The 115,343-nt window shown below is 39.5% G+C and carries 95 protein-coding genes and 7 pseudogenes (2 of these 102 only partly in view); 72 read left to right on the top strand and 30 right to left on the bottom strand.

Going from position 1 to position 115,343, the window contains the following annotated elements:
• The 24 genes and pseudogenes from xylA to N4G44_RS11815 all read left to right on the top strand — a co-directional run.
• Positions 1 to 875 (top strand): annotated as a pseudogene (xylA, locus tag N4G44_RS11930) (xylose isomerase) (it extends 453 nt beyond the left edge of the window).
• 95 nt (positions 876 to 970) lie between these two features.
• A complete protein-coding gene (locus N4G44_RS11925) occupies positions 971 to 3,838 on the top strand; it encodes a SusC/RagA family TonB-linked outer membrane protein (protein WP_474927113.1) in 2,868 nt (955 codons plus the stop codon).
• A 12-nt stretch (positions 3,839 to 3,850) separates the two neighbouring features.
• On the top strand, positions 3,851 to 5,812 hold the full coding sequence (locus tag N4G44_RS11920; protein WP_474927108.1) for a RagB/SusD family nutrient uptake outer membrane protein: 1,962 nt from the start codon (positions 3,851 to 3,853) through the stop codon (positions 5,810 to 5,812).
• A gap of 85 nt (positions 5,813 to 5,897) precedes the next feature.
• Positions 5,898 to 7,073 (top strand): mannonate dehydratase, encoded by a 1,176-nt coding sequence (gene uxuA, locus N4G44_RS11915; RefSeq protein WP_474927106.1) that lies wholly within the window; start codon positions 5,898 to 5,900, stop codon positions 7,071 to 7,073.
• Between the two features lie 32 nt (positions 7,074 to 7,105).
• The gene (locus N4G44_RS11910; protein WP_474927103.1) at positions 7,106 to 7,921 is read left to right on the top strand and encodes an SDR family oxidoreductase; all 816 of its coding nucleotides are present in this window, start codon (positions 7,106 to 7,108) and stop codon (positions 7,919 to 7,921) included.
• Between the two features lie 284 nt (positions 7,922 to 8,205).
• A complete protein-coding gene (uxaC, locus tag N4G44_RS11905) occupies positions 8,206 to 9,624 on the top strand; it encodes a glucuronate isomerase (RefSeq protein ID WP_474927100.1) in 1,419 nt (472 codons plus the stop codon).
• A gap of 4 nt (positions 9,625 to 9,628) precedes the next feature.
• On the top strand, positions 9,629 to 10,627 hold the full coding sequence (locus N4G44_RS11900; RefSeq protein ID WP_474927098.1) for a sugar kinase: 999 nt from the start codon (positions 9,629 to 9,631) through the stop codon (positions 10,625 to 10,627).
• Positions 10,624 to 11,256, top strand: coding sequence for a bifunctional 4-hydroxy-2-oxoglutarate aldolase/2-dehydro-3-deoxy-phosphogluconate aldolase (locus tag N4G44_RS11895; protein WP_474927094.1), 633 nt, complete (start codon positions 10,624 to 10,626; stop codon positions 11,254 to 11,256). The genes N4G44_RS11900 and N4G44_RS11895 overlap by 4 nt, the downstream gene beginning before the upstream one ends.
• Positions 11,257 to 11,260: 4 nt before the next feature.
• Positions 11,261 to 12,534, top strand: a pseudogene (locus N4G44_RS11890) (MFS transporter).
• Positions 12,535 to 12,571: 37 nt separating this feature from the next.
• The gene (locus N4G44_RS11885) at positions 12,572 to 15,082 is read left to right on the top strand and encodes a glycoside hydrolase family 95 protein (RefSeq protein WP_474927091.1); all 2,511 of its coding nucleotides are present in this window, start codon (positions 12,572 to 12,574) and stop codon (positions 15,080 to 15,082) included.
• 11 nt (positions 15,083 to 15,093) lie between these two features.
• Complete coding sequence (locus N4G44_RS11880) at positions 15,094 to 16,812, top strand: glycoside hydrolase family 43 protein (RefSeq protein WP_474927087.1); 1,719 nt, start codon at positions 15,094 to 15,096, stop codon at positions 16,810 to 16,812.
• Between the two features lie 85 nt (positions 16,813 to 16,897).
• Positions 16,898 to 18,265 (top strand): glycoside hydrolase family 43 protein, encoded by a 1,368-nt coding sequence (locus tag N4G44_RS11875; protein ID WP_474927084.1) that lies wholly within the window; start codon positions 16,898 to 16,900, stop codon positions 18,263 to 18,265.
• Positions 18,255 to 18,509: a beta-xylosidase family glycoside hydrolase gene (locus tag N4G44_RS11870; protein ID WP_474928333.1), complete on the top strand. Its 255-nt coding sequence runs from the start codon at positions 18,255 to 18,257 to the stop codon at positions 18,507 to 18,509. Before N4G44_RS11875 ends, N4G44_RS11870 begins: the two co-directional genes overlap by 11 nt.
• A gap of 347 nt (positions 18,510 to 18,856) precedes the next feature.
• Positions 18,857 to 19,225, top strand: a complete 369-nt coding sequence (locus tag N4G44_RS11865) for a hypothetical protein (protein WP_474927082.1) — start codon at positions 18,857 to 18,859, stop codon at positions 19,223 to 19,225.
• Positions 19,143 to 20,270 carry an alpha/beta hydrolase-fold protein gene (locus N4G44_RS11860; protein WP_474928332.1) on the top strand — a complete coding sequence of 376 codons (1,128 nt, stop codon included), beginning with the start codon at positions 19,143 to 19,145 and terminating at the stop codon, positions 20,268 to 20,270. Before N4G44_RS11865 ends, N4G44_RS11860 begins: the two co-directional genes overlap by 83 nt.
• Positions 20,267 to 20,779 (top strand): alpha/beta hydrolase, encoded by a 513-nt coding sequence (locus N4G44_RS11855; protein WP_474927078.1) that lies wholly within the window; start codon positions 20,267 to 20,269, stop codon positions 20,777 to 20,779. The genes N4G44_RS11860 and N4G44_RS11855 overlap by 4 nt, the downstream gene beginning before the upstream one ends.
• A 64-nt stretch (positions 20,780 to 20,843) precedes the next feature.
• A complete protein-coding gene (locus tag N4G44_RS11850) occupies positions 20,844 to 23,276 on the top strand; it encodes a glycoside hydrolase family 31 protein (protein WP_474927076.1) in 2,433 nt (810 codons plus the stop codon).
• A gap of 19 nt (positions 23,277 to 23,295) precedes the next feature.
• Positions 23,296 to 24,669 carry a glycoside hydrolase family 43 protein gene (locus tag N4G44_RS11845; RefSeq protein WP_474927074.1) on the top strand — a complete coding sequence of 458 codons (1,374 nt, stop codon included), beginning with the start codon at positions 23,296 to 23,298 and terminating at the stop codon, positions 24,667 to 24,669.
• A gap of 128 nt (positions 24,670 to 24,797) precedes the next feature.
• Positions 24,798 to 25,442, top strand: coding sequence for an NPCBM/NEW2 domain-containing protein (locus N4G44_RS11840; protein WP_474927071.1), 645 nt, complete (start codon positions 24,798 to 24,800; stop codon positions 25,440 to 25,442).
• Positions 25,439 to 26,818: a putative Ig domain-containing protein gene (locus tag N4G44_RS11835; RefSeq protein WP_474927070.1), complete on the top strand. Its 1,380-nt coding sequence runs from the start codon at positions 25,439 to 25,441 to the stop codon at positions 26,816 to 26,818. The genes N4G44_RS11840 and N4G44_RS11835 overlap by 4 nt, the downstream gene beginning before the upstream one ends.
• A 9-nt stretch (positions 26,819 to 26,827) precedes the next feature.
• Positions 26,828 to 28,234, top strand: coding sequence for a glycoside hydrolase family 43 protein (locus tag N4G44_RS11830; protein WP_474927067.1), 1,407 nt, complete (start codon positions 26,828 to 26,830; stop codon positions 28,232 to 28,234).
• A gap of 8 nt (positions 28,235 to 28,242) precedes the next feature.
• Positions 28,243 to 29,126, top strand: a pseudogene (locus tag N4G44_RS11825) (family 43 glycosylhydrolase).
• Positions 29,093 to 29,617: a carbohydrate-binding protein gene (locus N4G44_RS11820; protein WP_474927064.1), complete on the top strand. Its 525-nt coding sequence runs from the start codon at positions 29,093 to 29,095 to the stop codon at positions 29,615 to 29,617. Before N4G44_RS11825 ends, N4G44_RS11820 begins: the two are co-directional and overlap by 34 nt.
• A 2-nt stretch (positions 29,618 to 29,619) precedes the next feature.
• The gene (locus N4G44_RS11815; protein WP_474927060.1) at positions 29,620 to 30,330 is read left to right on the top strand and encodes a glycoside hydrolase family 97 N-terminal domain-containing protein; all 711 of its coding nucleotides are present in this window, start codon (positions 29,620 to 29,622) and stop codon (positions 30,328 to 30,330) included.
• Between the two features lies 1 nt (position 30,331).
• On the opposite strand, the gene N4G44_RS11810 is transcribed toward N4G44_RS11815, so the two are convergent.
• Positions 30,332 to 30,457 carry a hypothetical protein gene (locus N4G44_RS11810; protein ID WP_474927058.1) on the bottom strand — a complete coding sequence of 42 codons (126 nt, stop codon included), beginning with the start codon at positions 30,455 to 30,457 and terminating at the stop codon, positions 30,332 to 30,334.
• Positions 30,458 to 30,467: 10 nt separating this feature from the next.
• On the opposite strand from N4G44_RS11810, the gene N4G44_RS11805 reads away from it, so the two are divergent.
• From N4G44_RS11805 to N4G44_RS11750, 12 genes are all read left to right on the top strand, one after another.
• Complete coding sequence (locus N4G44_RS11805) at positions 30,468 to 31,556, top strand: glycoside hydrolase family 97 catalytic domain-containing protein (protein WP_474927055.1); 1,089 nt, start codon at positions 30,468 to 30,470, stop codon at positions 31,554 to 31,556.
• A gap of 25 nt (positions 31,557 to 31,581) precedes the next feature.
• The gene (locus N4G44_RS11800; protein WP_474927053.1) at positions 31,582 to 32,802 is read left to right on the top strand and encodes an SGNH/GDSL hydrolase family protein; all 1,221 of its coding nucleotides are present in this window, start codon (positions 31,582 to 31,584) and stop codon (positions 32,800 to 32,802) included.
• A gap of 17 nt (positions 32,803 to 32,819) precedes the next feature.
• Positions 32,820 to 33,719, top strand: coding sequence for a glycosyl hydrolase 115 family protein (locus tag N4G44_RS11795; protein WP_474927052.1), 900 nt, complete (start codon positions 32,820 to 32,822; stop codon positions 33,717 to 33,719).
• Between the two features lie 20 nt (positions 33,720 to 33,739).
• Positions 33,740 to 35,341: a glycosyl hydrolase 115 family protein gene (locus tag N4G44_RS11790; protein ID WP_474927049.1), complete on the top strand. Its 1,602-nt coding sequence runs from the start codon at positions 33,740 to 33,742 to the stop codon at positions 35,339 to 35,341.
• Between the two features lie 268 nt (positions 35,342 to 35,609).
• Positions 35,610 to 38,348, top strand: a complete 2,739-nt coding sequence (locus N4G44_RS11785) for a T9SS type A sorting domain-containing protein (protein WP_474927046.1) — start codon at positions 35,610 to 35,612, stop codon at positions 38,346 to 38,348.
• A gap of 295 nt (positions 38,349 to 38,643) precedes the next feature.
• A complete protein-coding gene (locus N4G44_RS11780) occupies positions 38,644 to 41,277 on the top strand; it encodes a beta-glucosidase (RefSeq protein ID WP_474927043.1) in 2,634 nt (877 codons plus the stop codon).
• 198 nt (positions 41,278 to 41,475) lie between these two features.
• Positions 41,476 to 43,329, top strand: a complete 1,854-nt coding sequence (locus N4G44_RS11775; RefSeq protein WP_474927040.1) for an alpha-L-arabinofuranosidase C-terminal domain-containing protein — start codon at positions 41,476 to 41,478, stop codon at positions 43,327 to 43,329.
• Positions 43,330 to 43,457: 128 nt separating this feature from the next.
• Positions 43,458 to 45,158, top strand: a complete 1,701-nt coding sequence (locus N4G44_RS11770; RefSeq protein ID WP_474927037.1) for a ribulokinase — start codon at positions 43,458 to 43,460, stop codon at positions 45,156 to 45,158.
• Between the two features lie 33 nt (positions 45,159 to 45,191).
• Positions 45,192 to 45,902 (top strand): L-ribulose-5-phosphate 4-epimerase, encoded by a 711-nt coding sequence (locus tag N4G44_RS11765; protein WP_474927034.1) that lies wholly within the window; start codon positions 45,192 to 45,194, stop codon positions 45,900 to 45,902.
• Between the two features lie 39 nt (positions 45,903 to 45,941).
• The gene (araA, locus tag N4G44_RS11760) at positions 45,942 to 47,438 is read left to right on the top strand and encodes an L-arabinose isomerase (RefSeq protein ID WP_474927032.1); all 1,497 of its coding nucleotides are present in this window, start codon (positions 45,942 to 45,944) and stop codon (positions 47,436 to 47,438) included.
• A 27-nt stretch (positions 47,439 to 47,465) separates the two neighbouring features.
• Positions 47,466 to 48,623: an aldose epimerase family protein gene (locus tag N4G44_RS11755; RefSeq protein ID WP_474927029.1), complete on the top strand. Its 1,158-nt coding sequence runs from the start codon at positions 47,466 to 47,468 to the stop codon at positions 48,621 to 48,623.
• Positions 48,624 to 48,626: 3 nt separating this feature from the next.
• Positions 48,627 to 50,354: a sodium:solute symporter family transporter gene (locus N4G44_RS11750; RefSeq protein ID WP_474927026.1), complete on the top strand. Its 1,728-nt coding sequence runs from the start codon at positions 48,627 to 48,629 to the stop codon at positions 50,352 to 50,354.
• A gap of 356 nt (positions 50,355 to 50,710) precedes the next feature.
• Here N4G44_RS11750 and N4G44_RS11745 read toward each other — a convergent pair whose 3' ends face one another.
• Complete coding sequence (locus N4G44_RS11745; RefSeq protein WP_474927024.1) at positions 50,711 to 52,435, bottom strand: RICIN domain-containing protein; 1,725 nt, start codon at positions 52,433 to 52,435, stop codon at positions 50,711 to 50,713.
• Between the two features lie 632 nt (positions 52,436 to 53,067).
• A pseudogene (locus N4G44_RS11740) lies at positions 53,068 to 53,753 on the bottom strand (NUDIX hydrolase).
• 513 nt (positions 53,754 to 54,266) lie between these two features.
• Here N4G44_RS11740 and N4G44_RS11735 point away from each other — a divergent pair.
• The 7 genes from N4G44_RS11735 to N4G44_RS11705 are packed head-to-tail and all read left to right on the top strand — an operon-like array spanning position 54,267 to position 64,229.
• Positions 54,267 to 56,642, top strand: a complete 2,376-nt coding sequence (locus N4G44_RS11735) for a beta-L-arabinofuranosidase domain-containing protein (protein WP_474927021.1) — start codon at positions 54,267 to 54,269, stop codon at positions 56,640 to 56,642.
• 33 nt (positions 56,643 to 56,675) lie between these two features.
• Complete coding sequence (locus N4G44_RS11730) at positions 56,676 to 58,124, top strand: sialate O-acetylesterase (protein ID WP_474927019.1); 1,449 nt, start codon at positions 56,676 to 56,678, stop codon at positions 58,122 to 58,124.
• Positions 58,031 to 58,579: a hypothetical protein gene (locus N4G44_RS11725; protein ID WP_474927017.1), complete on the top strand. Its 549-nt coding sequence runs from the start codon at positions 58,031 to 58,033 to the stop codon at positions 58,577 to 58,579. The genes N4G44_RS11730 and N4G44_RS11725 overlap by 94 nt, the downstream gene beginning before the upstream one ends.
• A 27-nt stretch (positions 58,580 to 58,606) precedes the next feature.
• On the top strand, positions 58,607 to 60,052 hold the full coding sequence (locus N4G44_RS11720) for an MFS transporter (protein WP_474927016.1): 1,446 nt from the start codon (positions 58,607 to 58,609) through the stop codon (positions 60,050 to 60,052).
• A 10-nt stretch (positions 60,053 to 60,062) separates the two neighbouring features.
• Positions 60,063 to 61,172: an endo-1,4-beta-xylanase gene (locus N4G44_RS11715; RefSeq protein ID WP_474927013.1), complete on the top strand. Its 1,110-nt coding sequence runs from the start codon at positions 60,063 to 60,065 to the stop codon at positions 61,170 to 61,172.
• 21 nt (positions 61,173 to 61,193) lie between these two features.
• Positions 61,194 to 62,168 carry a glycoside hydrolase family 43 protein gene (locus N4G44_RS11710; RefSeq protein ID WP_474927010.1) on the top strand — a complete coding sequence of 325 codons (975 nt, stop codon included), beginning with the start codon at positions 61,194 to 61,196 and terminating at the stop codon, positions 62,166 to 62,168.
• A 27-nt stretch (positions 62,169 to 62,195) separates the two neighbouring features.
• Positions 62,196 to 64,229, top strand: coding sequence for an alpha-glucuronidase (locus tag N4G44_RS11705; protein WP_474927007.1), 2,034 nt, complete (start codon positions 62,196 to 62,198; stop codon positions 64,227 to 64,229).
• 123 nt (positions 64,230 to 64,352) lie between these two features.
• On the opposite strand, the gene N4G44_RS11700 is transcribed toward N4G44_RS11705, so the two are convergent.
• A complete protein-coding gene (locus tag N4G44_RS11700) occupies positions 64,353 to 64,949 on the bottom strand; it encodes a hypothetical protein (protein WP_474927005.1) in 597 nt (198 codons plus the stop codon).
• A 156-nt stretch (positions 64,950 to 65,105) separates the two neighbouring features.
• Here N4G44_RS11700 and N4G44_RS11695 point away from each other — a divergent pair, with 156 nt between their 5' ends.
• The 8 genes and pseudogenes from N4G44_RS11695 (at position 65,106) to N4G44_RS11660 (ending at position 70,018) form a co-directional block, all read left to right on the top strand.
• Positions 65,106 to 65,402: a cupin domain-containing protein gene (locus N4G44_RS11695; protein WP_474927003.1), complete on the top strand. Its 297-nt coding sequence runs from the start codon at positions 65,106 to 65,108 to the stop codon at positions 65,400 to 65,402.
• A gap of 118 nt (positions 65,403 to 65,520) precedes the next feature.
• Positions 65,521 to 65,976: a helix-turn-helix domain-containing protein gene (locus N4G44_RS11690; RefSeq protein WP_474927001.1), complete on the top strand. Its 456-nt coding sequence runs from the start codon at positions 65,521 to 65,523 to the stop codon at positions 65,974 to 65,976.
• An 87-nt stretch (positions 65,977 to 66,063) separates the two neighbouring features.
• Positions 66,064 to 66,717: a fructose-6-phosphate aldolase gene (fsa, locus tag N4G44_RS11685; protein WP_474926999.1), complete on the top strand. Its 654-nt coding sequence runs from the start codon at positions 66,064 to 66,066 to the stop codon at positions 66,715 to 66,717.
• 21 nt (positions 66,718 to 66,738) lie between these two features.
• Entirely contained in the window at positions 66,739 to 67,476 is a 738-nt protein-coding gene (locus tag N4G44_RS11680) for a galactokinase (RefSeq protein ID WP_474926998.1), read from the top strand.
• Positions 67,452 to 67,922, top strand: coding sequence for a hypothetical protein (locus N4G44_RS11675; protein WP_474926996.1), 471 nt, complete (start codon positions 67,452 to 67,454; stop codon positions 67,920 to 67,922). Before N4G44_RS11680 ends, N4G44_RS11675 begins: the two co-directional genes overlap by 25 nt.
• Entirely contained in the window at positions 67,906 to 68,955 is a 1,050-nt protein-coding gene (locus tag N4G44_RS11670) for a UDP-glucose--hexose-1-phosphate uridylyltransferase (protein WP_474926992.1), read from the top strand. Before N4G44_RS11675 ends, N4G44_RS11670 begins: the two co-directional genes overlap by 17 nt.
• Positions 68,956 to 68,979: 24 nt before the next feature.
• A pseudogene (locus N4G44_RS11665) lies at positions 68,980 to 69,779 on the top strand (HAD family hydrolase).
• A gap of 32 nt (positions 69,780 to 69,811) precedes the next feature.
• Entirely contained in the window at positions 69,812 to 70,018 is a 207-nt protein-coding gene (locus N4G44_RS11660; protein WP_474926990.1) for an ArsR family transcriptional regulator, read from the top strand.
• Positions 70,019 to 70,141: 123 nt separating this feature from the next.
• On the opposite strand, the gene N4G44_RS11655 is transcribed toward N4G44_RS11660, so the two are convergent.
• From N4G44_RS11655 to N4G44_RS11575, 17 genes and pseudogenes are all read right to left on the bottom strand, one after another.
• Positions 70,142 to 70,963, bottom strand: coding sequence for an alpha/beta fold hydrolase (locus N4G44_RS11655; RefSeq protein WP_474926987.1), 822 nt, complete (start codon positions 70,961 to 70,963; stop codon positions 70,142 to 70,144).
• Between the two features lie 47 nt (positions 70,964 to 71,010).
• Positions 71,011 to 71,529: a DsbA family protein gene (locus N4G44_RS11650; RefSeq protein WP_474926985.1), complete on the bottom strand. Its 519-nt coding sequence runs from the start codon at positions 71,527 to 71,529 to the stop codon at positions 71,011 to 71,013.
• A 2-nt stretch (positions 71,530 to 71,531) separates the two neighbouring features.
• Positions 71,532 to 71,966, bottom strand: a pseudogene (locus tag N4G44_RS11645) (redoxin domain-containing protein); the annotation flags it as partial.
• A 62-nt stretch (positions 71,967 to 72,028) separates the two neighbouring features.
• Positions 72,029 to 73,048: a cupin domain-containing protein gene (locus N4G44_RS11640; RefSeq protein WP_474928331.1), complete on the bottom strand. Its 1,020-nt coding sequence runs from the start codon at positions 73,046 to 73,048 to the stop codon at positions 72,029 to 72,031.
• Between the two features lie 156 nt (positions 73,049 to 73,204).
• Positions 73,205 to 73,762 (bottom strand): hypothetical protein, encoded by a 558-nt coding sequence (locus N4G44_RS11635; RefSeq protein WP_474926984.1) that lies wholly within the window; start codon positions 73,760 to 73,762, stop codon positions 73,205 to 73,207.
• Between the two features lie 201 nt (positions 73,763 to 73,963).
• Positions 73,964 to 74,515, bottom strand: coding sequence for an antibiotic biosynthesis monooxygenase (locus N4G44_RS11630; protein ID WP_474926981.1), 552 nt, complete (start codon positions 74,513 to 74,515; stop codon positions 73,964 to 73,966).
• Between the two features lie 21 nt (positions 74,516 to 74,536).
• On the bottom strand, positions 74,537 to 75,595 hold the full coding sequence (locus N4G44_RS11625) for an NADH:flavin oxidoreductase/NADH oxidase (protein ID WP_474926977.1): 1,059 nt from the start codon (positions 75,593 to 75,595) through the stop codon (positions 74,537 to 74,539).
• Between the two features lie 11 nt (positions 75,596 to 75,606).
• Positions 75,607 to 76,773, bottom strand: coding sequence for an ATP-binding protein (locus N4G44_RS11620; protein WP_474926975.1), 1,167 nt, complete (start codon positions 76,771 to 76,773; stop codon positions 75,607 to 75,609).
• Positions 76,774 to 76,850: 77 nt separating this feature from the next.
• Complete coding sequence (locus N4G44_RS11615) at positions 76,851 to 77,813, bottom strand: histidine kinase dimerization/phospho-acceptor domain-containing protein (RefSeq protein ID WP_474926973.1); 963 nt, start codon at positions 77,811 to 77,813, stop codon at positions 76,851 to 76,853.
• Positions 77,814 to 77,920: 107 nt separating this feature from the next.
• Positions 77,921 to 78,616: a LytR/AlgR family response regulator transcription factor gene (locus N4G44_RS11610; protein WP_474926972.1), complete on the bottom strand. Its 696-nt coding sequence runs from the start codon at positions 78,614 to 78,616 to the stop codon at positions 77,921 to 77,923.
• 54 nt (positions 78,617 to 78,670) lie between these two features.
• Positions 78,671 to 79,144, bottom strand: coding sequence for a Dps family protein (locus tag N4G44_RS11605; protein ID WP_123870922.1), 474 nt, complete (start codon positions 79,142 to 79,144; stop codon positions 78,671 to 78,673).
• Between the two features lie 164 nt (positions 79,145 to 79,308).
• Positions 79,309 to 80,151, bottom strand: coding sequence for a sugar phosphate isomerase/epimerase family protein (locus tag N4G44_RS11600; RefSeq protein WP_474926968.1), 843 nt, complete (start codon positions 80,149 to 80,151; stop codon positions 79,309 to 79,311).
• A gap of 16 nt (positions 80,152 to 80,167) precedes the next feature.
• On the bottom strand, positions 80,168 to 81,577 hold the full coding sequence (locus N4G44_RS11595; RefSeq protein WP_474926967.1) for a carbohydrate porin: 1,410 nt from the start codon (positions 81,575 to 81,577) through the stop codon (positions 80,168 to 80,170).
• 5 nt (positions 81,578 to 81,582) lie between these two features.
• The gene (locus tag N4G44_RS11590; RefSeq protein WP_474926965.1) at positions 81,583 to 82,827 is read right to left on the bottom strand and encodes a sugar MFS transporter; all 1,245 of its coding nucleotides are present in this window, start codon (positions 82,825 to 82,827) and stop codon (positions 81,583 to 81,585) included.
• 11 nt (positions 82,828 to 82,838) lie between these two features.
• Positions 82,839 to 83,753, bottom strand: a complete 915-nt coding sequence (locus tag N4G44_RS11585) for a carbohydrate kinase family protein (protein WP_474926963.1) — start codon at positions 83,751 to 83,753, stop codon at positions 82,839 to 82,841.
• Between the two features lie 54 nt (positions 83,754 to 83,807).
• Entirely contained in the window at positions 83,808 to 84,107 is a 300-nt protein-coding gene (locus tag N4G44_RS11580) for a substrate-binding domain-containing protein (protein WP_474928330.1), read from the bottom strand.
• Positions 84,050 to 84,814 carry a LacI family DNA-binding transcriptional regulator gene (locus tag N4G44_RS11575; protein WP_474926961.1) on the bottom strand — a complete coding sequence of 255 codons (765 nt, stop codon included), beginning with the start codon at positions 84,812 to 84,814 and terminating at the stop codon, positions 84,050 to 84,052. The genes N4G44_RS11580 and N4G44_RS11575 overlap by 58 nt, the downstream gene beginning before the upstream one ends.
• A gap of 368 nt (positions 84,815 to 85,182) precedes the next feature.
• Between N4G44_RS11575 and N4G44_RS11570 the strand changes: the two genes are divergently transcribed.
• Together N4G44_RS11570 and N4G44_RS11565 are read left to right on the top strand one after the other, a co-directional pair.
• A complete protein-coding gene (locus tag N4G44_RS11570; protein WP_474926959.1) occupies positions 85,183 to 85,644 on the top strand; it encodes a MarR family winged helix-turn-helix transcriptional regulator in 462 nt (153 codons plus the stop codon).
• Positions 85,645 to 85,659: 15 nt separating this feature from the next.
• Positions 85,660 to 86,163 carry a transposase gene (locus tag N4G44_RS11565; RefSeq protein WP_474926958.1) on the top strand — a complete coding sequence of 168 codons (504 nt, stop codon included), beginning with the start codon at positions 85,660 to 85,662 and terminating at the stop codon, positions 86,161 to 86,163.
• Between the two features lie 163 nt (positions 86,164 to 86,326).
• Here the strand turns inward: N4G44_RS11565 and N4G44_RS11560 are convergent, their stop codons facing one another.
• The 5 genes from N4G44_RS11560 to N4G44_RS11540 form a co-directional block, all read right to left on the bottom strand.
• Positions 86,327 to 87,346, bottom strand: coding sequence for a hypothetical protein (locus N4G44_RS11560; protein ID WP_474926957.1), 1,020 nt, complete (start codon positions 87,344 to 87,346; stop codon positions 86,327 to 86,329).
• A 279-nt stretch (positions 87,347 to 87,625) separates the two neighbouring features.
• A complete protein-coding gene (locus N4G44_RS11555) occupies positions 87,626 to 88,075 on the bottom strand; it encodes a hypothetical protein (RefSeq protein ID WP_474926956.1) in 450 nt (149 codons plus the stop codon).
• Positions 88,060 to 88,677, bottom strand: coding sequence for a hypothetical protein (locus N4G44_RS11550; protein WP_474926952.1), 618 nt, complete (start codon positions 88,675 to 88,677; stop codon positions 88,060 to 88,062). The genes N4G44_RS11555 and N4G44_RS11550 overlap by 16 nt, the downstream gene beginning before the upstream one ends.
• Positions 88,678 to 88,875: 198 nt before the next feature.
• Positions 88,876 to 89,448: a helix-turn-helix domain-containing protein gene (locus tag N4G44_RS11545; protein WP_474926949.1), complete on the bottom strand. Its 573-nt coding sequence runs from the start codon at positions 89,446 to 89,448 to the stop codon at positions 88,876 to 88,878.
• 211 nt (positions 89,449 to 89,659) lie between these two features.
• On the bottom strand, positions 89,660 to 90,454 hold the full coding sequence (locus tag N4G44_RS11540; RefSeq protein WP_474926947.1) for a tetratricopeptide repeat protein: 795 nt from the start codon (positions 90,452 to 90,454) through the stop codon (positions 89,660 to 89,662).
• A gap of 875 nt (positions 90,455 to 91,329) precedes the next feature.
• On the opposite strand from N4G44_RS11540, the pseudogene N4G44_RS11535 reads away from it, so the two are divergent.
• From N4G44_RS11535 to N4G44_RS11450, 18 genes and pseudogenes are all read left to right on the top strand, one after another.
• Positions 91,330 to 93,241 (top strand): annotated as a pseudogene (locus N4G44_RS11535) (polysaccharide biosynthesis protein).
• A 312-nt stretch (positions 93,242 to 93,553) separates the two neighbouring features.
• The gene (locus N4G44_RS11530) at positions 93,554 to 94,264 is read left to right on the top strand and encodes a polysaccharide biosynthesis/export family protein (RefSeq protein WP_474926946.1); all 711 of its coding nucleotides are present in this window, start codon (positions 93,554 to 93,556) and stop codon (positions 94,262 to 94,264) included.
• 3 nt (positions 94,265 to 94,267) lie between these two features.
• Positions 94,268 to 94,885 carry a Wzz/FepE/Etk N-terminal domain-containing protein gene (locus N4G44_RS11525; protein WP_474926943.1) on the top strand — a complete coding sequence of 206 codons (618 nt, stop codon included), beginning with the start codon at positions 94,268 to 94,270 and terminating at the stop codon, positions 94,883 to 94,885.
• Positions 94,792 to 96,603 (top strand): GumC family protein, encoded by a 1,812-nt coding sequence (locus N4G44_RS11520; protein ID WP_474926942.1) that lies wholly within the window; start codon positions 94,792 to 94,794, stop codon positions 96,601 to 96,603. Before N4G44_RS11525 ends, N4G44_RS11520 begins: the two co-directional genes overlap by 94 nt.
• Positions 96,604 to 96,605: 2 nt before the next feature.
• Positions 96,606 to 97,574 (top strand): SDR family oxidoreductase, encoded by a 969-nt coding sequence (locus N4G44_RS11515; protein ID WP_474926940.1) that lies wholly within the window; start codon positions 96,606 to 96,608, stop codon positions 97,572 to 97,574.
• Positions 97,575 to 97,595: 21 nt separating this feature from the next.
• On the top strand, positions 97,596 to 98,888 hold the full coding sequence (locus N4G44_RS11510; RefSeq protein WP_474926939.1) for a nucleotide sugar dehydrogenase: 1,293 nt from the start codon (positions 97,596 to 97,598) through the stop codon (positions 98,886 to 98,888).
• 176 nt (positions 98,889 to 99,064) lie between these two features.
• Entirely contained in the window at positions 99,065 to 100,390 is a 1,326-nt protein-coding gene (locus N4G44_RS11505) for an O-antigen polymerase (protein ID WP_474926938.1), read from the top strand.
• A complete protein-coding gene (locus tag N4G44_RS11500; protein WP_474926935.1) occupies positions 100,387 to 101,484 on the top strand; it encodes a right-handed parallel beta-helix repeat-containing protein in 1,098 nt (365 codons plus the stop codon). Before N4G44_RS11505 ends, N4G44_RS11500 begins: the two co-directional genes overlap by 4 nt.
• Complete coding sequence (locus N4G44_RS11495; RefSeq protein WP_474926932.1) at positions 101,484 to 102,620, top strand: oligosaccharide flippase family protein; 1,137 nt, start codon at positions 101,484 to 101,486, stop codon at positions 102,618 to 102,620. Before N4G44_RS11500 ends, N4G44_RS11495 begins: the two co-directional genes overlap by 1 nt.
• A gap of 97 nt (positions 102,621 to 102,717) precedes the next feature.
• Positions 102,718 to 103,746, top strand: coding sequence for an ATP-grasp domain-containing protein (locus N4G44_RS11490; protein ID WP_474926930.1), 1,029 nt, complete (start codon positions 102,718 to 102,720; stop codon positions 103,744 to 103,746).
• A 372-nt stretch (positions 103,747 to 104,118) separates the two neighbouring features.
• Positions 104,119 to 105,285: a glycosyltransferase family 4 protein gene (locus N4G44_RS11485; RefSeq protein ID WP_474926926.1), complete on the top strand. Its 1,167-nt coding sequence runs from the start codon at positions 104,119 to 104,121 to the stop codon at positions 105,283 to 105,285.
• Complete coding sequence (locus tag N4G44_RS11480) at positions 105,282 to 106,103, top strand: glycosyltransferase family 2 protein (protein ID WP_474926925.1); 822 nt, start codon at positions 105,282 to 105,284, stop codon at positions 106,101 to 106,103. Before N4G44_RS11485 ends, N4G44_RS11480 begins: the two co-directional genes overlap by 4 nt.
• A 90-nt stretch (positions 106,104 to 106,193) precedes the next feature.
• Positions 106,194 to 106,748 carry a hypothetical protein gene (locus tag N4G44_RS11475; protein ID WP_474926922.1) on the top strand — a complete coding sequence of 185 codons (555 nt, stop codon included), beginning with the start codon at positions 106,194 to 106,196 and terminating at the stop codon, positions 106,746 to 106,748.
• Positions 106,664 to 107,518 (top strand): polysaccharide pyruvyl transferase family protein, encoded by an 855-nt coding sequence (locus N4G44_RS11470; RefSeq protein WP_474926917.1) that lies wholly within the window; start codon positions 106,664 to 106,666, stop codon positions 107,516 to 107,518. Before N4G44_RS11475 ends, N4G44_RS11470 begins: the two co-directional genes overlap by 85 nt.
• Positions 107,518 to 108,690 (top strand): glycosyltransferase family 4 protein, encoded by a 1,173-nt coding sequence (locus N4G44_RS11465; RefSeq protein ID WP_474926914.1) that lies wholly within the window; start codon positions 107,518 to 107,520, stop codon positions 108,688 to 108,690. The genes N4G44_RS11470 and N4G44_RS11465 overlap by 1 nt, the downstream gene beginning before the upstream one ends.
• On the top strand, positions 108,683 to 109,288 hold the full coding sequence (locus tag N4G44_RS11460) for a sugar transferase (RefSeq protein ID WP_474926911.1): 606 nt from the start codon (positions 108,683 to 108,685) through the stop codon (positions 109,286 to 109,288). The genes N4G44_RS11465 and N4G44_RS11460 overlap by 8 nt, the downstream gene beginning before the upstream one ends.
• Before the next feature lie 18 nt (positions 109,289 to 109,306).
• Complete coding sequence (locus N4G44_RS11455) at positions 109,307 to 109,909, top strand: acetyltransferase (protein ID WP_474926908.1); 603 nt, start codon at positions 109,307 to 109,309, stop codon at positions 109,907 to 109,909.
• An 18-nt stretch (positions 109,910 to 109,927) separates the two neighbouring features.
• Positions 109,928 to 111,088, top strand: coding sequence for an aminotransferase class I/II-fold pyridoxal phosphate-dependent enzyme (locus N4G44_RS11450; RefSeq protein ID WP_474926904.1), 1,161 nt, complete (start codon positions 109,928 to 109,930; stop codon positions 111,086 to 111,088).
• Between the two features lie 222 nt (positions 111,089 to 111,310).
• Here the strand turns inward: N4G44_RS11450 and N4G44_RS11445 are convergent, their stop codons facing one another.
• Positions 111,311 to 111,715, bottom strand: coding sequence for a VOC family protein (locus N4G44_RS11445; RefSeq protein WP_474926900.1), 405 nt, complete (start codon positions 111,713 to 111,715; stop codon positions 111,311 to 111,313).
• Positions 111,716 to 112,134: 419 nt separating this feature from the next.
• On the opposite strand from N4G44_RS11445, the gene N4G44_RS11440 reads away from it, so the two are divergent.
• Entirely contained in the window at positions 112,135 to 112,704 is a 570-nt protein-coding gene (locus N4G44_RS11440; RefSeq protein ID WP_474926898.1) for a TetR/AcrR family transcriptional regulator, read from the top strand.
• A 102-nt stretch (positions 112,705 to 112,806) separates the two neighbouring features.
• Here the strand turns inward: N4G44_RS11440 and N4G44_RS11435 are convergent, their stop codons facing one another.
• The 3 genes from N4G44_RS11435 to N4G44_RS11425 all read right to left on the bottom strand — a co-directional run.
• A complete protein-coding gene (locus tag N4G44_RS11435; RefSeq protein WP_474926896.1) occupies positions 112,807 to 114,021 on the bottom strand; it encodes an MFS transporter in 1,215 nt (404 codons plus the stop codon).
• An 84-nt stretch (positions 114,022 to 114,105) separates the two neighbouring features.
• Positions 114,106 to 115,020 carry a helix-turn-helix domain-containing protein gene (locus N4G44_RS11430; RefSeq protein ID WP_474926895.1) on the bottom strand — a complete coding sequence of 305 codons (915 nt, stop codon included), beginning with the start codon at positions 115,018 to 115,020 and terminating at the stop codon, positions 114,106 to 114,108.
• Between the two features lie 165 nt (positions 115,021 to 115,185).
• Positions 115,186 to 115,343, bottom strand: partial view of a hypothetical protein gene (locus tag N4G44_RS11425; RefSeq protein WP_474926894.1) — the 3' portion only. 349 nt of this gene lie beyond the right edge of the window; only the last 158 of its 507 coding nucleotides appear in the window; its start codon lies beyond the right edge, outside the window; its stop codon occupies positions 115,186 to 115,188.

Raw genomic sequence — 115,343 nt, 5'->3', positions numbered from 1 at the left:
ACCCATGAAAGATACATGAACGGAGCCTCTACCAATCCTAATTTTGATGTGGTGGCATGCGCAGGAACGCAGGTGAAAAATTCAATAGATGCAACGATAGCGCTTGGTGGTGAAAATTATGTTTTCTGGGGCGGAAGAGAAGGATATATGAGTCTTTTGAACACCGATATGAAGCGTGAAAAAGATCACCTTGCACGTTTCCTTTCCATGTCAAGAGACTATGCACGTCAGCAGGGCTTTAAAGGGACTTTCCTGATTGAACCAAAACCAATGGAGCCTACCAAACACCAGTATGATTATGATTCCGAAACAGTGATCGGATTCCTAAGACATTACGGATTAGATAAAGACTTTAAGCTGAATATCGAAGTAAACCACGCTACATTGGCAGGTCATACATTCGAGCATGAGCTTCAGGTAGCTGTGGATGCAGGACTTTTAGGAAGTATTGATGCCAACAGGGAGATTATCAGAACGGCTGGGATACGGATCAGTTCCCGATCGATTATTACGATATGGTTCAGGCATGGCTTGTACTGCTTCCGGCAGGAGGTCTGGGAACCGGAGGAGTAAACTTCGATGCCAAAATCAGAAGAAATTCTATTGATGCCGAAGATTTATTCATTTCCCACATTTCAGGAATGGATGTATTCGCAAAAGGTCTTCTTGCAGCGGCTGATATCCTTGAAAATTCAGATTACAAAAAACTGAGAACAGACCGCTACGCTTCTTTTGATAACGGAAACGGAAAAGCATTCGAGAATGGTACGCTTACCTTGGAAGATCTTCAGAGAATCGCTCACGAAATCGGTGAACCACAGCCAAAAAGCGGAAAACAGGAATTGTTTGAAGCCATCGTGAATATGTATATATAATAAAAAAATAAAAGGCTTATAAACACTAAGGATTTTTATTCATTATAATTATTAAACAGCCTTTTATTCAACCACTAATACTAAAAATAATAATTATGAACCGATTTTATTTGAACAAGAGCAATAGAGCGGCATTATTTTTTGCAATGACTTTATTGCCTTCCGGCATAGCATATTCACAGGTTAAGAAAGATACAGTAGCTAAAGAAAATAAAATAGAAGAAGTTGTAGTCATCGGATATGGTACGCAGAAAAAAGAAGCTGTCACAGGATCTGTTGCTTCTTTAAGTGGTAATGCCATAAAAGAAGTGCCTTCCGCAAACATTACAGAAGCTATTCAGGGACGTCTTCCCGGCGTTGATATTGGGAGGACATCAACAAAACCGGGTGCCGTACAGCAGATCCGTATCAGGGGTGAACGTTCTTTAACGGGATCCAATGATCCTTTGATCGTATTAGACGGTATTCCGTTCGTAGGATCTTTGGGAGATATAAGTCCGTCAGACATTAAAACTCTGGATGTTCTTAAAGATGCTTCTGCTACGGCCATTTATGGTTCCCGTGGGGCCAACGGAGTTATTATCATAACCACCAACAGAGGAGGGAAAGGACAAAGAGCGAGATTTTCATACAATGCCTATACCGGATTTCAGACTTTGTTTTCTAAATACCCGATAATGGATGGTCCTAAACTTTCAAAACTGAGGGCTGATGCTAACCTCTTTACAAACGGTCCGGATGAGGTAAACGGGACCAATACAGATTGGCAGGATCAATATTATGGGGTTGGATTGATGATGAATCATGATGTTGCAGTCACAGGCGGAACGGAAAAAGGAGGGTACAATTTCGGAGTTGCTTATTTTCAGCAGGACGGAGTAGTACCATTGCAGAAATATAAAAGACTTTCCATTAGAGGAGCTTTGGATCAGGAAATTAATTCCTGGTTGAAGGTTGGATTTTCAACGAATTCTAATTTCTCGGTGAATGATTTCAATGGAATAAGCGGAGCGCCTGTTTTAGGGTATTCACCATTGGTAAGTCCTTATCTTGCAGACGGATCGCTAAGATTAAGAACAACATTCGCCAATGTTGACCAGACCGCTTTACAGACAAGATCCATTCTTGAAGGGCTGGGTGACGCTTATGCAGATCGTACCAATGCTTTCAGTTCTTATAATAATTTGTATGGGGAAATTAAAATTCCAGGGGTTGAAGGGCTTAAATACAGATTAAACGTAGGCTTAACCTACAGAAACTCAAACAGCGGCTATTATCTGGGAACAGGTGCACTCAATTATCAGCCGGCTACCTTATCCTCAGCAAGCATAGGCAATTCCCTGACTACACAATGGGTTTTGGAAAACATGGTAACTTACGACAGAACCTTTGGCAAGCATAAAATCAATGCGACAGCTTTGTATTCAGCTGAGCAGACAAGATTTAACAGCTCATTGATTGCTGCCCGTGACGTGCCTATTGATGCTTTTCAGTATTTCAATTTAGGCCATGCACAAGGTGAAGTAACCATAGACCCTAACAACCAGGGATATTGGAGAAGAGGGCTGATGTCTTTCATGGGAAGAGCAATGTACCAATATGATAACCGTTACATGTTGACGGCAACAGTAAGATCAGACGGTGCTTCTGTATTGGCTAAAGGACACCAGTGGCATACTTATCCTGCAATTTCTATTGGTTGGAATGTCGCGAATGAAAGTTTCCTCCGAAATTCGAAATACATCAATATGCTAAAGCTAAGGGCTGGTTTTGGTCAAACATCCAACCAGGCTGTTGCTCCATACACAACCTTTGGTAGCTTAAGTACTACACCTTACAATTTTGGAGGGACCAATGTGATAGGTAATTATGTAAGTTCAGCTCCTAATGCATCTTTAGGATGGGAATTTTCGAAAACCTGGAACTATGGGGTAGATTTTTCGATCTTGAACAAAAGAATAACAGGTACCGTAGAATATTATGTTACCAATACTGAAAAATTATTGCTGAGCAAAGGTTTACCTGCATCCAGTGGATTAGGTTCCGTTACCGAGAATGTTGGGGCATCCCAGAATAAAGGTTTGGAGATATCGCTTAATGCAGTGGTAATTGATAATCCTGATGGTTTCAGCTGGGAAGTAGGAGGTAACTTATCTGCGAACAGAAATAAAATTACAGCGCTTGCTTCCGGAATGGATAGGAATGTAAACAATTTATGGTTTGTAGGTTACAACATTAATGCCCTGTACGATTATCAATATATTGGCCTTTGGCAGGAAGGAGATCCATATTTGAATATACTTGAGCCACAGGTTGGTGCAGCACCGGGAATGATCAAAGTATTATACACAGGAGAGTACAATGCTGATGGTACACCAAAGAGAGCGATCAATGAAGCAGATAGACAGATCATCAATACCAATCCGGATTTCATCGGTGGTTTTAATACCAGACTTGCTTATAAAAACATAGATTTAAGCATTGTAGGGGCTTTCCAGAAAGGAGGCGTGCTGATCAGTTCTATTTATGGTTCCGCCGGTTACCTTAACAGACTTACAGGTAGAGGAAACAACGTTGATGTAGATTACTGGACCGAAGAAAATCCTGATGTAAGATACCCGAAACCAGGTGGATTGTTAAGTGGTGATAACCCTAAGTATGCTTCCACGCTTGCTCTGTTTGATGCATCTTTTGTGAAGATCAGAACAATTACCTTAGGATATAATTTTAACAAAAACGCTCTGAACAGCTTAGGCGTTAGTAATCTCCGCCTGTATGTTACCGTACAGAATCCATTTGTATTTGGTTCTCCTTATTACAGAGAGTCTGGTATGGATCCGGAACCGAACTCAAGAGGTAATGAAAATCAGGCTGTAAACTCATATAAGGCCAATCAGCTTATTATAGGTACAAACAACCCATCTACGAGAAATTATATGCTGGGGCTAAATCTAACCTTTTAAAAATCAGAAATCATGATCAATCTAAATAAAAAATTCATTGCTGCTTTATTCCTGGCTTCAGTAGCATTTACAACTACAGGTTGTAATGAGATATTGGATGAACAACCAAGAGGGATTTATACCCCGGAAGACTTTACAACGGAAAGAGGGATATCACAAGGTGTTACGTCTTTATACAGACAGTTGAGATTGCTTTACGGAAACGGCTACTGGCTAAATGCCAATATGACCGGTACAGATGAAGCCACCTGGGGGCAGAGCGCAGACGGTAATTTTAAAGATCTTGATATGACAGGGGGTGCAGGAAGTATCAATTCCAATACCTTTCCTACAAGTATGGTATGGGGATCTGTATTTCCGTCAATTAATACTGCAAATGGAATTATTCAGAACGGATCCGGGGCCGGTATAGCAGAATCACTGATTTCGGAAGCAAGATTTTTCCGTTCGTTCTATTATTTTCTGTTAGTGCAGACCTATGGAGGGGTACCTCTTGATCTTGGGTCCGGCGAACTGGCTTTCAATATCAATCCGAAAACAACTTCAGTTAGAAATACAGTGACGGAAGTATATACTAAGGCAATCTTCCCGGATTTAGTTAAAGCGGTTGAAAATCTTCCTGCCAGCCCAAGGGTGAAAGGCGGAGTGACCAAAAATGTAGCCCGTTTATATTTGGCAAAGGCCTATTTAACTTATGGATGGTGGTTGCAAAATCCTAAAAGCATCCCGACATACCCTGACACTCCTCGTACGGATCCTGATGGCCACAACGCACAATGGTATTTTCAGCAGGCTTATGATGTTGCTTTAGCCGCCATTAATAATCCCGGACCTTATGCGTTGCAGCCGACTTATTATGATGTTAATTTAGGATCAAATGATCGTAATAGCGAATGTATGCTGTATGCAGACCATACGGAAACCAGTGCCTATTTCAACGAAGGCGTAATTCAGGCAAGCTATGGGGATGGATGGTCACCGAATAATTTCGCATCCTGGATGCTGACGTGGAACTATACCAATCTTAAAAGCAGTACCTCTCCAACAACATGGACTCCGGCAAGCTCTGTACAGCGTGCAGCTTTCCAGCCGCTGGGAAGACCTTGGGTGAGAATGGCTCCTACCATCGAAGTCATTAAAAATACATTTGCAGATAAAACCAATGATTCAAGATATGACGGAACATTTACAACCGTATACCGTGGTAACTGGGACAAGGAAGGAACCGGGCTTACCAATGTAGGAACACTTTATAATGCCAATAACCTTCCGATACAGCCTAATGCTCCGGTTCTGAGCTTTTTAAATGATGATTCTCAGACCCCTTCATATCCTACCAACGCTGGCCAAAGCGGTATAGGAGCCGGTACATTGCCGGGAAGAGCTGATTGGGTGGTTGCCCCTAGCGGGATCAGCAGAATTGTGTATCCTGGGATCTGGAAAATTGGTCCTTATAGAACAGACAACGGAAATGGATTAGGATATCCGAACCCGAGTCATACACGTCCTTTCTATGCAGCAAAATTCTCCGAGTTGTATTTTATTGCAGCAGAAGCGGCTGTAAAAGGAGCATCCGGCGCAGTATCTGCCAGAGATTTAATCAATGTGATCCGTGCAAGAGCAGGAAAATGGCGTTGGGATAATAACGGAAATGTAACAAAAATACAGGATAACAGTGCTGCTATGATTGCGGCAACACCATCGACTATAACAATCGATTACATCTTAGCAGAAAGATCCAGGGAATATTTTGGTGAAGGCTACAGATGGTATGATTTGGTAAGAACCCAAACCTGGGCAGATAAGGCTGCATCATATTCCATTGGTGGAGCGAATTATGGAAACCATACGCCACAGACAGTTACCAGGACCATACAACCTTTCCATTATCTGAGACCTATCCCTCAGGGACAGCTGGATGCTATGGAAGTATCTGCAGATATCAAAGCAAAATATCAGAATCCCGGATACTAATTTAAATTTTATTCTACATTCATATCAGTAACAGAGTAGGTGTGAAAGCACCTGCTTTGTTTAACTGAATTAAATTTTAAAGATTATGGAAAAAACCTGGCGTTGGTTTGGTAAAAAAGACAAAATAGAACTGGGTATACTCCGTCAGATCGGAGTAGAAGGAATTGTTTCCGCACTGCATGATATCCCAAACGGAGAAATCTGGAATTCAGAGGCCATTATTGATTATAAAAACTATATAGAAAGCCACGGACTTCGCTGGTCTGTTGTGGAAAGTCTTCCTGTAAGTGAAGCCATCAAATACGGAGGTGAAGACCGTGACTCTTTAATAGAAAATTATATCACAAGCCTTGAAAATCTGGGTAAAGCTGGGGTTACAACAGTTTGCTACAACTTTATGCCCGTTCTCGACTGGGCAAGAACCGACCTTTTTCACGAGTGGGAAGACGGTTCTTCATCACTTTATTTTGACAAAGCCAAGTTTGCCTACTTCGAAATTCATATTCTTCAAAGAGAAGGAGCAGAAAACGATTACAACTCAGAAATCCTTCAAAAAGTAGAAGAATTAAAAAATACCTTAACGGAAAAAGATAATAATGATCTGATAGACTCAGTCATTGTAAAAACACAGGGATTCGTGAACGGAAATATCAAAGAAGGCGAATTGAATCCCATAGAAAAGTTCAAAAGTTTATTGGCATTGTATGATGGTATAGATAAACATCAGCTTCGTCAGAACATGAAATATTTCCTCGAAAAAATAATGCCTGTCTGTGAAAAATGGAATATCCAGATGTGTGTACATCCTGATGATCCGCCGTTTTCACTATTAGGCTTACCAAGAATAGTAACCAATGAAGAAGATATCGACTGGCTTCTGAAAGCCGTTGATAATCCTCACAACGGATTAACGTTTTGTGCAGGATCTTTAAGTGCTAACCTTCAGAATGATGTTCCCAAGTTGGCGCAGAAATTTGCTAACAGGACCAAATTCGTTCACCTGAGAAGTACAAATGTCTTTGAAAACGGTGATTTTATCGAGGCTCATCATCTGGGAGGAAGAGGAAAGCTCATTGAAGTGATCCGCGTATTCGAAAAAGAAAATCCTGATCTTCCGATGAGAATAGACCATGGAAGGCTTTTAACCGAAGATATTGATAAAGGGTATAATCCGGGCTATTCATTTTTAGGAAGAATGCTGGCATTGGGCCAGATCGAAGGAGTAATGGCTGCCGTTCAGTCAGAATTACAGAAAAATTAATCTGCGTTTGTAATAAAATAGTAAAAAGTAAAATGAAAGACCTGTTTAGTATTAAAAACAAAGTAGCAGTCATCACAGGGGCTTCGGGCGTTTTGGGAGGCAGCCTTGCCAAAAGTTTTATAGAAGCCGGAGCAAAAGTTGTCGCACTGGGAAGAAACCAGGAAACACTGGATGCCCGGGCAAAAGAACTGACAGATTTGGGTGGGGAAGCACTCGCTGTAGAAGCCAATGTGATGGATATTGAAAGCCTTGAAGCTGCTTCTGCGAAAATAAAAGAAAAGTATGGCCGTGTTGATATTCTGCTCAATATAGCGGGTGGAAATATTCCGGCAGCCACCTTATCTCCCGATCAGTCATTTTTTGATATGAATATGAAAGGATGGGCTGAGGTTACCGATCTTAATATCAATGGAACCGTTTACCCGAGCTATGTTTTTGGAAAAGTAATGGCGGAGCAGGGAAGCGGCAACATTATTAATATTTCCTCCATGGCCGCTTATTCTGCGATTACGAGAGTAGCCGGATATTCTGCAGCCAAATCGGCAATTACCAATTTTACCCAATGGCTGGCCTCTGACCTGGCATTGAAATTCGGAGATAAAATACGCGTTAATGCCGTGGCACCAGGTTTTTTCATTGGCGATCAGAACCGTGCCATTCTTTTGAATCCGGACGGAAGTTTAACCGAGAGAAGTAAAAAAGTAATGGCTAAAACACCCATGCAGAGATTTGGAGAAGTAGAAGAGTTGAACGGAGTTGTACAGTTTCTGTGTTCCGATGCCGCAAGTTTTATCACAGGAGCACTGATCCCTGTTGACGGAGGTTTCAGCGCATTTAGTGGAGTATAAAAATAATTTCTTCATATGCAGTGAGCAGGGCCTTAATGGTTTCATTCATGGCCCTGTTTTTAAAATGTTAAAGGTTTTAACCACTTAATTTTTTAGAGCTAAGCTCTATGCATAATAAGTACACCGAAGTTTTGTGAAAATCTTTGATTTCATCTTATGTGAACTTTTCTGCAGAATCACTTTAAACCTACTTAAGGTAAACTAAAGTGTTTTAAAATAAAGCTTTTGTGACTTTTGTGGTTTAACAAGTTTAGAATTAAAATCCAGAATGGTAAAAGTAAATAATGAGTAATCCCATTAAAAATAAAGAAGTTTTCGGAGAATTGTTTCTGCTTGAATCGGCAAAGGCAGAGAACCTCTATTTCGGATATGCCAAAGATATGCCCGTGATCGATTATCACAATCATCTGGAACCGGATGTTATTTCGGCCAATCAGAACTTCCGTTCTCCAACCGCTATCTGGCTGGATGGTGATCATTACAAATGGAGGGCAATGAGAAATTTTGGTATTGATGAGAAGTTTATTTCCGGAAATGCTTCAGATCAGGAAAAATTCAGGAAATGGGCAGAAGTGGTGCCGTATACCCTTCGAAACCCGCTGTTTCACTGGACCCATCTGGAACTAAAAAACCCTTTTGGTATCAGCGAATATTTATCACCCAATAATGCAGATACTTTATATCATCAGATGAATGAAAGTCTGCAGACATCCGGCTTTTTACCACAATCCATCATTCAGAATTTTAAGGTAGAAGCGTTGTGCACTACAGATGATCCTGCTGATGATCTGATTCATCACAAGGCTTTAAAAAACAGTGGATTTAACACAGCTGTTCTTCCGGCTTTCCGTCCTGATTCCTATATTAATATCATTAATTCTGAACAATATCTTTCAGGAATTAAAAAGCTTGAAAAAGTCTGCGGATTTTCAATCACATCAGCTTCCGACTTGTTGAATGCACTTCAGTCCAGAATCAACTATTTTGTGGAAGCAGGAGCAAAAGTAGCCGATCATGGCTTTGAATATTTTCCGGATACCACAAAATGGAACCATAACCTTGAAAAAGAGTTTTCCGGATTCCTTAAGGGCAATCTGTCAACATTTTCTGATCCTGAAGCTTTATGCGGCTATTTGCTGAAAGAGCTTTGCAAAATGTACGCAGAAAAAGGCTGGGTACAGCAGTTTCATGTAGGGGCAACCCGAAACAACAATTCAGAAATGTTCAGGAAAATGGGTGTCAATGCAGGATATGATGCCATAGGAGAACCCTATTATGCACAAAGATTGAGCATTTTGCTGGATGCACTGAATACAGAAGGAAAACTGGCCAAAACCATTATTTACAACTTGAACCCAGCATTTAACGAAGTCCTGGCAACTCTTGCCGGAAACTTTAATGAAGGAAGAATCAAATCCAAAGTACAGTTTGGAGCGGCCTGGTGGTTTCTCGATCAACTCGACGGGATGACAAAACAGATGAATACACTCTCCAATATCGGTCTGATCAGCACTTTTGTCGGCATGTTGACCGATTCCCGAAGCTTACTGTCATTCTCAAGACACGATTATTTCAGAAGGCTTTTATGCAACCTGTTCGGGAGTGAAATGGAAAGAGGGCTTCTTCCCGATGACGAAAAATGGGTAGGAAAAATCATTCAGGATATCTGTTATCACAATACAAAAAATTATTTTGAAATATAAAACCATGCAGGACTCGACGAAAATATTATGTTTCGGGGAACTGCTTCTCCATTTTGCCCCGGATTCCGAAGGAAACTGGTTGAATGAGCAGTCTCTTAAGATGTACATAGGCGGAGCTGAATACAATGTAGCAGCGGCGCTTTCCCAGTGGAAGAATCCTGTGAAATTATTATCAGCTTTACCGGAGAATTTCGTAGGGAACCAATTGGAATCTCAGCTTAAAAATAAAGGAATAGAAATCCTTGCAGAAAAGAACAAGAGAAGAATAGGAACATTTTATCTTTCTTCCGATGGAGATATGCAGAATGCTTCAGTAGTTTACGACCGCTTTCCGTCTGTTTTTACCCAATCGGATTTTGAAACTTTCAGTGATGATGACATATTTTCAGGAGTAAAATGGCTGCACATCAGCACCATCACACCAGCTTTGAGTGACAATGCATTCCGAAAATGCCTGCATATCATGAAAGAAGCCGGAACAAGAAATATTACAGTTTCCCTCGACCTGAATTACAGAGCATTGCTTTGGCAAAATCAGAATCCTCATAAAATTAAAGAACTGATGCCTTTTGTTAATGTTCTCATGGGAAATATCTGGTCTGTTGAACAGTTCCTGAATATTCCCGTTGAATATGAGCTTAACGGGAAATTTGATGATGAAAACCTTCTGAAACAGGCTGAAAAAACAGCGTTGGAAATCCGGAAACAATTCCCGGCTGTGGAAAAAATTGCAAATACCTTCCGCTTTACAAACGGGGAACAGGTCAATTATTTTGCCACCTTATTTACTGATGAGAAACTTTTGATTTCAGAAAAATATAATTCAGATAAAATTGAAGAAAGAGTAGGAAGTGGTGATTCTTTTATGGCCGCCTTAATTCATGGAATTTTAAGAGGAAATCCTGATCAGCAGATTCTTGAGGATGCTACAAAAGTTGCTTTTAAAAAGCTTTTTGTAAAAGGAGATACCATTGATGAAAGCATTAATATCGAAACATTATGAGTGAAATACTACAAAAAATAAAAGACCAGAAAATAGTTCCGTTATTCTATAACGAATCGTTTGAAGTCTCAAAAAATATCGTAAAAGCTTTATACGAAGCAGGGATCCGTGTGATAGAATATACCAACCGCGGCCATCAGGCATTGGAAAATTTTACCAGACTGAAAGCTATTTCCCATACAGAATTTCCTGATCTTCTGTTAGGAATCGGGACGGTAAAAAATATACAGGAAATGGATGATTATGCTCATGCAAAAGCAGATTTTATCATTACACCGGTTATCAGTGAAGTATTGGTGAAACATGCTATCGAAAGAAATACCCTTCTGATTCCGGGCTGTTTTACTCCTTCCGATATCAATATTGCCTTTCAGAACGGTTTAAAACTGGTTAAAATATTCCCGGCTGATGCTTTAGGAAAGAACTACATCAAATCGGTACAGCCTGTTTTCCCGGGAATGAATTTCATGCCCACCGGAGGAATCCATGCTGAAACTGAAGATATCAGGGAATGGCTCAATGGAGGCGCCATAGCAGCAGGTTTGGGAAGCTCTCTCATCGGAAAAGATATTAATGAAAAAGAACTGACTCTGAAAACAAGAAATTTATTACAACAACTTAATCAATAACTCAATGCAGGCTCCTCAAAACCGCAATATAAGATGGTGGATGCTGTCTCTCGTCTTCCTCGCCACTACGATCAATTACCTTGACCGTCAGGTAATGGGCTTGCTAAAACCTGTGTTGGAAAAAGAATTCAGCTGGGATGAAAAAGATTACAGCTATATCGTCATGGCCTTTACCACGACTTATGCCATCGGTTATATGGCGATGGGAAGGTTTATAGACAAGGTGGGAACCAAAATCGGGTATGCGGTTTCCCTTATTGTATGGAGTTTGGCTTCGATAGGACATGGCTTTGTCAAAAATACCATTGGGTTTATCATTGCGAGAAGTACCTTAGGCATCAGTGAGGCAGGGAACTTTCCTGCTGCCATCAAATCAGTGGCCGAGTGGTTTCCCAAAAAGAAAGAGCGTTGGCAACCGGAATTTTTAACTCAGGAGCAACGGTGGGAGCTATTTTAGCGCCACTATTGGTTCCTTTCATTCTCGGACATTACGGCTGGAGACAGACTTTTGTATGGATCGGTGCTTTGGGTATGGTTTGGATTGTCCTTTGGTGGAAATTCTATGCCGTACCGGAAAAAACAAAAAATCTCAGCAAGGAAGAACTGCAATACATTAAAAGTGATCAGGCTGAAAAAGCAGAAGAGAAAACCAAAATTCCTTTATCGGAATTACTCAAATATAAAGTAACATGGTCATTTGCCATCGGTAAAATGTTAACCGATCCTATCTGGTATTTCTTCATGTTCTGGCTGCCGGCCTATTTCTCAGATGTCTTCAAAATGGATTTAACAAAACCATCCCTTCCGTTGATTATTATTTACAGCGGAACTACGATTGGAAGTATCGGCGGAGGCTATCTTTCATCATTTCTGATCAAAAAAGGCTGGGCCATCGGAAGAGCCAGAAGCATTACGATGTTACTGTTTGCTTTGATGGTAGTTCCGGTTATGTTCTCAAAATATGTAGACAATATGTGGATGATCACGATCATCATTGCCTTTGCAACAGCCGCGCATCAAGGTTGGGGAGCCAATCTTATGACAACGGTTGGAGATCAGTTGCCTAACAGCTATGTCAGTTCTGTCATTGGTTTTGGAGGAATGCTCGGTTCAGCGGCAGGAATTATTTTTCCTTTGTTCATCGGAATAGTTTTAGATACCTTCAAAAAGGCAGGAAATGTCAATGGTGGTTACAATATTATTTTCTTTATTGCAGGAATTTCATATGTTGCAGCCTGGGGACTCATTTCGTTGATTAACAGAAAGAAAACAGCTTAGTATAACAATAATACAGTTTGAAATTTAAAAAGTAAAAATGAAATCCGGGCTTTACATGACCATAGGTCTTCTGATCAGTATATTTTCCTTTGCCCAGAAAGGAGGAAAGTATAAGCTGTGGTATGATAAACCCGCAAAACAATGGGTGGAAGCTCTACCGATAGGAAACGGAAACATGGCAGCTATGGTCTATGGAGACCCTTATCAGGAAAAACTTCAGCTGAACGAAGGGACATTCTGGTCCGGAGGCCCTTCCCGAAATGATAATCCGGATGCTCCAAAAGTTCTCGATTCCATCCGGTATTATTTATTTAACGGAAACTATAAAAGAGCTCAGATCCTTGCGGATAAGGGATTAACAGCTAAAACAGTTCACGGTTCGGCATTTCAGAATATTGGTGATTTTACATTGGATCTGAATAACCTTAAAGAGATCAGAAATTATTACAGAGAACTGGACATTGAAAAAGCAATCGCAACCACTACATTTACCTCTGGTGGCGTTAATTTTAAAAGAGAAGTTTTTGCCTCCATTCCTGATCATGTGATTGTCATTAAATTGAGCTCAGATCACAAGAATGCACTGAACTTTACAGCGAAATTTAATAGTGAGCTTAAAAAGAACGTTAAAGCTATTGATGCCACTACTTTACAGATGGATGGGATTTCTTCCACATTAGACGGCATTCAGGGGCAGGTGAAATTCAATGCACTGGCAAAACTCATTACCAAAGGTGGCAAAATTCAGATCTCAGCGAGCGGAATTTCAGTAAGCAATGCTCATGAGGTCACGATTCTTATTGCAATGGCCACTAATTTTACAGACTACAAAAATTTAAATACAGACGAAGTTGCAAAAGCCAGAAAGTATATTGAAGCAGCGGCAAATAAAAGTTTCAAAACTTTAGTTCAAAACCATCTGAATGCTTATCAGAACTATTTTAAAAGAGTAAATCTGGATTTAGGAACTTCTGAAGCTTCGAAAAATCCAACGGATATCAGAATTAAAAATTTTGCTAATGGTTATGATCCTGAACTCATTTCATTGTATTATCAGTTCGGACGCTATCTCCTGATTTCCTCATCTCAGCCGGGCGGCCAGCCTGCCAATTTGCAGGGGATCTGGAATAATTCCAACAAACCTGCCTGGGACAGCAAATATACCATCAACATCAATACGGAAATGAATTACTGGCCGGCGGAAAAGACCAATCTTCCTGAAATGCATGAACCATTGATTCAGATGATAAAAGATTTGAGCGAAACAGGAAAAGAAACGGCAAAAGCAATGTACAACAGCCGTGGCTGGGTAGCACATCATAACACTGATATCTGGAGAATAACAGGGGTAGTGGATTTTACAAACGCCGGGATGTGGCCTATGGGCGGAGCCTGGCTTTCACAACATTTATGGGAAAAATATTTATACAGCGGAGACAAAGACTATTTGAGAACAATTTATTCTGTTCTTAAATCTGCAGCACAGTTCTACGAAGACTTCCTGATTGAAGAGCCTGCGCATCACTGGCTGGTAGCAAGCCCGTCAATGTCCCCCGAAAATATTCCGCAGGGGCACCAGGGAAGTGCTCTGGCAGCGGGAAATACAATGGACAATCAATTGATGTTCGACTTGTTCACCAAAACAAAAAAGGCAGCACAGATTCTCAATACAGATTCAGATAAAATTAAAGTCTGGAACACTATTATTTCAAAATTACCACCGATGAAAATCGGAAGCTATGGGCAATTGCAGGAATGGATGGAAGACCTGGACGATCCTAAAGACAACCACAGACATGTTTCCCATTTGTACGGATTATTTCCTTCCAACCAGATCAGTCCGTTTACCACACCGGAATTGCTGGACGCTTCCAGAACCGTACTCATTCACCGCGGAGACTTATCCACAGGCTGGTCAATGGGCTGGAAAGTTAATCTTTGGGCTAAATTATTAGATGGAAATCACGCTGGCAAATTAATCAAAGACCAATTAACACTAGTAGAAAAAGACGGTTGGGGCAGCAAAGGCGGAACATATCCGAATCTTTTCGATGCACATCCGCCATTCCAGATTGATGGAAATTTCGGCTGCACTTCCGGGATTACCGAAATGCTTCTGCAGACTCAAAACGGTTTTATAGACATCCTTCCCGCACTTCCGGGAGCGTGGAAAAACGGCAGCATTTCCGGGCTGAAAACGTATGGAGGCTTCGAAGTCAACGTGATCTGGGAAAATAATAAAGCTAAAGAAATTACCATAAAATCCGGATTGGGAGGAAACTGCAGAGTCAGGCTTCCGAACGAAATGCAGCTTTCCGGAAACACAAAACTTAAAAAAGCAGAAGGTAAAAACCCGAACCCCTTTTTTGAAACTCCGGAAACTCCAAAACCACTAATTTCTGACAAAGCAAAATTGAATCCAGTTGAAATTAGAACTGATCTTATCTTTGATTTCCCGACTGAAGCAGGAAAGGTGTATACATTAAAATGGAGTGATAAAAGCTCTGAAGGACAATCTGAAACTAAATCTATTTACAATAAAAACTAAAAAATCTATATATGAAAAAGAGTCTAATGAACCCTGTTTTTTTTAAAAATAAAACCCATGTTATTGCAGTGGCGGCTTTACTTTCCATCAGTAACCTCTCTGCACAGACTTTTTCCGACTTCAATTACCGTGGAAACGATAAAATATATAATGACAATCCTCTTAAACCGGACGAGTTTTATTCCCCGATTTTACAGGGCTGTTACCCCGATCCCAGCATTACCAGAAAAGGAGAAGATTATTATCTTGTAAACTCTTCATTTTCAATGTTTCCGGGAGTCCCGATTTTTACTTCTAAAGATCTTGTGAACTGGAAACAGGTGGGACACGTTTTAGACAGGCCTTCACAGCTTAAAGTTGAAAAATCAGGCGTTTCGCATGGAATTTATGCGCCTGACATCAAATACAATAAACACAACGATACATTTTATATGATCACTACCCAGATTGCGGGCGGTATCGGAAATATGGTTGTAAAAACCAAAGATCCGGCAAAAGGGTGGAGCGAAGTTCAGAAACTGAATTTTGATGGTATTGATCCTGCCATTTTCTTTGATGATGACGGAAAAGCTTACATCGTTCACAACGACGCGCCACCACAAGGAACCGAGCAGTATCAAGGTCACCGTGTTATTAAAATGTGGGATTACGACCTTGAAAAAGATCAGGTTGTTGCAGGTTCAGACAGAATTATTGTAAACGGTGGGGTTGACCTTTCTCAAAAACCAATTTGGATTGAAGGTCCGCATTTGTACAAATACAAAGGGAAATATTACCTGATGTGTGCAGAAGGCGGAACCGGAGGCAACCATAGCGAAGTGATTTTTATGGCAGATTCTCCGAAAGGACCGTTTGTTCCCGCTAAAAATAATCCGATTCTTACGCAAAGATATTTTCCGAGAGACCGAAAAGAAAAAGTTGACTGGGCAGGTCATGCAGATTTGGTGGAAGGTCCGAACGGACAATGGTATGGCGTATTTTTAGCAATTCGTCCGAATGTAAACAACCGTGTTACCAAAGGCCGTGAAACTTTCATTCTTCCTGTAGACTGGAGCGGAACGTATCCTGTTTTCCAAAATGGTCTGGTTCCGATGAAACCAAAATTGAAAATGCCACAGGGCGTTCAGAATCAGACCGGGCAAAACGGATTTTTCCCGAACGGCAACTTTACATACAACGATAAACTAACCGATAAAAACCTCGATTTCCGTTGGATTGCGATGCGTGGTCCTCGTGAAAACTTCATTACAACAACAAAAAATGGTGTAAAAGTGAACCCAATGGAAACGAACATCAAAGCGTTGGCTCCGATTTCATCTTTGTTCCACAGATTACAGCACGAAGACTTCGAAACTTCCGTAACCTTGGATTATAAACCAAAATCGGAAAAAGAATTGGCTGGAATTACCCTCTACCAAAGCGAAACATTCAATTATGTTTTCGGAATTACCAAAAAAGATAAAGATTTCTACATCGTATTGGAAAGAACAGAAAAAGGCCAATCAAAATTGATTGCAAGCGAAAAAATTTCACTTTCAAAGACTATCAAATTTCAGGCTACAGGAGAAAAAGATGAAATCAGCTTCAATTATTCTTTGGACGGAAAAAATTTCAAAAATCTGGGAGGACCGGTTTCAGGAGATATACTTTCTACCGATGTAGCGGGAGGTTTTACAGGAAGCCTTATCGGACTGTACAGCACCTCTTCTAATGATATTGTACCGAATTAAGTTAGTATTAGCAATGTCACACTGAGCTCGTCGAAGTGTTTCCTTTAAAATTGAAAAAGAGTAAAACCAAACATCACAATACATTTTGAAAATCAAAAAATCTTATATAGTTTCTTTATTGGGATTTATCGGGCTGAATCTTCTTTCAGCCCAGGTAAATCCTTCCGGAAAACAGAGTACCACATTTACCAATCCCATCATCTGGGCAGATGCACCGGATCTATCCATTACCAGAAACGGAAATGATTTTTACCTGATCAGTACCACTATGCATCTGATGCCCGGAGCACCAGTAATGCATTCCAGGGATCTGGTACATTGGGAAATGTCTGGTTATGTTTTTGACACTTTGAATGACAACTCAAAATATGATTTATTGAACGGAACCGTTTACGGCAGGGGCCAATGGGCTTCCTCAATCCGCTATCATAAAGGGAAATATTACGTTTTATTCTCTCCGAATGATGAACCTTTCAAATCTTATTTCTATGTGACTGATCATCCCGAAAAGGGAAAATGGAAACTCATTACCAGAACACGGCATTTTCATGATGCATCACTGTTTTTCGATGATGATGATAGGATCTATGTTTTCACTTCCAACAAAGTTTTTGAACTGAGTCCTGATTTTAAAGAAGTGATCGGAAATCCGGATGGAACTGAGGTATTTCAGAAAGATGCTTCGGAAACCGGTCTCCTGGAAGGAAATCAGATCATCAAGAGAAACGGAAAATATTATATGATGATGATATCATGGCCAAGAAACGGAAAACGCCGTCAGGTAGTCTACAGGGCAGATAAAGTGACAGGCCCTTACGAGAAAAAAGTCGTTCTGGAAGACAATTTTTTAGGATTTTCTTACGCAGGTCAGGGCGCTTTGATTGATGATAAAAACGGAAACTGGTATTCCCTTATTTTCCAGGACAGAAACGGAGTAGGACGTGTTCCGCTGCTGCTTCCCGTACAATGGGAAAACGACTGGCCGGTATTGGGAGATAACGGAAAAGTTCCTTTGAAAGGAGAAGTTCCGCTTCCGCCATTCAAACCCAAAAATCATCTGGTGGAAAGCGATGAGTTCTCTGATAAAACAATGAAAATCCAGTGGCAATGGAATCATAATCCGGTGAATGAAGCGTGGTCTTTATCTGAAAGAAAAGGCTTTCTGAGGCTGAAAACCAGCAGAGTGGTAGACAATCTGTACGCGGCTCCCAACACTTTGACCCAGAGGATGGAAGGTCCTGTTTCTTCAGCGGTTTTCGCAATGGATATTAAAGGAATGAAAGATGGTGATGTTGCTGGGTTCAGTGCTTTCAACGGGGATTCTGGAATCTTGTCAGTAGTGAAGGAAGGTGAAGAAAAATTCATTGTTTTTTCAACTAATGAAGTGAGCCTGGACAATAAGACAAAAGCCATTACAGCGGTAAAAAAGAAGAGAAAAACGGATTTCTCTTAATTCTGATAAAGTTTTTCTCCGTATTGATGCTGATTTTAACCTCGGGAAAGATCTAGCAGACTTTTATTACAGTACGGATCAGAAGAACTGGACGGCAATGGCAAAAGATTACAAAATGATCTTTGATTACCGTAGATTTTTTATGGGATCAAAATTCGCAGTTTTCAATTATGCCACTAAAAATACCGGAGGCTTCGTAGATGTGGATTTTTTCAGAGTCAGTGAAGCCGAGAATGAAAAATAACAAAATTAGCAGAGAAAAGTCTGCTGTAAATAGATAAATAAAATAAGTATTCAGATGTTTAAACTTTATTAACCACAAAAGTCACAAAGGGTTTCATTCTAAAACGCTTGAGTTCATTTAAGTAAGTTTAAAATGATATCATAGAAAAGTTCACATAAGATGAAAATCAAAGATTTTCCCAAAACTTAGGTGTACTTATTACATATGAGGTTTGGCTCTGAAAAGACTAAAGTGTTTAAAACTTTTGTGCCTTTTGCGGTTAAAAATAATCAATTATAAAACTTTAAATAGCGTTGCTATTATTTTTTTATCTGAAATAATAAGTGTAGAAAATACAAATAAAAATCATGAATAAATCAGTTATATGGGCTTTAGGATTTGTTTTGTCGGGAATGTTTGTTTCCGCACAAACTTTTGATCAACAGGCGCCGCAGGGTTTCGACTTGGAAAATGCAGCTATTTCCCACGGGAAAATTGACACGATTCAATATCAATCGAAAACCGTTGGAACAACAAGAAAAGCTTTGATTTATACACCTCCAGGTTTCAAAAAAATGAAAAATATCCTGTTCTTTATCTTCTTCATGGTATTGGCGGGGATGAAAAGAGTGGTTCAATCAGGGAAAACCCAATATTATTCTGGACAATCTGTATGCCCAGGGAAAACTGCAGCCGATGATTGTCGTACTTCCCAACGGTCGTGCAATGAAGGATGACAGAGCGACAGGAAATATAATGGCTCAGGATAAAGTTGAGGCTTTCGCAACTTTTGAAAAAGATTTACTGAATGACCTGATTCCGTTTGTAGAGAAAAAATATCCGGTTAAAAAAGACCGTGAAAACCGTGCTTTGGCAGGGTTGTCAATGGGAGGCGGACAGACACAGAATTTTGCTTTCGGAAACATTGATAAGTTTGCCTGGCTGGGTGCATTTTCTTCTGCACCCAATACAAAAGAGCCCAATAAGCTTTTACCCAATCCACAGGATGCGTTAAAGCTGAAGCTGATCTTTATTTCCTGCGGTGATGCAGACGGGCTGATGCCTTTCAGCAAAAGAACCAGTGATTATCTGAGAAAAAATAAAATCCCTCATATCTTTTATATAGAACCAGGCGGTCACGATTTTAAGGTTTGGAAAAATGATTTATACATTTTTTCACAGCTGTTGTTTAAGCCTGTTGACAAAACTATGTTTGAAGGATTTACCGTTTTGGGAACTCCTGCAGCAACCAATATCAGAAATGCCCAGTATCCTCAGATCCTTCCCGACGGAAGGGTGATGTTCAAAGTGAAGGCACCGGAAGCGCAAAAAGTTCAGATCGATTTAGGGAAAAAATATGACCTGAAAAAAGATACTGACGGCTTCTGGACAGGTACAACTGATCCGCAAAGCGGAAGTTTCCATTATTATTCCCTGCTGATTGACGGGGTTGCGGTTGCTGACCCATCCAGCGAAACATTCTACGGAATGGGAAGGTATGCCAGTGGAATAGATATTCCTTTCGAAGGAGATGATTTCTATGCATTAAAAGACGTCCCTCATGGAGATATCCGTATTAAAAATTTCTATTCCAAAGTCACTAACTCATGGAGAAGAGTTTTTATTTACACCCCGCCGGGTTACGACCAGAATCCTGCTGCATCTTATCCTGCACTGTATATTTTACATGGCGGAGGTGAAGATGAAAGCGGCTGGGCCAATCAGGGCAAAACCAATCTGATTCTGGATAATCTGATCGCAGAAGGAAAGGCAAAAAAATGATCATTATTATGCCGGATGCCAATATTGGACAGGGCGGAATCCGGAACTTTGGAGAGCGCAATCTTCAGATGTTTGAAAAAGAGCTGAAAGAATCCATCATTCCGTTTGCCGAATCTAATTACAAAATAAAAAAAGGTAAAGAAAACCGTGCGTTGGCAGGACTTTCCATGGGTGGAATTTATACACTGTATGCCGGAATTCAGAATTCTGATATGTTTTCCGGTTTGGGAGTTTTCAGTTCAGGATATATGCTGCCGATGCTCCAGGATGTTGCCAATAAACAGTACCAATTTTTAAATGAAAATAAATCTGCTTTTTCATCCAACATCAGAAATTTCTGGATTTCAATGGGTGGAAAAGATGATATTGCTTATGAAAACGGTCAGAAAATGTTGAAAGAACTGGATAAAACCGGAATTAAATATACGTACACAGATTATCCGGGAGGCCATACATGGCCGGTTTGGAGAAATAGTCTGCATCAGTTTGCCCAGGTACTTTTTAAATAATGTTTTTAAGTCAAAGGCATAAAGAAAAGTAATTCAAATCTGAAATAAAATGGGCTTTACAAAAATGAACACCAAAACTTCTATCATTACGGTCATCATGTTTTCCGGAATGGTAAATGTCAGTGCACAGGCTTATCAGAAAACAGATTCAGGATTGAAGTTTTCTGCTGATCATATGAATGTTGAAGTGAAATTTTATGGAGAAAATACGATCAGGGTTATTAAATATCCCGCCGGAAAATCATTTGTCAAAAATAGTTTGTCGGTCATTAAACAGGAGCAGAAAATCAGATTCTCCGTTTCAGAAAAAAATAATGTTATTTCATTAAAAACAAATGACCTTCTGCTTTCCATTAATACTAAAAATGGAGTGATCACTTATGCATTGCCATCCGGAAAAGAGCTTTTGAAAGAAACCGCAAATGATTTCAAACCATTCAATGATGCCGGAACACAGACTTATTCCGTAAGACAGGATTTTCAGCTTGAAAGAGAGGAACCTATTTACGGTCTGGGAATTCTGCAAAATGAAAAAATGTCCCAGCGGAATACCGATGTAAAAATGATTCAGAATAACACCTGGGATTTTGTGCCTTTCTTCCAGTCTGTAAAAGGGTATGGCATTTTTTGGGACAACTATTCACCAACACAATTTACGGATACGCCTCAGAAAACATCCTTTTCATCAGAAGTGGGAGATGGTATAGATTATTATTTTATCTACGGTAAAAATGCAGATGGAGTAGTGGCCGGAATGCGTGATCTCACAGGAAATGTACCCATGCTTCCTTTATGGACATATGGCTACTGGCAAAGCAAAGAACGTTACAAAAACCAGGATGAGCTGACAGAGGTGGTTAAAAAATACCGTGATCTGAAAGTTCCTTTAGACGGAATCATACAGGATTGGCAATATTGGGGAAATAATTACCAGTGGAATGCCATGGACTTCATCAGTCCCGATTTTCCGGATGCTAAAAAAATGGTACAGGAGATCCATGATATGAATGCCCATCTTTCGGTTTCCATCTGGTCATCATTCGGGCCAATGACCAAACAGTACCGTGAAATGGATTCAAAAGGAATGCTTTTCAATATCAGCACCTGGCCGGAATCAGGCAGGGAAGTCTGGCCTCCGGATATGAACTATCCTTCCGGTGTCCGTGTTTATGATGCTTACAATCCTGAAGCCAGAAATATATACTGGAAATACCTGAACAAAGGTATTTTCAGTCTGGGAGTGGATTCCTGGTGGATGGACTCAACAGAACCTGATCATCTCAGCCAGAAAGCGGAAGACCTGGATACTAAAACCTACCTTGGCTCATTCAGAAAAGTAAGAAACGCATATCCGCTGATGACAGTAGGCGGTGTTTACGATCATCAGCGTGAAACCACCGGTGATAAAAGGGTTTTTATTTTAACAAGGTCAGCTTTTGCAGGCCAGCAGCGATATGCAGCCAACACCTGGTCCGGAGATGTCAATTCTTCCTGGGAAACATTGCGCAAACAGGTACCGGCAGGATTGAATTTCAGTCTTACAGGAAATCCGAATTTCAACTCTGACATCGGCGGTTTCTTTGCTGGTACTTACAAAAGAAATGGAGGTTCAAAAAATCCAATGTTCCAGGAACTGTATGTCCGATGGCTGCAGTATGGAACCTTTACACCAATGATGCGCTCGCATGGAACCGATGTTGCGAGAGAAATTTATCAGTTTGGGAATAAAGGAGACGTTGTTTATGATGCGATAGAAAAATTTATCAGACTTCGTTACAGCATGTTACCGTATATCTATTCTGTTTCCCATGATGTTTCAAAAAACGGGTCAAGCTTTATGAGAGCCCTTTCAATGGATTTTCCTTCAGACAAGAAAACATGGGATATGAATAACGAATATCTTTTTGGAAAATCATTGTTGGTGGCACCTGTTCTCAATGCCCAATATACCCCTGAAAAAGCAGTTAAAACCGATGAAAATGAAGGCTGGAATAAAACCGATGGCAATAAGGACAATTCGGTTTCAAATATAGATTTTACTCAAAACAAAAGCGTGAAAGTTTACCTTCCGGAAGGAACAGATTGGTTCGACTTCTGGACCAATGAAAAACACAGAGGAGGAAAGGAAATTCAGAAATCTGTTAATCTTCAGAGTATTCCTTTGTATGTAAAAGCAGGAAGCATCATTCCGTTGGGGCCAGATGTACAATATGCAACGGAGAAAAAATGGGATCATCTTACCATAAAAGTTTATCCGGGAAGCGATACCGATTTCATTGTATACGAAGATGAATTCGATAATTATAATTATGAAAAAGGTGCCTATACAGAAATACCTTTTCACTGGAACGAAAAATCAAAAACACTCACGATAGGTGAGCGGAAAGGTAAATACAAAGGAATGATTGAGACAAGGAGTTTTAACCTGATTCTTCCTGATGGCCAACAGAAAACAGTAGGTTATTCCGGAAAAAAAACAGATGTTCATTTTAAATAAACTTAAAACCATTTTGAATATGAAAAATTTAAGTTTAATAATAGTATTGGGATTCTTCCAGATTTGTTTTGGCCAAAATCCGATCATCCAAACTAAGTATACTGCAGACCCTGCACCAATGGTTTATAAGGATACGGTTTATCTTTATACGAGCCATGATGAGGACGATGCTTTCGGATTCAAAATGAAGGACTGGTTACTATACACTTCCACAGATATGGTCAACTGGACAGACCACGGTGTAGTGGCTTCACTCAAAGATTTTAAATGGGTAAATACTGACAACGGTGCCTGGGCACCACAGGTTGTCGAAAGAAAAGGGAAATTCTATATTTATTGTCCAATGCCGAACAATATGGGGATTGGTGTTTTAGTGGCGGACAGTCCGTATGGTCCTTTCACCGATCCTATTGGCAAGCCTTTGATCAAAAATTCTCTGGATGACATCGATCCCACAGTTTTAATTGACGACGACGGGCAGGCTTATCTGTACTGGGGAAATCCCAATCTTTGGTATGCTAAACTGAATGAAGATATGATATCTCTTGCAGGACCAATCACCAAAGACCCTTCGTTTGCGAAGGTGAAAGACCAGCCAGATCCTTTCAAGTATCAGGAAGGACCTTGGGTTTGGAAAAAAAATAACCATTATTATATGGCTTACGCATCAAAATGTTGCCCGGAAGGGATTGGTTACGCTATGGCAAAATCACCTACAGGACCCTGGAATTATGGAGGCGTGATTATGGATGGCGACCAGAGATCCAGCGGAAATCATCCCGGTATTATAGATTTCAAAGGCAGATCTTATGTTTTCGGATTCAACCATATGCTTAGGATGCAGACCATGAGCAAGCATTACGAACGCCGGTCTGTCAGTGTTACAGAAATTACCTACAATGCAGATGGAACCATTCAGAAGCTTCCTTTCTGGACTGCGGATGGCGCAAAAAGAGTGGGTACTCTGAATCCTTATAAAAAAGTTGAAGCAGAAACGATGGCTTACAGCGAAGGCCTGAAAACAGAAATGGTCACAGAATGGGAACGCAATCAACCCTATAACAGAGGCAAAAAAATCACAGACCGTATCATCGTTACCTCAATTAACAATGGTGATTATATTAAAATCCAGGGAGTAGATTTTTCCAAAGGCGTAAAATTTTTAGATGTGAATGTTGCATCTCTCTATGGAGGAAAAATAGAAGTACATTCAGATGCTCTTAATGGACCTGTGCTTGGCGTTGTTAACGTTACAGGAAAAGGTGAGGGCGACTTATATAAGACTATTAATACACCTCTGAAAAGTGTAAAGGGAATCCATGATTTATATTTTGTTTTTAAGGGAGAAAAAGACCTTTTCTATTTCGATTGGTGGAAATTTAATGAAAATTAAAGCTGAATTCAGGAATATCAATAGAAATGGGCTTTAGCCCATTTTATAAAGAAAGAATATGGGTGGCTTAGCCAAAACTTAAGTCATTTTGTTATGAGTTATATTAATATATCAGTTACAATTTAAAAATGTTCAGATTTAAACTCTTTATTTTCAGTTTTCTAATTGCCGGATACTGTTTAAATGCGCAATCGACCGTTTGGTTAGACCAGTTGGATTTGAGCGTTGTAACACAGGGACACGGAAAACCCGGCATTAATACTTCGGTGGACGGAAAACCTATAACCATTGCCGGCGAAGTTTTCAAAAGAGGCTTCGGAACCCACGCTGAAAGTTCTTTACTGATTAAATTAAACGGGAATGTCAAAAAATTCTCAGCCTTAGTAGGAATAGATGATGAGATCAAAGGACAGAACCCTGCTGTGGAATTTGAAATTTATGGAAATCATAAAAAGCTCTGGTCTAGCGGGGTCATGAAATTAGGCGATAAAGCAAAGCCTGTTTCCGTTTCGCTGGAAGGTGTGAAACAATTAGAATTAGTCGTAACGGACGGTGGAAACGGACCTTATTATGACCACGCTGATTGGGCAGATGCTAAGTTTGAAACAGCAGTCGGCGCAAAACTGACAACATTTAACCCGATTTCATCAGTACCTTATATTTTGACGCCAAAACCTGCGGCAACTCCAAAAATTAATTCAGCAGGCGTTTACGGAGTTCGTCCTGGCTCACCTTTTTGTTCAGGGTTGCAGCAACGGGTGACAGACCAATGACTTTTACGGCGAAAAATCTTCCGAAAGGTTTAACAATAGATTCACAGACCGGAATCATCACTGGAAAAATAGATTCTAAAGGAAGTTATGAAGTGACTTTGAATGCTAAAAATACGAAAGGTTCAGCTTCAAAAAAATTAAAAATAGAATGTGGGGACGGAATCGCTCTCACGCCTACAATGGGCTGGAATAGCTGGAACTGCTTCGGACATGAAGTTTCTGCCGATAAAGTGAAACGTGCAGCAGATGCCCTTATAAAGTCAGGACTGATCAATCACGGATGGAATTATATCAATATCGATGATTCCTGGCAGTATAACAGAGATGGAAAAGACCCTTCATTCCAGGGAAAAATGCGTGATGAAAACGGTTATATCCTGACCAATTCCAAATTTCCTGATATGAAAGGCCTTGCAGATTACATGCATAACAATGGCCTGAAAATGGGAATTTATTCTTCCCCCGGTCCATGGACCTGTGGCGGATGTGCCGGAAGCTATGGCTACGAAAAACAGGATGCTGAAAGCTATACCAAATGGGGCGTTGATTACCTGAAATACGACTGGTGCAGCTATGGCGGTGTAATTGACGGGCTGCCGGATAATGATCCCAATAAAGTTCCTTCTCTTGCTTTTGAAGGTGGTGGGGATCCGGATAAAGGCGTGAAACCATTCAAACTGATGGGAAGTCTTTTGAAGCAGCAGCCGAGAGACATCGTGTATAACCTCTGCCAATACGGAATGGGTGATGTATGGAAGTGGGGTGATGAGGTCAATGCACAATCCTGGCGTACCACCAACGATATTACAGATACCTGGTCAAGCGTAAAGAATATTGCCCTTGCTCAGGACAAGGCAGCTCCTTTTGCGAAACCCGGAAACCGGAACGATCCGGATATGCTGGTTGTTGGCGTTGTCGGCTGGGGAAATCCACATCAGAGCCGGTTGAAGCCTGATGAACAGTATCTTCATATGAGTCTGTGGAGTATTTTTTCAGCCCCGTTGCTGATTGGCTGTGACCTTGAGAAACTGGATGATTTCACTTTAAACCTTTTGACGAATGATGAGGTTATTGCCGTCAATCAGGATGCTTTGGGAAAACAGGGTGTTTGTTTGCAGACCATTGGTGAGCTCAGAATTTATGTCAAAGAATTGGAGGACGGAGGAAAGGCAGTAGCTTTTGCCAATTTCGGAAGAGAAAAAGTGACACTGTCATATAAAGATTTCAAAAAAATAGGAATCTCCGGTGTTCAGGCGGTTCGTGACCTTTGGAGACAGAAGGATATTGCAGAAATCAATACGGACAAAAAAGTCTTCCATTGGACATTCCGGCACATGGTGTTGCCTATTATAAATTCATTTCACTCAAATAAATAAGATTAAGATATGAATCAACGAAACTTTAAATATATCACACTTTCTTTTCTGTTGGCAGGGATTGGTATTTCTGCACAGAATCCGGTTATTCAGACCCATTTTACACCAGATCCTGCTCCCATGGTCTATAAAGGGAAAATGTATGTTTATACAGGGGATGATCAGCCGGGATTTGATTTTTATACGATGACCAAATGGCGGGTGTATTCCACGGAAGATATGGTCAATTATACAGACCATGGTTCGCCTATTTCTTTAGAGTCTTTCAGCTGGGCGCGGGACAGAGCCTGGGCAGCACAGTGTATTGAAAGAAACGGTAAATTCTACTGGTATATCTGTGCACAGACTGTTGACAACAATATGGCTATTGGGGTGGCGGTGTCTGACAGTCCTACCGGGCCTTTCAGAGATGCTTTGGGAAAACCTCTGATTTCAACCGGAACCTGGGATAATATTGATCCTACGGTTTTTATAGATGATGACGGACAGGCTTATCTGTATTGGGGAAACAGTAAATTATTTTATGTGAAGCTCAATAAAGATATGACTTCTTATCAGGGGAAAATCACAGAAATTCCACAATCGGTGGAAGCTTTCGGCGGGCTGAGACGTCCCGGGAAAAGTGATGAGGTTCTGCAAAAGCAGGAAAAATTTGATGATGTATATGTAGAAGGACCATGGCTTTACAAGCGAAACAATCAATATTATATGATGTACGCTGGAATGACCGGAAGAACAGAATGTTTATCCTATTCAACCAGCCCATCGCCAACCGGGCCGTGGAAATATCTGGGGAAAATAATGACCGACCAGCCTACTAACAGCTTTACCAACCATGGTGGAATTATCGATTTTAAGGGAAAGTCCTATCTGTTTTACCATACCGGATTATTGCCGGCCGGAGGAAGCTACGGACGCTCAACTGCTGTAGAAGAATTCAGATATAATGCTGACGGGACTATTCCGAAGATCACAATGACCAAAGAAGGTGTAGCTCCGGCTGGAACCTTAAATCCATATCAGAGAACCGAAGCCGAGACCATGGCATGGTCGGAAAAATGCAGCACTTCCGAAAACAGGAAAACCGGAGTGTATGTCTCCGATGCCAGAGCGAGAGGCTATATCAAAGTACGTTCGGTGGATTTTGAAAAAGGGGCTTCTGCATTTTCAGCTTCCGTTGCCGCAGGAATCGATGGCGGAATTCTGGAAGTTTATCTGGATGATGTTAAAGGACCAAAAATAGCCGAGATTGAAATTCCGAGAACCGGTGGCTGGGAAGAGTTCAAAACCCTGACCTCAAAAATTTCAGAATTCGTTTCCGGTGTTCACGATGTATACTTTGTGTTCCAGGGCAAAAATATTACGGCAGGAAGAAAGCTATTTAATTTCGATTACTGGAGCTTTCAGAAAAAATAAAACTGACTATGAAAAATACAATACAATATATACTGGGGCTTTGTCTGATAGGCTTTTCCGAAGGCTTATCAGCGCAGAACCCTATTATTCAGACCAATTATACTGCAGACCCGGCACCAATGGTGTACAATGACAGGCTGTATGTCTACACGACACACGATGAGGATGATTCCACCTGGTTTACCATGAACGACTGGAAAGTGTATTCCACCAATGATATGGTCAACTGGACAGATCACGGAACAATTCTCTCATATAAAGACTTTGACTGGGCGAAACGCGATGCCTGGGCCGCACAATGTGTAGAAAGAAACGGAAAGTTTTTTTATACGTTCCGATGTGGTCCAAAACCAATAACAAAGGCGCTATAGGGGTTGCCGTTGGCGATAGTCCGTTGGGGCCTTTTCATGATCCGCTGGGAAAACCTCTTGTTCAGAGCGAATGGGGAGATATTGATCCCACAGTTTTTGTGGATGATGACGGACAGGCTCATATGTACTGGGGAAATCCTAAGCTTAAATACGTAAAGCTGAATGAAGATATGATCTCCTATTCCGGAAATATTACAGAAGTTCCGATGACAGAAGAATCATTTGGCAAAAGGGACGGAAAGCCTAACTCGGAAAGACCCACAAAATACGAGGAAGGCCCGTGGCTGTACAAAAGGAAAAACCTGTATTATCTTTTCTGGCCGGGAGGTCCGCTTCCTGAATTCATAGGATATTCTACAGGTAAAACAGCCCAGGGACCATGGAAATATGGAGGAATTGTAATGCCTACTGAAGGGAAGTCATTTACCAATCATCCCGGTGTTATTGATTTCCGGGGAAAACCTATTTCTTTTATCACAATGGTGCATTGCCGGGCGGAAGCGGGTTTACAAGATCAGTAAGTCTGGAAGAGCTTACCTTCAATAAAGACGGATCCATTTCGCCATTTAAAATGACTAACGGAATTACAAAAGCTATCGCAACAGTTAATCCTTATTCATTCAATCAGGCAGAAATGATTGCCTGGTCGGAAAATGTAAAATCCTATCAGAATAAAGAGGTTGGTGTTTTCATCAAAGCAAAGAAAAATGGAGCGTATACCAGTGTAAAGAACGTTGATTTCCGGAAAAAAGGAGCTAGTTCTTTTTCTGCAAGAGTAGGGACTACCCATAACAGTGACGTAACAATGACCGTTCATCTGGATGCTGTGAACGGCCCGGTTGCTGCAACGGTAAAGGTTCCGATGACGGGAGGAGATGACCGCTGGGAAACCGTAAAAGTTCAGATGGCTGAAAAGATTACCGGTATTCATGATCTGTACTTTGTATTCAGTGGAAAAGCCTCAACAGATATTATGTATTTCGATTACTGGACATTTCTTGAAAATAATTAATTATGAGAAAAAAAGTTTTATATATCGTATTCAGCCTGTTTTTGATCAGCAAAAGCTTTGCGCAGGTAGCAGAAATTTCAAGCCCTGATGGGCATACGAAGCTTCAGGTTTTTTCAGAAGAGGGAAAAGCATCGTATAATGTTATCCTTCAGGGAAAAGCAATGCTTGAAAAATCCCCGCTGGGCCTGGTAACCAATGAGTCCGATTTTTCAAAGAATCTGAAATTTGTGGACAGCAAAAAAGATTTCGTTTCTAAGAAATATACGAACGAAAAAATCAAAAAATCTGAGGTTCATTATAATGCGAATACTTTAACCGTTAATTTCACCAATACAGACCAGCATCAGATCAGCATCGAATTTCAGGTAAGTAACAATAATATTGCTTTCCGGTACAATATTCCACCGATGAAAGAACGGCTGAGTGTTGTGGTACAGTCAGAAACCACAGGATACAGATTCCCGTCACAGACGACTACTTTTCTTTCACCTATGATGAAGCCGATGACGGGATTTGCCCGCACAGCGCCAAGTTATGAAAGCGGTTATAAAGCTGATGCTGAGCTGGGAATGCCATCTGATTATGGATATATTTTCCCTGGTCTTTTCCATATTGGAAATGAGGGTTGGGTATTACTTTCTGAGACAGGAGTGAACAGTACGTATTGTGCATCACACCTTGAAACCACAGCAGAAAAAATCTTTACAAAGTAGCTTATCCGAATATTGCTGAAAATAACGGTTTCGGAAGTACCGGAGCAGCCGTTTCTCTTCCCGGAAAAACACCGTGGAGAACAATTACAGTAGGCAGCTCCCTGAAACCCATCGTAGAAACTACCATTCCTTTTGATGTGGTAGATCCGATGTATGAGCCTTCACAGGATTACCAGTTCGGGAAATCTACCTGGAGCTGGATTCTGTGGCAGGATAACAGTATGAACTATGATGATCAGGTGAAATTTATAGACCTTGCTGCTGCACTGAATTATCAGTTTATTCTTATGGATGCGCTTTGGGATAAAAACATAGGTAAAGACCGCATGAAAGAGCTTATTCAATATGCAAAATCTAAAAATGTCGGGGTATTGCTTTGGTATAATTCCAACGGTGCTGCGAATGACGCACCGATGGGACCGAGAAATAAAATGAGCTCATCCGTTGAACGTAAAAAGGAAATGAAATGGCTTAAAGATGTTGGTGTAAAAGGACTCAAAGTGGATTTCTTTGGAGGAGACAAACAGGAAACCATGCGTCTTTACGAAGATATTCTGTCAGATGCCAATGATTTTGGACTAACCATTATTTTCCATGGAGCTACTTTACCGAGAGGCTGGGAAGTAATGTACCCGAATTATGCAGGAAGCGAAGCCGTTCTTGCTTCAGAAATGCTCTATTTCTCAGAAGATGTCCGTAAACAGGAAGCTTTTTCTGCCACGCTTCATCCTTTTATCAGGAATACGGTGGGAAGTATGGAGTTTGGCGGAACTTTCCTCAACAAATATTTAACAAAATCCAACAGGGATAAAAATAAAAGACATACTACGGATGGCTTTCAGCTGGCTACAGCAGTTCTGTTTCAGAATCCCGTTCAGATGTTTGGCGTAATGCCAAATAACCTGACCGATGCTCCGGAATTTCAGCTCAGCTTTATGAAAGAAGTTCCGACACTTTGGGATGAGACAGTTTTCATAGACGGCTATCCCGGGAAATATGCTGTGGTTGCGAGAAGACATGCGGATCTATGGTATGTGGCTGGCGTAAATGCTGAGAAGCAATCCCAAAAACTGAAAATAAAGCTTCCGATGTTCGCCGGGAAAAACTTGAAACTTATCAATGATGATGCAAAAGGAAATACATCAGAAAAAGAAGTGAAAGTGAATACAAAAGGCGACTTTACAATTGAAATTCAGCCAAACGGAGGATTTGTAATAAGAAATTAGAGATTAATATAATAAAACAGGAAAAATGCGCTTCAAAAACTTATATATCTTTATCATTTCGGGATTTTTGGTTTCCTGCTCTTCCTCACAGAGTCTGGAAAAGCAGTCTTCCAAAGACCGGTGGCTCACTACCTGGGCAACAGCTCCCCAATTGGTGGAACCTAAAAACCTTGCGCCGGAACCAGGGCTTTCGGGGAACACCCTGCGTCAGATTGTGCGTGTATCTGTGGGTGGGAAAAAACTGCGGCTACGTTTCTCCAACAAATATTCCATGGATAGCCTGGAGGTAAAAGCCGTTTCTATTGCCGTGCCGTCCGATAGCAGTAATGTTGATGCAGCTACTATCAGATCATTAACGTTTGAGAAGAAAAACAATTTTAAAATTGCTCCCGGATCTGATATTTATTCCGATGAAGTGAACTTTAATCTGAAGCCTAATTCTTTGCTGGCCATTACCATTTCCTATGGAAAAGTAACCCAATCTGTCACCGGACATCCGGGTTCAAGAACAACCTCTTTTATTGTAAAAGGTGAGCAGGCCAATGTTACGGTATTTAAAGATCCTGTAAAAACAGATCATTGGTATTCGCTTTTTAACATTGATGTAAAGACCGGTGAGCCCTCATATGCAGTGGCTATTATTGGAAATTCCATTACCGACGGAAGAGGATCGGGAACCAACAGGCAGAATCGCTGGCCGGATATTTTTTCTCAGCGGTTACTGGCAAATCCTTCTACCGGGAATGTAAGTGTTCTTAATTTCGGGATTGGTGGGAATTGTGTAGTGCGTGGCGGTTTGGGTCCTACAGCACTCGACCGTTTCGATTATAACATCCTCAATCAGCAGGGCGTAAAATGGCTGATCATTCTGGAAGGAGTGAATGATCTGGGAGGAACAAGAGATCCTGATGATGCTTCCAAAAGAACGGAAGAACTGATTGCCGCTTACCAGGTGATGATCGATAAAGCACATGCTAGCGGAATCAAAGTGTACGGAGCAACGATTCTTCCTTTCGGAAAGTCATTCTACGACAAACCTTTCCGCATCGAGGCCTGGAAAAAAGTAAACGATTGGATCAGGAACAGCGGGAAGTTTGATGCCGTCATCGATTTTGCAAAACAAATGCAAAGTGAAAATCCGGAAGTCATCTTAAACGATATGCACGACCACGATTTTCTTCATCCCAATGAAGCTGGTTACAAAAGAATGGGAGAATTTGTGGATCTGAACTTATTTAAAAATTAAAATCAAAAAGATATAGTATGAATTTTACAAAAAACATTTCGCTGTTTCTTACGTTGTTGTTTATATTTTTTGTAAAAGCAACCGAACCATTTATTTCTTTTGCTAAGACAGAAAATTCGGTGGTGTTGAAAGAGCGTAATTCAGGTTTGATGCTTTTTTCAGACAGTGATTCGGACAAAGGAATTCTGCGTGCTGTTGCGAATCTTCAATCTGATTTTCAAAAAGTAACCGGTGTCCAGCCTAATCTGGTTTCCCAAAACCCTGGAGTGAACGGAATGATCATCATTATTGGTGAAGCAGGTAAAAGTAAAACCATTGATGATTTAATTCGTCAAAAAAAGCTGGATGGAAAGGCATTAACAGGGAAAAGGGAAAAATATATCATTCAGAATGTCAGTAATCCATTTCCGGGCGTTTCTGAAGCCATTGTGATTGCAGGAAGTGATAAAAGAGGAACGATTTATGGAATTTATGAAATGTCTAAGCAGATAGGTGTTTCACCATGGTATTATTGGGCTGACGTTCCGGTTGAGAAAAAAGATAATGTATACTTTAAAAAAGGAATATATACTGATGGTGAGCCTGCTGTAGAGTATCGCGGTATTTTCCTTAACGATGAAGAGCCTTCGTTGGGAGGTTGGGCAAGAGCAACTTTTGGCGGAGTTAATTCTAAATTTTACGAAAAAGTTTTTGAACTGATTCTGCGACTTAAAGGAAACTATATCTGGCCGGCAATGTGGGGGAAAGCGCTCTATGACGACGATCCTCTGAGCGGGCCGTTAGCCAATGAAATGGGTATTGTGATGGGAACTTCTCACCATGAGCCTATGGCTTTGGCACAAACTGACTGGCACAGGTATATCAAAAAAATAACCTCCCGAATGTCTGGGATTACGCTAAAAATGCGGAAGTTTTAAAGAAGTTCTGGAGATCCGGAATGGAGAGAAGCAAAAACTGGGAAAAGCTTGTTACAGTAGGAATGCGGGGTGATGGTGACGAAGCAATGGGAGAGGGAACCAATATTTCCCTGCTGGAAAAAATTGTAAAAGACCAGCGTAAAATTATTGCAGATGTTACAGGTGAAAAAGCGGAGAAAACACCTCAGGTCTGGGCATTGTATAAAGAAGTTCAGGACTATTATGATAAAGGAATGAGGGTTCCGGATGATGTGATCCTGCTGTTCTGTGATGATAACTGGGGAAATGTAAGAAAGCTTCCTGACCTTTCAAAACCTTTGCATAAAGGAGGCTATGGAATCTATTACCATTTTGATTATGTAGGCGGACCAAGAAATTCCAAATGGATCAACATAAGCCCTATCCAGAGAGTCTGGGAACAGATGAATCTTTCCTATGAACATAAAGTAGATAAGCTCTGGGTCGTGAATGTAGGAGATTTAAAACCGATGGAATTTCCGATCAGTTTTTTCCTGGAAATGGCCTGGAATCCCAAACAGTTTAATGCTAAAAACCTTTTGGAATATACCGAAAAATGGACTGCTCAGCAGTTTGGTGAAAAACATGCCGGGGAAATTGCCCGGATGATTAACCTGTATTCCAAATACAACAGAAGAGTAACTCCTGAAACGCTTGACAGCAAAACGTACAGCCTAGAGAATTACCATGAATTTGAAACGGTCTTAAATGATTACAGAGCATTGGCCGTAGAAGCTTTACGGTTAAAAGAACAGATTCCTGCCGAATATCAGGATGCTTATTATCAGTTGGTTCTGTACCCGATTGATGCATGCAGTAATTTATACGAAATGTACTATGCGGTGGAAAAAAACAGGGAACTGGCAGCAAAAAAAGATCCGGGAGCCAATTTCTACGCAGATAAAGTGAAGGCATGTTTTGAAAGAAATGCTTATCTGGATAATCAATACAATAATGTGATTGCCGGAGGAAAATGGAAGCATATGATGGATCAGATGAGGATAGGATATAAAAGCTGGGCAGACGGAAAGGAAAATATAATGCCTGAAGTTACCTATATTTCTGAAGCCGAGGTTCCCAAAGAAAAAATATTTCAGGAGAAAAACGGCTATGTTTCCATTGAAGCAGAAAATTTTGCAAGAGCTAGCAATTCTGATCGAATTCATTGGGAAGTGATTCCTGATTTCGGAAAAACAAAATCCGGCGTGACAACCTTTCCGCAGAATGCATATCCTAAAAGCGATGAAAATATCTGGCTGGAATATGATATCAATTTTGAATCAAAAGGGGAGTTTGAAGTCAAGTTATTATTAGCTCCGACTTTAAATTTTAATCATAATAAAGGATTGCGTTACGAAATTTCTTTTGACAACGAAACTCCGCAAATTGTCAACTTCAACGGCCATTATAAAGGAGAATTGGGAAGATGGCAGTCCGAACATATCATTAAATCCATTACAAAGCATTCGGTTCAGCAGGCTGGAAAGCACACGTTACGTTTCAGAGTGTTGGAACCCGGCATTGTCCTTGAAAAGATACTGATCAACACCGGAGGATTAAAACCCTCTTACCTGGGCGCTCCCGAAAGCGAAATGCTTCACTGAGTGACCCAATACTCATTACAAACAACACTTTAATTATGAAACACTAATCTTAATTCACATTCCAATCTGAAATACAGTTCCCTGACAGAGAATGAAGAGAAAAAACAACGGATGATTTTGTAAGCAACTTTATTTAACAGATCGCTGCCTGATATCATTCAGGGTATTTTCCTGACGGTTTTTGAAAATCAACCATCTTGATGGGGAATCTATTGCCCTTACTTTAATTGTTAAAATCAAAATCACAACTATCTAAAACTAAACCACTATGAAAAAATTTTTAAGTCTTGTAACCATTCATTCCATAGCTCTGTTTTGCAGCCTGATGCTGCATGGACAGCTTACAACTGTAAAAATTGATAAGAATATTCCTTATCAGAAAATAAAAGGATTCGGAGGATTTGTCTGCAGTCCCCAGTTTGCCTATAATCATATGTCTACCTCAGAAATTCAGACGCTTTGGGGAGGTTCCAGTGAAGGCGGGTATAATATTATGAGATTATATATTCCCGAAAACAGCAGCAACTGGAGTTCTGTACTGGCTACAGCGCAACTCGCCAAATCTATGGGGCTTACCATTTTTGCTTCGCCTTGGACCATGCCCGCAGACTGGAAAACCAATAACCATGTGAATGCAGTGTATACTGATGCTAACGGAGTACAGCAGATTGGATATTTAAAGCCGGAAAATTATCAGGATTATGCCCTTTATCTTAACAGCTTTGTTACCTATCTCCAGAACAACGGAGTAGAGCTCGATTATATCTCCATTCAAAATGAACCGGATGAAATGGCACAGTATCAGGGATGTATCTGGACTCCTGCGCAAATTACCAATTTCATCAAGAATTACGGACAGCTTATCAATTGTAAAGTGATTGCCCCGGAAAGTGTGGGATTTACGGATAATTTTGCCAGTGCTTTGCTGGATCCTGCGGCAATGGCCAATTTTGAAGTGTATGGCGGACATCAATACGGACTTATGCAGTCTACCTACAAACAATTCCAGAATTACAACAAAGAAATCTGGCAGACAGAATATCTGATCAACTGGAACTCTTCATCCACACAGCCGGCAAGAGATTTCAGCTGGAATACCGATGCATTTACCTTTGCCAGCAGTGTCAACAATGCACTATTAGGTAATATCAATGCATGGATCCATTACTCTGCCAAACGGTATTATGGCTTAATGGGGGACGGAACTTACGGAACTCCTGCAGGTATAATGACCAAAAGAGGCTATATCCTTTCACATTATGCCAAATACACAACAGGAAAGACGAGAATAGAAGCTAAATGGGATGACAAAACAGGTGTTTTACAAGGCTCTTCCTACATTTCCCAGGATGGCAATCAGGTCGTTCTTATGGTCATCAATCCTTCTCAGAATACGTATAGTTTGAAGGTTGACCTGCCTTTTTACACAACTTCAGGAACAAAAATACTGACCAATACACAATCCAATATGGTGAGCACACCTATTTCTTTGAGCACAGCAACATTCCGGCCTACTGCTGATATCAGCCCTTCCAGTGTCATGACATTTGTTTTTAATAAAAGTGGTGACAGGCCTGCTTCTCTGATGACAAGCGGTGATATTCATTATAATAAAATTGAAACACAAACGGCTACCAGTACATCTTTTGGGACAGGATTCAATATCAGCAATACAACGGTGACATTCTCCAATCCAAGTCCTCTTATCAGTAATAATATGACTGCGGCTAACGGATATCTTCAGCTTAATGACCGATATAATAAGCTGATCCTGCATGTAAACAGCTATACAACGGCGGGACAAAGCTATTCGGACAATACTACTTTATACTATATCAACAGCCAGGGGGTAACGAAATCATATAATTACGGAAAGATTAATTTTCCGCAGGGAGGAAATTTCGATATCACATTCGATATTTCAAGACAGGTGCTTACAGACGGATGCAAAGGAATTTTAGGACTGAGAAATTCCAATTACAGCTCTGTATTGACCCTTAACTTGGGCGATGTTTATTTCAATGTGGGTAATGAAATTGCTTCCAAATTCGGAGGGACCTATTCCGCAAGCGACAGCTATTTGATGGATGCACTGGAAAATGGCTACTACACTTCTGTAGACTTCAGAAATGCAGCAGGAGTTACTTCTTCCAATAACTGGCAGCCTATGAGTGCCAACTCTAACAGCATTTATTATGTTAATTCAAACGTAAGTTCATCTGCCAATAATGTGATCTCTGGTACTACATGCTCAAATCTTGTCCTTTCCGGTCAGGGTATGGATTTTCAGGTGCCGTTTAACTTCACAGCCAATACAGCTTCTTACAGCCGTACATTTAATGGTTACGATGTGCTGATCTTGCCATTCCAAGCTAATATACCTTCCGGAGTTACTGCTTATCTGATGTCTCCGAATGCAAATAATATCAGCTGTACCACAATTTCAAACGGAATTATTCCTGCAAACACTCCGGTAATCGTCAGTGCGACAGGGAATATTACTTTCAGCGGTACAGGAAATGTTTCCACACCCAAAGCAATCACGGTCAATCAAATGAACGGAGTTTACCAGGGCATCAAAGTTCCGGCGAATGCTTATGTGCTGAAAACAGAAAACGGAGTAACAGGCTTCTATAAAGTAACTGCCGGAAGTGAGCCTGCAATAGGATCTTTCAAAGCGTATCTTACAGAAGAAAATACTTATTCTGCTAACGTTCTTCCTTTAAACTTCGGATCGTTAAGCACCAGAGATATTTCTGCTGAAACGAAAAAAGAGGTTGTAAAAATATATCCTAATCCGGTAAAAGCTGACCTTTTCATTGATTCTGATCTGTCAGAAGCTGCCGCCACCATTTTTGATGCTAGAGGAAGTGTTATCAGAACCGGGTTGAAAATAAATTCAGGGAAAAACCAAATTAATGTGGGGAATTTCCCGGCTGGTATTTACTTTATTGAGGTTACTCAAAAAAATAATACAATCGTAAAACAAAAATTCATCAAAGAATAAATTGAGTCCAAAGCCATCATGAGCACTGCTTATGGTGGCTTTATTTCCACAATTTAGTAGATGAAAACAAAAGTAAATAGGATTTATTCTTAATTTAAGTGTATTATTTACATTTATTTAAAATAGAACGTTATATTTGTTTTTCATTGCATTGTTGCTGAATAATACTGGCAATTTGTGTAAAATAAGAATGAAAACATAATTATCCGTAAAAATCTGTAAAATCAGTGGGTTTAAAATGATTAATCACAAAATCAACAACCATTTTTCGGACTTTATTGAAACCATATTACCTATGAAAAGAATTGTATTAATGCTATGTGCAACACTGACAGCACCTTTATTTTTTGCCCAGAATCATTATAAATACCCATTCAGAAACCCGGATCTTCCGGTTAATGAAAGAATAGAGAACCTTCTTACTTTGCTGACAACAGAAGAAAAGATTGGAATGATGATGGATAATTCCCAGGCAGTTCCCCGTTTGGAAATTCCAGCCTACGGATGGTGGAATGAAGCACTTCACGGAGTGGCCAGAGCAGGAACAGCTACTGTTTTCCCTCAGGCAATCGGGATGGCAGCCACATGGGATGTTCCGGAGCATTTTAAAACCTTTGAAATGATCTCTGATGAAGCACGGGCAAAATACAACAGATCTTTTGATGAAGCTCTAAAAACAGGACGATACGAAGGACTGACCTTCTGGACACCCAATATCAATATTTTCCGTGACCCAAGATGGGGAAGAGGCCAGGAAACTTACGGTGAAGACCCTTATCTGACCTCTGTTCTGGGGGTTGCAGCAGTAAAAGGCCTGCAGGGAAACGATCCGAAATTTTTTAAAACCCACGCCTGTGCCAAACATTTTGCAGTACACAGCGGACCGGAATGGAACCGCCACTCTTATAACGCAGAAATATCAAAAAGAGATCTGTATGAAACGTATCTTCCTGCTTTCAAAGCGTTGGTTCAGGAAGGAAATGTAAGAGAAGTGATGTGTGCATATAATGCTTTTGATGGCCAGCCATGCTGTGCAAACAATACTTTACTTACTGAAATTCTCCGTGGAAAATGGAAGTATGACGGAATGGTGGTCTCAGACTGCTGGGCACTGGCCGATTTCTTTCAAAAAAAATACCATGGCACCCATCCTGATGAGAAAACAACCGCAGCAGATGCTTTGAAACATTCTACAGATCTGGAATGTGGAGATACCTATAACAATCTGAACAAATCTCTGGCAAGCGGACTGATTACCGAAAAAGATATTGATGAGTCGATGCGCAGAATCCTGAAAGGCTGGTTTGAGCTGGGAATGCTTGATCCGAAATCTTCCGTTCACTGGAATACCATTCCATATGCTGTAGTCGATTCTGAAGAACATAAAAAGCAGGCACTGAAAATGGCACAAAAGTCAATTGTGCTGATGAAAAACGAAAAGAATGTTCTGCCTCTCAGCAGAAATATTAAAAAAATTGCCGTTGTAGGTCCGAATGCTGATGACGGATTGATGCAGCTGGGAAACTATAACGGAACTCCTTCTTCCATTGTAACGATTTTAGACGGAATCAAAACCAAATTTCCAAATGCTGAAATTATTTACGAAAAAGGAAGCGAAGTAACAGATCCTTCGTCCAGAACCTCACTCTATCAGAATTTCATCAGTCAGAAAAACGGTGCGAAAGGAATGAAAGTAGAGTTCTTCAATAACAATGAATTCAAAGGGCAGCCGGCCAATACTTCCGTAAATTCTACTGCCATCAGCTACAACAGCTTTGGAGGAACCCAGCTTGCACCCAATGTAGGAAGAGAAAATACCTCAGCTATTATTTCAGGGGTTTTCAAAAGTACTTATACAGGAGATGTTATATTTTCTGCGTCTACCTCTGATATCTATACCCTTTTCGTGGACGGAAAAGAAATTGCAATAAGAAAGGGGCCTGACGCAAGACATCCTTCAGAGTTTCCTGTAAAAATGGAAAAAGGAAAAGAGTACCGGATAGAGCTGCGCCATACACAAAAAGGAAAATATGTAAGTATCGGCTTTGAAGTCTACAGAAAAGACCCTGTTAATTTTGCTTCGGTGAGAGAAAAGGTTAAAAATGCAGACGTTATTGTCTTTGCAGGCGGACTTTCTCCAAGTCTGGAAGGTGAAGAGATGATGGTGAATGCAGAAGGCTTCAGAGGAGGTGATAAAACTTCCATTGCCCTCCCTAAAGTTCAGCGGGACCTGTTGGCAGAGCTTAGAAAAACCGGCAAACCTGTTGTTTTTGTTCTTTGTACCGGAAGCGCTCTGGGATTGGAGCAGGATGAAAAAAATTACGATGTTTTATTAAATGCCTGGTATGGCGGGCAATCCGGAGGAACTGCAGTGGCAGATATTTTGTCAGGAGATTATAACCCTTCCGGAAAATTACCGATTACTTTTTATAAAAACCTTGAACAGCTGGATAATGCTCTTTCAAAGACAAGCAAGCATGAGGGATTTGAAAATTATGATATGCAGGGGAGAACCTACCGTTATATGACGGAAAAGCCTCTTTATCCATTCGGGCATGGCCTGAGCTATTCAAAATTTGTTTACGGAGATTCAAAACTGGGCAAAAATACAATTAGTACTAACGAAAATGTAACGATCACAATTCCGGTAACCAATGTTTCAGAAAGGGATGGTGAAGAAGTGGTTCAGGTCTATATCAAAAGAAATAATGATGCCCGGGCACCGGTAAAAACGTTAAGGGCTTTTGAAAGAACTTTGATTAAATCCAAAGAAACAAAAAATATTCAGCTGACGCTCTCTAAAGATTCATTTGCCTTCTATGATGAAAAAGCAGATGATCTGGTTTCAAAACCCGGCGACTATACCATTTTTTATGGTGGAACTTCTGATGATGCCGGCCTGAAAACTATTCCGCTAAAAGTAAAATAAAAAACTGATCCGGAACAATTGAGACCCATTGCAACCCTACAGTAGCTTTCAAAATATACGATCTATGACAACAAAAAATAAAATATTCTCCATCGCGATTTCCTTCAGTGCTGCTTTTTTTCGGCTCAGAATAATACGGTCCGTACCTTTAACCTGGATCTTAAAGAAGCTCCAATACCTGTTAAAATACAACCTACCATGTACGGGATTTTCTTTGAAGACATCAATTTTGCAGCAGATGGCGGATTGTATGCTGAACTGATTAAAAACCGCAGCTTTGAATTTGACGAGCCTTTCACAGGATGGAAACAGCCCAACACAAAAACACTTTCTCCTAATCTGGATTCCGGGTTTCTGACCATTTATTCAGAACCTTCCAAAACCAATAAAAATTACGCGAGAATTACTGTCCTGAACGATAAAAATTATATTCTGGAGAATGAAGGATTCAGAGGAATAGGTATTCATCAAGGTGAACAATATGATTTCAGTTTTGATCTGGAGAATGTTTCAGGAAATATTGCTGCGGTAAATGCAAGTCTTGTTGATGAAAACGGTAAGGAAATTTCTTCAGTTTCCACACTCATCAAAGGAAGGGGGTGGCAGAAGTATACAGCCGTTTTCAAAGCACCGCAAACCATTGAAAAAGCAAGACTGCGTTTCACATTTACCGGAAACGGTATTGTGAACATGGATATGATCTCACTTTTTCCTCAGGATACCTGGAAAGGCAGAAAAGGAGGCTTACGAAAAGATCTGGTTCAGAAACTGTATGATTTGCAGCCCGGATTTTTGAGATTTCCTGGAGGCTGTATTGTAGAAGGAAGAACGTTGGCAGAACGATATCAGTGGAAAAAAACAATTGGAAATGTAGCAGACCGCGAATACCTCATCAATAAATGGAGTACAGGATTTCCACATAGGCTTACACCGGATTACAGACAGTCTTTCGGACTGGGATTTTTTGAATATTTCCAGCTTTCCGAAGATCTCGGCGCAGAACCTGTTCCTATTCTGAGCTGCGGAATGGCTTGCCAGTTCAATACGGCAGAGCTGGTGAAAATGGAAGATCTCGATCCTTATGTTCAGGATGCCCTGGACCTTATTGAATTTGCTAATGGAGATTCCGGTACAAAATGGGGGAGAATCCGAGCTGAAATGGGACATCCGAAACCTTTTAATTTAAAATTTATCGGAGTGGGAAATGAGCAGTGGGGAGCAGATTATATTGAACGCTATAAAGTATTTGAAAAAGCCATTCATGCAAAATATCCTGACATTAAGATTATCTCAGGAAGCGGACCGTCACCTGATGGCGAGTTTTTTGAATATGGCTGGAAAGAGCTGAAACAGCTTAATGCACAGATTGTAGATGAACATTATTACAATTCACCCGAATGGTTTATGAAAAACGCCGGAAGGTATGACCATTATGACCGTTCCGGACCAAAAGTTTTTGCCGGGGAATATGCAGCCCAGTCTGTAGGCGTGGTAAAACCTGATAATAAAAATAACTGGCTGACGGCCCTTTCAGAAGCCGCTTTTATGACCGGTCTTGAAAGAAATACAGATGTGGTCTATATGACTTCCTACGCACCGCTTTTTGCCCATGCTGACGGCTGGCAGTGGACGCCCGATCTCATCTGGTTCAATAATCTGAAATCTTATGCAACCCCGAATTATTATGTTCAGAAATTATTCTCCAACAATAAAGGAACAGATGTACTGAAAATAGAAAGCAACGGAAAAGCAGTATCCGGCCAGGAAAAATTATACGCTACAGCAGTAAAAGACGCGAAAACTCATGAGATTATTATTAAAATAGTTAATACTGATTCTCAGGCTAAAACGGTTAATATCAAACCAGGAACTCTGAATGCAGGTAAAAAAATAACCAAAATCCTTCTGTCTGCACCACAGCTTTCTACTGAAAATAGTTTCGATGCTGAACCCATAAAACCTAAAGAAGAGATTTCTGAAGCCAAAAATGGTGAAATTTCAACGGAAATTCCCGCCAATTCTTTTGTGGTTTTAAAGTTGAAAACAATTTAATTAACTGTAAAATAGATTTTTATAAAAAATAAGTGTGTTTTTTACATTTATTTAAAATAGAATCTTATATTTGTTTTTATCTCATCAGGAGAAATTAAAATCTCAACAATCAAAAACGTTTCACCACCATGAAAAAATATGTTATCGGGCTGGACTATGGTACAGATTCCGTACGGGCCGTCCTTATTGATACTGAAAACGGTTCTGAAATAACTTCTTCAGTCAGCTACTACCAGAGATGGAAGGAAGATAAATTCTGTAATCCCTCAGCCAACAGTTTCAGACAGCATCCTTCAGATCATATTGAAGGTCTGGAAAAAACTATTTCAGAAGTTGTAAGAGAAAGCGGGATATCGGCAGAGCAGATCGTCAGTATTTGTATTGATACCACAGGCTCTTCACCGCTTCCTGTAACCAATGATGGAACAGCCCTGGCACTGGTTCCGGGATTTGAAGAGAATCCGAATGCTATGATGGTTTTATGGAAAGACCACACCGCCATTCGTGAAGCCGAAGAAATCAATACTCTGGCAAGAACATGGGGTGGTGAAGATTATACAAAATATCAAGGTGGTATTTATTCTTCAGAATGGTTCTGGGCTAAAATACTGCACATCAACAGAGCCGATGCAGAAGTAAAAAATGCAGCTTATAGCTGGATGGAGCACTGTGATTATCTGACTTTCCTTTTATCAGATCATAAAGACCTGGCTACCTTCAAAAGAAGCCGTTGTGCAGCTGGCCACAAAGCCATGTGGCATGAATCATGGGATGGTCTGCCTTCCGAAGAATTCCTTAACAGGCTTGATCCTTCTCTGGGAGCGCTCAGAGCAAGATTATACCGTGAAACCTATACTTCAGATGAAATTGCCGGCTACCTGAATGAAGAATGGGCCGCAAAAACAGGTCTTACCACCAAAACCATCATTACCGTAGGAACCTTTGATGCCCATTCAGGAGCCGTAGGAGCCAGAGTGGAAGAAAATACACTGATCAGGATCATGGGAACTTCTACCTGTGATATTATGGTAGCCTCACAGGAAGCTATCGGGGATACAACCGTAAAGGGAATATGCGGACAGGTTGACGGCTCCGTAATTCCCGGATTGATAGGACTTGAAGCAGGGCAGTCTGCCTTTGGAGATGTGCTGGCATGGTATAAAGATATCCTGATGTGGCCGGTTCACCAGGTTATGATGCAATCTGAGAGTATTTCAGATGAACAGAAAACAAGGCTTGCAGAAGAAATGGAGGCAGGACTTATCAGAAAATTAACCCTTGAAGCAGAAAAAATTCCTCTTTCAGATACTGTTCCGGTTGCCTTGGACTGGGTAAACGGAAGAAGAACACCGGATGCAGATCAGGAACTTAAGGCAGCGATCAGTCAGCTTTCTCTGGGAACAAAAGCACCCCATATTTTCAAAGCTTTAGTCAATGCTATCTGTTTCGGAGCTAAGAAGATCGTTGACCGTTTTGAGGAGGAAGGTGTGAAAATCAACAAAGTGATCGGGATCGGAGGAGTAGCAAGGAAATCGCCGTTTATCATGCAGACAATCGCTAATGTTCTGGATATGCCGATTGTGGTTGCCGCTTCGGACCAGACTCCCGCGTTAGGGGCTGCTGTTTATGCAGCTGTATCAGCAGGAATTTATCCGACAGTACAGGAAGCAAGCATGAAAATGGGCTCCGCATTTGAAGCGGAATACCAGCCGAAAGCGGAAGAAGTACAGCTCTACAGAGAATTAATGCAGCAATACCAGAAGCTCGCTGATTTTGTAGAATACAATACCAAACTGAAAAACAACAGGAAAGAACTTCAGAACTCCTGATTTTCCATCTTAACCTTTTGAATGATACTCAAAATGAATACCTATAAAGAACTCCAAAGAGAATGTTATGAAGCGAATATGCAGCTGGATGCCCTGAAGCTGGTGGTCTATACCTTCGGGAATGTAAGTGCTGTAGACCGTGATAAAGGCATTTTTGCCATTAAACCAAGTGGTGTCCCATATGACATTTTAAAGCCGAAAGATATGGTGATTCTGGACTTTGATGCCAATATCATTGAAGGCAGGCTCAGACCCTCTTCCGATACCAAGACCCATGCTTATCTGTATAAAAACTGGGAAAATATCGGTGGAATTTCCCACACGCATGCCATCTATTCCGTGGCGTGGGCACAGGCACAATTGGATATCCCTGTTTTCGGGACAACCCATGCAGATCATCTTACGACGGATATTCCCTGCGCTCCACCGATGCGGGATGAGCTGATAGAAGGAAACTACGAATACAATACAGGAATACAGATTCTGGAATGCTTTAAAGAAAAACAGCTCTCTCCGGAAGAAGTAGAAATGGTTCTGATCGGTAATCACGGTCCGTTTACCTGGGGTAAAAACGCAGAGAAGGCTGTTTACAACAGCAAAGTGCTGGAAACCATTGCCGAAATGGCTTATCTCACCAGACAGATCAATCCTGATGCGGAACGTCTGAAAGACTCACTCATCAAAAAACATTATGAACGTAAGCATGGCAAGAACGCCTACTACGGACAGGAATTTAAACACTAAACACTTCAACATAAACAACTATTAACGATCAACAAAATTATGTTAACACCTCTCAATACCAAAGAAGTCTGGTTCATCACAGGAAGTCAGCATTTATACGGACCTGAAACACTTGCCCAAGTGGCAGAACACTCACAGAAAATTGTGGCAGAACTTGAAAAATCTTCTTTCATCCCGGTAAAAATCATTGTAAAACCAACGGTAAAAACTACCGAAGAGATATTTGAAACCATTGCAGCAGCCAATCAGGCAGAAAACTGTATAGGAATCATCACATGGATGCATACTTTTTCACCCGCTAAAATGTGGATCAGAGGATTAAAAATCTTACAGAAACCTCTTCTGCATCTGCATACCCAATTCAACAGAGATATTCCGTGGTCTACCATGGATATGGATTTTATGAATCTTAATCAGGCCGCTCACGGAGACCGTGAATTTGGTTTTATGGTAAGCAGACTCCGAAAGAACAGAAAAGTTGTAGTAGGGCATTGGTCAGAAGAAAGAGTTCAGAAGCAGATCGGCGACTGGAGCCGTGTTGCTGCAGGCTGGGACGACTGGCAGGGAGCCAAATTTGCCCGTTTCGGAGATAATATGAGATTTGTAGCCGTTACGGATGGTGACAAAGTGGAAGCTGAAACCCAGTTCGGCTTTTCTGTCAATACCTGGGGAATCGGTGATCTTGTTGGAGTTATTAATTCAATAGGTGAAGGGGAAATAAAAAGCCTTATGGAAGAATATGAGTCTTCTTATTACATTGCAGCATCCCTTTTAGAAGGAGGAGTCAACAGAAGTTCCCTGCACACCGCTGCAAAAATTGAATTAGGACTTGAAAAATTTTTAAAAGAAGGAGGGTTTAAAGGATTTTCAGATACCTTTGAAGACCTTCACGGACTGGAGCAGCTGCCGGGAATTGCCGTACAGCGCCTGATGCAGAAAGGATACGGATTTGCAGGCGAAGGAGACTGGAAAACAGCAGCACTCGTACGTGCCATGAAAACAATGGGGCAGGGCCTTGAAGGAGGAAATGCTTTTATGGAAGATTATACCTATCATCTGGATCCTTCCAATCCATCCATTTTAGGTTCCCACATGCTGGAAGTAGACCCGGTTCTGGCAGCCGGAAAACCTTCATGTGAGATCCATCCGTTGGGAATCGGAGGAAAAGCAGATCCGGTGCGTCTTGTTTTTAATTCCAGAGGAAATATTGATTCTCTGAACGCTGCACTGATGGACTTTGGAAACCATTTCAGACTGCTGATCAATAAAACCAGAGCATTGGAAATTACAGAAGAGTTGCCAAAACTTCCGGTAGCAAGGGTTTTATGGAAACCTCTTCCTGATTTATATACCGCCGCAGAAGCCTGGATACTGGCAGGAGGTGCACACCATACATGTTACAGTGAAAATATTTCAGCAGAGCAGCTGGAGGATTTTGCTGAGATAGCAGGGATTGAATCATTAGTCATTGATGAAGATACCAGAATACGTGATTTCAAAAATACACTTCGTTGGAATGAAATGTATTATCGTTAATTAATTTTAAAAAATATGTAAATAATTATGAAAAAAGCAACATATAATAGCATTTTTATTTTATTATTTTTAATTATTTTCGGCTGCAGAAAAGAAAATAACAAACAGGATATTTCAGGAAAAATGGAGAATGTGCATACTTCAGACTATGGAGTGACGCCAAAAGGCGATTCTATTAAAAAATACACGCTGACCAATAAAAACGGGATGAAAGTTGAGGTCATCAACTTCGGAGGAATTATCACTTCTTTAACCGCTCCGGACAGGAACGGGAAATATGAGGATGTAGTCCTTGGCTTTACAAAACCAGAAGGGTATTTCGATGGCAATCCTTATTATTTCGGGGCATTGATCGGAAGATATGGAAATAGAATTTCCAAAGCAAAATTCTCACTGGAAGGTAAAGCATACGAAATCGATAAAAATGATGGACCCAACAGCCTTCACGGAGGAAAAGAAGGATTTCACACCAGATTCTGGAATATTGAAGAGGTAAAGGATGCAAAATTTCCGACATTGAAATTGTCTTATACCAGCGCAGATGGTGAAGAAGGATATCCGGGAAAACTGACAACAACCGTTTTCTACACCCTTACAGACGACAATGCTTTGGAAATTTCCTATGAGGCAGAAACCGATAAACCTACCGTGGTGAATCTTACCCAGCATTCTTATTTTAACCTGTCCGGGAATTTTACTAAAACGATTACCGATCATGAACTACAGATTAATGCAGATCATTTTCTTCCGGTGAACGAAACCTTAATTCCTATGGGGGAACAGAAAGCCGTAAAAGGAACTCCTTTTGATTTCACAGTTTCAAAACCGATCGGAAAAGAGATCAGTGCAGATGATGATCAGCTGAAAAAAGGAAAAGGGTATGACCACAACTGGATCCTGAATGGAAAAGGTCTGAGAAGTATTGCCAAAGTGTATCACCAGGGAACAGGAAGACTGATGGAAGTCTTCACAGATGAACCCGGTGTGCAGTTTTATTCCGGAAATTTTCTTGATGGAAAGTTTGATACCAAAACCGGCGGTAAAAATGAATTCAGAACAGGATTTTGCTTAGAGACCCAGCATTTCCCGGATTCACCGAATCAGCCTTCTTTTCCTTCCACAGAACTGAAGCCCGGACAGAAATACCACTCGAAAACCATCTATAAATTCTCCGTAAAAAAATAAACTATGGGAAAATTAGCAACTATTGATATCATCATATTCCTGATCTATTTCGTAGTGGTAGCTTCCTACGGACTATGGATCTATAAAAAGAAAAAATCTGAATCTACAGGAAGCAAAGATTATTTCCTTGCGGAAGGATCTTTAACCTGGTGGGCAATTGGAGCCAGCTTAATCGCTTCCAATATTTCTGCTGAACAGTTTATCGGGATGAGCGGTGAAGGTTTCTTTGTCGGAATCGCTGTTGCCGCTTACGAATGGATTGCTGCCCTTGCGCTGATTATTATTGCGGTCTGGTTTATTCCAATCTATCTTAAAAATAAGATCTATACCATGCCCCAGTTTCTGGAGAGAAGGTATAACAAATCTGTTTCATTGATCATGGCAGTCTTCTGGCTGTTTCTGTATGTTATTGTGAATCTTACTTCCATTCTTTACCTTGGTGCTCTTGCCATTGATACTTTACTGGGAGGTGAACATCTTCACGGCATTATGATCGGTCTTTTGCTTATGGCTCTTCTGATAGGCCTAGGCGGTATGAAAGTGATTGGATATACAGACGTTATACAGGTGGCTGTCCTAATTATTGGAGGTTTTGCAACGGTGTATATGGCGTTGCAGATTGTAGACCAGAGAATCAACGGAGCGGCTGTAGGAAATGCTCTGGCAGGATTTAATACCCTGATCAATGAGGCTCCACAGCACTTTAAGCTGATTCTTCAAAAACCTACAACTACTACCACTACTTTGGCAATGCCTCAAAACCTTGATGTACAGAAGTATGTCGTGTTACCAGGCTTGGCCATGTATTTTGCCGGTCAGTGGATTGTTAACCTGAACTATTGGGGCTGTAATCAGTACATCACCCAGAGAGCTTTGGGGGCGGACCTGAAAACGGCAAGAACAGGAATTCTGTTTGCAGGTTTCCTGAAATTATTCATGCCTGTCATCGTAATGCTTCCGGGAATCGCTGCTTATGTTTTATATTCCAAAGGACATCTTCCGGGTTTCAACGGAGTGAAAGACGGCGCATACTCTGCAATATTAGGATTCTTACCAGTAGGATTGAAAGGATTGGCCATTGCCGCTTTGACCGCAGCAATTGTAGCTTCACTGGCAGGAAAAGTAAACAGTATTTCAACCATTTTTACGCTGGATATCTATAAAAAATACCTTAAAACAGACGCCACTGAAATCCAGATGGTGAGAACAGGCCGCTGGGTCATTATTATTGCGATGATGGCTGCATTAGCCTTTACCTGGACAGATGTATTAGGAATTGGTGGTGAAGGCGGTTTCACATTCATCCAGAAATATACCGGATTTATCAGCCCTGGAGTTTTTGCCATGTTCCTTTTGGGAATGTTCTGGAAAAGAACTACAGGTACGGCCGCTCTGGTAGGGGTTATTTTAGGCTTTGTCCTTGCCATTTTCTTCAACAGCTTTGCCGTGGGAATTTTTGGGAAAGAAACATGGATGTATACCGCATTCACTTATGAAAAACTGGAGAACGGGGTAGTGCATACCATTACCGAGATTCCTTTCCTGATCAATATGGGATGGTCATTCTTTATCACGATAATTGCCATGATCCTGATCAGTCTTGCTGGTCCGAAAATTAATCCTAAAGCTTTTGCCATTGATGCTACGATGTTTAAAGTAGATAACAGAACTTTGGTATTGATTGTGATGACACTACTTTTACTAACTGCCTTGTATGTAAGGTTCTGGTAAAAGTGAATGGTCAATATTGAATTCGTTTCACTTGTCAATTTTTAAAATTCACCATTGACTTGCGAAGCAAATTGACTTTTCACAGAAGAAATAAATGTAATATATGACAAAAAGTGAATAGTCAATAGTGAATTCGTTTCACTTGTCAATTTTAAAAAATTCACCATTGACTTGCGAAGCAAATTGACTTTTCACGTAAGAAATAAATGGAGTATATGACAAAAAGTGAATGGTCAATAGTGAATTCGTTTCACTGTCAATTTTAAAAAATTCACCATTGGCTTGCGAAGCAAATTGACCTTTCACATACAATAAAAAAACAGGATGCTTAAAAAGCATCCTGTTTTTTTATTGTATCAATTCATCCCAATATATTTGAACTTGAACAACTGGCAGGATGTACCGTAGTAATCCCAAAGGTGTAAGTTTGAATTACCATCCATGGTACAGTTAGGAATATCCCAGCCACGTGTAGGATCCACCTTGGATAGTATTTTGTAATAACCATTGGAAACAGCGACTACCTGCCAGCTCTGTGCATCATTACCATAGTTCTGCCAAAGCCTGATCAAGGTTCCCAGTGTATTGCTGTTGCTGGATAAATCAATGCATCGGTTGGATGCGCTTGCTTTAGATACAAAACGCCAGTAACCATTGCCGGCGTCAATAGCAACCCAGCGCTGTGCAGAAGCGCCATTTCTTGTCCATGGTCTTAACATGGCACCATTTGCATCCTCTCCGGATTTCAGATCAAGTACTTTATTGGCATCGGTTTGAAACTCGATTTCGTAAATACCATTGTTGACCAGGCTGCTGTTTGTATTACAGTTTCCAACAGGATAATTGGAGGATGCATATTGCTGGAACCATTGTTTAACTGGCGCGGCGCAGGCTTCCCAATCGTTGTTGTAGGCTGTTCCTGCATTAGGATCGCCTTTGTGAAGGAGATTATCCGGAGCAAGAACATTCCAGCTTACATTGCCTGACTGATCCACGATGTATTTTAAATTGGCGCCAAATCCGCTTCCGCCTGCCGTACCGGTATTACCAATGCCGAAAGTACCATATCCTTGTGGAGCCCAGTCGGTTTCTGTAATAGCAATCGGTGCAATGTCAGCAATGGGTTTAACATTGATATTCCATGCATTCTGAAAGGATTGATAGTTGGTGACACCACCCCAATATCCAGGGTAGATGTGAACAGCATAACCAATATTACCACCGGTGATCTGGTTATTGACATAGCCTTGATAATGTGATTGCCAGCCTGTACCCGGTATCCAGCAAACATTATTAGCCCCGTTGTTGCGAATGATATTAACCAATGGCTGGAAGAAGTTTTTAAGGGCTGCAAAGTGCTCATTCCCCGTTGATCCCCATGTGCCGTTTGTCCCCAGAATCTCAACAGGTTCGTTGGCTAATTCGAACATTACATTGTCAGCATTCTTTAGGCTCGGATGTTGCGACAAATAGGTCCATACGGTTTTAAGATAGCTATGATAGGCATCGTTCACAGCAATACGGCTCGGACATACACCGGGAGGACGTAGGATAACATACATTCCCAGGCTTCGGGCATGGTTGATCAGTGGGATTATCACCTGATCTGTGTAAGTAACCAGACGGTTATAATTGAATCTTGAGATATCATTCTCAGGAATAGCCGGTCCCGGATCATTGGTCCAATACGGATCGATGTGAAGGCGGATATAATTGAGATACCAGCCATCGGCAGCGCTGCTGAGCTTGTTCATAACAGCTTTATTATAGTTCAGAGCACCCTGTACATTATAATTATCCCAGGTACAGTAGCCGGAATTAGCACCATATTGACAGCCATTGAACCAGGGGCTGGGAGTTATGGCCACACCATGTAAGACAACGTTATTGTCACAGGGATCTTTAAGGTACCTGCCTCCAACATGCAGCATTGGTGTTGCTGCCAATGCTCTTGCGCTGGCGTTGGCACTTAGGTTTTGTTCAGATTCTTCTTGTAAAAATTTTTCTTCCATCCGGGAGCAGCTTGAAAGGATGATTAACAGAAGAGAGGCTAAAAGCAGCCACATTTTGTTTGTTCTCATAATTTATATATTTAAAGATTGGGTTTTTAATTATCAATATCTCATTCCTTACCCTGTACAGGAGTATTGGGCAGATAGTAAAACTTCTAATTTTATTGAGGTTGAATTTGAATGAGGACTGATGTTAAATGTTTCTATTAAACCTACTTAGCTGCCCGGTCTCCCAGTTCTTTACTTCATTCTTCAACATTGGTTTGGTTAGGACAATGGAACTATTTTCATTCGGTTTTGAGATTTGAAAATCTTTTTCTGGGTTCCTTATGTGTTTAAGTAGGTTTATGGAAATTTAATTTATTATAAATATGGTTATTAGTTTTTTATAAAAATAAATATAATATTAAATATAAATCAATATTTTATTAAAAATTAACAAAAAATTACATATCATAAATGTGTAATGTGTCCATGTAATTATAATGCTTTGTGTGGTAGAAGAAAAGAAAAAACCTTATCATAAATTTTTATTACAATAGTTCTGAAAAAGACAAAATAACTGTTTGGTTTGCTTAAAATTTTCGATAAGAACATAAAAAAATCTCACAAAAGTGAGATCTTAAGAGTATGCCGAATTTTTTAAATTACAAATTGTTAATTTTTACAAAGTCTTTCTAAAATTATATAGGTTCTCTATATTAGATTTTAAACATAAATCCCTGCGAGATTTTTTTGTTATATTTTTTTCGTCAAAGCGGTAGAGGAAAGATCCTTTTCTGGACGAGGTCATATCCTTTTTGTTGGTATTCACAAGGATATCCATACTGTTGATCTTGCTGGTAAAATTCCGCTTGTCAAATTTTTCATCAAAAATAGCTTCATAAAGATTCTGAAGATCCTTCATTGTGAATTTTTCAGGCAAAAGCTCAAACCCGATAGGTCCCGTGGAAGCTCTTCTCCTCAGCCTGGCTACAGCATCCTTTACCATTTCATTATGATCGAAAATAAGGTCAGGCGCTTTCTGTAGTTCAACCCATTTTGCACTGTACTGCTCATTGATCTGAATACCTTTCTCAATATTGATCAGTGCGTAATAGGAAATAGACATGATTCTGGCTGTTGGCTCACGGTTAATTTCCGTGTAGCACTTCAGCTGTTCAAGATAAATGTTTTCAAGACCTGTCAATGTACATAGAACCCTGTTAGCTGCCTCATCAGAGGTTTCCTCACTGCCAACGAAACCACCCATCAGTGACCATTCGCCCATCTGCGGTTCAAAATTTCTTTTTACAAGAAGTATTTTTAGATTTTCGCCATCAAAACCGAAAATAATACAGTCAACGGCAACAAGGTGTTTGGGATATTGGGAGTAATCCTCAGTCATCTTTTATATTTTACTACAAAGGTAAAGCTTTTATAGATACGATATTATATAAATGTAATTTTCACACTTTTAAATAAGGATGATTTTTTTCATTAAAATTATTCCTAAAGGATATTTTGGGAGGTAAAACCTTCATCAAAACCGGAAAATATCACTAAAATCAGGTTAATCATACATGAATTGAATGTTAAAATTGTGTTAAAATTAAAATGAGAATTGATAATAATTAAGAAAAGAGACTTAACGTTAAAAATACGATAAGGTATTTGCTATATCGTTGAAATTTTTACCATAACATATCCTGAATTCATTTTCATAGGGAATAGTATGATTTTAATGTTTTGTTTCTCTGTCAATTGATTATCTTATTTTTTATGATAAGGTAGTTTGTTTTTTGTTATTTTTAGGGCTTTGTAGAAAGTTTTAAATGAAAAAATAAGTCAAATAGACTCAGGAAATGTTTCGTATATTGATTCTTTCTATTATTTTAGAAATGTTGAATTAACATTTATAATGACCCCGAAACTTTCAGTTATTTTATTGTGTTTTGCTTCATTTGCCTCAGCTCAGGTGAAGGAGAAAATCCATTATTTCCCTTTGGAAACTGTCAGATTATCACAGAGCATTTTCAGTAAAGCTATGGCGGCAGACCATAAGTACCTGATGGCCCTGGAACCGGATAGATTATTGGCTCCTTATCTTAAAGAAGCCAGATTGAAACCAAAAGCAGATAATTATCCCAATTGGGAAAATACAGGGTTGGACGGCCACATAGGAGGACACTATATTTCCGCATTATCCCTGATGTATGCTTCGACAGGAGATAAAGCAATACAACAGAGAATTGATTATATGATCAGTGAACTGGAACGCTGCCAGAATGCCTCTCCGGACGGATATATTTCAGGAATTCCTGATGGAAAAAAGATCTGGAAAGAAATAAAGCAAGGTAACATTCGCGCTTCAGGCTTCGGTTTAAATGACAGGTGGGTACCTTTATATAATATTCATAAACTGTACTCAGGATTACGCGATGCCTATTGGTGTGCAAAAAGCGAAAAAGCAAAAACAATGCTTATAAGGCTTACAGATTGGATGGCGAATGAAGTATCAGGCCTTTCTGATGAACAGATACAGGATATGCTGCGCAGTGAACATGGAGGGCTTAATGAAGTTTTTGCAGATGTGTATGAGATCACTCATGACCGGAAATATCTGAAACTGGCTCATCGTTTTTCCCATCAGGCTATCCTTACACCGCTTTTATCAGGAGAAGATAAGCTTACAGGACTTCATGCCAATACACAGATTCCAAAAGTCATCGGCTACAAACGGATTGCCGATCTTGAAAATAATACATCCTGGAATAATGCCGCTGATTTTTTCTGGCATAACGTTACCGGGAAAAGATCTTCAGTTATTGGAGGTAATAGTGTTAGTGAACATTTTAACCCTGTCAATGATTTCAGCAGCATGATAAAAAGTATTGAAGGTCCGGAAACCTGCAATACTTATAATATGTTGAAGCTGACCAAAGCGCTTTATGCAACGTTGCCTGAATCTTACTACATCGATTATTACGAAAAAGCATTATACAATCATATCCTTTCCACGGAAAATCATGATCAGGGAGGTTTCGTGTACTTTACACCAATGCGTCCCGGGCACTACCGTGTATATTCACAGCCTCAGACCAGCTTCTGGTGCTGTGTAGGATCCGGAATGGAAAACCATGCCAAATATGGGGAAATGATTTACGCCCGGTCGGATAAGGATTTATATGTAAACCTGTTTATCCCTTCCACGCTGACATGGAAACAGCAAAAAATAGTGCTCCGTCAGGTCAATAACTTCCCGGAAATTCCTGAAACAACATTGATCTTTGATGCTGCAGGGAAGTCAGAGTTTGATTTAAAATTAAGATGCCCGGAATGGACCACACCTTCAGAAGTACAAATTCTGATCAATGGAAAACAGGAAAAAGTACAGCGTGGTTCTGACGGCTATTTTACCCTGACTAAAAAATGGAAAAAAGGAGATGTCGTAAAAATGATTCTACCGATGCATCTTTCTGCAGAACAGCTGCCTGACCATTCCAACTATTATGCATTTAAATACGGGCCTGTAGTGCTTGCCGCAAAATATGGAACCGAAAACCAACAGGGACTTCTTGCTGATGATAGCAGAGGCGGCCATATTGCTCACGGTCCGCAGATCCCTTTAAACGAAATTCCAGTTATCCTTGGGAGTTCCTCCGAGGTTGTCAATCATGTTAAGCCTTCCAACAATGGACCGCTCAACTTTGCCGTTACAGGGCTTTATCCGTCTGAAAAATTCGAAAAAGGCTTAAGTCTTGTGCCATTTTACAGTATTCAGGCAGAAAGATACATCCTGTACTGGCCGCAAGCTGACAAAAACGGGATAGAAAATACATTAAAACAAAGGGCAAAAGAAGAAGCTGAAACCAGAAAGCTGGATATGATTACCGCAGATAAAATTCAGCTAGGTGAACAGCAACCGGAATCCGATCATTTTATAGAAAGCAAAGACTCCGGTACAGGATATATGGAAGACCGTCATTTCCGTGATGCCAAAGGCTGGTTCAGTTACCAGATGAAAAATAACGGAAAAAATGCTTCATACCTTTACCTGCTCTATTTTGATGCCAATAACAGCCGTACGTTGAATATTGAGATCAACGGTAAAAAAATTATTGCTCAAAATCTGGAAGGAAAGTCCGGAAGTTCACCTCAATATCTGGTTGTTCCGATTCCGGATTCAGAAAAGAATAAAGAAACTCTTACGGTGAAATTTCTGGCAGAAGAAAAATTGATGACTGCTAAAGTCATTGAATTGCGTTTACTGACAGATGATTACGAAAAGAAATAAAGCTGAACCAATTTTTAAAAACAGATTTTTCCCATGAAAAACAGAATCCTATACGTATTATTTTTTCTTGCAGCCATTTGCAGTTTTGATGCAAAAGTAATGCTGCCTGCTTTGGTTTCAGATGGAATGATTCTTCAGAGAAATCAGGATCTGAAGATCTGGGGATATGCAGATGCAGGAGAAAAAATTACGGTTAATTTTATCAATAAAGCTTATCATACAACAGCTGACCAAAATGGAAATTGGTCTCTTATGCTTCCAAAGCTTAATGCCGGTGGCCCATATACCATGACCATTAATGAGATCACTCTTAAAGATATTCTTATTGGCGATGTGTGGGTAGCTTCAGGACAATCCAATATGGAACTTCCAATGCGCAGGCTGACGCCTTTGTATGAAAGTGAAATTAAAAACGCCAATAATCAGAATATAAGATTCTTCACGGTTCCGCAGAAATACAATTTTAAAGCTCCTCAAAATGATCTTGACGGCGGGAAGTGGGAAAGTACCAATCCTCAGACTATTCTTGATTTTTCAGGAGTTGCCTATTTTTTTGCTAAAGAACTGAATGAAAAAAACAAAGTCCCTGTAGGAATCATTCATACCAGTCTGGGAGGCTCCCCGGTTCAGGCCTGGATGGATGAAAAATCACTGAAAAAATATCCGGAATATCTGGCTGAAGCAGAAAAATGGAAAAACGATGATTTGATACAATCTACAGAGTCCCAGGAAAGATCATTAAGCAAAGCGTGGTATGCAGAGCTGGATCAGAGTGATATTGGGTTCAATCAGCACTGGGAAAAAGATAACGGAAATGATGCCGGATGGAAAACCATAATGCTGCCTGGATCATGGGAAGATCAGGAAGGTCCGTTTGACGGTTCGGTATGGTTCCGTAAAGAAATTATCCTACCAAAAGGAGCAGATCAGAAAACAGCATTTCTTAATCTGGGAAGAATAAAAGATGCTGATGTTACTTACATCAACGGAATAAAAGTAGGAAATGTAACCTACGAATACCCGCCTCGCTGGTATGACATTCCGAAAGGTGTTTTAAAAGAAGGAAAGAATATCATTACGGTAAGAGTCATCAATGGCAGCGGAAAAGGACAGTTTATCGCTGATAAACCGTATTATCTGGAAATTGACGGACAAAAAACAGACCTTAAAGGCGAGTGGAAATATAAAATAGGAGCAAAAATGGAAAAAATGGCTCCCGGACAAACATTTATCCGCTGGAAACCGGTCGGACTTTACAATGCGATGATTAACCCGCTGATCAATTATAAAATCAAAGGATTTATCTGGTACCAGGGTGAAAGTAATACCGGGAAACCAAAAGAATACGGAGATTTGCTTTCAACAATGATCTCAGACTGGCGTTCAAAATGGAACAAAAAAGATATGCCATTCCTGATTGTACAGCTGGCCAATTTCATGGAAAAAAAGATGAACCGATTGAAAGCAACTGGGCTGAGCTGAGAGAGCAGCAGAGACAGGTTTCTCTGAATGTTCCCTATTCAGGACTTGTGGTAACGATAGATGTGGGAGAATGGAATGACATTCATCCCTTAAATAAAAAAACAGTGGGTGACAGACTTGCTTTACAGGCCCTGAAAATCGGGGAAGGCAAAAAAATCATAGCCGACGGACCCATTTATCAGTCGATGAAAACAGAAGGAAATACCATTATCATATCCTTTAAACCCGGAACAGATGATCTGGTACAGGGAAGCCTGACAGGTTTTGCCATACAGCAGAAAGACGGCAGCTATCAGTGGGCAAAAGCAGAAGCAAAAGGAAATAAAGTGATGGTATGGAATGATCAGGTCACAAGCCCTGTCAATGTACGCTACGACTGGGCAGACAACCCAGATGGAAATCTTAAAAATAAAAGTGGGCTTCCTGCTTCACCTTTTACAACAGAAAAAAATTAATTTAACATAGAAAACCTATTAAAATCAATGGATAATCAGCCACAAAAAATATCGGTAGTAGAAAAAGTAGGGTACAGCCTGGGAGATCTGGCGGCCAACCTTGTTTTTCAGACCTTAGTGACCTACCTTACTTATTTTTATACAGATATTTACGGACTCAAAGCTGAAGATGCTTCTGTCATTACCCTTACCGTAGGTTTAATTGCCGGGTTCGGTTTTAATCCACTTATCGGAGCGCTGGCAGACCGTACAAGTTCACGATGGGGGAAATTCCGTCCATGGATTCTATTTACTGCTGTACCGCTTGGTATTGCAGCACTATTAGCCTTCAGTACGCCTCACTTTTCATATCAGGGTAAAATGATCTATGCTGCGGTTACCTATTCATTATTATTGTTATTATATGCTTCCAATAATCTGCCGTATGCTGCTCTGAGCGGTGTTATCACGGGAGATATGGGAGAAAGAAACAGTATTTCTTCGTACCGTTTTGTTGCCGTGATGTTTGCACAGTTCTTTGTACAGGTATTTATGCTTCCTATCATTTTATATGTAGGACATGGAGACAAGGCACAGGGAATTGAGACTGTTATGACCTGGCTGGCTGTGATCGGATCTGTAATGCTTTTGATTACCTTTTTTACGACCAAAGAAAGAATCATTCCCAAGCCGGAGCAGAAATCAAGTCTGAAAGAAGATTTAAAAGATTTATTCCAGAACAGACCCTGGATTATTATGCTTACCGTGACCGCATTTATATTTATCACACTGGCCATGAAAGGAGGATCGTATGTATACTATTTCAACAACTATGTGGATGAAAATGCACTCAAAAGTTTTATTTCGCCAATTACAGCATTTTTTAATTCTGCAGGGATGAATTTCTTTGGGGAAGATCCAAAGTCTGCAGGTTTTGGATTATTTAATGCAGGAGGAATTGTGATGATGATTGTCGGAATTACGTTCTCAAAAAAACTGGCAGACCGGTTTGGAAAACGGGACACTTTTATCGCGTCATTATTCATTTCTACATTATTCATCCTCGCTTTTATATTTTATCCTCCAAAAGCAGTGGGAATCATGTTTTTATCACAGATTCTTCATGGATTCTTTTACGGGATCAGCACTCCGCTTTTGTGGGCTATGATTGCTGATGTAGCCGATTATTCGGAATGGAAAAACAACCGAAGGGCAACAGCTATTATCTTTTCTGCCATGATGGTAGGATTGAAAGTGGGTCTCAGTATAGGAAGCTCTCTGGTAGCTTTGATTATAGGAAAATACGGATACATTTCTGTACACGGAAGCGAGCAGGTTATTCAGCCTGAAACAGTAGCAGCAGGAGCCAAAATGCTCGTGAGCATATTCCCGTCCATACCGTTTTTCATTGCGTGCGGACTGCTTTTATTCTACAAAATCAATAAAAAAATGGAAGTTCAGATTGAAAAAGATCTGGCTGAAAGAAGAAAATAAAACGATTACTATGAAACGTATTTTAATTGGTTTGGCGGCTCTTACCGCTTCCGGGCTGTCGGCGCAGAAATCTGACAGTACTTTAAAAAAAGCATTTCAGGATAAATTCTATATCGGGACTGCTATGAGTCTTCCTCAGATTGACGGAACAGATCAGAAAGCTGCAGCGATTATCAAAAAACAATTCAGCTCTATTGTTGCTGAAAATTGCATGAAATCGATGTTCCTGCAACCTCAGGAAGGAAAGTTCTTCTTTGATGACGCTGATAAATTTGTTGATTTCGGGATGAAAAACAATATGTTTATCATCGGACATACGTTAATCTGGCATTCCCAGCTTCCAAAATGGTTTTTTACAGACAGCAACGGAAAGGATGTTTCTCCGGAAGTATTGAAACAGCGCATGAAAAACCACATTACAACCGTAGTTTCCCGCTACAAAGGAAAAGTAAAAGGTTGGGATGTGGTCAATGAGGCCATTCTTGAAGACGGATCCTACAGAAAAAGTAAATTTTACGAAATCCTGGGGGAAGATTTTATTCCTTTGGCATTTCAGTATGCACAGGAAGCCGATCCCAATGCAGAATTATATTACAACGATTATAATGAATGGTATCCGGAAAAGGTAAAAACCGTTGTTAAAATGGTTGAAAAACTTAAATCAAGAGGAATCCGTATTGATGGAGTAGGAATGCAGGCCCACGTCGGAATGGATATCCCTTCCATAGATGAATATGAAAAAGCAATTCTGGCGTATTCCAATGCCGGAGTTAAGGTCAATATTACAGAACTTGAAATCAGTGCGCTGCCTTCTCCATGGGGAAGTTCTGCCAATGTTTCAGATACTGTTGCCTATCAGAAAGAAATGAATCCTTACACCAAAGGACTTCCCAAAGAAGTAGAAATGAAATGGGAAAAGCGTTACCTTGATTTCTTTGGTTTGTTCTTACAACATAAGGATAAAATAAGAAGAGTAACCTTATGGGGCGTTACCGATAAGCAGTCCTGGAAAAATGATTTCCCGGTGAAGGGGAGAACAGATTACCCGTTACTGTTTGACAGGAAAGATCAGGAAAAACCTGTAGTACAAAAAATAATAAAGCTGGCAGAGAAAAATTAAAATCAATAGAATTTTTACTTAATGAAAAAATCAAAATATTTATTCCCGGAAGATTATATGGCAGACCCTTCCGTTCACGTTTTTGAAGATAAAATCTATATCTATCCTTCTCATGATCGCGAAAGTGGAATTGAAGAAAACGATAACGGAGATCATTTCGACATGAATGATTACCATGTTTTCTCCATGGATGATGTAGACGGCGGAGAAATTAAAGATCATGGCGTAGTCCTTTCGGTAAAAGATATTCCATGGGCGGGAAGACAGCTTTGGGATTGTGATGTTGCTTTCAAAGACGGGAAGTATTATATGTACTTTCCTTTGAAGGATCAGAATGATATCTTCAGAATCGGGGTTGCTGTGAGTGACAAACCTTACGGACCTTTCATTCCTGAAAAGCATCCGATGATGGGAAGCTACAGCATCGATCCCTGCATTTTTGAAGATAAAGGAAAATATTTTATGTACTTTGGAGGAATCTGGGGCGGGCAATTGCAGCGCTACAGAGATAATAAAGCACTTGAATCTGCTGTGATTCCCGAAAATAATGAACCTGCAATCCACTCAAAGGTAGCTTTGTTAAGCGATGATATGCTTCAACTTGCGGAAGCTCCTAAAGATGTTGTCATCATTGATGAAAACGGAAAGCCACTGCTTCATGGGGATAAACACCGCTTTTTTGAAGCATCATGGATGCATCATTACAACGGTAAATATTATTTTTCTTATTCTACAGGAGACACCCACCTGATTTGCTATGCAACCGGGGATAATCCATACGGACCGTTTACTTTTCAGGGTGAAATTCTTACTCCGGTAGTAGGATGGACAACTCATCACAGCATCGTTGAGTTTAAAGGAAAATGGTATCTGTTTTTCCATGATTCTGTTCCGAGTGGCGGTAAAACATGGCTGAGGAGTATGAAAGTAATTGAACTGGAATACGACCATGAAGGCAAAATCAAGACGATTGAAGGTCTGGAAGACCAGTCATAGTCATCATTAATAACTTAAAACTTTTCAATGCGATATCTTAGACTCTACATTTTATTTTTTCTGATCATTCCGTTACTGGTTTTCGCGGAGGACGGAAGTCGGCTGTGGCTTCGGTTTCCTGCAAAAAATGGAATATCGGCAGATAAAATTATTTCCAAAGGCAGCAGCCCGACCCTGAATATTGCCAGAAAAGAGCTGGGCAGCCACTGGCAGGGACAGGCGGTGGAACTTCGTACAGAAAACAAAGACAAAAATCTGAAAGACGGGTACAGGATTGTTTCAACGCCTGAAAAAATCGTTATTTCCGCAGGCAAAGAAATAGGATTGTTGTACGGAGTCTATCATATCTTACGATTGCAGCAGACAAAGGCAGATCTGTCTCATTTAAATACTGTTGAAAAACCATCATATGATGTAAGAGTTCTTGACCATTGGGACAACCTGGATGGAAGTATTGAAAGAGGATATGCCGGAAGATCACTTTGGAAATGGGAAGATTTACCCGGGAAAGTTTCTCCGCGCTACCAAGAATATGCAAGAGCCAATGCTTCTGTAGGAATCAATTCCGTTGTTTTGAATAATGTGAATGCATCGCCCAATATGCTTAGGGAAGACTATCTTAAGAAAGTAAAGGTTCTGGCCGATATTTTCAGACCTTATGGCATTAAGGTATATCTTTCCGTCAATTTTTCTTCACCTAAAGTGCTGGGCGGATTACAAAATTCAGATCCATTGAATAAAGACGTACAAAAGTGGTGGAAAGATAAAGCAGCTGAAATTTACAAGCTGATTCCTGATTTCGGCGGATTTTTGGTGAAGGCCAATTCAGAAGGGCAACCAGGTCCTCAGGATTACGGAAGAACCCATGCAGACGGAGCCAATATGATGGCTGATGCCCTGAAACCTTACAACGGAATCGTCATGTGGAGAGCCTTTGTCTACAGTCCTAGCAAAGACGACAGAGCTAAACAGGCTTATCTGGAATTTGTTCCTTTGGATGGTAAATTCAGGGATAATGTGATTATTCAGATTAAAAATGGTCCCGTTGATTTTCAACCGCGTGAAGCTTTTAATCCTCTTTTCGGAGCTTTAAGAAAAACTTCCGAAATGGTAGAATTTCAGATCACCCAGGAATATCTGGGCTTTTCAAATCATCTCGTTTTTCTGGCTCCTTTATTCAAGGAAACACTGGATAGTGACACCTATTCTGACGGCCAGGGCTCCACGATTGCTAAAATAACAGACGGTACTTTAAGACCTGCAAAATTGACAGCCATTTCAGCTGTTGCCAATATCGGGGAGGATACCAACTGGACGGGACATCATTTTGCTCAGGCCAACTGGTATGCATTCGGGAGATTAGCATGGAATTATCAGCTGAGTTCAGAGCAGATTGCCGATGAATGGATTAAAATGACCTTTACAGATGATCAGAACTTCCTGAATCCGGTAAAAGAAATAATGCTTTCTTCAAGGGAAACTGCTGTGGATTATATGATGCCATTAGGATTACACCATATCTTTGCGGGAGGACATCATTACGGTCCTGAACCGTGGGGCGATTATAAAGGCGGAAGACCGGACTGGTCACCTGTTTATTACCATCAGGCTGATGCTAAAGGGTTAGGTTTTGACAGGACAAAAACAGGAAGTAATGCGGTTTCACAGTATTTTCCACCGCTTAATGAAAAGTACGGGAACATCTCAACCTGCCCGGAAAATCTTATCCTGTGGTTTCATCATGTTCCGTGGGATTATACAATGAAAGACGGAAAAACTCTGTGGGATGAGCTGTGCTATACGTATGATTCCGGGGTGAAAAAGGTAAGGAATTATCAGAAAATATGGGATAGAATGGAACCTTATATAGATAAGCAAAGGTTTGCAGATGTTCAGTCAAAGCTCAAAATTCAGTCAAAAGATGCGGTATGGTGGAAAGATGCCTGCCTGCTGTATTTCCAGATTTTTTCCAAAAAGCCGATTCCGTATGATATAGAACGTCCTGTTTACGAACTGGAAGATCTGAAGAAGATTAAACTGAACATGGGCCATCACAATTAAAAAATGAGACAGCTCTTTTTCCGTGATTAAAAAAGAAGAGCTGCCTCATAAAAGAAACTGTACGTGAAAAATTTTATTCCGTATAATCCGGAATGGGTATATAATTAGTCTGAAAATGCGAATTTATTTAAGAGAAATTATTTTATTAAAAACATTTCCTTTTTCTTCAACACGGATGATATATTGATCTGCTGTTTTTGGGTCCAGATCAAAAGTAAGATCCACTTTGCCGTCAGCGTATTCTTTGTTCGATGTATAATAGGTTGTATTGGAAAGATCATATACTGAAATGCTTACAGGCCCTTTTACATCAGACATACGCAGCTTTGCCATATGCCCGGAAACGGAATATTCAGGCTTGTTGACAGCGCTTACTGGTGTTTTTTCCACCTCTATTTCATTTTCGTCAGTGACTTTTATTCTGTATTTTTCTATTTTCACTTCCGATTCTGCTACCAGGTAATAGGTTCCCGGCTCAAAATTCTGAAGGTCATAGGTTTTCGTTACATGGTCCCCATCGGCAAGATTTTCGGAAAATAACTCATCATGGGCACTGTTGTAAACAAAAACAGATACACTTCTGGCATTTGAAAGCTCAAAGCTTAAAGTTTTGGCTTGTACGTTTCCAAAGGAAAGGGAAAAATCTCTGTCCTTACTCATTACATTTGCTGAGAACAATAAGGCTCCTGCAAAAAATACGGCTTTTAATAATGTGCTCATGGGTGAAGGCTTTTAGAATTATTATTGCAAAGCTAGGGCAGCCATACTTCTCAGGCTATAATTAAATTTTCATATTCATGTACTATATTAACTTTGTTTGCTGTTATTACTGTATTATTTGTTAATTTTGGATATGAAATTGTTTTATTTTGGTTTATGAAACATATTAACCCCTCTTTTGAAGCGATCAGGCCAACCATAGGAAGCAGTTTTACCAGCCTGAAATTTCTCACCAATGAGAATATAAAATCACATGTCTGGCATTACCATCCCGAGGTTGAATTGATTTTTGTGTGCAAAGGTTCCGGGAAAAGGCAGATCGGAAGCAGTATCTCTTATTTCTCAGAGGGAGATCTTGTGCTGATTGGAAGCAATCTTCCGCACTGCGGACTGACAAATGAAAGTACGCATAATGAGTACGAAATGGTGATTCAGTTTAAACCCGATTTTTAGGAGAACCTATCTGGGATCTACCGGAAATGCAAAGGATTTCTGCTCTGCTGGAAAAGTCAAAAGCAGGAATCGTATTTGGAGAAGAGGTTAAGAAAAAATCGGAAAAGAGATTACTGAGATGCATGAAGCTTCCTCACTGGATAAGTTGTGCAGATTTCTGAAAATATTGGATGAACTGTCTGTTACCCAGGACTACAGGATCTTAAATGCAGGAAAATATTACCTTCAGACGCAGGTTGAAGACAATGAAAGAATCAATCTTATATTCAATTACGTGAAAGACCATTTCAAGGAAGCCATTACCCTTGAAGAGATGGCTGATCTTGCCAATATGAAAGTACCGTCTTTTTGCCGTTATTTCAAAAAAATTACCAATAAAACCTTTACTCAGTTTGTTAATGAGTACAGAATTACCCATGCCCTCAAGCTTCTGGCAGAGCAGCCTTTGAGTATTACAGAAGTCTGTTTTGAGTCAGGGTTCAATAACTTCAGCTATTTTAACAGGACTTTTAAAGAATATATCCAAAAAAGCCCATCTCAGTACAGGAAAGAATTCAATTATTTTATGGAGTAATTTTATGGAAATCTGAAAATTAAAATCAGGATTATGATTTATCAAAATATAAGTGTAAATTTAACACTTATAAATAACGATTAATCTATGAAATTTTTTATTGATACTGCCAATCTGGCGATGATAGAAGAGGCCAGTGCTCTTGGAGTTCTGGACGGAGTAACCACCAATCCATCACTGATGGCGAAAGAGGGTGTTTCCGGGACGCAAAATATACATAACCATTACCTTGAAATCTGTAAAATTGCTGATGGGGATATAAGCGCAGAAGTATTGGGAATTACTTTTGAAGAAATGGTTAAAGAAGGGGAAGAGCTTGCTGCATTACATCCGCGGATTGTCGTAAAAGTTCCTATGACTAAAGACGGAATCAAAGCCATCCGCTATTTTTCTGAAAAGGGAATAAAGACCAACTGCACTCTTGTTTTCTCAGCCGGGCAGGCCTTGTTGGCTGCCAAAGCAGGAGCTACGTATGTTTCTCCGTTTCTGGGAAGACTGGATGATGTTTCTACAGACGGCCTTCAGCTGATCTCGGAAATCAGAACGATTTACGATAATTATGCTTTTCCTACGCAGATACTGGCTGCTTCTGTCCGACACAGCATGCATATCATTAACTGTGCAAAGCTTGGTGCTGATGTCGTGACCTGTCCGCTGGCTCCGATACTATCCCTGCTTAAACATCCGCTGACCGATTCAGGATTAGACCAGTTTATTAAAGATTCACAAAAAATGAAATAAGAGTAGCCAGAGAAGATGGATATGCATGAACAGTTAATCAGCCCTACCATAGAACAGTTTAAAACCGGGTTCAAATCAGAGCCTGAACATATTTTCCTTTCTCCCGGAAGAATCAATATTATCGGCGAGCATGTAGATTATAGCGATGGCTTTGTATTGCCTGCTGCCATAGATAAATACATCTGTTTTGCTGTCCGTAAACTCCCACAAACTAATCTCTGTACGATCATAGCCAAAGACCTCGGAGAAAAATATACATTTGATGTCACAAAGGAGGTAAAACCGGTTCAACAGATGTGGATGAACTATATTCTGGGTGTTTTCAGTCAGCTGCAGCAACCGGAAAACCGGTTTTGCGGAATGGAAATTGTTTTCAGCAGCACCATTCCGATGGGATCCGGGCTTTCCTCTTCGGCAGCTCTTGAATGTGGGTTTGCGTATATTCTCAATGAACTTTTTGATCTTCAGCTCACCAAAAAAGAAATCGCGGTGATCGGGCAAAAATCAGAACATACCTTTGCAGGAGTTCAGTGTGGAATTATGGATCAGTTTGCCTCTGTTTTCGGAAAGGAAAATAAGGTCATTATGCTCGATTGTAATTCCCTGGAACATCAATATTTTGATGCAGATCTTAAAGGGTACAGCTTATTGCTTTTTGACAGCTGTGTGAAGCATAGTCATCTGACATCCGGCTATAATGAAAGGCGTAAAGATGTTGAACATGGAAAAAAGTCTTGTGGAAAAAATTCCCTGAAATAGAAAAGTTCCGAGATTTTACCATCGCCATGCTTGATAGTGTTAAAGAAGAAATGGGAAGCGTTTCACACAAAAGATGTCTCTACTTACTGAAAGAAATTAAGAGGGTAGAAATGGCAGCAAAAGCTATTTCAGAAGGAAATATTGAATATCTGGGAATACTTCTCACGGAAACCCACGCCGGGCTGTCCACTGAATTTGAGGTCAGCTGTAATGAGCTTGATTTTTTGGTTGAAAACACATTGCAGCATGAAGGGGTGCTGGGGGCAAGAATGATGGGAGGCGGTTTCGGAGGCTGCAGCATCAACCTGATTCGGGAGAATAAAACTGAAGAAGTGATTAAAGCCATCAGCGAAAAATATCTTGAACATTTTAATATCCAGATGAAAGTTTACCAGGTTAAAATTTCAGACGGGATAAAAGAATACACCAATGAATACATTATTTGACCCTAAAAAACATCCCCACAGAAGATACAATCCTCTTTTGGATGAATGGATACTGGTTTCTCCACAGCGGGCAAACCGTCCATGGCAGGGGCAGAGAGAAGAAACAGCAGAAGAAAACCGTCCCGAATACGATCCGGACTGCTATCTTTGTTCAGGAAATATTCGTGCTAACGGAGACCGAAATCCTGAGTATCAGGGAACTTATGTCTTTAATAATGACTTTGGAGCATTACTGAATCAAGAAGTTGATTTTTCTGAGCAACAGTCAGGATTTTTTAAACTTCTTCCGGAACGCGGAATCAACAGAGTGATTTGTTTTTCTGAAAATCACAGCCTTACCTTGCCGGAAATGTCTGTTGAACATATTAAAAATGTGGTGGATGTATGGCAGGAGCAATTCAATGAACTGGCTGCTCTGGATCATATCAACTATATTCAGATTTTTGAAAACAAAGGAAGCATTATGGGCTGCAGCAATCCCCATCCGCATGGCCAGATATGGGCACAGTCGTCAATTCCCGCTATGGTTCAGAAAACACAGGATCATTTGAAATCTTATTTTGAAAAGAATAAGAGAACATTGCTGGAAGACTATCTTGAGCAGGAAATCGCGGCTGGTGAGCGCATCGTCACAGAAAATGAACACTTTGCAGCATTAGTGCCGTTTTGGGCATCATGGCCTTATGAAACGATGATTATCAGCAAGCAGAAAAGAGAAAATATTGCGGAATTTTCTGAAGAAGAAAAAGAATCTTTTGCAGCTGTACTCAAGGATCTGACCACAATTTATGACAATCTTTTTGAAACGTCATTCCCTTATTCTGCAGGAATTCATCAATCTCCTACAGATGGAAAAGAGCATCCGGAATGGCATTTTCATATGCACTTTTATCCTCCGCTGCTCAGAAGTGCGGAAGTTAAAAAATTTATGGTAGGCTATGAAATGCTGGCTGAACCTCAGCGCGATATTACCCCGGAACAAAGTGCGGCAATATTAAAAAATCTTCCCACCATTCATTACAAGAAAAAATAATAAATCAATATCTTTGAAAAGAATATGGAACAGATTAAATTAATTGTGACGGACATGGATGGGACATTTCTCAATTCCAGCCATGAAATGAGCCCAGAGTTTTCAGAAGTTTACAAAGAACTGAAAAAAGAAATATTCTGTTTGTACCGGCAAGCGGAAGACAGATGCCGGGAATTACGCATTATTTCGGAGAAATAGAAAGTGAGATTGGTTTTATTGCTGAAAATGGAGGCTACGTGATCTATAAAGACCAGGAGCTTTTTGCCGATACGCTTGAATATCAGCATATTGTTGATATCATTAAGGCTGTCCGCGAAATACCGGGTGCCAAAGCCGTATTATCAGCTAAGAAAATGGCGTATTACGAAACCGAGGATCAGCAGTTTGTAGACTTTTTCTCAAAATATTACACTGAAAACATGAAAAAGGATGACCTTACGGAAAAAATTGATGATACCGCCTTTAAAATAGCAGTTTATCATCCTGAAGGTTCCGAAAAATATCTGTATCCAGCTCTTAAAAGATTTGAAGAATTCGGTCTGGAAGTAGTGGTTTCAGGAGCACATTGGCTGGACGTTATGAATAAGGATATCAATAAAGGAAACGCTTTGAAAATCCTCCAGAAATCTTTGAATATTTCTCCTGAAAATACAATGGCTTTCGGGGATTATATGAACGATATAGAAATGCTGAAGAATGCCAAATATTCTTATGCCATGAAAAATGCCCATCCGAACGTAAAGCAGGTAGCCAATTTTGAAGCATGTACCAATGATAGCTTCGGAGTTCTGAAAACGATTAAGGATTATCTGCATTTGAATTAATTCTTCCTGTAAAAACTAAAACCAATACGAATATGAACAAATCAACCGGAAGGAAACCCGTTAAACCCTGCTATGAGCATATTGGAGGAAAATTAGGACAGCTTCTGCTGGAACAATTTGTAGAGAAGGGCTGGATTGCCAAGGATAATCCTGCAGACCGGCAATATTACATTACTGATAAAGGAACAGAGGAATTTACAAAACTGGGTCTTGACCTTTCGAAAATAAAAACTGAATAAGGACCAATAGAATAGAAAAAAATTTGGTGAAAACCGGAAAAGTTAATTTTTCACTGTATTTTCTGAATAATATAAAGATGAACCCCTAAAGGTCCATCTTTATATTTTATAAGAGCTTGATTTTTAAGACCTGATAAATTCCAAAAGATCTTTATTGATTGTCTCATGTTCTGTAGTCGGCATACCGTGAGGGAATCCCGGATACGTGATCAGTTTTCCATTTTTCAGTAATTTAATTGATTTTAATGCCGCATTGGCAATAGGAACGATCTGGTCATCTTCACCATGCATTACCAAAACAGGAACGTCCACAGCTTTTAAATCTTCGGTTAAATCTGTTTCTGAAAAAGCTTTGATGCCATCATAATGAGCAACAATTCCGCCCATTAGTCCCTGTCTCCACCAGTTTCTCTGAACACCGTCTTTCACATCGGCACCTTCTCTGTTGTAGCCATAGAAAGGGAAAGTCAGATCATAGTAAAACTGGTTTCTGTTGTTTAATGTCTGTTCCCTGATGTTGTCGAAAACTTCAATGGGAACACCGTCAGGATTGTTTTCACTCTTAACCATCACCGGTGGAATGGCACTGATCAGAACCGCTTTTTTAGCTCTTCCGTTTGCATATTTGTTAACATAACGGATCACTTCACCACCACCTGTTGAATGCCCGATGTGGATGACATCTTTCAGATCTAAGAATTCAACCAATTCTGCGGCATCAGAAGCGTATTGCTCAATAGTGTGATTGTAGATATTTTGGCTGGAACGTCCGTGTCCTCTTCTGTCGTGGGTAACCACTCTGTAGCCTTTCTGCAGGAAAAAGATTACCTGTGCATCCCAATCATCAGACGATAAAGGCCATCCGTGGTGAAACATTAATACTGGGCCTTGTCCCTGATCTTTGTAAAAAATTTCTGTTCCGTCTTTTAATGTTAATGTGCTCATGTTGTTTATTTTTAATGTTATGAATTGATTTTTAAATATTTTTTTGATTAATAGGCAGTATTTTCACGTACCAGCTGGAAAAGGTCTTCGGCACCGCCGTTGAATTTGTTTCCGTTAATGAAAAAAGAAGGGGTTCCGTTTACGCCGCTGATGATGCCGCTTTCGAAGTCTGTATCTACTTTTTCTGCCAGTTCCTGTTTATGGATATCCGCTTTGAACTGAGGGATATTTAAGCCCAGTTTTTCTGCAAGTTTTAACGGGAGTTCGTTATTCAGAAATTCCTGATTTTCATAAATGGCATCATGCATTTCCCAGAATTTTCCCTGCAAAGCTGCTGCTTCTGCCGCCAGTGCTGCCGTTCTTGCATACTGATGCATTTCTGAAAGCGGAAAATTTCTGAATACAAATCTGATCTGATCTCCGAATTCCTTCATTAACTCTTTAAGAACCGGATAGGCTGCTCCGCAGTAAGGACACTGATAATCCCCGTATTCTACAATGACTAAGCTGACATTTGAGTTGCCCTGACTGTGGTCAGCATTGCTGACTGATGGTTTAAGTGACATAATTATTTCGTGTTAAGGTTTTCTAATGCTTCTAAAATTCCGTCTGCGCCAGGATTGATGGCGGTGGGAGAGAGGTAGCTCCATTCGATGATGCCGTCTTTATTGATGACAAAAAGGGCTCTGTTGCATTCTCCTTCTTCGTCATTGTAAATACCATATTTCCTGGCTGTATCTCCTTTAGCTTCAAAGTCTGCAAGCAATGGGAAGTGCAGGTTTCTGGATTGTGAAAATGCCAGGTGGCACCATTTGCTGTCTACGGAAATTCCGAAAATCTCCGCATCATATTTTTTGAAATACTTCAGCATTTCGTTGTATAATGCCATCTGGTCACTACACACCGGGCTCCAGTCTGCCGGGTAAAATGCAAGGATGACATTTCGTCCTCTGAATTCGGATAAGGTAATTTTCTGATCCGGGGTTGCAAATAATGTAAAATCAGGGGCAACCGTATTTTTTCTAGCATAGGATTAGTTTTTAATCGTTGGAATTGGTTTTGGAATTATTTTCCAGGTTTAATGAATACTTTCTTTTGTGGAAACTTCTCTATTTCTCCTTCTTTCAATCCAAAATTGGTGATGACCACATCTTTCGGATTTCCTGCCAGCCATTCGCTTAGGTCAATAGATTCGTAAGTGCCGCTATTAAATCCGATTAAGACTTTACAGACTGTATCTCCGGTATTTTTGATATAATGCCCGGCTCCCATAGGCACATAGCCTATATCACCTGCATTGAACTGCTCCGTCACAGAAACTCCTTCTGCAAGGAACACCGACATTTCTGCTTGTCCCGAAATAAAATACTGCCATTCGTCTGCATTAGGATGCCAGTGCATTTCTCTTAAAGCGCCGGGCTGCAGTTCCAATATAGAACCGGCCATTGTAGTGCTGATCGGAAATTCTTTACTCGTAACCAATCTTTGGAGACCACCGCCGGGAATAATTCTTGGCTGCTGGGAATGCAAAGGATATCGGTGAAGGCTTGTCAGTTCAATGTCTGATTCCTCGGGACGGGCTGCAGCATTCACGGAGAGTTCATCCGGAACAACTCCTGCTGCGAAATACACCTCTTTTTGCGGAAGTTCTGCTACTTCTTCAAGGCTCAGCCCTAAATTCTGTGCAACGATTTCAGGAGGCATACTTGAAACAAAATCTGTAACGCTGAAAGTATGGTCTTCTGAAAAATTACCGTTGTCAAAAATCAGGATAAAATGACATTCTTCTGTTCCTGTAGCCTGGATGGAATGTCCGTAACCTTTCGGGAAATACCAGACATCACCCGGTTCAAAATTATCAGTATAACTCCTTCCATCAGGATGGATAATGGTGGTACGCACCGTTCCTGAAATTACATACGCCCATTCGGCAGCGTTGGCATGCCAGTGAAGTTCTCTCATACTTCCGGGCTGTAATCTCATGGAAACTCCGGCAATGCCTACAGAAGCAGGGAATTCTTTTACAGAAGCTCCTCTTGTTGTACCGCCATCATTGGAACGGGGTTCTTTTTTTCTAACTCGTATCTGAAGCTTAATGATGAAGGATTCATGGCAGTATTTTTTGTGATTAATTCTTTGTCTTTTGCTATGGTAAAGCTACTCTTGAATTTTACTTTTTCTTGATGTTATTCGGTGAAAAGGCAAAATGAATCGTTGGGAGTACAGATGGACTGCCGCTTTTTAAAAAGGCTGGTTATATTGACCTGTTAATGCTTTATTTTCTATACTTTTTGCAAAATTTGGCGTTTCTTCATGATTGTGGGCGTCAGAAGCTGCCTGTCTGGATGCAGCGGCATCTGCAAGGTTGATCCCATGTTCTTTCAGATATTCAAACATTTCGGGAGTGGCTGTCGCATGAATTTCATTGGTGTAAAGACAGGTCTTTTCATCAATCCTTGTTACTTTCAGCTCCCATAAGACCTGAACTTTTGTACGCCCGTTTTTGGTAATTGAATCAGAGATGGAAAGCATTCGGCAATAATCAGGACGGTGAACATCTGCGATATAATGCTGTACCATCAGTGCATCTCCAATGGTTTCTACGTTTAAAGACACAGGTTTGCCATCAAAAGTAACTGAAATAGCCGCTCCGATATGCTGGGTAGAACAGCGCTGGTATTCGGCATCCGGCAGATTAAGCAGCCAGTCTGCGATATTCACTTTTTCAATGGGTGCATTGATGATGGCGTTTACACTTGAATGCGATAAGGCATTTTCGGGAGTTTGTAAGATTTCCATAGTTATTGGTTTTGATTGTTATGTTATTGATGATGTAAAACTACAACCCGACCGTTCTAATTTTTACTGCTGTTCGGTCAACAGGCGAAAACTATCGTTGAATAAGCTGATGATCTTCAAATAGAAAGAAATGGAACGTTATGAAAACAAAAAAATCACTGTGGGTTACAGTGATTGGTCGTATGTAGTATACGGAAAATCTTATTTATACAGCCATTTTTTGATAAGCCTGGTATAGTAGGGCATTACGGCAAATACCATCAGAAAAACAATGATCCCGGAATTGATAAGTCCGTCAGAATAATGATTGGCCGGAATATGTAAAAACCGTAAAACAGGAATCGTCAAAAGAGGAATAAGAACAGACAGCGGATAAATAGCTGACCAGGTTGCCAGAAACTGTTTCCAGCGTACCGGAACCTTATTGCCTTCATTTTCTGCAGTAAAAAGAAAATCAAGCCCGGATCTGATCTGGTAATGATCATTTTTTCTGAACAGCGGACTGGCTTTCTCAATGAGTTGTTTCCGGTCCTCCGATTCCATCCAGCTTTTAAGATGGTTAATCGTATCAAAACGGATAATGACGGTGTACACAAAAGTCAGATCAGGAATAGGACGAACAATCTGCAGATCAATAAAGCCTTCAGAATGTTTGGTAACAGGAACAATTTCGTCCAGCCATTTTTCATATTGTGATTGTTTTCCATCCAGAATATGATGGGTAATCACTACGGAGGCACCTTGATTTTCCATAACTGATTTTTAAGGTTTTATTTAGTATGCTCTTTTATACTGCCAGGGAATTTCTGTTTCAGCACGTAATGCTTTAGCAGAATGGATGGCAAAATAAGGATCTCTCAGATGTTCCCGGGCGATAATCACCAGGTCAGCATCCCCGTTGACAATAATATCATTGGCCTGTTCTGCTTCCGTAATCATTCCGACAGCTCCTGTCAGAACTCCGGTCTGTTCTTTAATCGCTTTTGCAAAAGGAACCTGATATCCGGGAAATACTTTATCCTTGCTTACATTGGTAAATCCTCCGCCGGATGCCGTAATGAAATCTACACCATTTTCTTTAAGGATTTCCGAAAGTCTGATACTGTCTTCCAAAGTCCAGGCTTCATCCGATTCTATATAGTCAACTGCAGAAATTCTTACGAACAGAGGCATTTCAACAGGAATAACTTTCTTGATTTCCTGAATGGTTTCTACAAGAAAACGGATCCTGTTCTCAAAACTTCCGCCATATTCATCCTGTCTTTTATTGATCACTGCGGAATAAAACTGATGGAATAAGTAACCATGGCCTGCATGAAGCTCAATGGTATCGAAACCTGCTTCAATGGCACGAAGGGTTGCATTAACAAATTTCGTCTGTAATTCCCGGATCTCATCAATCGTGAGTTCTTCCGCAAAAACGCCGTTGAATTCGTGGGCAGAAGAAGATTTTACCGTCCAGCCTCCTTCTTCCGGAGTAAGCGGTTTCATTCTTTCATTGGGATGTTTCAGGCTTCCTTTTCCTCCGGAGTGCCAGAGTTGAATTCCTATTTTAGCATCCTGCTCATGTACAAAATTCACGATGTTTTCCCAGGCGTTTTTCTGCTCATCATTCCAGATTCCTACATCAGATAATGTAGCCAGACCTTCTTCTGAAACAGCTGTACATTCGGTAAGAATTAATCCTGCGCCGCCAACAGCACGACTTCCGAGATGGACAAGGTGCCAGTTGCCGGGAATTCCGTTTTCAGCACTGTATTGCTGCATTGGAGATAATACAATTCTGTTCTTTAGGGTAAGATTGCGAATGTGTATGGGTGAAAATAAATTCATTTTTTCTTTTTTTAAATTGTTTTTGAAAATGCTTCAGCTTCGGAAACCGCTTCTGACAGAACTTTCTGTACTTCTGCCAGTATTTTTTGCAGCTCAGGGTTTCCTTCTGATGCTGTTTCAAGAATATCGAGTTTTTCCTTTAAAAGAGGATGTAATCCCATAATGGCAATACTGGATTTCAGATCGTGAGCCCACAGTTTCACACCCTGGAAATCCTTGCTTTCATAAGCTGTTGTCAGTTTTTGTACATGGTTGGGAATGTTTTCAATAAACTGTTGCGTAACCATTTGTTCGAAGCTTTTGTCGCCGCCGCTCACCGTCTGCATATAAGAGAGATCAATATACTGATAGTCAGATGATGGATTTTCGGTTTTCTTTTCGTTTTTATTCGTTTCTTTAAACCCGAACTTCGAAATCAGCATAAACAGCTCTTCTTCATTGACAGGCTTGGAAATATATTCGTTCATCCCGCGGCTCAGGCATCTTTCTCTTTCTCCTGCCAGTGCATGGGCGGTCATTGCGATTACCGGAATATCCAGTCTGAGTTCTTCCCGGATTTTCTGGGTGGCTGCATATCCGTCCATTTGTGGCATCTGTATATCCATTAAAATTAGGTCGCATGCATTGCTTTTAAGATAACTTACTGCTTCAAGACCGTTCGATGCTATATGAAAATCAATATTCCATTGTGAAAGCAGGTGTTTCATCAGGCTTTGATTAATCACATTATCATCAACTACCAGAACTTTCAGGGGTGTATTGGTTTTATCTTTAAAGTAATGCGGATCAGTAGCTGGCAGCACAGTAAGCTGTTCTTCAGCAATTCCGTAAGGGATATAGAAATCAAATGTAGTTCCTTTACCCTGTTCACTGCTTACTTCGATATTTCCGTTCTGTAATACAATTAAGCTTTTCACTATAGATAAGCCTAATCCTGTTCCTCCGTAATTTCTTGTCGTCGAATCTTCTCCCTGGTTGAATCTTTCGAAGATTTCTGTAAGCTTTTCTTTGTCAATTCCAATTCCCGTATCCGAAATTTTAAATCCGAGAACCGCTTCTTTCTCTGTCTGCTGTTTACTGTAGATTTCAACAGAAATATTCCCCTGATGGGTAAATTTTATGGCGTTTCCGATGAGGTTGACCAAAATCTGCGTCAGTCTAGTGGCATCTCCTATCAAAGTATCAGGAATGGAAGGATCAATGGTACTTGAGAGGGTAAGTCCTTTCTCTCTGGCCCGTTCTTTAAAAAATGTTTCTACGGAATTGACCAGCCCGTTGATGCTGAAAATTCCGGGGTAATGCGCATCATTCCTGCCTCTATTTTGGATAGATCAAGAATGTCATTGATGATGGCCATCAGATTTTCTCCGGAACGTTGTATGGAAGAAACAAATTCTGCTGAGGTTTCATCCAAAGGACGTTTTTGCAGCAAATTGGTGAAACCGAGAATTCCGCTTAAAGGAGTTCTGATTTCATGGCTCATATTGGCAAGGAAATTTTCTTTGGTTTGTGCCGCCACCAACGCTTTTTTCTCGGCAATATCAAGTTCGCTTATGAGTAATCTCTGACGTTTAAACTGCCGAAGAATGTGATATCCAACAACAGAACCGCCCAAAATCAGTAAGATCAGTATTGAGATGTCATAAAATCTTGCTTTCTGCCCCATTTCCTCACTTTTCTGGCTGAGTTCAACCATATTCAGCTTTCTGCTTTCATATATTTTAGCCGTGATTCTGGTGATTTCATTGGAAATGTTCCTTGCACGCGGATTGGCAATGGAGGTATTATCGTCCATATTTCCCAAAGTAATATAACGATGCAACAGCTTGTCTTTGGTTGTCTTTTTTTCCATGGCAAGAACACTTAACCGGTGGATCAGCTTTTCTTCTTCAGCATTTACATTGTCCTTGGACAGAGAATCCAGGAAATTTTCAATCTGATTGATTTTTTGATCAATACCTTCAAGATGGGTGGTATCATTCGTTGCAATAGAAGCTCTGATTCTGCTTTCCACTCCCAGAATATCACGGTCAATTTCCCTTAAATGATTGCTGGAACGTAATTCGCTCAGCAAGGTATTGTTATTCTGAATCAGCGCCTTGGTATTTCCTGCAGAATTGAGTTGAACAGCTATCAACAGGAGTGAGCCTGCAATAAATGTCAGGATAATAAAATAGCTGAATCGCTTGTTATCCATTACTGAAGATATATTTTTCATAATAACGGTCTGATTTAAAATAAAATACCGGTAAAATTCGATCAGCCCTAAAAATGTTCAGGGATTAAGATCAAAAACGAAGTTAAATTTCTGATGGCCAGTAACGTCTAAAAGACATTCATTCGTGTATTGAGTGCTTTCCTGTAGGCATCTGCCACGGGAATGAATTTACCGTTGATCATAATACCGCCATCCTGAAGAGTATCAATTTTACCCACAGAAACAATATAGGAACGGTGTACTCTTATAAAATGATCCTTAGGAAGGCGTTCTTCAGCTGTTTTCATTTTACCGTGAATGGCAAACATCTTTTCTTTGGTGTAAAATTTTACATAATCACCCATGGCTTCCGCATAGAAAATATCATCCAGCTTTAAGCGCCTTGTAATATTGGAATCCCTCACGAAAAGAAACTCATCCCTTGTGATTTCCACATTTTCTTTTTTACTTTCAAGAATCGTCTGTGCCCTGCTGACTGCCTGAAGAAACCTTACCGGCATAATGGGCTTCAGAAGATAATCTGCAATATTAAGCTCAAAGGCTTCCAGCGCATATTCTTTTTTTGAGGTCGTGAAAATGATGATGGTTTCTTTACCGGAAAGTGTTTTCGTGAGTTCAATCCCCGTCATTTCCGGCATTTCTATATCGAGAAATATCAGATCGACGGAATGGGACTGAAGATAATGGTAAGCTTCTATAGCATTGGAAAATTCGCTGACAATGGAAAGATCCGGAACCTGTTTGGCGAGGTGTGCTAATGTTGTTCTTGCAATATCATTATCATCCACGATTAAGGCTTTCATAGGTATAGTTGTTTATGATTTACACAAAGATAATTATAACTTTTTTATTTTGTGTTATCTGAAATAGGAGCGGATCATCCATGCCATTTCTTCATGGGTTTCCATCAGGCCTGTAATAAAATCGCTGGTACCGTAATCTTTATAAGTCTCAGCAAATGGAGTGATATTTCCGCGGAGAAATTCGATGATGCTTTCATGGTCACTTAACAGATCTTTCATGTATCCGAGACCGTCATTTGTTCTTTCACTGTATTCTGTTAAATGAGTTAGTTCCAGATAGATTTTCATCGTCGCAGGTGCATAGTGCCCGATTTTACGCATCCTTTCTGCAACGCTGTCCATCAGTTCATCCAGCTGTTTGTACTGTTCTTCAAAGAAAATGTGATTGGCATGGAAGTTATCTCCGGTTACATTCCAGTGAGCGTTTCTTGTTTTGATGTAAAGAAGCGTTTCGTCTGCCAATAATTTTGCTAATTGCTCTGCAACGGCTTCTGCGTTTTTTTCTGTAATTCCGATTTTTGTTTTCATAATAATAAGATTTTAGTTGAGCATTATTGCTTTTTTCTGATGTAAAGGTCAGTCATAATCCTATAAAGCGATCTGTATTTTCGGCGAACGGGCAGAATCAATCGGTGAAAAGCGGACAATTTCCGCTTTCCATAAGTTTCAGAATAATATAACAGATAATTTTATCAGCTGAGATGCTTCTTTAAAAAGGCAAGACTTCCTTCTGCCAGTGTTTGAGAATCATAAGGTGATTTCTGCCATAATGAAACCTGCTCCTGCATACCGGGGATGGAGGAACTGAAATTTTCAAGCACCAGATTTCCTTCAAAATTGATCTTTTTCAATGCCGAGAAAAACTCTTCCCAGTTGACAGTTCCTTCTCCCAGCATACCGCGGTGAGATTCTGTCACATGAATGTGCTTCAGCATTTTTCCGGATTTGATAATCGGGTCATAAAAATTATCTTCCTCGATATTCATATGGAAGGTATCAAGGTGAAGGAAGAGATTATTTCGGCCCGTTTTCTTAATAAGTTCAAGGACATTTTCTGCCGTATTGCAGACATAAGATTCATAGCGGTTAATAGGCTCTATGGCAATATCGATACTTTTGGTTTGGGCGTAATCCGCCACATGGCACCACACATCAGCAATGATTTCTTTTTCGTTTTCTGTAAGTGGTTTTCCGGTAAAAACACCGATTCCGCCATGCAGGACACCAGCCAAAAGATTGGTTTCCAACTCATATACTTTATCAATGGCTTTTTTGATAAGCTTTTCCGCTGCTTCAGGCTCAAACGCAATGTGAGCATCTTTGGGAAGGTTCAGCGAGCATACCGCTTCCAGATGGTTGTCTTTCAGTTGTTTTTTTACGGTGTTTGCATCAAAATCCATTGATGCGGGTAACAGTATTTCAATCAGATCAAACCCGGTCTGAGCAGTTTTTTCTATCGCATATTTTCCTGATTCTGCATTCCACAGCGGAGTGATCCAAGAGAGTAGGGAAGCTCCTAATTTTATATTCATCATATTTTCTTTATTTAATTTAAAAAATCCACCATTCTGTTCTTACTCCGAAATAGGTCCCGAATCTTTTGGCTCCGGACTGCTGTAAAAACGGTGAGTAAAGACTGTTCATAGCCTCATCATTATACCTTGATACTTCTGCAATAAAACGGATGTGAGGTCTTGCCCAGACACTTCGTTCCGCTGTAGGAACAATGGTGGGAGCCAGAACAAGTTTCATCATCGATGCTGCATCCTGGGTTCCGTTTTTACGGGTTGCATAGTGAAACTCGGAAAGAATATGAAACCAGTTGTTACAATAATAAGTGGCTCTGATTCCTGTATTGAATTCTGTTTTCCTGTTGAAAATTTCACGGTTGTAATAGTCCGGAGCCTTATCAGTACTGGTTGATCCTCCTTTACTTTTGGTAAAAACGGCATAAGGATTAAGCGACCAACGATTAGAGATATTCCAGAGGAAATGCTCAACAACCGTAAAAGAGTAAGCTCCCTTGTATGTTTTTGTTGTTTCATCAGGTGCTCCGTAGGTGCGCCAGGTCTGTGTATTTCCATTATCGCCTCCATTGGCAATTCCGGTCCCGTATCTTACGGAAAACTGATTGAATGAACCCGGAATTGCTGTTGCCATATCTGTATTTAATTTAGCCCCCAAAACCCATCCCTGATCCGACGGGTATTGCTCTATGGAATTTTCCCCTGATTTTTCTACATGATGATACTCTGCCAGCAATTTTACCTTGTGTTTTGTATTTTTAAATGGCAGCGTCTGCTCCAGAACCAAAACTTCTCTCTGCCTGTAGATCAGGTTTTTTGACCCGCTGATCACATTGGTGTAAGAGTAGGGAGTGGAGTTGCTGGCTGCAGTATCAATAGCTGCCGGAAAGAACATTGAAAACCTAGTGTTTTTATGTCGCAGTCCCCAACCGGTTGCCGAATGGTCATCAAAGTAAAAATAATCGGCAATGTGAATGTCATCATATCTCAGCCATCTTGATCCGGCCCAGATATCCCAGTCACTTCCCATAATGTTTCTTGCTTCCACAAATGCTTCCGGTAAGGCAATAATCATCCCCTGATTGGATTTTGAATCCACATTTCCCAGAAAAGTTCCTCCTGAATAAAAGCTCAGCCTTGCCTGCATATCGATCTTTGTACTTTTGGTACTGTCACCGTTTACCACCGGACTAAAATGGAAAGCAGGTAAAAAATCTACATAATCTCCCTGATCCATTCTGCCTCCTAAAGATCCCTGGTTGTTCAGATTCAGCTGTCTTCCTGTCTTACCATCAGCATTCGGGGAATAACCTGCTCCGATTCTCCCGGTTGTGCCAAAGGAAAATTTCTTGTTGGTTATTACGATCTGGGCATTAATTCCCCTTCCGGCGCATATAAATACAATGCACCAGGCTAATAAAAGCTTTGTTTTCATAGGGATTATTTAAGTGTTTTGGGTTTGTAGAATTTTAATGCAAATAATAAAATAACCACATAGCAGAGAATAGGAAGGAGGTAGGCATGGGCAATATCTTTTTCTGCAATTCTACCCATGATCGGAGGGAAAACAGCACCTCCAAACATCGCCATAACCAGGAATGATGAAGCCTGTTGAACTTTTGATCCTAATCTTTTAAGGCCAAGACTGAAAATAGTAGGGTACATTACACTCAGGAACAGGTTGAGCAAAATAAGGCTGATAAATGATACCCATCCGAAACTCTGTGAAATAATCAGGCACAGAATGATATTACAGGCTGTAAAGATAGCCAGCAGTTTGTTGGGAGCTATGAATCTCATCAGGAAAGTTCCGATAAATCTTCCGATCATCATCATCGCCATGCTTAAAGAAAAATAATAGGAAGCCTGTATCTCAGGAAGGTGCATTTTCTCAACACCGTAATTGATAAAATAGGCCCATGTTCCACCCTGTGCGGCAATATTAAAAAATTGGGCAATGACTGCAAATATAAAATGTCTCTGCTTATAAAGCGGAGCATGTGGATCTGATACACTAAGGTCTTCTCCTTTTTCATTTTCTGAAATGATGATATCTTCCGCGTGAGGATCTTTAAGGTCCGGCACTCTGATAAAGCTGAAAATAATGGTAATCGCGAGAATGACAATCCCAATCCATGTATAAAGATTTTTTACTGAATCCAGAGATCCAGATCCGGTATCAGGCGTTCCGAAAATGAAATATCCTCCCAACAAAGGACCGATAATGGCTCCCAATCCATTAAAAGACTGTGCAAAATTAACCCTCTGATCACTCGTTCTTTCATCCCCCAAAGCGGCAACAAAAGGGTGGGCTACCGTTTCAAGGGTTGCCATTCCCATTGCAAGAACAAAAAGAGCCAATCTGAAAAAGTTAAATGAAGAAGTATTGGCGGCCGGAATAAATAAAAAAGATCCCAATGCGAACAGTGACAGACCTAAAATAACTCCCAACTTATACCCGAATTTTTTCATAAATAATCCTGCCGGAATGCCCATCAATGCATAAGCCCCAAAAATGGAAAGCTGCACCAGCCCTGATTTGGACTTCGAAATGTGAAGGACATTCTGGAAATGTTTGTTCAGGACATCACCCATGGTAAGCGCAATGGCCCAGAAAAAGAACAGAGAGGTAACAAAAGAAAGGATGATATAGTATTTCTTATCTGTAAATTTTGGAGTATTCATATCGTATGTTTTTAAGAGGTTTTACAGCTGTTTTTTTCTCTGAATGCCTTGAATTCTTCATAGGTATAATCCGGGCATGCTCCTGATTTTGAGGTGATAAAAGCCCCCAGTGAAGTTGCCTGTTTCATGATCTCTTCCGGGGATCTTCCCTGAATTCTTTTAGACAGGAACCCGGCCAGAAAAGAATCACCACTGCCTACGGTATCTGCAATTTCAATATGAACCGCCGGAAAATTATAAGCAGTATCTCCCACAAAATATCTGGCGCCTTTACTTCCTTTGGTAAGGACAATTTCATTGAGGTTAAAATAGTTCTGAAGATGTCTGATGCTGGTATCTTCATCAATATAGTCTTCACCGAGGTATTCAAGGATTGTTCTGAGTTCTGCCTTATTCATTTTAACAAGGTCAGCTTTATGCAATAATTTTTTAATGAATTCAAAATCAATAAAAGGAGGACGGAAATTAACATCAAATACTTTGAATTTTGAATATTCCAAAAGCTCGAGCAGGGTATTTTGGGAAACCTGGCTTCTTGTGATCAGACTGCCAAAGACAAATGCTTCAGAATTCTGTATCAGTTCCTTATGCTCTGGCAAAGGCTGGATATAATCCCAGGCAACATCCTGCACAATGTCATATGCAGCCTCTCCATGCTCATCAAAATCAGCAATGACAGTTCCTGTGGCCTTTTCCTGATCTATCTGTATGAAATCTGTTGTTATTCCCCAATCCTGAATCTGATGAAGAAGACGGTCTCCTAATTCATCATTTCCTATACGGCTAAGCATTTTGATATCGATTCCCATTTTGAAAAGGTTATAGGCAACGTTGAATGGCGCTCCGCCAGCTCTGGATCCGGTTGGGAAGATATCCCACAGAACCTCTCCAAAGCAAACGACATGGTTGAATTTATTTGTTCTCATATTAGGTTAAACGTTTAAGTTATTGTTTAAAAAAAATGTTATATATCAAATTAATTATTTTAAAGATGCTTTAGCAAACAGTTTTGCGGATAATGTTATTCTTTTTCCGGTTGCCGTATAATCATTGATTTGTCCGTCCAGAAGCTTGATAGCCTCTTCTGCCATTTCTTCAATCGGTTGCTGGATGTAGGTAATCTCCGTAGGGAAAAGATCATAGGCATCCGTTTCATCAAATGCGATTACAGATACCTGCTCCGGAACTTTTATGTTGTTTTTAACGAGGTAGGAAAGTCCCGCTACCGCAAGTTTATTGCTGGAAAAATATAGTGCTGTATTTTCAGGTTTTTCTCCCAGGTTTTTTCAAGCTTCACATGTACCTCCTGTGCAATATTTTCCAGTCCTACCAGGAGATATTGTATTTCAGCTGTTTTTTGGGAAGAGCTTACCGCTTTTTCAAAACCATGCTGACGGTCAAGAAGATGCGGGAGCTTAGTCTCGTAGCCCACGTAGATCATTTTGTCAAAATCCTTATTAAGAAGCAGGCTGGCTGTGCGCTCTGCGATCTCCTGATTATCAATAGTAATTCCGGGAACAGACACACCTTTAAGGTACCTGTCAATCGTTACAACAGGGTATTTAAGCTGAATAAGGTTTTCAAGTGTTTTTTCTGATCCTGCTACGGGAGCAACGATCATTCCGTCTACCTGTTGTTGTGAAAAAAGCCCGGTCAGTTTTTTAAATTTTTCTGCATTTTCATCAGAACTGCCGATGATCAGGGTATAGCCCAACTTTAACGCTTTATCTTCCAGATTCCTTGCCATATGGGAATAGAAGTCGTTGGAGATATCGGCAACGATCAATCCAAGAAGCTTAGTCTTATTGGTTTTAAGACTTTTTGCGATCTTATTCGGAGTGTAGTTAATCGTTTCAGCAATTTCAAAAATTTTTTTACGGGTGTCTTCACTGATACGCTGACCTTCCTTTCTGTTGAGAACATAAGATACAGTGGCTACGGAAACTCCTGCCAGCTTAGCAATATCTTTTATGGAAGATCTTTTCATTTAATTTTTTTAATGCACAAAAATATTTCAGAAAATAGTAAAAAAACAATAGCTGAGTTTTTTTGGTGGTTTCAGAAAAAAGTGTAATTTTGGCGGCTTTTTATTATTGATTTTAATTTACTCATTCTCAGTTAATTAGGCAATAATGTATACTTTAATATGAATAAATTGTTAATTCAATTTAAAAGAGCTGTTAATTTTGGTTAAACGTTTATCCAAATAAATTTTAAAATTTTCTTTACTTCAGGTTTATTTTCTAATTCGTGTTTATTTTCTATTCAATGAATCTGCTTATATGTCTAATTTATAGAAGAAAATTTTTTTATATAATAAAAAATATTTAGTTTTGTAACTAAACTATTTAGTCAATGAACAATAAATTGAATGATTTACTAAACCGTTTCAGGTCTGCAAGCAGAATGTATTCGGACGCTTCTGTAATGATGCATGAGACAATCGCCAGAAAAGCAGGATTAATGGGTTCTGATCATAAATATCTCGGGCTTATTCTCCAGCACGAACAGCTGACAGCAGGAGAGGTTTCGGATCTCACGGGATTAACGAAGGGAGCGGTAACAGGGCTTCTGGATCGTCTGGAAGCAAAAGGCTTACTGCACAGGAAACTGACTAAAGATGACAGGCGAAAGATTATTATAGTTCCTGATGTTGAAAATAGCATGAAGCTTCTTCAGCCGTTCTTCAATGATTTACAGGAGAGAACAACTCCTGTTATCAGCAGTTTTTCTGAAGAGGAAATACAGGTGATCGAAAGATATTTCCTTTTAGCAGCAAATGTGATGAAGGATTTTACAGAAACTTTGAAAAAATAACCAAAATTAATAATCATGGAAAATATAACAGTCAATTATTTGCACAGGGCTGAGCTCTGGCTTTGTGTAACCACGGTCATTTATTTTTTCATCAATGGAGCACAAATTTTTGAAACTCTTGTTTTTGTTCCCAAATGGTCTGCTTCCCCGCCTCAAAGTCTGGATATTTTGTCTGATGGCAAGGGAATGAGTTTAAAAATCTTTTGGATTCTATTTCATTCCATTCATGAGATTGCCTTTATATTGGCCATTATTTTCTGCTGGAAAATTGATCCGGTCAGAAACTGGCTGTTTGTCTTGTTTTTTATTCATTTTATGGTGCGGGTTTGGACTTTGATGTATTTTGCTCCCAATATTATAGATTTTCAAAAGATTGCAGATCAACCTTCTTTAGCTGCTAATCTAGCTGCGAGAATATCAAAATGGCAATTTCTGAATTATATTAGAGTAGCCATTTTTGTGGCGGTATCGTTAGGTCTTATTCCTTTATGCATTAAATTATTTTCCATGCGTGATTAACTTTTACAGTAATGCCAATATTGGTTTGTATGATTGGCTTCAGTGTGAATCACACCTTCCAGCAAAATCTCCCACATCTGACTTTACAAATGCAGGAGAAACCTTATTAAAGAAAAATAAAATTATTTGCCCTATTGATGGATACTGTTTAAATGGGTAAAAATTATTTTAACAAAGTCAGGGTGAAACTGTTTTCAGCAAAAGTATTTCTGGATGTATTTGAAGTACAGCCTGCAGCACATCTTACCTGCATATAGTAAGTTCCGGCTGTCAGGTAAGCTATATTTGAGGTATAAATAAAATCAAAACCTCCAGTGCCGGTAGCCAGGTGGATATCCTGGGAAGGAAATGCAGGATTTACATACGCTGTTGCACTTTTGCTTAGGTTATAGGCAATAAAGGCTCCGCAACCTGCCGGGGTTTTATTGGTGATAAGGCGTGGCGAAACAATATAATATCCGGGAACAGTAACAACAGCACTTGCTCCTACATAGGTCATTGTGCCTACAATATTAACACTATTACCTGTTGTTGAGTTAACGATAAGGGCAGAACCGGTAGTATCGCGCCATGTACCAACACCGCCTGAATCAGAAACCAGCACCTTTCCTTCACCCTGAGTTCCGTCTGTAATTTTAATTGCTCCCGGACTTGTTCCGTTATTGATATCTAATCTTGTGGCTGGAGCTGCAGTACCTAAACCTACTCTGTTATTGACAGCATCTATATTCAAAGTTGTATTGTCTACCTGAAAATGGCTGGTTCCGGAAGTAGCGGAAGAAGTGAAAGAAAGAGTTTTATCAGCCATTGTTACCACCCGGTCAGAAATAAGTGTACCATTATCTTTGTAAATATTGATATCCGCAGTATTTATTTTCTGCCATACCACCCCATCAAAGAAATAATATCCTTCTGCTGTAATGTTGATTGTTTTTGGAGATACTGTAGTTACTGCAGAAGTAGCATAAACAATATTTCCTTTGTGATCCGTTGTATACTGGGCATCTCCGGCTTTAATCTGGTCGCCTGTAAGCCTGGGGGCTATAAGCCCTTCCGGTCTGCTTCCATCGGTGGTTTTTGCCGTTACATCCAGGGTGGCTGTTGGAGAACTTGTGTTAATACCTATTTGGGATAAAAACAACTGCGAGAATAAAAGACAAGTAAATAAATGTGTTCTGTTCATTATTTATATTTTAGAATTGTGTTGTTTATAAACATGACCGGAGCACCCGGCCATGTAAGAAACCTGCAGAAGAATTGAGGGAATTTCTGCATGGGCTGAAAATCAATTGTGCCTTTAGAATCGTAAAATCATTAAAAGAATTAATGGGATGAACTATTTTTAAGCATCAATGAGAATTTTATTTTATAGATTATTTAATCAAAGTCAGGCATGGCAACCATTATTGATGTATTTTAACTGATGATTATAATATTGGTTAAAGAAGGCTTAGAAGCAAAATTATTTCTGAAACTCTACAAAAACATATCCCAAGGCACCAAAGCCAAGGCTGTCCCCATCTGCTATATGAAAGCTGACTCTATAGAAAGTTTTATCCACATAAGAAAAGAAGGTAAACTGTGCGAGGCCATCCTGTGCACAATTGACAGGAATCAAAGCAGGGTTGGGGCTGGACGGAATGCCTGCTCCTATATTGGCAAAAGTTGGGGTTATAGTTAAAGGAACACTATTAATAAAGGCAGATCCGTTTTGTGCCGTTCTGTACATTCCATGAATAATACCTGTATTATTGGTTCCGGTAGTTGTTCTTACCTGGATATAAGAATCTGTATTGGTACAGGTGGTGGAAGGATACCGGAATTCTAAGGAGCCAATAGCAACAGAGAAACTCGTGGGAGTGCCTGCATTGATATTGAATGACCTGAATGAAGTGGTTACAGAGCTTTGCACCACGACATTTCCATTGGCATCAATTCCCAGGGGGAAGTGTTGGAGGTAGGATTAGTGCTGTTATTGATATTGGTGAATTTTAATCCGGAACTTCCTGCCACACCTGATGCTATTTCTAATTTTGCTGTAGGATTACTGGTTCCTATTCCCACCTGGTTGTTGGCTGCATCTACAGAAAATGTAGTCCCGGCTACGGAAAAGGCATTGAGAACTGTACCGTTGAATGCCAGTGTATTACCGTTCTGTGTGACAATTCTGTTTTCTGTAAGAGAGCCATTGGAATTGTAAATATTGGTATTCAGTTTCACCCAGACGGTTCCATCAAAAAAATAAAAACCTGTGTTATCAATATTCACTGCATTTCCAGTTGGCGTTCCGGTAGCTATGTTATCCACATAAATAAGGGTGGAAGGTGTAACTCCGGTCATGCTTTGTGCTCTTTGCCTGTCAATTCTCGGGATTAGCATACCTTCTGCTGCCGTGTTTGTTCCTGTGGCATTTTTTGCCGTTACATCAAATGTTGCTGAAGGTGACGAGGTGTTAATACCAACTTGAGCAAAAATTCCACAGGGAATCAATAAAGTTAATAATAGCTTTTGCATTTTGTAATTATTCTTAGGTTTTAGTGTGACGGCTAATGGTAAGTATCCAATAATAACATATAGTCAGAGGGTAAAATTTCCTGATGGCTATTAGTGAAATCCCTGCAAAAGTAGCTGCTCTGCAAGCATATGAAAAGACAATACCTTGCCATTTTCGGGAAAATAACAAGGTATATAATGTTTGTATCGTGTTGTTTTTTAGTGGCTTGCGGATTTTTGCTTTTGGGATTCTTCCTGCAGGTATTTTATAAAAAGAGAAGGGGATAAAGAGGTTACTTTTTTAAATACCGTAGTGAATTTGCTGTGTGATGAAAAGCCAACTTCATCCGCCAGGGAAGCCATTTTATAATTCCTGTATTGTGGATCATTTTTAAGTTTTTCAATAATATAATTAATCCTCAATTCATTAATATAGTTATTGAAATCTTTCTTTTTATAAGTGTTGATTACATAGGAAAGATATTTGGTATTGGTTTCGAAATGGCCGGCAAGATATGGGAGAGAGATGTTTTTATTATTGAAAAGATTGGATTTTTCAAATTTTTTCATCTTTGCAAGAAGTTTTTGCTCGGTTTCAGGAGTCATCATTACAGGTGGAGAACTGCTTTCTATCTGAGGTGCCGGTATGGTTTCTGTATTTAAACTAATGATATTTTCAGGTTGAGACTTTTCATGAGCTTTTTCTATTATCTGCCTGAACTTCTCAATATTCTCTTTTTGCTGTATTCTAGACCGTATATAAAGTATGAGGGTAATAATGAGAAGAACCACAGCAGCAAGAATAAAATAGTTCTTCTGAATACTTTTGTTCTCTGCCTTTGCTATTTTCTTATCAAGCCTGGTGTATGATTCATCGATAAACTGACGGGTCTTTGTTTCTATTTTTTCTCTAGTGTATCTTTTCTCTGGTCTATGACTTTAAGCTTTTCAATATTTTCGGTCAGCAAATAATATTGTTTCTCTGTGCTGTAAACCTCTTTTTTTAGTTCAAGGTTTTCAGTCTTTTCAGATACTTTTTTGGCAAGGTCCAGGTATTGTCTGGCTTTGAGCGCATCTTTTTTTCTACATATACATTAGCCAGGCCAATGTAAATATAACCTGTAGTTTCATTTTCAGGAATATCTTTAGCTAAATTTAAAGCCTTCTTATAATGAAATAAAGAAGCATCCATATTTTTCAGATGGTAATAATTGGAACCAAGCATCTGTTCGTTATCAGCAGTAAAAAAATCTTTTTCTTTTATGACATTGTTGAAGTGAAGCTGAGATTGCTGAATATACTGGTTGGATTTCTTGTATTTTTTCTGATCCATTTCGTAATAGGCCATTTCTTGCAGAATCAATCCCTGGATTTTATGCGCTATTAACGTGTCCTTAATCATTTTACCGGTTTCGAGTGTTTTTTGAGCGTATTTTTTTGACTGGCTATAGAGCTCAACACCACGGTATTGACCGGCTAAAAAGAGAGAAATCCGTGCCTGCCAGTTTAAATCATCCGTATTCTCAATAATTGTTTCAGCTTTTTCGGCATACGACAGGGCTTTTTTAAACTCTTTCGCATCTCTGTAAATGTTGGCAGAAAGCATTAAACTTTTTGCCCGGAGGGTTGGCGTTTCAAAAGCCTTATATAAAGAATCAGCAATATAGAGTGCTTTTTTGAAATCTTTGGGAGCGGTTTCTAAATAGGTTTTATTGTATATTTTATTATAGGCAGCTAAATCCTGAGCCTTTACCAACAGGCAGAATACAAGATTTAAAATAAAGAAGAGTTTTTTCATATGATTGTATTAGCAAATATTCCGGTTATAAGTAAACAGAGCTTTAAAGGTTTAGTTCTTAAATAATTAGTTATGATTTAACCATTAAAAATAAATCTGAGAAGACTTGGGTTTCTCAGATCAGCTATTAAAATCTGTATTAACTAAAAGATAACGAAGTTCAAATTAAACGTATGGAAAATATGGATTTGAAGGTTTTTTACCATTATTTGAAGTAATTTGTGTAAAATTATGCTTTTAATTTTTATTTATTATAAATTCAATATGTATTAATTGTAAATAATACACTTCAATAATGGCTTGTCCGTTTTTTAAAATTTATTCTATACAAATTTTCATATGAAAATATGGTTTGGTTTGAATGTGGATTTCAAAAATATGATTAATAAAATATTTTATACTTTTATGAAAATTACAGATGATGGATGAAATTTTTAAAATGTTCAAACTGGATGTAGCGGAATCCGAGAGGATAAGTCGTTTGGAAAATTCCCCGCATTACCACGTACGCAAAGATTTGTAAGTAAAAAAGAGGTGCTTTTGTTTAATACAAAGCACCTCTTAATTTTGAGTTAATATAGAATATTTCACTATCCGGTATCTTGGTTTTTACCTTACAAAAAGTATACAATTACTATTAAAAAATGTTAAATATTATCTGTGTTTTCTTGTGCAAATTCAAAGCTGAAAATATTGTACAGCAATGAGATATGAATATTTAAAGGATAATTATATTGCAATATTTATAATATATTATGTATAAATTAATAAATAGTATTGAAAAATATCATTAATAATTAATTATATTTGCTTAAAATTAAAAACCACCAAATGTTGAATTAAGCAAAAAAATAACGTTTTAGGTCTTTTGTAGTATGGTGAATGTTTTTAAAATCAAAGAATTAAGATATATACCTAGGTGGTTGGTTTTTTTATTGATGTTTCAATCGTTTCTTTTTCTGTATTAACTACGTATCTATTCTTAATAAACCTGCATGTAAAAATTAATTTTACTGAATATTCCAATGAGAAAATTTTTGTGGTTATTCTTGTTAATATTCTGTTTATGCTTCTCTTTAAAACTTACGCAGGGATTATAAGATATTCTACCTTTTTCGATTTTTTCAGGATTTTGTGGTCTTCCGGTAGTACGCTCTTGGTATTGCTGGGATTGAGTTATATTTCGCATGTCACTTTAGGACAGCCTGTTTATCTGTATCCGGCACTCTTTTTATTTTTCTTTATTTCCGTCTTTCTGATGTTCTTTTTCAGAATGGTTACCAAGAAGCTTTTTAAAATGTTTATGCGGGCTGGAAATGGCTCGTCCAGATTAAGGATCGCTGTTGCCGGAGTAGAAGATGAATCTGTATCACTGGCCAACGCTATTATTCACAGTCCTGGACAGGCTTATAGGCTGGCAGGTTTTTTAGTGCCAGATCTGATTCCAAAAAAGCAATGCTTCTGGGGCATAAGGTATATAATAAAAAAGAGCTTCTTAAAAATGAACGTCTTACCAGCCGGTTCGATGCCGTTTTAATCAGGGAAACAATGAGCAGGCCGAAAATGGAAGAATGGATCACCCTTGCACTGGATAAAGGGCTGAAGGTACTGAAGGCGTCTGATATCAGCAAAGTTACCGAAGAAGGTCTTGTAGGAAGTATCCGTCCGCTTCAGATTGAAGACTTGCTGGAACGGAGACCTATAAAAATAGAAAATGAAGAGGTGAAAAGCGCTCATTTTGGCAAAAATATTCTGATAACCGGAGGAGCAGGGTCAATAGGGAGTGAAATTGTAAGACAGGTTGCTCAGTTGGGTGCATCGCTTATTGTTGTTGTGGACCAGGCTGAATCTCCTTTGTATGAGCTTAAGCTTGAATTGCTGGAAAGATTTCCCAATCAAAACTTCAAATTTGTGCTGGCAGATATTTCAAACCATTACAGGCTTGAAAGTTTGTTTGAACAGTACCGGTTTTCAACAGTTTACCATGCCGCAGCCTATAAGCATGTTCCTTTAATAGAAGATAATCCTCATGAAGCTATCTTTGTCAATATTGGTGGAACTAAAAATTTAGCTTTGCTGTCCAGACAATATAATGTGGATTGTTTCGTCATGGTCTCTACGGACAAGGCTGTGAATCCTACCAATGTGATGGGGGCTTCCAAAAGGGCGGCTGAGCTTTTTGTACAGTCGTTACAAAACTTTCCGGGAAATAGGACGAAATTTATCACCACCCGCTTTGGAAATGTTTTGGGATCCAACGGTTCTGTTATCCCGCACTTCAAAAAACAGATTGAAAAAGGAGGACCGGTCACCATTACCCATCCCGATATCATCCGGTATTTTATGACGATTCCCGAAGCCTGCGAATTGGTGCTTCAGGCCGGAACCATGGGGAAAGGAGGTGAGATTTATGTCTTTGATATGGGGAAACCGATTAAAATCCTTGATCTGGCAAAAAGAATGATAAAGTTATCCGGATATACACCGGATATAGATATTAAAATAGAGTTTATCGGTTTGAGGCCCGGTGAAAAACTCTATGAGGAGCTCTTAACGGATAATTCCACGACTATTCCTACCCATCATGAAAAAATAATGATCTCAAGGGATCCGCTGATGGAATTTGAAGACATCGAGATTTTATGCAAGCAGATCATGCGGGCAGCTATAAAAAAGGACAGTCTGCAGGTCGTTAAAATTTTAAAAGTGATTGTTCCGGAATTTATAAGTAATAATTCAGAATTTGAAATTTTAGATAAAACACCGGAACATGAAGTCTATCAGTAACATAGTTTTAATTATGTGAAAAAAGAAATAAAAATAATCAAATATTTTTGATGATTTCTTTTAATCGGAACGAAAATTGCTGCGAAAAGAATTAATCTTAAAATAATAGAGCACGTCATAGATTTTCACGTACACGTGAGATTTAAATAATAAATAAAGATATTCGTAACACGCTCCACATATGATTAATTCTAATAAGCTGAGCGTTAAAACAATAGATTAAAAAAACATATGAATAAAACTATTATTACGTATCTGATACTGTTTTCGGTTATTTTACTATCATGTAAACCCAAGCAGAATATGGTATACATGTCGAAGAATAATATGGAAGAGGAAGTGTCCAGGGCAAAGTTTCAGGGTCTGCATATTCAGGAGGGAGATGTTCTCCTTATCCTGGTTTCTGCACTTGACGAAATTGCAGTAAAGCCCTTCAACCTTAATACGACAAATAAGGTAGGAAGTGATACCAATACGGGAATTAACCAATACGTACAGCCAAGCGAATATCTGGTGAATGAGGAAGGATATATCTCTTTCCCAGTATTGGGGAATGTATATACCAAAGGAATGACGCAGGTACAGCTTAAACAGGAGCTGGAAACCCGTCTTAAAAGATATCTTACAGATCCTATGGTATCCATCAGTCTGAAAAATTTCAATGTAAGTGTTTTAGGTGAAGTGAAGGAACCGGGGCAGAAAGTAAGTGTTTCCCAAAAGATTAATGTGTTCCAGGCACTGGGTCTTGCAGGGGATATGACGGATTTTGGGGACCGTACAAACGTAAAGCTTATCCGTACCGGAGACGACGGAGCAGATCAGGTAGTCAATATTGACCTTACCAGATCGGACATCGTAAGCTCACCGTACTACTATATGAAGCAAAACGACATATTGTATGTACAGCCGGATAAAAATAAGCAGGTTCAGGCGAATTCCAATCCGAACAGGGCACTTACATTCCAGATTATCGGTGCTTTGCTGACGGCAGGTACTCTTATTATTGCTTTAACAAGACGATAAAATATGCAGCAGACAGAATTTCAGGCTAAAGAGGAAAAATTGAATATCAGAAAAACCATTTCCAAATACCTCTACAAATGGCCGTGGTTTATTGCCTCTATTTTGATCTTTTTATCAGGTGCTTATATCTATCTGAGGTATAGTGTGCCTAAATACCAAACCAAAACCACCCTTAAATTTGATAAAAAACAAAACGACCTTTCTTCGGCGTTAGCAGATCTTGATAACCTGGGAATAGGCCTGGGAAATTCAGATGAGCTGAAGAGTGAGGCTGCTGTTGTTAACTCGAGGCCCATACTGATGCAGGTGGTGAAAAACCTTAATCTCAATGTAGAATACTACAGCGCGGGGGAGATTAAAGATTCACAGCTCTTTTCCAAAATACCTATTACAGCAAAGATATTAACCTATACCAAAGAAAAGTTTGTATCGGCTGCTTATTCTATTACAGAAATAAAGGGAGACCAGTTTACCCTTCAAAACGATAAAAAAAGGAGTTCACAGGGAAATTCAATGTTCCTGTACAATTGGATTTCGGAACAGTGGTTCTTCAGAGAAATTTCCCAATTGCTGCAAAATCGGAGTATAAAATTATCTTCTGGAACCCAATTGAGAAAGTAAAGAAACTTGAAAAAACAATTCAGGTAAATTTACCGGATGAAAAGGCTATGCTAATGGACATCAGCCTGATAGGGACCCTTCCTGAAAAATCCGAAGCCATCCTTAACGAAGTTACCAAGCAATATAACCTGGACGGGCAGAGAGATAAAAACCTTCAGGCACAGAATACCCAGGAGTTTATCGATAAAAGACTGGAGGTGATCACTAAAGATCTTTCCGGAGTGGAAAACCAGAAAGAAGATTTCCAGAACCGCAACCGTATTGTTGATTTACAGGCTCAGGCAGAGCTGGCATTGCAGAATACCAGTGAAAATACCAAGGCACTTCTTCAGCAGCAGGCTCAGCTGGACCTTCTGAACTCACTTTCGGCGGAAGCTTCTAAAAGCAACAACCAGCTTATGCCTTCAAACCTGGGGCTTAATCCTTCGCTGGAACAAACGATTTCTCAGTATAATTTACTTATTATCAGCAGGAACAAAACCCTGAAGCAGGCTACAAATGAAAACCCGGCTGTCATAGAAATGAACAGGGAAATTGCTTCTCTTAAGGATGTTATCCGTGACAATATCCGCGAGCAGAAACAAACCGTACAAACAGGGATCTCCCAGCTTCAAAACCAGATCACCACAAATAACAGCGTTATAGAAAAAGTTCCCGGCCAATCTAAAGTATACAGGGGAATTGAGCGTCAGCAGAACCTTAAAGAACAGCTTTTCTTATTCCTTCTTCAGAAAAGAGAGGAAAATGCAATTAACCTGTCTGTAGACGTTCCGAAAGCTAAAATTGTTAACCCGGCATTTACTGAAGATGCAGTAGTGTCTCCTAAAAAAGATATTATTTTTCCAGGTGCTTTTTTCCTTGGAATTTTAATTCCTTTTGCCATCTTCTATCTGTTGTTCCTTTTGGATGACAAAATCTATAGCAGAGACGACATCAAAGAACGTTCCCGATTAGGCGTACTGGTAGATATCCCGTCACTTAAAGACAGTGAAAACCACCTGGTGCAGAAAAACGACTTTTCAGAACTGGCGGAAGCATTCAGGGTTTTGGTTTCCAACCTTAAATTTGTTCTTCCTGCTAAAGATTCGGCTAAAGTGATCATGGTAACTTCCTCTGTAAAAGGAGAGGGTAAAACCCTGGTATCCGTTAATCTTGCCCTTACCATTGCGAATAAAAGCGGAAGAGCCCTTCTGATTGGTTCGGATATCCGTAATCCTCAGATCCAGAGATACGACAGTGAACCGGTAAAAAGAAAAGGTCTTACGGAATTCTTATACGATGATTCGGTGAATGTGGAAGATCTTGTTCATACTTCAACCACCAACCCTTCATGTGATGTTATCTATGCTGGAGCTATTCCTCCGAATCCACAGGAACTGCTTTCTAATGGCCGTTATCAAAAGCTTATTGAGCAGATGTCATCCAGGTATGCCTATATTATTATTGACTCTGCACCGCTGATGCTGGTTTCAGATACACTGAGCATTGCAGATACGGCAGACGCGACACTATACGTAGTAAGATCAGGAATATCTAAAAATATACTGATAGATTTTGCCAACGATCTGGTAAAAGATTCTAAGCTTTCCAATGTATCCTTTGTCATCAATGATGTTTCAAGGCGTGCAGGAGGATATGGATATAACTATAGCTACGGTTATGGATACAGCCAGACCAAAGATAAAAATAGCTGGTGGAAGAAAATTTTTAAATCATAAAAATGCATAAAATTTTAATTACAGGCGGAGCGGGCTTTATAGGCTCTAACTTAACGGAGTATTTTTTAAATAAAGGACATTATGTTGTTTGCCTGGACAATTTTGCAACAGGACACCGTCATAATATTGAGCCTTTTATGGAAAATCCGAACTATAAGCTCATTGAAGGAGATATCCGTGATTTGGAAGTTTGTCAGAAAGCGGTGGAAAATGTAGATTATGTTTTGCACCAGGCGGCATTGGGTTCGGTTCCAAGGTCTATTAAAGATCCTGCTACCAGTAATGACGTGAATGTTTCCGGATTTTTAAATATGCTGATTGCTGCGCGTGATGCCAAAGTAAAGCGTTTTGTATACGCAGCTTCATCTTCTACCTATGGAGACTCGGCATCTTTACCTAAAGTGGAGGATGTAATCGGGAAGCCGTTATCACCATATGCCATTACCAAATATGTGAATGAGCTGTATGCTGATGTATTCGGGAAAACTTACGGAATAGAATGTATTGGCCTGAGATATTTCAATGTTTTTGGACGCAGACAGGATCCGAACGGAGCTTATGCTGCTGTGATTCCTTTGTTCGTAAAGCAGCTGATCAACCATGAATCTCCTACAATAAACGGAACAGGAGACTATTCACGTGATTTTACCTACATCGATAATGTGATTCAGATGAATGAGCGCGCAATGCTTACGGAGAATCCTGAAGCGGTGAATACAGTTTATAATACAGCTGTTGGAGACCGTACAACTCTGAACAGCCTGATCGGATACCTTAAGAAGTATCTGAGCGAATTCGATGAGAAAATTGCTGATGTTGAAGTCATTTACGGACCCAACCGTGTAGGCGACATCCCGCACTCCCTGGCATCAGTGGAAAAAGCAGAAAAATTATTAGGGTATCAGCCCACCCATACCATAGAAAAAGGCTTGAAAGAAGCCATCAGCTGGTATTGGGAAAATTTAAAATAAACAAGTTTAAATAGACTTTTTGTGGAAAAACAATATAAAATTGCCGTTATCGGTTTAGGATACGTAGGTCTGCCTTTAGCACGATTGTTTGCAACCCAATATCCGGTTGTAGGTTTCGATATCAATCAGGGAAGGATTGAGGAGCTGAATAAAGGGGTAGATAATACTCTGGAAGTGGAAAATGAGATATTACAAGCTGTGCTAAAACAGGAGAATCCTTTTAATCAGGCTTCTGAAAAAGGATTGTACTGCTCGGCAGATATCAGGGATATTCAGGATGCGAATATTTACATTGTCACGGTTCCTACTCCGGTTGATAAACATAACCGTCCTGACCTGACTCCATTATATAAATCTTCGGAAACTGTAGCTAAAGTATTGTCCAAAGGAGATATCGTGATTTATGAATCCACCGTATATCCGGGCGTTACCGAAGAAGAATGTATTCCTGTCCTGGAAAAAGTTTCAGGATTGAAATTCAATGAAGACTTTTTTGCGGGATATTCGCCGGAACGTATTAACCCGGGAGATAAGGAGCATACGGTAGAGAAAATTTTGAAAGTTACTTCAGGTTCTACACCTGAAATAGGGGAAATTGTAAATAACCTATATAAATCTGTGATCGTTGCAGGAACCCATTTGGCTCCGACCATCAAGGTTGCGGAGGCTGCTAAGGTTATTGAAAACTCACAGAGGGATATTAACATTGCTTTTGTGAATGAGCTGGCCAAAATTTTCAATCTTTTAGATATTGATACCCATGCGGTATTGGAAGCGGCAGGAACGAAATGGAACTTTTTACCTTTCAAACCGGGACTTGTAGGCGGGCACTGTATCGGTGTAGATCCTTATTACCTGGCACAGAAAGCCCAGGAAAACGGATATCACCCGGAAATTATACTCGCAGGACGCCGTCTGAACGATTCTATGGGGCAGTATGTGGCTTCCCAGCTGGTAAAAACCATGATCAAGAAGAAAATCACGATCAACGGAGCGAGAGTTTTAAATTTAGGAATTACGTTTAAAGAAAACTGTCCTGATGTAAGGAATACCAAAGCGGTAGACGTGATTCACGGTCTTGAGGATTATGCTTTACATGTTACCACGTTTGATCCATGGGCAAAACCGGAAGAAGTAAAACATGAGTACGGCCTTAATGTCGTTAATGAAATTCCGGAAGAAAAATTCGATGCCATTATCCTTACGGTTGCACACAAAGAATTTATGGATATCGACCTGAGCCATTATTTAAAGGAAGAAGGGATTATTTATGATGTAAAGGGAGTTTTGGAAGAATGTGATTCCAGACTGTAATAAAATAAAGCCGGAAGAAGAGGCCGAAGTTGCTTTTTCTTCCGGCTTTTCCGGACTTGTTCCGTTTTAGAATGTTTGTACCGTATTATACTATTTATTTAAACTGAGAAGTAAGCAGCCTGTTGAGCATGGAGGTAAATAAATCATATAAATTAGTTTTATTCACTTTAAGTTTTTTGTTTTTCTCTATAGGTTTCTTTATCTATGGGAAGATCAGTAATACTTCCTATCAGGATGTTTATTTTTTACCCATAGGTTTAGGTTTTTTCACTTTATTTATTTCAAACATATTTGTAAAGCTTAAATCCTATTTTATTTTCTGGATCATTACCATTCAGCAGATTGTACGGTACGTGGTGATTCCTTTTCTTTTTATCACGGGAGACAAACTGAAATTCGGCAGCACAACGGTCAATGAAGCTTATGCGGTTTCTATGATGCTGATTGAGCTTTTGTTTATACTGATTGCCTATCATATCTGTACTTTATCAAAAGAACCGAAGCCGCAGAAAGGGAAACTGGATTTTTTACCTTTAAATACTGTTAACACCGGCCTTTTCTTCCTGTTTATCCTGATTATTGCAACCAACAGGAGTTTCCTACACAAATTAAGCTTCGTGTGGGACATTGCCACCTATCTGAAACTTAAAATTTCCGGGGATCTGGAAAGTGTTTCACCTTTAGTCAGTATTATGTTCCCGGTGATGAGGGCATATATTGTTCTTTATATTTTCTCTTTAATTAATTCGTTTAAGATAAAACAGGGGGCAAAGCTGATGCTTTCGATACTGATTGTGTTAATTAATGCGACCATTATTGTCGGGATCAGCCGTTTCAGTATTGTATATGCTTCCTTTCCTTTAATCCTGTTACTTATTTATTTTTACCCGGTTTACAGAAGAAAAATAGTTACCTATACGTCTTCTTTCTTTGTACTTATTTTAATGGTGGCATCACTTGCCAAGTTTTCCAGTAATGCAAAAAGTGCTGATGTGGGAGGCTTTTTTAAACTCTATCAACTGAACGCTTACTTTGGGGGAGTAGCCAACTATGCCATAGGATTCGATTCCTACCAGAAGAATCAGGTAAACCCTTTTGACAAGTACTATTATTTTATATCCGATATCACACAGAATATACCTGTACTGTCGAAGTTTTCAAATGATAATTATAAGACCAACATTAAATTCAATAATCATATCTACGGGGCAGGACGTTCCAGGGATCAGATTGTACCGGTTTCTGTGGCGGGACTTTATCATTTTTCAATGTACTTCTTTTACATTTATATCTTTATTTTATCTATTCTTGCCTTCAGATTCGAGACAAAAGCTTATACTACAAATTCACCGGTTTTATTTTTCTTATATATCATTTTAGCTTTTGGCTGTTCGACAGCGATGATGATTAATATTGGTTCCCTTTCCGCTACGTTATTTATCAACTTAGTTGTGTTTATACCATTCTTTACAATGATTAACAAATTAAATCTAGCAAAATGAAAAAACCGATCTTATTATTTTTCGTACTGATATATTTTTTAGGAAGCTGTCAATATTATGTTAAAGACCGTTTGTCGGGATATGATACAGTCAAAAATACATACTTTCAAAAAGCGAAGGATCTAACGGCTTATTTGCCGGCGGGATATTCTAAAAAAGGAGATACGGATTATACTTCCTATATCCAGAAAGGGATCAATGAGAACTCTATCCTTATCATGCCTGATTTTCCGGTTCTTATTAATGAGAACGGGCTTGCATTGAAATCCAATCAGAAAATCCTCTTCCAGAAGAATTCGAAGCTGATTATGAAACCTAACAGCAAAGACCGCAACGGGATGCTTAATTTATTCAATATCCAGAATGTAGATATTTATTATCCCACGATCACCGGAGATAAGCATAAACACTTATCAACTACCGGAGAATGGGGAATGGGGATTTATATTTTGTCTTCCAGCCAGATCAATATTACCGGATCTTATATTGAAAGCAACTGGGGAGACGGGATCTGTATAGGAAGCAGGAACAATATCAATTCTTCAGATATAACAATTAAGAACACCATCTTAAAAGATAACCGCAGAAACGGATTAACCATTGGAGGAGTGGTCAATCTGCTGTTGGAAAACGCTTACATTGCCAACACCTCCGGAACCAATCCGCAGGCCGGAATAGATATTGAGCCGGACAGCAATTCTTACGAAGTGAAAAATGTTAAGCTTAACAATATTGAAACTGAAAACAATGGCAACTACGGACTCATCATTTCTCCGGGAAATATGGTGGGCAAACAGCAGAAGGCGATTTCAGTAGCCATAAACAATTTTAAAGACAACGGTTCAAAAATAGGCTTTGGACTGGCGATGACCAGGGATAAACCCAACGGAGGTTTCCCTCAGCTGAACGGAAATATAACGGTCAGCAACTTTTCATCACAAAATAATGCAACGGCAAAATTCAGATCATTTAAGGGCGCTTCCCACCAGGTTAATGTGAAAATGGACTTTGGAAAACTGGGAGCAACTTCCAGGAATGCAAACGGCTTTGATCAGAGATTTAAAAACAACAGCGAAACGATTACCTTGAAATAATGGTGAACAGGATAAAAAAGATTTTTAATACCAAAGACAAGAAGGCGCTGCTGGAAAACTTCGTTTCATTATCTGCATTGCAGTTAATAGGAATGGTGCTGCCATTGGTTACCCTGCCTTATATTCTAAGGGTAATAGGGTTTGAAAAATATGGAGTTATTGTTTTTTCAGCGTCCCTTATTGCTTATTTTACGGCTTTAACGGATTTTAGTTTCAGGATCACGGCCACCCGCGATGTGGCTATTTACCGGGACAGCCCGAAAAAGCTCAATATTATTTACAGTAAGGTTTTAACGATTAAAACTCTTTTCCTGCTGCTTTCGTGGCTTATTATTGCCATTGCAGTCTTCCTGTATCCGCCTTTTTACGAAAACAAAGAAATTTATTTTTATACAAGCCTTCTTTTGTTGGGTTATGTATTATTCCCGGAATGGTTCTTTCAGGGTATTGAAAAAATGCGCTATATCACCTATCTGAATCTGGGGATTAAGCTGTTTTTTACCCTATGTGTTTTTATATTTATTAAAAAAGAAAGCGATTTCTGGATCTATCCTCTGCTGCAAAGTGCAGGATATGTAGGAGCGGGTTTAGTAGGGCAATATGTACTGGTAAAGAAATATAAGCTGAAATTCATTTTCCTGCCTTATAAACTGATCATTAAAACCATAAAAATAAACTCGCCGATTTTCATCAATCAGTTTGTGCCTAACCTGTATAATAACACCAGTACTTTCCTGCTTGGAATTTTAGGAACACCAAAGCTGGTGGGGATCTATCAGGCTATTTTAACAGTAGTGAATCTTATTGTTACCCTGATCGAAATTCTTTCCCGAGTGTTTTTCCCTTTCTTAAACCGCAAGAAAGATGCTTTCCGGTGGTACAAAAATATGATGCTGATCACCATAAGCGTTATGATCATCGGAGTGCTGGTTTTTAATAAACTAATCTTCTGGTACCTGAATGTGAACTACGAAAATGCATTCTGGATACTGCTGATACTGGCCATAGGATTGTTTGGTTATACCCTCTATAATATTTTCGGGCTCAATTATTTTATTGTTCACCGCCAGGATAAATTAGTCATGACGAACACCTTATTTGCTTCTGTTTTAGGTTTTATTTTGGCATACCCCTGATTCATTTTTACTCTGTATTGGGAGCTGCTATTAATTTGTCTTTAGCCAGATGCATAATGGGTGGAGGATTATTTTATAAATTTTTTAGAAAGAAGAAATGAAGATAGCAATACATCACCGTAAAGGAAGTTTTTCCGATCGCTGGATCGAGTATCTGGAAGAGAAAAATATACCGTATGTTTTATTAAATGCCTTTGATAATGATATCATTGCACAGGTAAAAGAACATCAGGTAACCCACTTTATGTGGCATTTCAACCAGAATTATTATGAAGATATGCTGCATGCGAGAACCTTGTTCAGATCCATCAGCCAGATCGGGATAAAGACATTTCCGAGTGAAGACGCCTATTGGCATTTTGATGATAAAGTGGCCCAGAAATATCTTTTGGAAGCATTGGAAGTACCGTTGGTAAAGGCAGATGTTTTTTACCATAAAAAAGAAGCGGAAGAGTATATAGAAAAGACATCTTTTCCGAAAGTCTTCAAATTAAAAGGTGGGGCGGGATCCATTAATGTAAAGCTTATTAAAACGAAAAGCCAGGCCAGAAAAATCGTAAACCAGGCATTTGGAAGCGGGTTTGCTGCATTTGATTCCTGGACGGTTTTTACTGATACGATCGAGAGATTCTGGAGGCAGAAGACCACACACAATTTTCTCAGAGTCCTGAAATGGGGATTCAAAGGGATTTTTGTAGATCAACAATACAAGGTTTTTCCCAAACAGAGAAATTATGTCTATTTCCAGGAATTTATCCCGGAACTGACTTATGATATAAGGCTTATTGTAATTGGGGATAAGTGCTATTATCTGAAAAGAAATACCAGGGATAATGATTTCAGGGCATCCGGCAGTGGCAGGTTGGAATTTGCACCGGGAAAATTTAATCTTGAAGCAGTGGATATCGCATTTAAAACTGCCCGGCAGCTGAAAATGATATGCGTTGCGTACGATTTTATATTTGATTCTGAAGACCGGCCTTTAATTGTAGAAATCAGTTATGGATTTCAGCCGTATGTTTATGATCAGTGCCAGGGATTCTTCGATCCAGCCCTCAATTGGAATGAATCTAAGGTGAATCTGGAATATGAAATTGTTCATAATTTTTTAAATGAGTTCACATAAATTTAATATTTGAGTGTAAATTTTAATTTTTTGCTTAAGTTATTGAAAATAAACTTTGATTCAAATATTTGTGAGATATTATTTTTTTGTATATTTGTTTTATGTAGTAGAAAATTCATTCATAATGTGATTATTGTAACAAATTAATTAAATAATTGCATTATTTTAAAGATAATTTTTGTTACATCGCTATTGATATCTGCACACACAGATTTGAAAAAAATCATTTTAATTATTGAAAATAATCATAACATTTTCAGGCTTTTAGCCCTGAAGGGATGATGGTTATTGATTCATGTGAAACTTAGCTTTAAAAAAACTTATAACTCAATTTTTATCTAATTATATAACAATAATGAAAGTGATATAAAAATGAATATAATTTTCCTTGAAGCCGTTCAAATTCATGGTGGTGCTCGTAAAAGTACCATAGAATTGGCGAAACGACTAAATGAAGAGGGGCATAATTCGGTTATCGTAGATTTCTGGGGGAGTTGCAATGAGTTTGTAGAAGATGTACAGGCCAATAAAATTCCAATACATATTTTAAAGAAGAACGATAGTCCTATTGCGATTTTTAGTACCAAAAATCCCTTTAAAATTGGGGTAAACATTATTTCGTTTTTATTGGATTGGGTGAGGCTGAAAAAAGAATTTAAAAAATTTCAGAACACCTTTAAACCGGATGTGGTTATTATTAATAATATCAAAACCAATTCGATTCTAAAGAAAGGGAAAAATTATAAGATCGCATATTTTGCAAGAGGCTGGTTCGCTTATAATTCGATAGGCTTTCTTAAAAAGCTGATGTTTAAGTATAATTCCGATTATTTTATCGGAGTATCTCAATCTACAAGACAGGCAATTTATACAGGAGGTTTGGCTCCGTTAGAAAAAATATTTGTTGTACCTAATGCAATTGATTTAACGAAAGTTGAACAGTACAAAAGAGAACGGGTAGCACGTAAGGAAGGCGATCCTGTAGTGATTTTACATTGCGGTGGTTTTTTACCGGCAAAGGGGCAGGATCTGTCAATTTCTTTAGCCAGGAAATTAAAGGATAGTAACATTAATTTTAAAATCATCCTGATGGGGGCTGTATATGATACCCCTGTGTCAGAGAATTTTTTAAATAAGATCCGCACAGAGATTAGCCAGTATAAACTTGACAGTCATGTAGAAATTCTGCTCAATCAGAAAGATCCATACAGCATTTTTAAAAGCAGCGATATTCTCATTCACCCATCTGATACTGAGGGATTACCCCGCGTCATTATGGAAGCTTTGGCATTTGAAATTCCTGTTATTGCCAATCCGGTGGGAGGGGTCACGGATTATATCCTGCACAACTTTACAGGCTATATCGCTACCCATAATAATGTAGACGATTATTATGAGTACATCTGTAAGCTATACTATGACAGGGACCTGTATAATTTTATTGCCGGCAATGGAAAAGCATTGATTGTCAATAACTATGATAAGAAAAACCAGGTAGAGGAGTTTGATAAAATCTTTAAAAAATTGGGTGCATCATGAAGTCTATCACCATTTTTACACCAACTTTTAACAGAGAAAAGACTTTAGGAAGACTTTATAACTCTTTATGCAATCAGAGTAATCCTGATTTCAAATGGATCATTGTGGATGACGGCTCCGGCGATCATACTTCCGGCAAGGTTCAGCAGTGGATAGAAGAAGGTAAAATAGAAATACAATACTACTATCAGAAGAATAAAGGAAAGCTGGCAGCCCAGATTTTAGCTTTAAACTATATAGATACTGAATTATTTACATGTATCGACTCTGATGATTATATACCGGATGATGCCGTTGAAAAAATACTGAGATTCTGGAAGGCTAATAAAAAAACCGATTCTGCTGGAATCATCGGTCTGGATGCTTATGAAGATGGTTCTGTAGCGGGTGAGCAATTGCCGGATAAAAAAGAATCCACCTATTCTGAATTGGTAGACCTCTACAAAATCAAAGGTGACAAAAAATATATTTTTGATACGGAAGTCTATAAAAAGTACCTGCCGTATCCTTATTTTGAAAATGAAATTTTTCATGAAGTCAGCTGGATCTTTACCCTGATTGACCAGAATCATAAATTTCTTCTTTCAAACGAAATATATTGCATTATAGAATACCAACAGGACGGATTGTCCAACGGATTATATAAAAGATATAAAGACAGCCCCAACTCATTTATTGAATACAGAAAAATAAAAATGAAGTATGGGATCAACAAAAAAGTTGTGCTGAAGAACTCAATACACTATATATCCTCTTGTCTTTTTGCTAAAAAATGGAATTTTTTAGAGGCTCTCCCAATAAATTGTATACGTTCATAGCCATTCCTTTCGGCGTGTTGCTGAACATATACATCAGCCGCAAAGTAAAGCAAAATACACACAGGATTAAACAAGGAAAATTGATTTAGAATGAATAATGCTATAATAGTACCGGGAGTAACGGATTTGAATAAAGGAGATCAGGCATTGGTCTGGGAAAGCTGGAGGCTGGCAAAAGATACCGGACTTTATGATGAAGTATATATATTGGATTTAGGCGATACTGAAGAAGAAAGAGAATTATTATGTAAACAGTCTGAAGATCATGGCCTTAAGTTATTGGAGAATATTTTAAAACATCCCCGAAGAGGACAGCATAACTCTGAGCAGCATATTAAGGAATCCAAATTTGAGCTTTTAAAGCAGATTAAAAATGCCGGAATGGATTTTAAAAACACCCGGTATCTCATTAAAATATGCAACGATCTTGAAAAGGTAAAGAAAAACTTTGATGATAAAACCTATCGGACTGTTAAGCAGTTTCATGAGGCAAAAACCATTTTTGTAAAAGGAGGAGGTTTCATTCACGCTTATGGTGAAAAAACAGCACCTTACTTAATGTGGTACTTCTTGTTTTATGTAAGGCTTGCCAAGGCGTTGGGAAAAAAGTTGTTTTTCTACCTAATTCATTTGGGCCGTTTATAGGCTTAACCGTTAAACAGCAGGTGCGTACAGTACTAGGTCAGCTGGATCTGGTGTATGCACGTGAGGATGTTTCTGCAAAAAGCCTGGGCCAGTTATTGGAGAAGAAAATTCCTGTAGAAATGGATCTTGGGTTTTTCCTGGAAAAAGGAAGCCAGGAAGAAGCGTTGAAGGTATTGCAGAAATATAACCTGAAAAAAGAAGATAAAATTGTAGGAGTTACAATCCGGCCATGGCGTTTTCCGGGACTTTCGAATCCGGAGGCTCTGTATAAAAAATATATAGACTCAGTGGTAGCCCTTACAAAGCATTTGTTGGATAAAGGATATAAAGTCGCTTTGTGTAACCAGTCATTAGGAGTTAATTCCCATGAAGACGACCGTAATGCCATAAGAGATTTACTTGAAAAGATTCAGGATCCTAATATTATCTGGATCAATGAGAACTTATCCTGCGATATACTGAAAGCGGTTTATTCCAACTTTTACTTTTTCGTGGGAACCCGTTTTCACTCCATTATATTTTCACTGACTTCCCTGGTTCCTTCCATTGCCATAGGATATGGAGGTAATAAGGCACTGGGAATCATGGGAGATTTCAATCTGGATGATTATGTGGTTCAGATTCAGGATGTGCAGCCTGATTTGCTGATCAATATGTTTGATAAGGCAATTTCAGAATACGATCATATAAAATCGAAGCTGGACCAGTCGATGAGCCTGGTTACAGAAAGCAGAAACAGATTGTTAAAAGATATTCAATCCTTATACTGATGATGAAACTAATTCGGACATCAACCATACCATTGTCTTTAAATGTTCTGTTAAAAGGACAGTTAAAGTTCCTCAATGAGTTCTATGAAGTTGTGGGAGTGACTTCTGAAGGGCATTTGCTTGACGAGCTGAAGCAGAGAGAAGGTATAAAAACGATTGAAGTAAATATGGAAAGAGGAATCAGTCCCTGGAAAGACCTTGTTTCTCTTTGCCGACTGTATAAAATTTTAAAAATTGAAAAACCGGTCATTGTGCACTCCATCACTCCTAAAGCAGGACTTTTGACCATGCTGGCAGGTAAAATTGCCGGTGTGCCCATCCGGATCCACACCTTTACGGGACTTATTTTCCCGACAAGGAAAGGTGCTGTGCAGAAGCTTCTTATCAGTATGGATCAGCTGTTGTGCTGGGCGGCTACCCACATTTATCCGGAAGGGGAAGGAGTTAAAAAGGATCTGATCAACTACAGGATCACCTCAAAACCATTAAAAGTAATCGGAAACGGGAATGTGAATGGGATCGATCTGAATTATTTCTCACCTGAACAGATTACTGAAGAGCAGAAAGAGAATTTAAAAAAAGAACTGAATATACAGGATACGGATTTTGTTTTTGTGTTTGTAGGCCGTTTGGTAGGCGATAAAGGAATTAACGAATTGGTGAATGCGTTTTCCCTTTTAAAAAAGACAGAAAACCCAGAGCGTCGTTCTAAATTATTACTGGTAGGTCCCTTGGAGCAGGAACTAGATCCGCTGCATCCGGATACCCTGAAAGAAATAGAAACTCATCCCGATATCCTGTCTGTAGGCTTTCAGAAGGATGTTCGTCCCTATTTCGCGGTTTCCCACGCACTGGCTTTTCCAAGTTACCGGGAAGGCTTCCCCAATGTAGTGATGCAGGCCGGGGCAATGGGGCTGCCAAGCATTGTTTCCGATATCAACGGATGCAACGAAATTATTATAGAAAATCAAAACGGAGTAATTGTTCCGGTAAAAAATAGTGAACAGCTTGGAAAAGCAATGGGCAGAATAATGTTGGACCAGGATTATTATGATCAATTGAAAGTTAATGCAAGATCTATGATTCAGTCCCGTTACGAGCAGTCATTGGTTTGGGAGGCTTTGTTGGGAGAATACAATAAACTGGTTAAAGAAAGAGAATATCGTGTATAAGTTGTTTTTTAAAAGGATGATAGATTTTATGATCGCTTTAATAGGACTGATCTTATTATCGCCTGTTTTTATTGTGGTAACCATCCTGCTGTATTTTGCCAACCAGGGAAAACCATTCTTTTTTCAGGCCAGACCGGGACTTAATGAAAAGATATTTCATATCATCAAATTTAAAACGATGAATGACAGGAAGGATGAAAAGGGCAATTTTCTGCCCGACTCGGAACGCTTGACCCCTGTTGGAAGTTTTATCCGTCAGACTTCCCTGGACGAGCTTCCACAACTGATCAATGTATTGAAAGGAGACATGGCACTTATAGGTCCGAGACCTCTGTTGCCGCAGTATCTCCCTTTATATAATGAATCTCAAAAACGCAGACATACTATACGGCCGGGAATTACAGGCTGGGCACAGGTGAATGGAAGAAATGCTATTTCGTGGACTAAAAAATTTGAATTAGACATTTGGTATATAGACCATTTGTCATTTAAAACAGACTGCAGGGTGATCCTTCTTACTTTGAAAAAGGTAATAAAAAAAGAGGGTATAAACCAGGCAGGGCAGGCAACTGCAGAAATTTTTAATGGAAGTAATTAATTTAAATGTAGTTAGAATATGTATTTATACGGAGCAAGTGGCCACGGCAAAGTTGTAGCTGAAGTAGCTGAGGAAACCGGTTACAATATTGAAGCTTATATCGATGAAAATCCTTTGAAGGAGAGAGTGCTGAGCTATCCTGTTCTTCACGAGGTTCCCCGGCATGAAATAGATATCCTTATTTCTATCGGAAATAATAAAACGCGCAAAAGAATAGTAAACCAGGGAGAGCTGTTCAATTATGTTACCCTTATTCATCCCAAAACGGTTATATCCAAAAGGGTAAAAATCGGGGAGGGTACTGTTGCAATGCCCGGCGTTACGGTAAATGCGGCCGTAAAAATAGGAAAGCACTGTATTATCAATACCAATGCTTCCATTGATCACGACTGTATTCTGGAAGATTTTGTCCATATTTCTCCCAACGTGGCACTGGCCGGAAATGTATATGTAGGCGAAGGAACTCACATCGGGATCGGAGCCAGCGTAATACAGGGAATAGAAATTGGAAAGTGGTGCACCATTGGTGCAGGAGCTGTTATTATTAGCGATGTCCCGGATGGCTCTACTGTAGTAGGTAATCCCGGAAAAGTAATAAAGAGTAGAAGTTTAAAAATATAGAATAGTAAAAGTAGAAATATGAAATCAAAAGTATGGCTTTCATCTCCCCATTTGGGAGGAAGCGAATTAAAGTACATCAAAGAGGCATTTGACTCTAATTGGGTAGCACCTTTAGGGCCGAATGTTGATGGTTTTGAACGAGATCTTGAGAAATTCTTGAATGAAGACATTAAGGTGGCTGCGCTTTCCGCAGGAACCGCTGCTTTACACCTGGCATTAATCGAGTGCAATGTAGGTCCTGGAGATGAAGTTATTTGCCAGTCGATGACCTTTTCTGCCTCTGCTAATCCTATCGTTTATCTGGGGGCTGTTCCCGTATTTATCGATTCCGAAAAAGATACCTGGAACATGTGTCCGGAAGCTTTAGAGGAAGCTATAGAAGACAGGATTTCAAAAGGTAAAAAACCGAAAGCGATCATTGTAGTGAACCTTTACGGGATGCCTGCAAAAATGGATGAAATTTTATCAGTTGCTACAAAATATGATATTCCTTTAATTGAGGATGCTGCCGAATCATTGGGTTCTACCTATAAAGGAAAGGCTTGCGGTACTTTTGGACGTTTTGGTATTTTATCATTTAACGGGAACAAAATTATTACAACTTCAGGTGGGGGCGCATTGGTGTGCCATTCCCAGGAAGATAAAGACCAGGCTGTATTTCTTTCTACACAGGCCAGGGATGATGCACCGCATTACCAGCATTCTCAGATTGGATATAATTACAGAATGAGTAACATTAGTGCAGGAATCGGACGCGGACAAATGGAAGTTCTACTAGAAAGAGTGGAAGGCCGCAGAGGGGTACATAGCTTTTATGCTGAGCTTTGTAAGAATTTCGAGGGGGTAAAATTATTTTCAGAACCCAATTCCGATTTCTATAGCAATCACTGGCTGTCTGTTATTACAATAGACGAAACAAAGACATCCAAAAATTATGAAGACCTGCGTCTGGCATTCCTGAAAGATGATATAGAATCCCGGCCTATCTGGAAGCCGATGCACCTGCAGCCGATATTCCAAGATGCCCCATATTATGGAGGAAAAGTAGCTGAGGAGCTGTTTGGAAACAGTTTGTGCCTGCCTTCAGGATCCAATCTTTCTGATGAGGAAAAAGAAAGAATTGCAAAGGTAATGATCGATGTTTTTTCCAGTAAGAAAGAATATTCGGTTTCGCGGTAATCTGGTTAAGTCTGGGTATTTCTATTTTGATCATTAATGAATACCAAATCATTTATATAAAAATATATTTTTCTATTAAGTTGATACCTTCAGCTGACCAGATCAATAAAAGTGACCATCTGCTAAATGGTCACTTTTGTTTTTTAAGAATGCAATTCAAATTATCAAACAGAAGTTAGCTGATTCCTTATATTCCGTCTGATTTTAATAAGCTAAATTTTTTTAGGCAGTAAACTTTTCTTTTGATTCTTTTGTTACCGGAGTAAAAAAGTTCACCAGATTGCCATCAGGATCCCTGAACAGCAATGATTTATTGCCCCAGGGCATTACAGTCGGTTCCTGAACAATTTTAGATGACAGGAAATCTTTTAACCTTTCAAATTCTTTATCTACATCATCCACCAGAAATTCTATTATTGCAGTGCGGTTTTCTGCAGGTTGAGCCACGCTTTCCCCGCCAAAAAACTGCAGGGTTTTAGTGCTTCCGATAGCAAGAGTGGTATTTGGGGTTTTCATTTCAGCAAAATCCGGGGTATACCGTATTGCTGAAATTCCTGTTATCTGCTCATAAAATCCTACTAAACTTTCAGTGCTGGAAGTAATGATACGTATTGATACCAAATTCATTTCTTTAAAATTTTTAAATTACTCTGTAAAATTAAAGGGAAGCTGTGACAAGAAGCTGTCAGTAGATATGAAGTCTAACTTAAATAAATAATTTTTAGTACTTATTTAAAAAAACAAAAAACAGCACCATTTAATGGTGCTGTTTACATTTAGTGTTCTTACCTTTACTTGGTATTTGAAATGGTAGATGATAATCATTTTTCCTTTTTAAATACCTCATCATTAGTTGTTTTGAAACATAAATAGTTTTTAGAAATATATATAAAATGGTTTAGTTTGTGCAAATATACGAAACAAGACACTATGCAGTGTCTAAAATAATTAAAATTTTCTTAAACTTGTATAATCGAATCTGTAATAATGGAAAGAAAATCAGCAGCAGGCAGTATCCGGAACAAGGAACGCAGTAAAAAAAGTTTTTGGATGCCGTTGGGAAAATTCTGAAATCAAAAGGATATGCAGCATTGAAAGTAAATGATATTGCAACCGTTGCAGGAGTAGATAAAAAAATGATCTACACCTATTTTGGCGGTATGGATGGACTTATGGATGAGTATATCCGGTCGCAGGATTACTGGAGTAATGTGACTACCGATCAGGTATTGCCTGACACAGGAGACGGTGGAAGATTTGCTGTAGAACAAATGTTACTACAACAATATGATTACGTACACAGCAACAAGGAGCTGCAAAAATTATTACTGTGGCGTTTATCCGAATCCCGGAAATCTTTAACCAAGCTTACCAATATGCAGGAAGAGAGTGGGGAAAGCCTTTTTAAACTGATTGCTGATCCCTATTTTGGAGAGCGGTCGTGGGATTTTCGTGCAATATCGGCTATTCTGGTTTCGGGACTTTATTATCTTAATATGTATGCGTCGGTAAATGGAAGTATTTTTTGCGGCATCGATCTGAATACTCCTGAAGGACGCGAAAAAATAAAAAAAGCAGTGTCTTTTTTAGTCGATCAGACCTATGAGAATCTGTAGATAAGGTTACCAGATAAACTGAGCTGGCCACCGGACGGAATTTCTGAAATAAATGTCCAAAATGAATGGCAGCAATCTTTTTTAAAACAAAAAAAGCAGAGACTAACCCTCTGCTTGTTCTTTTTTAACGGCCTGGTGCATCACCAGGATGATTCCTAAAAGGATAACGGCAATTGCCAGATAGCGCCACGCGAGGCCTTGCTGTTCCGTAACGTTTCCGCTTACCGAAATTATAAAACTTGTGACAGACGTGATCACATACACCAGTCCACCCATCAGTCCGCCGGCTGTACCCGCATTTTTTGGGAAGTATAACATACTTGTGGTAAAAAATGAAGTGAACAGAATTCCCGAACAGATATGAATAAAAAAGGCAAAAGGAACCATAATAAACAGACTCTCTGCATAAAAGCTGGTTGCAATCAGTCCTGTAATCAGGATCAGCTGTAAAATAATCGGCTGTAAGATTCTTTCCTTAAAATCAAGTTTAAGTCTTCTTTTTCCTATAAAACCGCCGATCATCCATGAAAATCCTAATATCAGGGTACAGTATCCGATTATAACCGGTGTAAAATGAAAGGTATTCTCAATGATAAAAGGACCTGTGATATTGAAAAGCATTACAATGGAGTAGCTAAGCCCTAAAATAAAGATTCCCAGCATAAAAATTCTGTTTTTCAGCATCATCTTGTAAAGACTGATGTTCTCTGAAAGATTAAGTTTCTTTCTCTCCGGCAGACTTTCCCCACTGAAAAACCATTCGAACAGAAACAGCATTCCTGCATAAAAAGCAAGAAAATAGAAATTGGCATGCCAGTTAAACAATTTTTCAAGATATCCCCCTAAAAATGGAGCCAGGATAGGTCCGCAGGACCAGACGATCGTGAAATAGCTCAGATAATGCTTGACTTTTTCAGAATCATAGAGGTCTACAAAAATAGCCCTTGTAGCGACAACGAGTACAGAAACTGCAGCTCCCTGGAGAATACGTAGCAGGCAGATCAGCAGAATACTGTCTGTCATCGTAATCAGAATACTGCTGATGATCAGCAGGAACAGGGCAACAAGCTTTGGACGGTAGCGTCCGATACTGTCCAGAATTCCTCCTACAAACAGCTGTGAAATTCCGTAGCTCAGTAAATAAGACGTTAATGTAATCTGGATATCTTTTTCAGAGACGTGCATCTCCTTTGCCATCGAAGGGAAGGAAGGCAAGTAGATATCTGTAACGAACCCGGAAAGCGGGATCGATATAAAAGCCATAATGGTTATTAATCTGATTCTTTTTTCAGATGCTTCTTTCAATAACATAATCATTCGTTATTTTACTATGCAAAAATAAATCAGGAATACCTGAAATCAATTTTAAAAGACAAAGTAAAAATTACAAAAATCAAAGATTTAAAATGCATTTTTAAATTTCAGTGGTGAAACTTCCGCATGCTTTTTAAAGAAATTATTAAAATGGGAAGGCTGCTCAAAACCAAGCGTATAACCTATTTCGGCGATATCCCAGTTGGTGTATTTCAGCAGATTTTTGGACTCTTCAAATACCCTTTCCTTGATGATCTGTGTAGTGGTAAGTTGTGTTACCGATTTTACTGAAGAATTCAAATGATTGACATGCACATTAAGATGATCAGCAAAATCAGAGGCTGTCTTTAAAGCCAGAGGATAGGCTGGAGAATCCAATGGAAACTGTTTGTTGAGAAGCTCATCAAATAAACGGTATAATCGAATGTTGGCCGGAAGCTCATTAGGATGGATATCATCTACTCGGTTCTCCAGCGCAAGATGCATCACGGAAGCGAGATGACTTTTAATGCTGCTGCAGCGGAACGGATATGTCGAGTTATTCAGCTTATACATCTGTTCAAAATAAAGGGTTGCCAGCTGGGTCTGTTCGTCCGTTAAAAACACAATGGGCTTGCTCCATTCCTTGAAAAGTGAAGTCTTTTTAAATAGATTGAATTCTGTGTTTCCGCTGAAAAACTCCTGATTGAAAAGGCAGAAATATCCTTCCTGAAAATTCCCCTCACATTCCCATGAATACGGAATATTAGGTGACGGAAAAAAGAGGGCAGGACGATCAACATACAGCTTGTGATGGCCATACTGGAAAGTTCCTTTACCGATAATAAAGCTTATTTTGTAATAATCACGGCGGTTGTAAGGGCTTTTGAAACTGCAGTATCTTCGCATTGAGACATTGAAATGGGATTTTCCCGTTTCAAAATCATCGGAATCAAACATTTTGATCTGCTCATTCCGCACACGTTTATAATAATCTCCAATAGTTTCCAGCTGATCGCTCATAATCTAAAAATTATAAAAATCAAAGATAAGTAAACCTACGTTAACTTAAAGTTATTTTGAGTAACGTAATCATAATGAATATGATAGTTTTTGTCAATTTTCTTTAAAACTCTTTACCTTGCCGTATTATATAGATTGATATGATAATTTTCTGAAAAATAATTCTCAGTTGATTTTCAGGCTCAAAATGTGAGATGGAAGCTGGAAAGGTCCGGCAGTAGCATCAGCAACAATAATAAAACCTGATTCTTTAAAAAATTCCAGGAGGGGATCATGGGTAATCATATTAAGCCATATGATATCTGTAAAGCTGGCCGCTGAAC

This window comes from Chryseobacterium sp. GTID13, assembly GCF_056172655.1.
Note: the sequence above shows the minus strand (reverse complement) of the source record. Positions and strands in the feature narration are given on the sequence as shown.

Excerpts from the sequence above, each read along its gene's own strand:
- N4G44_RS11795 (WP_474927052.1), top strand. The coding sequence starts at position 32,820 with ATGAATTTTACAAAAAACATTTCGCTGTTTCTTACGTTGTTGTTTATA.
- N4G44_RS11515 (WP_474926940.1), top strand. The coding sequence starts at position 96,606 with ATGCATAAAATTTTAATTACAGGCGGAGCGGGCTTTATAGGCTCTAAC.
- N4G44_RS11670 (WP_474926992.1), top strand. The coding sequence starts at position 67,906 with ATGAATACATTATTTGACCCTAAAAAACATCCCCACAGAAGATACAAT.
- N4G44_RS11775 (WP_474927040.1), top strand. The coding sequence starts at position 41,476 with ATGTACGGGATTTTCTTTGAAGACATCAATTTTGCAGCAGATGGCGGA.
- N4G44_RS11780 (WP_474927043.1), top strand. The coding sequence starts at position 38,644 with ATGAAAAGAATTGTATTAATGCTATGTGCAACACTGACAGCACCTTTA.
- N4G44_RS11445 (WP_474926900.1), bottom strand. The coding sequence starts at position 111,715 with ATGAATTTGGTATCAATACGTATCATTACTTCCAGCACTGAAAGTTTA.
- N4G44_RS11730 (WP_474927019.1), top strand. The coding sequence starts at position 56,676 with ATGAAAAACAGAATCCTATACGTATTATTTTTTCTTGCAGCCATTTGC.
- N4G44_RS11575 (WP_474926961.1), bottom strand. The coding sequence starts at position 84,814 with ATGAAAAGATCTTCCATAAAAGATATTGCTAAGCTGGCAGGAGTTTCC.
- N4G44_RS11720 (WP_474927016.1), top strand. The coding sequence starts at position 58,607 with ATGGATAATCAGCCACAAAAAATATCGGTAGTAGAAAAAGTAGGGTAC.
- N4G44_RS11450 (WP_474926904.1), top strand. The coding sequence starts at position 109,928 with ATGAAATCAAAAGTATGGCTTTCATCTCCCCATTTGGGAGGAAGCGAA.
- N4G44_RS11565 (WP_474926958.1), top strand. The coding sequence starts at position 85,660 with ATGGAAAATATAACAGTCAATTATTTGCACAGGGCTGAGCTCTGGCTT.
- N4G44_RS11455 (WP_474926908.1), top strand. The coding sequence starts at position 109,307 with ATGTATTTATACGGAGCAAGTGGCCACGGCAAAGTTGTAGCTGAAGTA.
- N4G44_RS11690 (WP_474927001.1), top strand. The coding sequence starts at position 65,521 with ATGCATGAAGCTTCCTCACTGGATAAGTTGTGCAGATTTCTGAAAATA.
- N4G44_RS11830 (WP_474927067.1), top strand. The coding sequence starts at position 26,828 with ATGAATCAACGAAACTTTAAATATATCACACTTTCTTTTCTGTTGGCA.
- N4G44_RS11880 (WP_474927087.1), top strand. The coding sequence starts at position 15,094 with ATGAAAAAGAGTCTAATGAACCCTGTTTTTTTTAAAAATAAAACCCAT.
- N4G44_RS11895 (WP_474927094.1), top strand. The coding sequence starts at position 10,624 with ATGAGTGAAATACTACAAAAAATAAAAGACCAGAAAATAGTTCCGTTA.
- N4G44_RS11715 (WP_474927013.1), top strand. The coding sequence starts at position 60,063 with ATGAAACGTATTTTAATTGGTTTGGCGGCTCTTACCGCTTCCGGGCTG.
- N4G44_RS11495 (WP_474926932.1), top strand. The coding sequence starts at position 101,484 with ATGGTGAACAGGATAAAAAAGATTTTTAATACCAAAGACAAGAAGGCG.
- N4G44_RS11735 (WP_474927021.1), top strand. The coding sequence starts at position 54,267 with ATGACCCCGAAACTTTCAGTTATTTTATTGTGTTTTGCTTCATTTGCC.
- N4G44_RS11435 (WP_474926896.1), bottom strand. The coding sequence starts at position 114,021 with ATGATTATGTTATTGAAAGAAGCATCTGAAAAAAGAATCAGATTAATA.
- N4G44_RS11590 (WP_474926965.1), bottom strand. The coding sequence starts at position 82,827 with ATGAATACTCCAAAATTTACAGATAAGAAATACTATATCATCCTTTCT.
- N4G44_RS11705 (WP_474927007.1), top strand. The coding sequence starts at position 62,196 with ATGCGATATCTTAGACTCTACATTTTATTTTTTCTGATCATTCCGTTA.
- N4G44_RS11885 (WP_474927091.1), top strand. The coding sequence starts at position 12,572 with ATGAAATCCGGGCTTTACATGACCATAGGTCTTCTGATCAGTATATTT.
- N4G44_RS11785 (WP_474927046.1), top strand. The coding sequence starts at position 35,610 with ATGAAAAAATTTTTAAGTCTTGTAACCATTCATTCCATAGCTCTGTTT.
- N4G44_RS11840 (WP_474927071.1), top strand. The coding sequence starts at position 24,798 with ATGTTCAGATTTAAACTCTTTATTTTCAGTTTTCTAATTGCCGGATAC.
- N4G44_RS11920 (WP_474927108.1), top strand. The coding sequence starts at position 3,851 with ATGATCAATCTAAATAAAAAATTCATTGCTGCTTTATTCCTGGCTTCA.
- N4G44_RS11865 (WP_474927082.1), top strand. The coding sequence starts at position 18,857 with ATGAATAAATCAGTTATATGGGCTTTAGGATTTGTTTTGTCGGGAATG.
- N4G44_RS11615 (WP_474926973.1), bottom strand. The coding sequence starts at position 77,813 with ATGAAAAATATATCTTCAGTAATGGATAACAAGCGATTCAGCTATTTT.
- N4G44_RS11480 (WP_474926925.1), top strand. The coding sequence starts at position 105,282 with ATGAAGTCTATCACCATTTTTACACCAACTTTTAACAGAGAAAAGACT.
- N4G44_RS11800 (WP_474927053.1), top strand. The coding sequence starts at position 31,582 with ATGCGCTTCAAAAACTTATATATCTTTATCATTTCGGGATTTTTGGTT.
- N4G44_RS11660 (WP_474926990.1), top strand. The coding sequence starts at position 69,812 with ATGAACAAATCAACCGGAAGGAAACCCGTTAAACCCTGCTATGAGCAT.
- N4G44_RS11810 (WP_474927058.1), bottom strand. The coding sequence starts at position 30,457 with ATGGTAGTTTCTACGATGGGTTTCAGGGAGCTGCCTACTGTAATTGTT.
- N4G44_RS11790 (WP_474927049.1), top strand. The coding sequence starts at position 33,740 with ATGGAGAGAAGCAAAAACTGGGAAAAGCTTGTTACAGTAGGAATGCGG.
- N4G44_RS11835 (WP_474927070.1), top strand. The coding sequence starts at position 25,439 with ATGACTTTTACGGCGAAAAATCTTCCGAAAGGTTTAACAATAGATTCA.
- N4G44_RS11475 (WP_474926922.1), top strand. The coding sequence starts at position 106,194 with ATGAATAATGCTATAATAGTACCGGGAGTAACGGATTTGAATAAAGGA.
- N4G44_RS11600 (WP_474926968.1), bottom strand. The coding sequence starts at position 80,151 with ATGATGAATATAAAATTAGGAGCTTCCCTACTCTCTTGGATCACTCCG.
- N4G44_RS11855 (WP_474927078.1), top strand. The coding sequence starts at position 20,267 with ATGATCATTATTATGCCGGATGCCAATATTGGACAGGGCGGAATCCGG.
- N4G44_RS11845 (WP_474927074.1), top strand. The coding sequence starts at position 23,296 with ATGAAAAATTTAAGTTTAATAATAGTATTGGGATTCTTCCAGATTTGT.
- N4G44_RS11585 (WP_474926963.1), bottom strand. The coding sequence starts at position 83,753 with ATGAGAACAAATAAATTCAACCATGTCGTTTGCTTTGGAGAGGTTCTG.
- N4G44_RS11745 (WP_474927024.1), bottom strand. The coding sequence starts at position 52,435 with ATGAGAACAAACAAAATGTGGCTGCTTTTAGCCTCTCTTCTGTTAATC.
- N4G44_RS11770 (WP_474927037.1), top strand. The coding sequence starts at position 43,458 with ATGAAAAAATATGTTATCGGGCTGGACTATGGTACAGATTCCGTACGG.
- N4G44_RS11570 (WP_474926959.1), top strand. The coding sequence starts at position 85,183 with ATGAACAATAAATTGAATGATTTACTAAACCGTTTCAGGTCTGCAAGC.
- N4G44_RS11630 (WP_474926981.1), bottom strand. The coding sequence starts at position 74,515 with ATGGAAAATCAAGGTGCCTCCGTAGTGATTACCCATCATATTCTGGAT.
- N4G44_RS11710 (WP_474927010.1), top strand. The coding sequence starts at position 61,194 with ATGAAAAAATCAAAATATTTATTCCCGGAAGATTATATGGCAGACCCT.
- N4G44_RS11430 (WP_474926895.1), bottom strand. The coding sequence starts at position 115,020 with ATGAGCGATCAGCTGGAAACTATTGGAGATTATTATAAACGTGTGCGG.
- uxuA (WP_474927106.1), top strand. The coding sequence starts at position 5,898 with ATGGAAAAAACCTGGCGTTGGTTTGGTAAAAAAGACAAAATAGAACTG.
- uxaC (WP_474927100.1), top strand. The coding sequence starts at position 8,206 with ATGAGTAATCCCATTAAAAATAAAGAAGTTTTCGGAGAATTGTTTCTG.
- N4G44_RS11700 (WP_474927005.1), bottom strand. The coding sequence starts at position 64,949 with ATGAGCACATTATTAAAAGCCGTATTTTTTGCAGGAGCCTTATTGTTC.
- N4G44_RS11560 (WP_474926957.1), bottom strand. The coding sequence starts at position 87,346 with ATGAACAGAACACATTTATTTACTTGTCTTTTATTCTCGCAGTTGTTT.
- N4G44_RS11650 (WP_474926985.1), bottom strand. The coding sequence starts at position 71,529 with ATGTCACTTAAACCATCAGTCAGCAATGCTGACCACAGTCAGGGCAAC.
- N4G44_RS11595 (WP_474926967.1), bottom strand. The coding sequence starts at position 81,577 with ATGAAAACAAAGCTTTTATTAGCCTGGTGCATTGTATTTATATGCGCC.
- N4G44_RS11465 (WP_474926914.1), top strand. The coding sequence starts at position 107,518 with ATGATGAAACTAATTCGGACATCAACCATACCATTGTCTTTAAATGTT.
- N4G44_RS11850 (WP_474927076.1), top strand. The coding sequence starts at position 20,844 with ATGAACACCAAAACTTCTATCATTACGGTCATCATGTTTTCCGGAATG.
- N4G44_RS11490 (WP_474926930.1), top strand. The coding sequence starts at position 102,718 with ATGAAGATAGCAATACATCACCGTAAAGGAAGTTTTTCCGATCGCTGG.
- fsa (WP_474926999.1), top strand. The coding sequence starts at position 66,064 with ATGAAATTTTTTATTGATACTGCCAATCTGGCGATGATAGAAGAGGCC.
- N4G44_RS11765 (WP_474927034.1), top strand. The coding sequence starts at position 45,192 with ATGAATACCTATAAAGAACTCCAAAGAGAATGTTATGAAGCGAATATG.
- N4G44_RS11610 (WP_474926972.1), bottom strand. The coding sequence starts at position 78,616 with ATGAAAGCCTTAATCGTGGATGATAATGATATTGCAAGAACAACATTA.
- N4G44_RS11695 (WP_474927003.1), top strand. The coding sequence starts at position 65,106 with ATGAAACATATTAACCCCTCTTTTGAAGCGATCAGGCCAACCATAGGA.
- N4G44_RS11540 (WP_474926947.1), bottom strand. The coding sequence starts at position 90,454 with ATGAAAAAACTCTTCTTTATTTTAAATCTTGTATTCTGCCTGTTGGTA.
- N4G44_RS11605 (WP_123870922.1), bottom strand. The coding sequence starts at position 79,144 with ATGAAAACAAAAATCGGAATTACAGAAAAAAACGCAGAAGCCGTTGCA.
- N4G44_RS11485 (WP_474926926.1), top strand. The coding sequence starts at position 104,119 with ATGAATATAATTTTCCTTGAAGCCGTTCAAATTCATGGTGGTGCTCGT.
- N4G44_RS11725 (WP_474927017.1), top strand. The coding sequence starts at position 58,031 with ATGGAACAAAAAAGATATGCCATTCCTGATTGTACAGCTGGCCAATTT.
- N4G44_RS11500 (WP_474926935.1), top strand. The coding sequence starts at position 100,387 with ATGAAAAAACCGATCTTATTATTTTTCGTACTGATATATTTTTTAGGA.
- N4G44_RS11910 (WP_474927103.1), top strand. The coding sequence starts at position 7,106 with ATGAAAGACCTGTTTAGTATTAAAAACAAAGTAGCAGTCATCACAGGG.
- araA (WP_474927032.1), top strand. The coding sequence starts at position 45,942 with ATGTTAACACCTCTCAATACCAAAGAAGTCTGGTTCATCACAGGAAGT.
- N4G44_RS11925 (WP_474927113.1), top strand. The coding sequence starts at position 971 with ATGAACCGATTTTATTTGAACAAGAGCAATAGAGCGGCATTATTTTTT.
- N4G44_RS11815 (WP_474927060.1), top strand. The coding sequence starts at position 29,620 with ATGAGAAAAAAAGTTTTATATATCGTATTCAGCCTGTTTTTGATCAGC.
- N4G44_RS11635 (WP_474926984.1), bottom strand. The coding sequence starts at position 73,762 with ATGGAAATCTTACAAACTCCCGAAAATGCCTTATCGCATTCAAGTGTA.
- N4G44_RS11680 (WP_474926998.1), top strand. The coding sequence starts at position 66,739 with ATGCATGAACAGTTAATCAGCCCTACCATAGAACAGTTTAAAACCGGG.
- N4G44_RS11550 (WP_474926952.1), bottom strand. The coding sequence starts at position 88,677 with ATGCAAAAGCTATTATTAACTTTATTGATTCCCTGTGGAATTTTTGCT.
- N4G44_RS11530 (WP_474926946.1), top strand. The coding sequence starts at position 93,554 with ATGTCGAAGAATAATATGGAAGAGGAAGTGTCCAGGGCAAAGTTTCAG.
- N4G44_RS11755 (WP_474927029.1), top strand. The coding sequence starts at position 47,466 with ATGAAAAAAGCAACATATAATAGCATTTTTATTTTATTATTTTTAATT.
- N4G44_RS11525 (WP_474926943.1), top strand. The coding sequence starts at position 94,268 with ATGCAGCAGACAGAATTTCAGGCTAAAGAGGAAAAATTGAATATCAGA.
- N4G44_RS11655 (WP_474926987.1), bottom strand. The coding sequence starts at position 70,963 with ATGAGCACATTAACATTAAAAGACGGAACAGAAATTTTTTACAAAGAT.
- N4G44_RS11750 (WP_474927026.1), top strand. The coding sequence starts at position 48,627 with ATGGGAAAATTAGCAACTATTGATATCATCATATTCCTGATCTATTTC.
- N4G44_RS11625 (WP_474926977.1), bottom strand. The coding sequence starts at position 75,595 with ATGAATTTATTTTCACCCATACACATTCGCAATCTTACCCTAAAGAAC.
- N4G44_RS11900 (WP_474927098.1), top strand. The coding sequence starts at position 9,629 with ATGCAGGACTCGACGAAAATATTATGTTTCGGGGAACTGCTTCTCCAT.